Below are 115,343 nucleotides of genomic sequence, written 5' to 3' on the forward strand. Positions count from 1 at the left end.
CCTGTGGCAGAGAGCAGTTCCCAGTTGCAGTAGTGTCCGAGAATGGCGGCGCATGTCTGCCCCTTGTCGTAATATTCTTCTATCTGCTCGGCATTTCTGAATTCTATGTGCTTTAGCAGGGTCTCGTCGCTGACGGTGAGCAGCTTCAGGGTTTCCACGAAATAGTCGCAGAGCCAGTGATAGAATCCATGCTCTATTTCTTTCAGTTCCTGAGGTGTTTTCTCGGGGAATGAACTGCTGAGGTTTTTCCTCACCACCTTCTTCCTGTAGCCCACGATATGATACATGATGAGATAGAAGAAGTCGGAGATGCCATACAACACTCTGAAGGGCAATAGCGACAACACATAGAAGATGGGGTAGACTATTTTGTATGCCATATATGAATGAATATTTTGTTACGACTGCATATCGTGCAGCTTCTTGTAATATCCGTCCTTGCTGATGAGTTCGTCGTGGGTGCCCCGCTCCACTATCTGTCCCTCGTGGAGCACGCATATCTCGTCGGCATTCTTGATGGTGGAGAGCCGGTGGGCTATCGCAACGGTGGTGCGCGTCTTCATCAGTCGTTCCAGAGCGTCCTGCACGAGTCTCTCGCTCTCTGTGTCGAGAGCCGATGTTGCCTCGTCGAGGATGAGTATCGGCGGATTCTTGAGTATGGCTCGCGCTATGCTCACTCGCTGTCGCTGTCCGCCGGAGAGGCGGCCGCCGCGGTCACCGATATTGGTGTCGTAGCCGTTTTCAGAAGCTTTGATGAATTCGTCGGCATTGGCTATGCGGGCAGCCTCTTCCACCTGCTGCTGCGTGGCGTTGTCAACACCGAAGGAGATGTTGTTGAAGAAGGTGTCGTTGAAGAGTATCGCCTCCTGGTTCACGTTGCCGATGAGCTGTCTGAGGTCGTGGATATCGAGGTCTTTCACGTTGATGCCGTCGATGAGCACCTCACCCTCCTGCACGTCGTAGTATCTCGGAATGAGGTCTACCATGGTTGACTTTCCTCCTCCGCTCTGTCCCACAAGGGCTATCGTCTTTCCTTTCTCTATCGTGAGGTTGATGTCTCTGAGCACCCACTGCTCTCCGTATCTGAACGACACATGGCGGAATTCTATGGTGTGGTCGAAGCTGGAGATGTGTTGAGGGTTCTCCTTCTCCTTGATGTCGCTTTCGGCAAGCAGGATCTTGTCTACACGCTCCATTGAAGCCAGTCCCTTTGGGATGTTGTAGCCTGCCTTGGAGAAGTCTTTCAGAGGGTTTATGATGCTGTAGAGGATTACGAGATAATAGATGAACGTGGGACCGGAGAGCACCTGCTGGTTGAGCACGAGGATGCCGCCGAACCACAACACGATGATTATCATCACCGTGCCGAGGAACTCGCTCATGGGGTGTGCCATCTGCTGGCGGGTGTTCACCTTGAGAATCTGGTTTCTGTAGCTGGAGTTGGTGTTGTCGAAGCGCCTGTTCATCTTCTCCTCAGCACAGAATGCCTTGATGATACGCAGTCCGCCGAGTGTCTCCTCCACCTGGCTCATGGTGTCGCTCCAGAGGGCCTGCGCCTCCTTTGACTTGCGTTTCAGCTTGCGGCCCACCTTGCCCATTATCCATCCCATGACGGGAACGAAGAGTATGGTGAAGAGAGTGAGCTGCCAACTGATGCAGAGCAGCGTGGCGAAATATGCTATTATGAGGATGGGGTTCTTGAAGAGCATGTCGAGCGAACTCATTATGGAGTTTTCTATCTCCTGCACGTCGCCGCTCATCCTGGCTATGATGTCTCCCTTGCGCTCCTCTGAGAAGAAGCCGATAGGCAGGGATGTTATCTTGCGGTAGAGCTGGTTGCGGATGTCTCTCACTATTCCGGTCCTGATCGGTATCACGGTGGCCGACGACAGGAAATAGGCTCCCGTTTTGAGGAATGTCATGGTGGCGAGGAAGAGTCCGAGCACGAGCAATGTGGTAGTAGGACCGATGTCGGCAATCAGCGCGTTGACATAATAGTCCATGTTGTTTGCTGCAACTTCCTTCATGTTGTCCCAGTCCCATGCCATGAGCTGTGGCGCTGCGGCAGCCTTCTCCGTCTTGAAGATAATCTGCAGGATAGGGATTATGGCTGCAAACGAGAATATGTTGAGCACAGCCGACAGAATGTTGAACGACACCGTCATGACGAGGTATCTCTTGTATGGCGGCACGAAGCGCCTGAGTATCTGGAAAAATTCTTTCATATAAGAAACAACCCCTTGCCAGCTCGCGGTATCAGCCACTTCCGACTTGTCTCTCCCTCATGACGGAGAGACGCCGACATGCCTGGCGGACGGAACAGCAGGGAATATTTATGTTTGTTATTTATTGATTATCTGATTATGCTTTTGTCTGTCACTATATTTTGTCTGTCACAATATAGAAAGGCGGATTATGCCCCACCTCACTCTGCTGCTGAAGGAGATGGCACGAGAGTGCCGAAGAGCGTGGCGCTGGTGCTGCCCGTTATCTTCACTCTCACCGTCTCGCCCACGTGGTGGTTGCCTTTGTCGAACACCACCGCCTTATTCTGCTCCGTCCTGCCCATGAGCTGCTGGCGGGAACGCTTGCTATAGCCCTCAACGAGGACGTCGAACTCCTTGCCCTCGTCTTTTCTGTTCTGCTCGGCGCTTACTTCGGTCTGCAGCTTTATCAGTTCATTGAGTCGCTGTATCTTCACCTCCTCCGACACGTTGTCGGGCAGATGTTTTGAGGCATAGGTGCCCGGGCGTTCCGAGTATTTGAACATGAAGGCAGAGTCGAAGCCCACCTCCCTGACGAGCGACAGGGTCTGCTGGTGGTCTTCTTCCGTCTCGTCGTGGTAGCCCACGAAGATGTCGGTGGTTATTCCGCATCCAGGGATGATGCGGCGTATGGCATCTATGGTGTCGAGATACTGCTGACGGGTGTATTTTCTGTTCATCAGCTTCAGTATCTTGTCGCTTCCGCTCTGTGCAGGGAAGTGGATATGGTTGCAGATATTCGGTTCTTCGGCTATGACGTGCAGGATGTCCTCCTTCATGTCTTCGGGATTGGAAGTGGTGAATCTCACTCTCATGTCGGGCACTGCCTGAGCCACCATTCTGAGGAGTTCGGCAAAAGACACCTTGCCTTCTTCTTTCTTTCCCGACGGTGAGAGACCGTAGCTGTTCACGTTCTGTCCGAGCAGCGTAACCTCCTTGAAACCGCGGTCGTGCAGGTCTTTCACCTCTCTGAGGATGCTCTCCGGATCACGGCTGCGCTCCCTGCCTCTGGTGTATGGCACGATGCAGTAGTGGCAGAAGTTGTTGCAGCCACGCATGATGCTCACGAAGCCGCTCACCTTCTGTCCGCCGATACGCATCGGCACGATGTCGCGGTAGGTCTCGGTGGTGGAGAGTTCGATGTTGATGGCGTTGCCGCCGTTCTCACACTGGGCTATAAGGTCGGGCAGAGTGAGATAGCTGTCGGGACCGCACACGAGATTGGCGTGATGGTTGTCTATCAGGTCGTCTTTCACTCTCTCCGCCATGCAGCCCAGCACTCCGAGGATGACCTTGCGGCCCTTCTTCTGCTCTGCATGGAGGGTTTCGAGACGGTTGTATATCTTGTTTTCAGCATTCTCCCTGATGCTGCATGTATTCAGAAAAATAGCGTCTGCGTCGTCTTCCTTTTCGCAAAGTTCATAACCCGCCATCTGCATCACAGAAGCTACAACTTCGCTGTCTGCCACGTTCATCTGGCAGCCATAAGTCTCTATGAAGAGTTTTTTCATTATTTCCTTTATTCGTTTAAAATTGCATACTTTGGGTGCGAAATTAATAAATTTAAATTGTATTTGCAAACTTCACAACGTATTTCAACTTTTCGTTACATTTCTCACTCAAATCGTACCAAGTTATTATTTTACCGTCACTAAATAGATTATTATCAGTTTTTTCCTTACATTTGCAGCTGAAAAGAAATGACAAGAATGCAAAAAGACAAGATACTCATCACTGGCGCCACAGGTTTCATCGGCAGCTTCATCGTTGAAGAGGCTCTCCGCAGAGGAATGGAAGTGTGGGCTGCCGTAAGGGCTACAAGCTCACGGAAATATCTGCCGCAAGAGGGGATAAACTTCATAGAACTGGATTTCAACGACGAGCATAAGCTCAAGGAGCAGCTGCGCCAACACAGCTTCGACTATGTGGTGCATGCTGCCGGCGTGACGAAATGTCTGAACAAAGCTGACTTCTTCAAGACTAACAGCAAGGGAACGAGGCATCTGGTGAATGCCATTCTCGATCTCGCCATGCCTGTAAAGCGCTTCGTGTTCATAAGCAGCTTGAGCATCCTCGGACCGATACGGGAGGAGGAGCCGCATACCGACATCACCGACTCCGATACGCCACAGCCCAACACAGCATACGGCAAGAGCAAACTGGAGGCGGAGGACTATCTGCGGTCGGTGGCAGACAGACTGCCGTTCATCATACTGCGACCGACGGGAGTGTATGGTCCGCGGGAAAAGGATTATTTCATGATGGCGGAGAGCATAAAGAAGCATGTGGACTTCGCCGTGGGATACAAGCGACAGGACATCACGTTCATCTTCGTTAGCGACGTGGTGCAGGCGGTGTTCCTGGCTCTCACCAACGGAAAGACCGGCAGCAGCTACATTCTGAGCGACGGTGAGGTGTATTCGTCACGCACGTTCAGCGACCTGATACAGAAGGAACTGGGAGTGAAGCACGTGCTGCGTATCGTGGCGCCACTGTGGTTCCTGAAGACCGTATCAACGGTTGCCGAGGCTATGGCGCACCTGACGGGAAAGATTTCTGCCCTTAACCGCGACAAATACAATATCATGAAGCAGCGCAACTGGCAATGCGACATATCTCCGGCAAGAAAGGAACTGGGCTTCGAACCGAAATGCCAGCTGCCGGAGGGTGTGAGAATCAGCATGAAATGGTATAAGGACAACGGATGGATGTAAGCACCAGACGGATGTATGCACCAGACGGATGTCTACACAACGGATGTATGCAATACAAAAGTTGGATGCTGACAAAGAAACGGATGGAATGATTTGAACGATCGGAACGATTTAAACGACCTGAAAAGAAAAAGACAACGATTATGAAAGATTTATTCAAGATAGAGAAGAAGCCCAAAAAGGGTCTCTTCTGGCTGGAGTGGGTGATGACTGGCTATCTCGTGCTGACATTGCTCATGGTGTTCTTCACATACACCAAGGTGGCAAACCCTGAGGCAATGATATGGGGCAGAGTGAGAATCATGGTGGTGACGCTGGCTCTATGGGGAGTTTACAGGATGGTGCCATGCCGATTCACGAGGTTCTGCCGCATCACGGTGCAGATGGCGCTGCTCAGCTGGTGGTATCCAGATACCTACGAACTGAACCGCATGCTGCCGAATCTCGACCACGTATTCGCCCAGGCGGAACAGTCGCTGTTCGGATGCCAGCCAGCACTGATATTCCATGAGGCAATGCCATGGAGCGTGGTCAGCGAACTGCTCGACATGGGTTATGCGGCATATTATCCGATGATAGCTCTGGCGGCGATATACTATTTTATATGGAGATACAAGGAGTATGAGCGCTGCGCATTCGTGATAATGGCTTCTTTCTTCGCATACTACGTGATATTCGTGCTCGTGCCGGTGACAGGACCTACGTTCTATTTCAAGGCTGTCGGCATAGACCAGATAACGGCTGGCGTGTTCCCCAACCTTGGCGACTACTTCAACACCCACACCGAATGTCTGCCGAGTCCGGGATATACCGACGGCATCTTCTACCATCTCGTTGAAGACGCCAAGGCTGCCGGAGAGAGACCTACTGCTGCTTTCCCAAGTTCGCATGTTGGAATAAGCACCGTGATAATGCTGCTGATATGGCACACCCGCAACAGGAAGCTGCTCTATATTATGGCTCCCTTCTATGTGTTGCTCTGCTTCGCCACGGTATACATACAGGCCCACTATGCCATCGATGCCATCGCCGGACTCATCACCGGCACGATGTTCTACTTCATCTTCATGTGGATGTCGAAGGGGATGAAAAATTGAAAGGAATAATCATAAACCGGAAATATATGGAACCTTACAAGGCTGACAAACGCAAGGTAATGGGATTAGCCATCGAACTTGACGAAGAAGGTAAAGGTCTCTTGGACTGGAATGCCATAGAATAGGAAAGTATCACATTTCCAGAAACACTACAAAGGAAAAGCGGATTGCAAGCAACGGGGACTATCAGGTAAGAACCTGCCCTCCTGGCACTTGCAATCCGCTTTGTATTTCTATATGAGTTGACGACTCGTCTATCTGTAGACTCGTCTACTATCCTGCCGCTACACGCCGTCAGCCCAACAGACGGCGTGAAAAATATCTCACAGGATACCACACCGCCAGGAAACCTACCGCAATCACCGTGGCAAACACCACGAGCACGTCTTCCGGATGCACGCTTACGGGATAGGCATCCACTACGAATGTGCCGCTCGACTGTCCCAGCGCCACGATGCCGAACTGCTGCTGAAGCCAGCAGAGAAGCAGTCCGATGAGTATTCCTGCCAATGCTCCGAAGAAGGATATCAGTCTGCCCTCAAAGAGGAAGATACGGGATATCTGACGGTCTGTAGCACCGAGATTCCTGAGCGTCACCACATCATCCTTCTTGTCGATTATCAGCATGGATATCGAACCTATGATATTGAAGCTCGCCACGATGAGGATAAACGTGAGGAAGATATATGCAATGAATTTCTCCACCTTCATTATCCGGAACGTGTCTGCCTGCTGCTCATAGCGGTCGAGCACACGGTAGCGGTTGCCGACGATCTCCTGCATCTTCTCCTTCACGGCATTGAGGTCGCTGCCGTTCTTTAGGCGAATCTGCAGCGACGACAGCATTCCCTGCTGTTCAAACAGTGTGCGCGCCATGGTGATAGGCACTATCACGTGGTCGCGGTCGTATTTTCCCTGTTTCACCATGAAGACCACTCCCGGTGAAATCAGCGAGTCAACTACGAATCCGTCGGATGGATTGGCGAGGTCGAGCTGTCCTGTCTTCCGCGGAGCGTATATCATCAGGTTGCCGTCCCAGTTGGCATTCATGCCGAGAGTCTCGGCGAGGCGTATGCCCACCACGGCAAAGTTCAGGTTTGCAGCCTGGAGCAGAAACGTGCCGTCGCCATACAGTATGTCGTCGATGCGCGACATACGTTCGAAGTTGTCGTCAACGCCCATCACCCACACCATGGTCTGCTTGCCCTTGTATATGGCGAGTGCCTGGTCTTTCACACACTCCGACGCCACGTCAACCTCCGGCAGCTTTCTCACCTTCTGCAGCAGCGGGTCGTCGGCAGGTGCCGTCTTTCCCTCTGCAGGCACAAGTTCAATCTGCGGGTCGAAGGATGTGAAGAACGATGCCACGAGGTCGTGGAAACCGTTGAACACACTGAGTGTCACCACGAGAGCCATCGTGGCCACTGCCACACCAACGGCACTGATGCAGCTGATGATGTTTATGGCGTGTGTGCTCTTCTTTGAGAAGAGGTAACGGCGTGCTATGTAGAATGGAAAATTCATGACTCTCCTATTTCTTCAGAAGCTCGTCGATATGCTCAATATAGTCGAGTGAGTCGTCGATGAAGAAGCGCAGCTCCGGAATGATTCGCAGCTGGTTGCGCACCCGCTGACCGAGGTCGTAGCGCACCGTCTTCTCGTTCTTTCTGATGTTTTCTATTATCTCCTCTCCCTTGTCCGACGGGAAGATGCTCAGATATGCCGTGCAGATGCTGAGGTCTGGACTCACCCTGACCCTCGTCACCGACACCATCACTCCGTGCATGGCTCTTGTCTGACTCTGGAAAATAAGGCTCAGCTCCTTCTGCAGGAGTCTTGCTATACGATTTTGTCTTGTCTCTTGCATTTTGTAATCTTCTGTTTTTTTATTTTTCAATTCTTTCTCTTGTGGTGCAGGCTATGCGGATGGCATATTTTTCCACAATCCCTGCACCTGTCGCCAGTCCCCTCTCTGCAGGGACTTTTCATGGCGAGGCACCGTATTGTCAGCAAAGTTATCCACAATGCTGCCAATGGGCGAATAGTATGGAAACTTAAATACAAAAGTAATGATAATAGGGTAAACTCCCAAATTTATTAATTATTATTGTGTAAGTAAGCCCAAGTTTCGCAAGGATCAGGGGGGAAGACAGGCAAGAAGAGAATGGCAGAATCAGACTTTGGTTTTTAATCTAATACCACTGTTGTCCACACTATTATCCACAACCGGTAATTATAACCGTAGCGGTACGGTAATATAGCTGCATGGGGAAGAATCACAATGTATAGTAAGAGGAAGACTCACCCCTATTCACCGTTGTCTGAATTCTGTAAACATAAACATGGATATAAATGCCCGTATCGGGCAACCGTTGGAAAGCAATTCTGCCCATCATGGGAAAGCTGCTTGCCCATGTTGAGAAAGCAGCTTTCCCATATGGGGCAAGCACCGTGCCCCAAAAAGTACATATTTACCCTATCCATTACATATAATTTTATCCTTCCCACACAGTTGTGGAAAACCCTGTTGATAACCGTGTTGATAAGTTGTACTTTATCCACAGCAAAAAAAGAAATCAAAAATCCCTGTGGATATCCACAAGCTTATAAACAACTATTAGAAAACTTTTCCACGAAAAAGGAGCAGCAAAAGATATAAACTTATTATCTTTGCACCGAATGTGGAAATTGTGGATAAATGGGCTTTCATGCTGAAATAGAGAAAGAAAGACACATAATAACCTGTTGATAAACCAAGATATTGTGTTGACAAGGAAATGACCAAGGAAATACGACAGAAGTTATGAACAAATCCACAGCATATCATACTACACATATTTGAATTTAAAAATTAAAAACAAAAAAGAAATATAATAATATGACTGTTGACAAGAAGTGGGTCGAGAAAGGTTATATCGACGAACCTGTGGCCGACGGCGTAGACCTGGCCAAAGAGATAAGAAACTTGTGCAAGGAGAAAAACGCTGTGATTCTCGCACACTACTATACCACCGGCGACATCCAGCAGGTGGCTGACTTCATCGGAGACTCGCTCGCACTGGCGAGAAAGGCTGCCGACACGAAGGCTGACATCATCGTGATGTGTGGAGTGCATTTCATGGCGGAGACCTGCAAGATTCTCTCACCGGAGAAGACGGTAATCTGTCCTGACCTCAATGCGGGATGTTCGCTCGCTGACTCATGCAAGGCTGAAGACCTGAAGAAATTCAAGGAGGAGCATCCTGGATATAAGGTGGTGAGCTATGTTAACACCACGGCGGCGGTGAAGGCGCTGACGGATGTGGTGGTGACGAGCGGAAACGCAAAGAAGATCGTTGACACCTTCCCGAAGGACGAGAAGCTGATCTTCGGTCCTGACTACAACCTCGGCTCGTATATCAACAGTGTGACGGGAAGAAACATGCTGCTGTGGAACGGCGGATGCCACGTGCATGAGCGCTTCTCGGCACAGGAGATAGTAAGACTGAAGAAGGAGCATCCGGGAGCTGAGGTGCTTGTGCATCCGGAGTGTAAAGGACCGGTGGTAGCGCTTGCCGACGTGGTGGGCTCTACTGCTGTGTTGCTGAAGCATGCCGTGGAGAGCGACACTAAGGAGTTTATAGTGGCTACGGAGTCCGGAATATTGTATGAGATGACGAACAAGTGTCCGGAGAAGACTTTCATCCCTGTGCCGCCAGAGGTGAGCGAGGGTTCGCTGGGCTGCTCTTGCAACGAGTGTGACTATATGAAGATGAACACGCTGCGCAAGATTTACAACGCTCTGAAATGTGAGTGGCCTACAGTGGAAGTGGCTCCTGAAATCGCCCGCGACGCTGTGAAGCCTATCGAGAGAATGCTTGAGCTGAGTTAAGGAATTCTTTGGCAGATGAGTTGACGGATTGACAACTCGTCTGCTTTATATACACAGGCTTCTCCTCCCCCCTCTCTTGGGGAGATGGGGAGAGACTTATCAGTTATACTAATAGATAATGAAAATATTGTTGGTTGGCGAAGCCAGTTTTCTGCATAACACTCTGAAAAAAGGACTCCAGGAGCGCGGACATACCGTAGTGACCATGTCTGACGGCAACGGATGGCACGACGCTCCGAGAGACATTGACCTGAGGAGAGACAGAAAGTGGGGAAAACTGAGCGGACTGAAAGTGTTATGGCAGATTGCGAGACACCTGCCGCAACTCGTAGGCAACGATATTGTTCAGATACACAACTATCAGTTTGTTCCACTGAAATACGGGTGGAACAAACTGCTTTTCTTTTTCCTCAGACTTCTGAACAAGAAGACCGTGAAGGGCTGTTTCGGCGATGACCCTCAGATTTTCGCGCGCCAGAAAAAAGGAGTGCCGAGATATAGCGACACGTATTGGAACGGCAGACCGCAGAATATGGCAGAGAATGCGGAGCGTATCGACGAGGTGCTGCTGCATGGGGCGTATGGCTGCTGGCGGTATACATCGGCAAAGGCCGACGCTCTCGTGGCTTGCCTGTATGAATACTGGTTGTGCTATAATGTGGATTCTTTTGCCCGTAAGCTTCATTATCTGCCGCTGCCTATGATTCTGCCACAGAACGGGACGGAATGCGCCAGAAGGAAGGAAAACGGCGGTGTGGTGAAAATTCTCGTGGGCATACAGCCCAAGCGCGACTTCATGAAGGGTGCCATGCGTATGGCGGAATGGCTCGAAGCAATCAAGCTGCGCCATCCCGGCAGGATGGAGATAAGATATGTGGAGGGTGTGCCGCTCGAAGAATACAAGCGGATGCTTGCCGAGGCTGACGTGCTCGTTGACCAGCTCTACAGTTTCACCCCGTCGATGAATTCCTTGCAGGCAATGGCGCTCGGCACTGTGGTGATAGGTGGCGGAGAGGAGGAATATTATGATTTCATTGGCGAGAAAGAACTGCGTCCTATAATCAACGTGAGTCCGGAACTGTCGGATGCCGAGAACATGGCGATAATAGAAAAGGCTCTCTTTACCGACGGTATGATAGAAAGGCTCTCCCGCCAGAGCATGGCATTCGTGAAGAAATACCATGACTACAGAAAGGTGGCAGAGATGTATGAAGAGATGTACAGGTCATCTCTTCTCATTTAACCCCAAACGGTATGATTACCGGTCAGGGTTCAACAACTGTATCCATTTTCCAAATACATTTTCTTTATAATACGCGTGGCTTCCGGCTATGGCGTTGTCGCCGTATTGGCGTCTGAGGGCTTCGGAGTCCATCATCGTGGTGATACCCTTGATGAGCGACGAGTAGTGGCTTTGCTCCACAATGATGCCGTTGTAGCCGTTGCGCACGATGTCGGAGGCACCGAAGTCGAAATCGAACACCACGGATGGCAGTCCGCACGACTGTGCCTCTATCAGCGCCATTGGCTGTCCTTCGTATAGAGAGGGCATGATGTGCAGGCTGTACTGCGGATATACGTCCATGATGTTGTTCGACCGTCCGCAGAGTGTTATATGCTCCTGCATGCCGAGTCTCTCTATCTCAGCCTGCAGCATGGCGCGCTGCGAACCGTCACCATATATGTCGAGATGCCAGTCGGGATGCAGCCGGGCAATATCTTTCCAGTGGTCTATGAGCGGAAGAAATCCCTTCTGCTCTTCCAGTCTGCCCACGGCGATAGCCCGTTTCACGCTATAGTCCTCCACTCTCTTCGCCGGCTTCCTGATAAAGTTCGGAATCACCAACGTGCGGCGTGCGTTGGAATATTCCATGGCATCGCCGTTTGTGAGGCATACCACGGTGTCGGCTTTGCGCTCCATAATGGAGAACATACGATGGTAGGGGGTGAACGGACGTGCCAGATGCGACTCGTATATCTTGCGTGCCTTGGTGTGGCACAGGGGGAGGAGCAGTGCTCCGAGGGTGGTGGTGAAGAATATTATGTCGGGCTGCAGGCTCTTTATAGTCTTGTTCAGTCGTCGGGCTGCCGTCATCAGCGTGTTAGTGCGGCTGATGAGCTTTATCAGCTTGCCGTGGTGCTTGTCGGCGAACGGCACACCGAGATGCACCATCTTGATGCTTTCGTCAAGATGGTATAGCTCTCTGCGCTTGTCGTCGTAAACCGACACCACGCTCACTTCATGTCCGTATTCGGTAGCCAGTGTGTTTGCCTTTTCTGTCACGATGCGTTCCACACCTCCGTTTTCAGAGAAATCTTCTACTATATATGTTATTTTCATGTTTGTTTCCTTACCTTTTCATCCTGCCGAACAGGCGGCAGGTGCGTTCCAGTCCTATGGTGTTCACGAACATCGCCTTCAGTGTGTCTTTCCATGTGGCATAGCCGAAGAGGGACACGTGCTGTTGTGCCAGTCTTATTTTTCCTGTCTTCTGGTATGAATAAAGCTGTGCCGTCAGCATATCCATATACACACGGTGCCAGCGGCGCTCCCTGGTGTTGATGTTCAGTTGGCTGACGAGATGCAGCTGGGCGTCGAGCAGCGACGACAGTCCGTTGCTCTTGTCGGTAGCCGCTATGCCGTTGTCGTTGTAGTGGTATAGGTATCTGCCTTTGTCTATGGTGGCTATTATCGGCTTCTGCTTTATCAGCAGTGCCATGAGTAGGATGTCTTCAAATTTTTTGCCTTTCTCGAATGCCACGTTATTGAAAAGGCTTCTCTTGTATATTTTGTTGCATGCCCAACAGTGCTCCGTTCCCTTGTATGCCAGCCAGTCGAGGGCGTCTTTGAAGAGATGGTTGCCGGGATTGAATAGGGTCTCGTCGCGTAGTCCCGGTCGCTGCAGCATGGGATATTCCAGTATGTCGAGAAACGGATGTTCCTGCAGCAATGCTATCAGCGGACTGTAGGTATTGGGAGCCAGTTCGTCGTCGCTGTCTACGAAGGTGATATAGTCACCCTCTGCCCTCTCGATGCCGAAGTTGCGGGCATCGGAGAGTCCGCCGTTCTCCTTCTTCCAGTATTTTATGTTCTTGTATGTAGCGGCATACTCCTCAGCGATGATTCCGCTACCGTCGGTCGAACCATCGTTGATGAGAAGTATCTCGATATCGTCGAATCCCTGTATTCTCACGCTGTCAACACATCGTCGCAGCATCTTTTCCACATTGTATATCGGGATGATTACGCTCAATGTCATGATTTGTGTGTTATTAGGTTCTTTATTGTTTTCCATCTGAAGAGAATCTGCCTTGCCGTCGAGAAGCGGCTTCCTTTGCCGTTGCACGACGCGGCGCTCTCGTGTCTTCGGAAATATATCAGTCGGTCGTTGATGAATGCCACGTCGAAGAAGAAAGCCGCCACGTTGCCTATCCAGATGTCGTGCATCGGTATGTCGGCAGGAAAGGGCAGCGCTTTCTGCATCACGTCGCGTCTGAAAGCCATGCAGCACCCCGTATATCCGTTGTGCCACAGCAGGTTGTAGAATCTGCCGGGTTTCATCTTTATCATCTTGTAGAAAGAGTCGTTGGTGGTGTTGAGGTCTTTGTCTGTCACTATGGCGTCGCTGACCACACAGTGGTGGCTGCGCAGGACTTCCATGCATACTGCCACCTTGTTTTCCATCCACACGTCGTCCTGGTCGGAGAGGAAGATATAATCGCCATTAGCATGGCGCAGGGCATTTTCGAAGTTCTGTGTCAGACTGTTGCTGAGGGCGTTTTTTCCACCTTCTTCCTTGTGATAATGCTTTCCATCTTCTTCCTTGTGATAATGTTTTCCACCTTCTCCTTTGCGGTTATCCACAATCCTTATCCTCTTGTCGCCGATGGAGCGCACTATTTCAGATGTATCGTCTGTCGATCCGTCGTCGGACACGACAATCTCGTCCGTCTCTGCCAGTTGTGGCAGGATGGACAGGAGTTGCTGGCGGATATATCTCGATCCGTTGTATGTCGCTATGCAGACGGTAATCATTATATAGTTATTGAAATTGTTTCATTGTCCTTGCCTACTTGAATACATCATACTTCTTGTCGATGTAAGGAGTGCTGATGTCGCCGGCATCGATGATGGAATGGAAGAGGAATGCCGTGTTGTATTTCTTCTTGGCGTTTCTCTCCAGGGCTGCGTATTTCTCTGGATAACGGCTCTTGTATTTGTCGGAGCACCATATCCAGCAGGCGGCGTTTCTCACTTCCTTGGTGTCGTTGGCATGTGTATATTGTCCGTCTTCGCCCAGATTTTCGCCATGGTCGGAGAGATATATCACTATGGCGTTGCGATGGCGCAGGCGTTCTCTCACCTGATGCCAGAAACTGTCGGAATATAATACGGTGTTGTCGTAGGAGTTTATGAATTGTTGCCGGCTGTTCTCCGTTATCACGCGACTCGTCAGTTCCGGTTTCCAGCGGGCTGCCGACTTGGGATAATGGGCGTTATACCACCAGTGTGAACCAATGCTGTGTATGACGATAAGGTTGCGGCTGTTTGACTTTCCGCTTGTCAGTGCACTGTCAAGAGGGGGCAGCACATCGTCATCGAGCCATGAGTCATAGATATATAGCGACTTGCCGCCGTTTACATACGTCAGCTTGTCTGCCTCCTTCATGAAATATATGAATGTGGGAACGCTCTCCTGGTTTGAAATCCATGATGTGTGGTAGCCGGCTCTCTTGAAGATGTCGATGAACGACCGTTCTGTATATGCCCTGTCCTTGGTGTTGTGGTCGGCCCTGGTCATGATATACGGCACGCTCTCGTGGGTGAACCAGTATTCTGACTCTATGTTAGGCAGTGACACCACGTTCTTCTCCTTTGCCAGCAGCGGCGTGGTGGGCCTTGCATATCCGTTGATCTGCATGTGGTCGGCACGCAGCGTCTCACCGATGATGAACACCACGTCGATGCTGTCAGTGCCACATGTCGTCTTTCCGCCGAAGGCAGGACGCTTGTCTGCCACGATGCGCTTGTTGCCGAGATATTCGTTTAGCGAGGCATAGATATTGAAGGGCAGACGGTTGGAAACCGGTATTCCAAGTCGTCCGTTGTGGAAAATGCCGTATATCAGTGCCATGCAGACGATGATGTGTATCCATTGCCATTTCAGATTGTCCAGCCTTCTGAATCGCCATCTCGCTATGAATATAGCCGCGATGATATTTATGAGGATAAAAAGTATGAGCGGCAGCGTTATCATGTCAGATGTCGTTGTGAGGTCGTTGGTGAAGGTTAGGTCTATGGTCATCGGCGTCACCGTGACCTTCATTGTATAGCGGAAGAACGCCACGGCAGAAGTCAGTGCAGTCAGCAGCGGATACGCCACGGCGAAGACATATTTGTTTGCTGCTATCATCCAGATGAAGACAAAGGTTGTCATCTCTATCGCTCCCCATTGGAAAGCCTGTCCCACAAAGTCTTTCATGCTGTTGCATGGTGAGTCGTAGAAGTCGGCAAAGGCAAATTCCATTCCCCACAGCAGCGTTATTGCCAGTGTGAAGAAGACGAATCCCCTCATCTCATTCCATTTCTTCCTTATCGAATATTTCATCTGTCTTTATTTCCTTGTTTTTATATATAATGGACAAAACGCTTGATAAAGCACTTGGGCGTCATACCGTTGTTTTTCCTTGTTAATATATTATATAGGCTTGGTTATATCACCATATAAATATATATATAGAGAGAGACTTAGTTTATCACCGCAATCTTGCATACCGTGCCGCTGTCGCCGCTCTGCGTCGCTGTGTTCACCATATATATGCCGCTTGCCACTCTCCTGCCCTTCTTGTCGCATCCGTTCCATTGGAAGGATCCTCCGGTACTTCGTCCTTCAGCCACGAGCACACCGTTTGTGGTTGTGATTTTCACGTCGCTGTCGTAGGCAAGTCCTACTATGTTGATGAGTCCCGTATAGTCAGGCTTCACGGGATTCGGATAAGCCCATACGTTGTCTTTGCTCATGCTCTCGTTGGTAGCCACGGCATTGCTTTCCACTGAGCACAGGCCCTTTTCAGTTCCTATATATACCGTTCCCGTCTGCTTGTCTATCTCTATATCGAAAATACCGTCGGCGAGCAGACAGCTGTTTGATGCCAGGAAGTGAGCCTCCTGCACCATGTTGTCGCTGCTTATGACATACACGCCGTCGCGGCTCGTGCCTATCCACTTGCGGTCGGCATTGTCTATTGCCATCGTGGTGATGTCGAGTCCGGCAAGCAGATAGTCGGCATAGTTGGTACCGTCGTTGCGGGGTACCTTTACCTGATAGAAGCCGAGCGACGGGTCGCGCTGGTATTCCTCTGTCAGTTCGAAGAGACCAACGTTAGTTCCCACCCAAATATTGCCGCTTCTGTCTTCGGCGAGCGTCTTGCATCTCTCGATACCGCTTATTTCCGCCATGTCCTCGTTCACGAAATGCGTGTAGCTATATAGATTGTTGCCGTCGGCAGAGTAGCAATACACTCCGGGGTTGGCATTTCGTCCGTTATTTATCCAAATCCTGCCATGAGAGTCGTATCCCATGATCTTGGCATTGTTCACGGAGAGGTGGTTTATGGTCTTGTCTGGCGACGACCATTTGCCGTCGGCAGAATATTTCAGTATTCCTTTGTTTATAGCCTGATGGTTTATTACCCACAGCGTGTTGTCTTTGTCGTAGAACAACGATGTGATGATCTGATAGTTCGGATCACCTTCCAGACCGTCGACGAAGGATATCGGACTGTTTTTGTAGTCAAATCTGTTGATCAGTTTTCCGTCGAGAAATTCGTATAGTCCGCTTTGTGATCCAGCCATCACGTGGTTGTCGTTTTTGGGGTCGATGTCGAGACAAAGCATATCCTTATATATGATACCGTATTTCTCTGCTATTCCCTTGTCGTCGTAAGTAGTCCAGGTATTGCCGTCGATGTCGTACACCTGTATCGTGGCTGGCTTTTCCCTGTCCCACTCTCCACCGTTGCAGGTATAGAGCTTTCCGTTCCTTATCTTCAGAAAACCGATGGTATTGTATTTCGGTGTACCTACGGGATTTATGTCGCTCAGCGTCACGGTCTTCGTGCCGTCGGCGGTAACGGTGTATGCCTGCAGCTTCTCGTCCTCCTGGTTGGTCCAGTAGCATTTGTTTGTCTTGTCGTAGGCCACGTATTGCAGATATCCGTTGTCCCATGTCGTGGCGATGTCGTTGGCATGGTTGAACGACACATTGTCTGTCGTGGCGTGCCAGTTAGACTTGTCGAGCAGGTTTGCCGACTTGTCGGCTGCCAGTATTCCGTCGCTGGTGTTCACGTATATCTTGTTTCCGCTGAAGGCACAGTCGGTAACATTCTTTCCCAGATTGTAGGTGTCGAGGATAAGTCCCTCCTTCATGTCAATCTGCACCAGTCCGAAAGCCGTACACAGATATGCCAGACTGCCCTCTATCACCACCTTGTTTACATCCTTGCTTACCGTCATCGTCTTGTCGTAGTAGCCCGCGATGTTCGTCACGTTCAGCTTGTTGTCGAGCAGGTCGATGTTGTAGTTGTCGTATACAATGATAAGCTTCTTCGCCGTGTTGTTCCATGCTATCTGCGATATTGTGCATTCGCTGAGCGGGAACACCTTGTCGTATGTCGCCACGCTTCCGTCCGTGATGTTGTATGAGAACAAGTCGCCGGAGCTGAGCACATAAACCATGTTTCCGGCAGGCTCTATGTCTGTAATCTTTCCATAAGCCATATATGCCTTCCATTTGTCCAGATTCTGTGCTCCGGCGTTTGTCGTCATTGCGGCGAGCAATGTGAGGAGTGATATGAAGTGTCTGCGCATTTTTTTTTTCTTTATTGTTTTCTCTTATAACGCAACAACCTGCTGAATTATTGCTGACAGGTGGCGGAAAAGAGGAATTGTGCGAATTTCTCCACAGCCCTTGCCCTATGAGAGATTTTGTTCTTTATGTCGTTGCCGAGTTCGGCGAATGTCTTGTCGTAGCCGGTAGGCTGGAATATAGGGTCGTAGCCGAATCCCGACTCTCCCTTCTTTTCTTCCGTTATCTCGCCTTCCACTATGCCTTCCATCTCTCCCTGGGCAGCTATACCGTCCGAGTCTTCGTCTTTCAGGATATAGGCTATCACGGTGCGGAAACGCGCCTTGCGGTTTTCCTCTCCCTTGAGGTTGGCGAGCAGCTTCTTCATGTTTGCCTCGCTGTCGTGTCCGTCGCCTCCCGCATATCTTGCAGAATATACTCCGGGTTCTCCGCCGAGAGCTTCAACTTCGAGTCCTGTGTCGTCGGCAAACACACTGATATGATAATGTTCAAACACGTATTTTGCCTTTATCATGGCATTTTCTTCCAGAGTCTTTCCTGTCTCCGGAATATCCACGTGGCATTCAATGTCGTTGAGCGACAATACCTGGAATTTGTTTCCAAGAATGTTTCTCACTTCTTCCAGTTTGTGAGCGTTGTTTGTTGCAAATACTATTTTCATGTTTATTTATAGTTGACGAGTAGACAAGTTGACGAGTTGACAAGTAAACGAGTTGACGAGAAGACAAGTCTTATGAGTTTACAAGTCAGCAAGACCCCTCCTGACATCTCCTTGTGTGAGAGACAGTATTATTTTCCTCATACTTCCTTATATATTCTGAGTACTGTCTCTCTCTCTTCTGGGGAATGTCAGGAGGGGTCTTCTTCTATTTGTCAAGCATTCTCCTGTTGTTTTTTCATTTCCTTTTCCAGTTTCTGTGCCTTCACCTTCACCTTTATCGGATCGAAGCCCTCTCCGAATACGCCCTGCACGCTGCTTTGGCTTACGAAGGCATTAGGGTCTATAGACTTTATGACGCGGAAGATTTCCACGCTTTCCCTTTTCTTTGCCATGAGGCAGATCACCTTTATAGGGTCGCCGGAATACCATCCGTGACCGTCGAGTATTGTCATTGTGTGCTCGGTCTCCTTTGCTATGGCGTTGGCAATCTCCTGGTGTTTCTTTGAGAATATCATGAACTGCACGGACTGTCGCTGCCAGTTCATCACGAAGTCGAGCATGTTGCATTCGATGAACATCGTACATAGTCCGAACACCACCATCGTGCATCTCTCTGGGAACGTACCGAAGGATTCGATGAGCAAGCTGCTGCTGATGATACCGAGGTCCACCATGATAAGTCCCATACCGAGCGAGATATTGTGGTATTTGTTCACCACCGCCGCGATGATGTCGGTACCGCCTGTACTGCCGTTGTTGAGGAACACGATGGCGAGCGCCGTTCCCGTGAGCATACATCCGATGACGAGCGACATGAAGTCGTTGCCCTCTCCCATCAGCTTATAGAAAGTGCCGTCGGGCATCTCCACCACTTTCTGCGCTATGTCGAGCATCACGGTCAGTGCGAATGTGGCATAGATTGTCTTTGCCAGAAACCGCCATCCCAGTATCTTCAGTGCCGCCACTATGAGCGCGGCGTTGATGATGAAGAAAGTCCACTGCACCGGAAATTTCGTTGCATAGAACACGATGGCTCCTACACCGGCGATACCGCCCGTTACAATCTCGTATGGCAATAGGAAGACGGTGAATCCGAATGTGTATAGCATAAGTCCGAGAGTGATGAAGAAATAGTCTTTTATCTCTCTTCCCAGCGCCTTGCCGGCGTTACTTCTCATGAATTGTATTATTCCGCCACCATTTTTCTGTGCGAAAGCTGCATTGTTGTTGTCAGTTGCCATAATAAAAAGTTAGTTGTTAGAGACTCCTGGTCTCTGCTGTTTGATTAGTATATGAGTTAAGGTTATTTATAGGGCCGGTTTTTCTCTTTGCCAGGCCTTGTTTCTTTCTTCTCAGAATGTTTCCAATCCCCTCCCCTGCTCCATCCGCCATTTATCGGCAGCAGGTCAGGGAAGGGATTGTATGAGGATTATTTTATCACCACGTTAACGATTTTCTTAGGCACCACGATGACTTTCACAACCTGTTTGCCTTCGAGGTATTTCTGGCTCTTCTCGTCGGCGAGCACCTCGTTCTTTATCGTCTCGTTGTCGGCGTCAACGGGGAATGTCTTCTGGTAGCGCGCCTTTCCGTTGAACGATATCGTGAGCTGCATGCTGCTTTCCACGAGATATTTCTCGTTGAACTCAGGCCACTTGGCGTCGCAAACCGTAGTCTCGTTGCCGAGCTGATGCCACAGCTCCTCTGCCACATGCGGTGCGAATGGCGAGATGAGAACCACGAGGTCTTGCAGCACCATCTTGCTGTGGCATTTCATCTGCTGCAGTTCTCCCACGCAAATCATGAATGCCGAGATGCTCGTGTTGTATGAGAAGTGCTCAATGTCGCGGGTCACCTTCTTGATGAGCTTGTGTATGCTCTTCAGCTGTTCTGCCGTAGGCTCTTCGTCGGTTGGCAGGAATTGTCCGTCGCGGCTGAAGAACAGTCCCCATAGCTTTTTCAGGAAGCGGTGGCAACCGTCGATGCCGTTGGTGTCCCAAGGCTTGCTTGCCTCCACCGGACCGAGGAACATCTCATACAGGCGCAGAGTGTCGGCACCGTATTTCTCTACGATCATGTCGGGGTTCACCACGTTGAACATCGACTTCGACATCTTCTCTACTGCCCATCCGCAGATGTATTTTCCGTCTTCCAGTATGAACTCGGCGTTCTCATATTCAGGTCTCCATTTCTTGAAAGCCTCCAGATCTAGCACGTCAGCGTTCACGATGTTCACGTCAACGTGTATCGGAGTAGTCTCATATTGGTCTTTCAGTCCGAGGCTCACGAACACCGGTGCCTTGGAGTGGTCGTCGCTGTTTATGCGGTATACGAAGTTAGAGCGTCCCTGTATCATTCCCTGGTTCACGAGTTTCTGATATGGCTCCTCTTTGCAAGAGCATCCGTAGTCATACAGGAACTTGTTCCAGAAGCGCGAGTAGATGAGGTGTCCTGTGGCATGCTCCGTACCTCCCACGTAGAGGTCCACGTTCTGCCAGTATTCGTCCACATCCTTTGCCACGAGTGCCTTGTCGTTGTGTGGGTCCATATATCTCAGGTAGTAAGCCGACGAACCGGCGAATCCCGGCATGGTGTTCAGCTCCAGCGGGAAAATCGTGGTGTCGTTGATGAGCGCCTTGTCCACCACTTCGTTCTTCTCCGTGTCCCAAGCCCATTTCCTGGCGTGTCCCAATGGCGGCTCGCCTGTTTCCGTAGGCTTATACTGGTCTACTTCAGGCAGTTCCACAGGCAGACACTCTTCCGGCACCATGTATGGCATACCGTCCTTGTAGTATACGGGGAATGGCTCACCCCAGTATCTCTGTCGTGAGAATATGGCGTCGCGCAGGCGGTAGTTCACCTTCACATTTCCGATGCCATTCTCCGTAACGTATTTCTTTGTCGTTGCGATAGCCTCCTTCACGCTCAGTCCGTTGAGCGAGAATCCGGCGATGGCGTTCTTTGCTGTTGGTGCCGGTGAGTTGCACACCGTTCCCTCTTTAGCGTCGAAGCTCTCCTCGCTAACGTCGGCACCCTCGATGAGCGGGATTATAGGCAGGTTGAAATGTTTAGCGAATGCGTAGTCGCGTGAGTCGTGGGCAGGCACAGCCATGATGGCTCCCGTACCGTATCCTGCGAGCACGTATTCAGAAATCCATACAGGGATGTTCTCGCCCGTGAAAGGGTTCACGGCATAAGAGCCGGAGAACACTCCCGTAACCTTGTGGTTTGCCATGCGGTCGAGCTCTGTGCGCTTCTTCACATAGGCGAGATATTCGTCCACCTCAGCCTTCTGTTCGCTTGTGGTGAGTTTCTCCACGAGTTCGCTCTCAGGCGCCAGCACCATGAATGTCACTCCGAAGATAGTGTCGGCACGTGTTGTGAAGATGGTGAAGTCCCAGTCCTGTCCGGCCACTTTGAAGTTCATCTCCGTTCCTTCCGAGCGTCCAATCCAGTTGCGCTGGGTCTCCTTGATGCTGTCAGTCCAGTCCACCTGGTCCAGTCCGTCGAGCAGTCTCTGTGAGTAAGCGCTGACGCGCAGACACCACTGGCGCATCTTCTTCTGCACCACGGGGAATCCTCCGCGTTCCGACACACCGTCCACCACCTCGTCGTTGGCGAGCACCGTGCCGAGACCGGCACACCAGTTCACCATCGTCTCTCCGATGTATGCTATGCGGTAGTTCATGAGCACCTGCTGCTGCTCCTTCTCCGTCATCTGCTTCCATTCCTCGGCGGTGAATGTCAGTTCCTCGCTCTTTGCCACGTTCTCTGCCGCCTCGCTGCCTTTCTCTTCAAACATCTTCACCAGCTCTTCGATAGGCATTGCCTTCTGGCATTTCTGGCAGTAGAATGATTTGAACATCTTCTGGAAAGCCCACTGTGTCCACTTATAGTATTTTGGGTCGCATGTGCGCACCTCTCTGTCCCAGTCGAACGAGAATCCTATTTTGTCGAGCTGTTCTCTGTATCTTGCGATATTAGTCTCTGTGGTCACTGCCGGATGCTGTCCTGTCTGTATGGCATACTGCTCCGCCGGCAGTCCGTAAGCGTCGTATCCCATCGGGTTGAGCACGTTGAATCCGTTCTGTCTCTTGTATCTTGCGTAGATGTCAGAGGCGATATATCCCAACGGGTGTCCCACATGGAGTCCTGCTCCCGAAGGATAAGGAAACATGTTGAGCACGTAGAATTTCTTTTTCTCCTTGTCTTCCACGACTTTATAGGTCTTGTCTTCCACCCACTTCTGTCGCCATTTCTTTTCGATTTCGTTGAAGTTATACTCCATTGTGTTATATGTGTTTTATTGTTTTTCGTGAATAAAAATTGTATTTATATGTTGAGTTCAATCTGCAAAGTTAGTCATTATATTCTGTATTTACAAGTTTTGATATTTTTTTGTTCAAGTTCGTCATGTCTTTGACATTCAGTATTATGTATTCCCTGTCGGGTGTGATGTCGTTAATAGCTTCAATTGCATTTTCACCGGCAAGTCCTAACGTCTGGTTTTCGTCAATGCAATGAAATACCCGCAAGTGTAATGAAAAGGTGCCATAAAATTGTGTGTAAGCAAATAAATCGTTATATTTGCAAAGTGATTACGCAAAATGCGTAACGCAAAATGCGTAATGATAACAAAACGTTGGTTATGAGAAAGATAGACAATCCTTTTTTGTTGTATGGATACGAAGGACCAGAGTATTTCTGCGATCGTAATAAAGAGAGCGAAGATATCATATCATCGTTGACAAATGGCTGCAATCTCACCCTTATGAGTCCGAGAAGGTATGGCAAGACAGGTCTTATACGTCATGTGTTTCATAAGATAAAGGAGATGGACAACGATGCCGTCTGCTTCTATATTGATATCTATGCCACCAATTCTCTGTATGATTTCGTGCAGACATTCGCCAAGGCGATAGTCGGCAAACTCGACACGCCGCTACAGAAAGCCGAGAATGCGATAACAAAGGTTTTCAAGGGTAGTCAAATCACGATGTCTACCGACTTCATGACCGGCCTTCCTCAGGTGTCGCTCAGTTTCTCACCACAGTCGTCGGAATCCACTCTCGACGAGATATTCTCATATATAGCCCAGTCAAAACGCCGTTGCTACATTGCCTTCGATGAGTTTCAGCAGGTGTTGGAATATCCTGAGAAAAACGTAGAAGCACTCTTGCGCACCCATATCCAGACTATGAGCAACGCCCGCTTCATATTTTCCGGAAGCCGTTTGCACATGATGATGGAAATGTTCAATTCACCAAAGCATCCCTTCTACAGAAGTACGGAGAAATTGAGCCTGCATACCCTCGACGAGACTGTTTATTTTGCCTTTGCAGAGGATAAGTTGAGAGAGAAAAACGTTTCCATCTCACCGGAAGTTTTCCATGATATCTACGACAGCGTGGATGGAGTGACATGGTATATACAGGCAGTGATGAACCGCCTCTACCGTCTCTCCGACATGGAAGTAACCCGTAAGAAACTGGACGAGGTGGTGCGTCAGATAATACTGTCAGAAGAAGAAGACTACAAACGTCTGTTCCATCTGCTCACAGCTAACCAGGCAAACCTTCTGCTGGCGATAGCAAGGGAAGGCAGCGTGGCGGAACCTATGTCGGGACCATTCATCAGCAGGCATCAGCTCAAGACGGCAAGCAGCGTGCAAAGAGCCTTGAAATATCTTGCTGACGAAGAGTATGTATATCTTTCAGACAAAGGATACATCGTGTACGACCGCTTCTTCGGAGTCTGGCTCAGAGGATTATGATCAGGCATACCATGCGCAGGCAGAAATGAAACATCCCTTTTTACACTCGTGGAATGCAAAATTTAATGAAATATATGCCTGCGGCAAACAGTTTTCTCGAAATTATGCGTCCGTTGAGTGTAAAATTCTTATATTTGCAGATTGATAGTAAAAACAGAAGACCGGCAGACGGGTATTCGGGTTGACGAGGAAACGAGTTGACACGGATATTTTCATTTGCCCATACAGTCGCTGTTTGCAAGCTCTGCCCTCCCCCATTGCCGGATGCCAATTCCGGAATAAGGGGCAGGGTAATAATGTTTTTTAGAAAACAATAAAGAATAAATATAAAACTAAGACATGGCACTAAAATGTGGTATCGTTGGACTCCCTAACGTGGGAAAGTCCACTCTTTTCAACTGCCTCTCAAGCGCTAAGGCACAGGCGGCAAACTTCCCTTTCTGTACTATAGAACCTAACGTCGGTGTTATCACCGTGCCCGACGAGCGACTCACGAAGCTCGCCGAGATAGTACACCCCGGACGCATCGTGCCGGCAACCTGCGAGATAGTAGACATCGCCGGACTCGTGAAGGGAGCAAGCAAGGGCGAAGGACTCGGAAACAAATTCCTCGGAAACATCCGTGAGACCGACGCCATCATCCACGTGCTGCGCTGTTTCGACGACGACAACATCACACACGTGGACGGAACGATAGACCCCGTGCGCGACAAGGAGATAATCGACACCGAGCTGCAGCTCAAAGACCTGGAGACCATAGAGGCGCGACTGGGCAAGCAGCAGAAGGTGGCACAGGCAGGAAACAAAGATGCCAAGGTTGAAGTGGGTGTGCTCGAGGCTTACAAGGCAGCCCTGGAGCAGGGAAAGAACGCACGCACCGTGGAATTCGACTCTAAGGAGGAACAGGAAGCGGCACGCAACCTCTTCCTGCTCACCGCAAAGCCTGTGCTCTACGTATGCAACGTTGACGAGACTGCCGCCAAGACAGGCAACGAATACTCAAAGCGCATCGAAGATATCGCAAAGGAAGAAGGAGCGGAGACTCTCGTGATAGCCGGAAAGACAGAGGAAGACATTGCCGGACTGGAGACATACGAAGACAAGAAGATGTTCCTCGACGAGCTCGGACTGGAAGAGAGTGGTGTGAACCGACTCATCAAGAAAGCCTACTCGCTGCTCAACCTCGAGACTTTCATCACCGCCGGAGAGATGGAGGTAAAGGCATGGACATACCACAAGGGATGGAAGGCGCCACAGTGTGCAGGAGTGATACACACCGACTTCGAGAAAGGTTTCATCCGTGCAGAGGTGATAAAATATGCCGACTATATCCAGTATGGATCAGAGGCAGCCGTGAGAGAAGCCGGAAAGCTCGGCATCGAAGGCAAGGAGTATGTGGTGCAGGATGGCGACATCATGCATTTCAGATTCAACGTGTAGACGCCTCGTCAACTCGTCAACTCGTCAACTCGTAGCATGTCAACGACATGTGAATAAAAAATAGAAAATGCTTTTCATTGACTGGAACCCAAGCATAGAGGCCTTCAGGATAGGTTCCTTCGCCATGCGCTGGTACGCCTTGTGCTGGCTGATAGGACTCCTGGCGGCATACTTCATAGTGAGGCGCCTGTATATACAGCAGAAAATCAAGGAGACGCTCTTCGAACCGCTCTTCATATACTGCTTCCTCGGAATACTCATCGGCGCACGACTCGGACACTGTCTGTTTTATGAACCGGACTATTTTCTCTCCTCAGGCCAGCACATTGTGGAGATGTTGATACCCATACGCTTCCTGCCCGACGGAGGATGGCGCTTTACGGGATATGCCGGACTGGCAAGCCACGGCGGAACGTTGGGACTCATCATCACGCTGCTGCTATACGTCAGGAAGACTAAGCTGAACCTATGGACGGTGCTCGACAACATCGCCATAGCAACGCCTATAACGGCGTGCTTCATAAGACTTGGCAACCTGATGAACTCGGAGATAATAGGAAAAGTGACCGATGTGCCATGGGCATTCGTGTTCCAGCAGGTGGACATGCAGCCAAGACACCCGGGGCAGCTGTATGAGGCTATAGCCTATGCGCTGCTGTTCGTCATCGGACTGTATTTCTACAGAAAATCACCGCAGAAGGTGGGCACGGGATTCTTCTTCGGACTCTGTCTCACATATATCTTCACGGCACGCTTCTTCATAGAATACACCAAGGAGGTGCAGGAGGCTTTCGAGGCCTCTCTCCCACTCGACATGGGACAGCTGCTGTCGATACCGTTTGTCGTAATCGGCATATTGTGTATGAAAGGCGGGAAATGGATGACATGGCTGGCACAGAAAGTATGATCCCCAACACCAGATAACCCTCTGGGCAGCACAGTCTGACAAGACATGCTGCCACTATTATTGATCTAAAAAAACAATTATGAAAACAAAAGGCATTATTCTGGGAGCTTTGGCCACATTGGCCATGTTCTCTTGCAGCGGAAACAAGGCTACTGCCAGTGAGCAGTTGCAGACAGACAAGGTTGTCGCCAATGAGCAGTTGCAGACAGACTCTGTGGTATACAACCATAGCGACAAGAGGATGGAGATAAGAATAGTCTTCGACTACCCCACTGCCGGCAATCAGTATCTCAAAAACTCCATTGCCGAATATATCAGTGAGCAGCTCGGAGCCACTTATATGGGATCGCTCGAAAACAAGGATTCGCTGTTGCAGCATTATGTGGCAGACACGAAGAAATATCTCAATGCCAACATCGAGGAACTGGGACTTGACGCCGACCAGATGGTGTCGTGGAGCGCAGATATCAGAAAAGACTGTGAGACAGACAAATACGTGACCTACACCTGCGGCATCTACCAGTATCTTGGCGGTGCTCACGGCATGGGCAACATGAGCGGCATGACGTTCCGCAAGAGCGACGGCAGACGCTTCGGCAGCGAGATACTTAAACAGTCTGTCTATGGCGACAGATCTTTCAACACCATTCTCAAAGAGGGAATGAAAGACTATTTCCAGGAGTTCGACGGCAAGAGAATGTCCGATGATGAACTGCAGAGTATGATAGTGGGAGCCGATTGCACAGTGGATTTCCTGCCGATGCCAAAAACAGCACCATATCTCACCAAGGAGGGCGTAATGATTATCTATCAGCCATACGAACTGTTTTCTTATGCCGCAGGCTGCGTGAGATTCATCGTGCCATTCAGCAAAATCAAGCCATACCTCAATGCTGAGGTGCTGAAGATGCTGTAAGTATCATCACTCAGATTGGACAATGAATTCAGAAATAGAAAAGTATATCCTCGACCATAGCGACCCGGAGGGCGATTATCTGTATCGCCTATACCGCGCCACCAATATCCATCTGCTGCATGGACGCATGGCGAGCGGACATCTGCAGGGTAGGGTGCTGAAGATGCTCGTGAGGATGATCCGTCCGAAGAACATCCTCGAGATAGGCACCTTCAGCGGCTACAGCGCCATCTGTCTGGCAGAAGGACTGGAAGAGGGAGGAATGGTGTATACCTTCGAGATAAACGACGAGCAGGAAGACTTCACGCGTCCCTGGATAGAGCAGTCGGCTGTCGCCGACAAGATACGCTTCATCATCGGCGATGCAATGACCGAGGCTCCCAAGCTCGGAGTGGAGTTCGACATGGCGTTTGTTGACGGCGACAAGCGCACGTATATGGAGTCGTATGAGATGGTGCTCTCGCTGCTCAGACCCGGAGGATTCATCCTTGCCGACAACACACTGTGGGACGGACATGTGGTGGACCACGCCTACGACAAGGACAAGCAGACACACGGCATTGAGGCATTCAATGACTTCGTGGCGCACGACCCCAGAGTGGAGCGTGTGATGCTGCCGCTGCGCGACGGACTCACGCTGATATACAAGAAACCATAACCCCAAATCGGTCATTATGCCGTTTGAAAGAAAAACAATGCGCCTCAAGCATCTTTGTCATCGACAAGAGCTTGAGGCGCATTTATTTTCTATTTCCCCAGACAGGTCTCAGAGAGAGACACACAGGGTGGGGGAGTGATATGGTTACGGTCGTGTTCCTTCTGCCGTCAGCATATCAAGGCTGCTTGCCGATATAAGCCAGGATACCACCGTCAACGTAGAGCACGTGGCCGTTTACGAAGTCGCTGGCATCAGAAGCGAGGAATACGGCAGGACCCATCAAGTCCTCTGGAGTTCCCCAGCGTGCGGCAGGAGTCTTGCTGATGATGAAGCTGTCGAAAGGATGGCGGCTGCCGTCAGCCTGACGTTCGCGCAGCGGAGCGGTCTGTGGAGTGGCGATATAGCCCGGGCCGATACCGTTGCACTGGATGTTGTGCTCGCCGAACTCAGAGCAGATGTTGCGGGTGAGCATCTTCAGTCCGCCCTTGGCAGCAGCGTATGCAGAAACAGTCTCACGACCCAGTTCGCTCATCATTGAGCAGATGTTGATGATCTTGCCGTGGCCCTTCTTTATCATTCCGGGGATAACGGCCTTCGACACGATGAATGGAGCATTGAGGTCGATGTCGACAACCTGGCGGAAATCCTCCACGCTCATCTCTGTCATAGGGATGCGCTTGATGATGCCGGCGTTGTTCACGAGAATATCGATGACGCCAAGTTCCTTCTCTATGTCGGCAACCATCTTCTTCACCTCCTCCTCATTCGTAACGTCGCAGATGTAGCCCTTTGCTTCGATGCCCTTAGCCTTGTAGTCGGCGAGAGCCTGGTCCATATGATGCTGTGAACGGCAGTTGAAGGCAATCTTCGCACCTGCCTTTGCGTAAGCCTCGGCGATGGCGAAACCGATACCGTAGGCTGCTCCCGTAACGAGAGCTACCTTGCCCTCAAGGGAGAAATTCTTTGAGAATGTATCCATATTAGTATTTTTTAGTTAGTTTGTTATTTATCGAATATGTATTATTTAGTTTGTCGTTTTTATTGAAAGGCAACAAGACCGTATACCTAATACCCGTTTTGTCTTATGGTCATTATATCCATTCTGTTGCCTACTTGTGGCGGCAGTATCTTTGTTCGTAAAGCTTGTTATATGAAAATCCTTGTTTTCATAATGGTTTGTGGCTGTTAAATATTATCAGCGCACAAAGTTACGAAAAATAATTCTTTTGTTTCCACATTTTTTCTTAAGTTTGCAGAAATTAATCAAATGATACTACTATGGCTGGCATTTCTTCTCTTTGGCAAGATGATTATTGGCTTCTGGTGATGCAACTGTATATGCGCAAACCCGTAGGGCTGAAACGTATGTACAGCAGGCAGATGGTGGATCTGAGCATCGAACTACATCTGCCGCCATCCTTTATATATGAGAAGATGTTCGACCTGCGCAACGGTTCCACACCGTTTCTCAGCAGCTTGATGCAGCGCTACAAGGACAATCCACGGCGGTTGCGTGCCGACGCTGCCAAGGTGAGGAGCATGATGGGATTCTCCTGCGCTTCGGCATTCTATGATGGGGTGGAGGTGAAGGAGACTTTCGAGAAGGATTTCCGCCAGATTCCTCATTGTGAACCGCTCACGCCGGTGGCTCTCATCCTCGTGCTCGACCTCTATTTCCGTCTCACGCCGATTACGATGGTGGCATCCACGCCCGAGGTGGAGGAGCTGGCGCGGCTGATAGGCGTGAAAGCGAGGGTAGTGGAGGATGTGCTCAACGTATACCAGATTCTCGATCCGTATCTCAACAGGCAGGAGTTTATGGTTACGCCGCTGCTCCAGCCTTGTCAGCAGATATGGCAGCGCTATGGCAACGGCAGCATAGAACAGCTCGCGGCACTTGCCGCCCAACTGCGCGACTATTATGCCTGACGATTTCCGCCTGTCGTGACATTGGACTTCATTACTTTTATATATATATAAGGGTAATCAAAACTACAGAAAATGGGCAAGCAGCGTGCCCATGTGGGGCAACGTGCTTTCCCATCATGGGCAACGTGCTTGCCCCTGTTGGGCAGATTTTCTGTCAGACGGATGCCCAATAAGTTGATGTTGTAATACCCATATCCCTGTTTTCATAATTCTGCCAACGCATGCCATTCCTGTCGTCAGAATTCCTCTCATCTGATAATTGTAAGTAAGCGTATCCGCGATACAGTCTTGTACACATTCAACTATCAGCCCTTTCATCAGCAAACCATCCAGACAATTGGCTGACAGTTGACTATCAGGCAACTGTCTGTCTGTCAGAGTATTACAACAAAAAACCAGACAATCTGACAGTTTTTCAGAAATTCTCGTTTTTTTACTAAAAATCAGCGATATTTGCACCTTTTACTCATATCTACCAACTTAACCCCCAATCGGTCGGTTGTTAGGGCTTGCTTGGATTTTTCTCTTTTAGAAGAGTGGATTTTGTTTGGGTTAAAGAGACAACTCTGTGTGCTACAGATTATCATATACCTTCGCTCCAAAGTCTTCTGAAAAAATCAATGATATAGATACACTCTACATCTCCCATCTTTCTGTTGATAGGATCTAACGAAACTATCAACAGTTTGCTTTCAGGATAATCAGAGGCGAAAGTCTTGAGACCTTTTAAATGCCTTGGCAGTACCTCCTCTACAGATTTTATCTCTATTGCAACTCTTGCATCACCAATCACAGCATCCACCTCTTGACCAGTATAAGCCCTCCAATAACTCAATTGTTCCATACTTTCCTTATAACTCAGCCAAGCTCTTAGCTCTTGAATTACAAGGTGTTCGAAAGCATGACCATACTCTGCCGTGCCTCTCACCAATTCCTTACGATGCAACAAATGATTGGCTACACCTATATCAAAATAATAGAATCGAGGAGCCTGCACCAATCTGCGTTTCATTGTTTTGGTATAAGCAGGTACACGGAATCCTAAAAGAGTGTCCTCCAATATATCAAAATAGTTACCAACAGTATTGGCACTTACACCACAATCTTGAGCTATATTATTGTTATTTATCATTTCGCCATCTGTTAATGCCGCAACCTCCAGAAAACGCTGAAAAGTGTTTAGATTCCTTACAAGAGCCTCTTCCTTGATTTCTTCTTTTAGATAAACATCAATATATGCAGATAGACGGCGATGCGGATTCTTTGCCAGATAATGCGGTGGCAACATTCCATAATTGATAGCTTGTTGTAAATCAAAGTCGGGAATCTCAGCACTCACAAAAGGAAATAGATATACAGGATATGCTCTGCCTCCCAATGTATTATAGCCTTTGCGTTTCAATTTTCTGGCACTTGAACTACATAGAATAAACACAAGTCCTTTCTCTGACATCAAACGATGTACTTCATTAAGCAACTCAGGCACTTCTGGTATCTCATCTATAATAACAAGCGTACCTACTTCCTTGTTAGAAAGCATCTCATAAAGCAGAGAAGGCCGACGACTGAAGCGCCCCTTTATAGTTGTATCCAACAAGTCAATGTATATACTGTCTGGAAATTTCTGACGCAAAAAGGTACTTTTTCCTGTCTGACGGGCACCAAACAAAAATATACTATCCTCTAACTCCTTGTCAATATGGCATATACGTTCAATCATACATTATGTATTTGTTCGTTTATATTGCGGATTTTCATAGATTTTCCGCAACGGTATTGCGGATTTTCATGGATTTTTCGCAACAAAGATACAATTATTTATTGAAACATACAAGCTTTATCCCAAATCGCTTTCTATGTTAATATCCAAATGTTTTGACCATTATTTTCAATTTATGCTGAGATTTTATATTCAGGGGTGAATGTTTGGCGATTTCTGACCATGGCTGTGACCAAATGTACAAGTTTGTTCTTGACATTGTTCAGTGCAACCTGCTTCTTCTTTCCTCGTTCTACGAGGCGCATGTAGTACCTCGCCATAATGGGATTGAAGTTGACGGCAGCTAGTGCCGCTTGCGTCAGCATGGCCTTTATCTGGCGGTTAGCCATATAATGTACATGCGGATCGGAATGCACACTGGTTCCCGAATCTTTGCCAAATGGAGCTAGGCCGTAATAGCAGGCAATCTTGCGTGAGTCGTAGTTGAAACGCCGGAAGTTGTCGGTGTACACCATCAGGCACACAGCGTTCTGCGTTCCTATGCCAGGCACCGAGGTCACGATGGTGAACACCTCGGTGAGTTCCTCGTCCGACTTGATGAGATCGGCAATGCGCTTATCTATCTTCTCTATCTCCTTATTGAGTTCAGAGACGATGTGCCGTCCGCTCTGCGAAATCATTGTCTTGACTGGCGACTTCTCCATAGTGAGTCGCTTTTCGCCTCTACGCACCTGGAAACTGCATCTGTGTCTTACGATCATCTGACGGTATAGGAACAGCTCACGCAGTTGTGTAAGCGACTCGCTAAGAGGCTCGTACATAACGGCTTTATCGTAATTCCTCATGGCGTATTCTGCAATCATCGAGGCGTCAGCACGGTCAGACTTCAATCGTCTAAGACCAGATGCGTCTTTGATGCTCTTTGCGTTCTCAAGCCACATGTCGTAGCCTTTACCGTAGAGGAAGTTGCACAGTCCCTTGCTGTAGTCGCCCGTGTTCTCGCCACAGAAGAGCCACAAGGACGAGTCGATACCGCAGGAATTCTGCTCAACCCACTTGACCAACTGCCTATAGCCAGACACGGTTGTCTTGAACTCGTTGAACACTCTAGCAGCGGTTTCTGCCAGTCCGTCTGCAAAAAGGATAGCCACATCAACTTTTTCTTTCGAAAAATCAACTCCGATAAATAAATTCTTCATAACTTTGTACGAGTTATATTGTGTAGAATTGGTCAATAGTTGTATGGACTAACACTCTAACAAGGCTCAGAGCCGATAACTTTCTATCTGGTCTTTGCAACTATGTCGATGAGGACCTAAACGATTTATAGCTTTACGGCTGGGTCATTAGCTGGTTTACCTCTTCGACAGACCGATTCTACCTTTTTACAACAAAGGTACGAAACTGTCTTTAGCAATCATAGTTTTACCTTGATTATTTTGGAGTTTATGCGACTTCGTCGCAATCTTCTGCAAACTTAGAGGTCATTAGGGCTTGCTTGGATTTTGTTTTTTTTAGAAATCCTAAAATCCGCAAGCAATCTCAATGGCAATCTCAATTGCAGTAAAGAGCTTGAACACTATGCATCATGATAGTATGAGCGTGAATTTTGTCCGATTTGTGCATACCTTCCCCTTACCCCACAATGCGACTTGAGGCAATACGCAGATTAAAACCATAAGGAACGGACTTTATCCGAATCCAGTTTTGAAAGGTCTTGCATAAGCCCAGTTTTCAGTATAGATATTCAGCACGTATTGCCTTGCTGTCATGATCCACTTGGCAGGTACGGAGATGAAGCTGAAGACAAAAGCCTTTATGCGACTCGTTTCCTTGAGCCCGAAAGCCTTGGTGTCAAGCTTGCTAATGATGGTCTTATAGAAATTGTGTATCAATGCCGTAAGCAGAAGGAATACGGTGTTCTCTGACATGAACGACTTGGGGAGCCTGTTCCAGCCGAATCCGTTGTTCATATCATCGAATATACGCTCTTTGCCCCCACGCTTGTTGTAAAATTCGACGATGTCTCTTGTTGATGAGTCATAATCGTTGGTAAGAATGCATCTGTAGGTGTATTCACCTTCCCACAAGTCAAGCTCTCCATCCATGCGCTTTTGTCTCTGAATGACAAGACGATAGCACTTGCCTTCCCATTTCTCAACAAGAATGGAATTGAGTTCAAACTGGATGCCGTTGATTTCCTCCGTCTTCCATCCCCTCAGTGAAAACAAGTCATCGTAGAGCGAACTGCATCTGTTGGCGCGGATGTAGAAGTGCGTGCAATGCTTCTCTATCTCACTGACAATTTCCTTCGAGCACGAACCACAGTCGGCTCTGAAGCGATTCACACGGATGCTGTTGGCTTCCAGTAGGGCAAAGAATCTCTTGTGGGTCTCAGCCTGATAAAAGCGCACATTTGTGTTGCCATCGCTGTTCTCGACATAGACAATCATGTCACCGATGACATATACGCCAGGTCTGTAGCCGAGGAACTTCTTGTATGTCGGTTTTGCATCATACTTCTCTGTTTCAAGGAACTGATGGTCGAAATCAACATCGTAGGTTTCCACCTCATTCAGTTCACCAGTGGAAACCAAGGCTTTTATAAGCAAGGCGTTGAGCTTGTCTGCCGTATTGAAATCATAGGTCTTGCCCTTATCGGAAGTATATGAGATGTTTTCCTGTGTCAGTTCCTTGATGGCTCTGAGGATGGTATCAGAGCTGCATGTGCGCAAGGTCGGATGATACGAGAGATGACGCATCAGATGCGATGTTACATCCTCCACGCATGAACCGCCACAGAAGTATACGCTCATCAGAGAACGAATAATTTCGCTGTACTGATATCCGATGATACTGCGGCATCTCTGACCAAGTGTCTGGTCGATAATAGGTGAAAGCATGGAGTCAAATTGCTCCATGATTGAAAAAATTCCTCCAAAAGGTGTGAGTTTTTCAGATTTTATTTGTACCTTTGCCATGTCTTGTTACGATTTACGCTTGTTTTGATTTGCAACACTAAGATAAGTGAAAAATCTGACATGGCAAAATCCTGAGCAACTTTTTGTTGCTCAGGAACTTATAAATAAAGTTAAATCAAAGTGTTGCGGAATTAAGGATCGTTATGCGGCAGTAATAATATACATATTAATACGAGTTAGTAATCCTGTAGTTCTCACATGCTACGAGGAGGTATTAAAAGGTGCGTTTCGACAATGCATCTATTGTAGTATATTATTGCTTAATCCAAATGAATATTATAAATTTAGGAATTCTTGCTCACATTGATGCAGGAAAAACTTCCGTAACCGAGAATCTGCTGTTTGCCAGTGGAGCAACGGAAAAGTGCGGCCGTGTGGATAATGGTGACACCATAACAGACTCTATGGATATAGAGAAACGTAGAGGAATTACTGTTCGGGCTTCTACGACATCTATTATCTGGAATGGAGTGAAATGCAATATCATTGACACTCCGGGACACATGGATTTTATTGCGGAAGTGGAGCGGACATTCAAAATGCTTGATGGAGCAGTCCTCATCTTATCCGCAAAGGAAGGCATACAAGCGCAAACAAAGTTGCTGTTCAATACTTTACAAAAACTGCAAATCCCGACAATTATATTTATCAATAAAATTGACCGTGACGGTGTGAATTTAGAGCGTTTGTATCTGGATATAAAAACAAATCTGTCTCAAGATGTCCTGTTTATGCAAACTGTTGTCGATGGATTGGTTTATCCGATTTGCTCCCAAACATATATAAAGGAAGAATACAAAGAATTTGTATGCAACCATGACGACAATATATTAGAACGATATTTGGCGGATAGCGAAATTTCACCGGCTGATTATTGGAATACGATAATCGATCTTGTGGCAAAAGCCAAAGTCTATCCGGTACTACATGGATCAGCAATGTTCAATATCGGTATCAATGAGTTGTTGGACGCCATCTCTTCTTTTATACTTCCTCCAGAATCAGTCTCAAACAGACTTTCAGCTTATCTCTATAAGATAGAGCATGACCCCAAAGGACATAAAAGAAGTTTTCTAAAAATAATTGACGGAAGTCTGAGACTTCGAGACATTGTAAGAATCAACGATTCGGAAAAATTCATCAAGATTAAAAATCTAAAGACTATTTATCAGGGCAGAGAGATAAATGTTGATGAAGTGGGGGCCAATGATATCGCGATTGTAGAAGATATGGAAGATTTTCGAATCGGAGATTATTTAGGTACTAAACCTTGTTTGATTCAAGGGTTATCTCATCAGCATCCCGCTCTCAAATCCTCCGTCCGGCCAGACAGGTCCGAAGAGAGAAGCAAGGTGATATCCGCTCTGAATACATTGTGGATTGAAGACCCGTCTTTGTCCTTTTCCATAAACTCATATAGTGATGAATTGGAAATCTCGTTATATGGTTTGACACAAAAGGAAATCATACAGACATTGCTGGAAGAACGATTTTCCGTAAAGGTCCATTTTGATGAGATCAAGACTATCTACAAAGAACGACCTGTAAAAAAGGTCAATAAGATTATTCAGATCGAAGTGCCACCCAACCCTTACTGGGCCACAATAGGGCTGACGCTTGAACCCTTGCCGTTAGGGACAGGGTTGCAAATCGAAAGTGACATCTCCTATGGTTATCTGAACCATTCTTTTCAAAATGCCGTTTTTGAAGGGATTCGTATGTCTTGCCAATCTGGTTTACATGGATGGGAAGTGACTGATCTGAAAGTAACTTTTACTCAAGCCGAGTATTATAGCCCGGTAAGTACACCTGCTGATTTCAGACAGCTGACCCCTTATGTCTTCAGGCTGGCCTTGCAACAGTCAGGTGTGGACATTCTCGAACCGATGCTCTATTTTGAGTTGCAGATACCCCAAGCGGCAAGTTCCAAAGCTATTACAGATTTGCAAAAAATGATGTCTGAGATTGAAGACATCAGTTGCAATAATGAGTGGTGTCATATTAAAGGGAAAGTTCCATTAAATACAAGTAAAGACTATGCCTCAGAAGTAAGTTCATACACTAAGGGCTTAGGTGTTTTTATGGTTAAGCCATGCGGGTATCAAATAACAAAAGGCGGTTATTCTGATAATATCCGCATGAACGAAAAAGATAAACTTTTATTCATGTTCCAAAAATCAATGTCATCAAAATAATGGAGCGGTCAGGAAATTTCTATAAGGCAATACAGTTGGGATATATACTTATCTCCATTCTTATCGGATGTATGGCATATAATAGCCTCTATGAATGGCAGGAGATAGAAGCATTAGAACTTGGCAATAAAAAAATAGACGAGCTCCGAAAAGAAATAAACAATATCAATATTCAAATGATAAAATTTTCTCTATTGGGTGAAACAATACTGGAATGGAACGATAAAGATATCGAGCATTACCATGCACGGCGTATGGCAATGGACAGTATGCTCTGCCGTTTCAAGGCCACCTATCCAGCAGAGCGCATCGATAGTGTGCGCAGTCTTTTAGAGGATAAGGAACGACAGATGTTCCAGATAGTCCGGTTAATGGATGAACAACAATCTATTAACAAGAAGATAGCCAATCAAATTCCGGTTATTGTGCAGAAAAGTGTGCAGGAACAGTCCAAAAAGCCAAAACGAAAAGGTTTCTTGGGCATCTTTGGCAAAAAAGAGGGAACGAAGCCAACGGAAACCACGTCCATGCGCTCCTTGTCGGTCATGGAGAGCGTGGTGATGTTCACCACATTCTTCAGTTCCGTCAACACTTCGTTGCTCTCTTCCAGCAGTTTCGTGTAACCGAAAGCGATTGCCGACAGCTCTTCTGGTCTGAAATTTCCATCACGGAGCATCCTTTGGAAACTGTTTACATAAATGTCGGTGATGTCGCCTACCATCAGGATGGTCTGCTGCACCTTGCGGGCGTCCTTGACGAGATTGTTCACCAATCTGAGGGCATCGTAATACTTTTTGCCCTGCTGATAGATTTTCACCGTTTCCTGAAAGTTGCTCACCATGTTCGTGGCAGTCTTGGAGGTATGAATGATGTTTTTGGAGGCATTGATGATACCCTGCGCCAGATTGCCCGGATCGCTTACGACCCACTGTGCGCTTGCCCTGCCTGCGAAAAGCAGGCACAGGCAGATAATCATTGTTATTCTTGTTCTCATGTTACTTTGGATTTTAGTGGTTGTTATTCTTCTGTCGGGTGTCCCGGCTGCGGTTTCACCCGCACATAGTCGCCGCCCGGCGAGAAGGTCAGCACGTCCGTTGCCCCGTTGTAGGACACGTCGATGCGGAAGCCGGTGTTCATGAACAGGTTGTCGTTTTCCTCCTGCAAGAGATAGGTTTCCGGTTTCAGCTTGCGGCGCAGACCGCTCCGGCGGAACACCGTCACCTTGTAGGCTTCGCCCTCCTTGTAGATAAGCACGTCGGGCTTCCCCTCCACGCTCTCCCAGTTCCCGCACAGCATATCACGGCGGTTGTCGGCCACGTCGCAGGATTGCAGCATCATGACCGCCAATCCGATTAGACACTTGCTGTCTTGCAGGTTTTCCAAAGTTGGAACTTCCCATGCTACGAATTTTGTTGCTATTGCTGTTCTCATATCCGTTGTTTTTGATTTTTATTTTTTATGCGGATTCAAGAGAAATTAGAAAAGTGTATTTTGTTTGGCTTTAATCAGTTTTTTGCATTACCTTTTAATAAGGTAAGCTGCATCTCGGTAATTAAAATAAATAAATTTATTTTGCATTACTCTCAATTTAAATAAAAACTTTGCACTCGGAAATGTGAATAAATTCCCATTTCTCTCGTTTAATCAGTTTTTTGCATTACCTTTGCAAATTCATTGCATATAGGCAATATATTCAACTATTTTTTTTAATTTAAATCATTATGTCATATCTATTTACATCCGAATCAGTTTCTGAGGGACACCCAGACAAAGTGTCTGACCAGATTTCAGACGCATTGCTCGATCAGTTCCTCGCATACGACACCAAAGCGCATTGCGCGATAGAGACATTCTGTACTACAGGTCAGGTGGTAATCATGGGAGAGGTTCGCTCCGAAGAATACGTTGACCTGCAAACAATCGCCCGCAAGACGATAAAGAAAATTGGATACACCAAGTCGGAATACCAGTTCGACGGTGACTCATGCGGTGTGCTCACTGCCATACACGAGCAGAGCGACGACATCAACCGCGGAGTGAGCCGTGAGGAGGACTTCGACCAGGGTGCCGGCGACCAGGGAATGATGTTCGGCTACGCCACAAACGAGACCGACAACTACATGCCTGTATCGCTCGACCTGGCACAGCTCATCATGCGAACACTTGCCGACATCCGCAGAGAGGGAAAGGTGATGACCTATCTCAGACCCGACTCAAAGAGCCAGGTGACAGTGGAATATTCCGATGACAACATACCTCAGCGCATTGATACCATCGTGGTGTCTACACAGCACGACGACTTCATCAAGAATGCCGACGGTACCGACAACGACGAGGCTATGCTCCAGAAAATCCGCGAGGACGTGATAAACATCCTCATACCGAGAGTGAAGGAGCAGATAGGAGAGAAAGTGCTCAGGCTCTTCAACGGCGACATCAAGTATTTCGTAAACCCGACAGGAAAGTTCGTGATCGGTGGACCTCACGGCGACACCGGACTGACCGGCCGCAAGATAATCGTTGACACATACGGCGGAAAGGGAGCACACGGCGGAGGCGCCTTCTCAGGAAAAGACTCCAGCAAGGTGGACCGCTCGGCTGCCTATGCCACACGTCATATCGCCAAAAACATGGTGGCAGCGGGAGTTGCCGACGAGATGCTCGTGCAGGTGAGCTATGCCATCGGTGTGGCAGAGCCGGTAAGCGTATACGTGAACACCTACGGCAGAAGCCATGTGGAGATGAGCGACGGAGAGATAGCAAAGAAAATCAGCGAGATGTTCGACCTGCGGCCAAAGGCTATAGAGCAGCAGCTGAAGCTCCGTCAGCCTATGTATCTTGAAACGGCAGCCTACGGACACATGGGACGCAAGCCGGAGACAGTGAAGAAAACCTTCACCAGCCGCTATCATGAAACGAAGACTATCGACGTGGAGCTCTTCACATGGGAGAAGCTCGACCTCGTGGACAAGATAAAGAAAGAATTCGGTCTTTAATCCCAAAGGTGGCAGAATGACCGTTAGGGTTTAACCACAAAACGGCATGATGACCGTTCGGGAGTCTTAGATTGAAAAAACGTGGCAAGTGGAAAGCTTGCCGAACAGCAGACGAGTTGGCAAGATCCTCTCCTGACCTCCCTTTGAAGGGAGAGACTGTCAAGTCACAGGAAAACACCTTGTCAACTCGTTTTCCTTGTCAATTCGGCAGGGAATCAACAAAGAGAGTAATAGACAATGCTACAGACAGACTCAACAGAAACGAAACATAGTCAGCAACATGGTGTGCAGCTCATTGAGCAGCATCATGAGGAGATGCGCCAGCCATATCAGGTGTTGCATGAGCTGCCCCGCGATGCCACTCCGGCACAGCAGGACTCAGCTTTGCAGACGGTGTATGGCGCACAGCCACGTGTTCATGAGGCGGTGCCGCTCGACTCCACCAGTCTGCTCAACCGTGCCAATGCCATCGGCAAGCTGGAGAACGTGGAACTGCCGCAATACTACAAGCAGAACTTCTTCTCCACCGATTCACTGTGGCATCCGGAGCTCAACGGCGGCCGCTACGGCATTGCCGGCGACCCCGTGCCCTATACCATACGCGGCGACAACATGATTACGGCACTGTTGCTCTGCTGCTTCATCCTCGCCTTCGTGGCATTCTCAAAGTCGAGATGGTTCATAATGAGGCAGACCAAGCAGTTCTTCAGAACAGAGCGCAGCGGCACTACGGTGATGACGGAGACGACAAACGAATTCCGTTTCCAGTTCTTCCTCGCTGCGCAGACCAGTCTGCTGCTGTCGCTCGTTGCCTTCTTCTATGCCCAGGAGCGCAATTCCGACACCTTCCTCGTCTCGTCGCAGTATCAGTTGATAGCGATGTTCTTCGGCGTCTTCGCCGGGTATTTCATGCTCAAGTCCATACTGTATACTATGGTCAACTGGGTGTTCTTCACCGCCCGGCAGAATGCGTCATGGATGAAGTCGTTCCTCTTCACCACCTCCGTCGAGGGAGTGGTGATGTTCCCCGTGGTAGTGTCGCAGGCATATTTCGGACTGTCGATGAAACACACCATCCTCTATGTGGGAGCCGTTGTGGTGTTGTCGCGATTGTTGTCATTATACAAGTGCTTTTTAATCTTTTTCAGACAGAAAGGCGTTTATCTGCAAATAATTTTGTACTTTTGCGCCCTTGAAATAATACCGCTTCTTGCGCTCTGCGGCACGTTGTCGGTTTTGATAAGTTATTTGAATGTAAATTTTTAAGGCATCGATGATTAAGAAGATTTTAGTTTCTCAACCCAAACCTACTAGCGACAAGTCACCTTATTATAGGATTGCAGAAGATTTTGGAGTAGAGCTGGTATTTAGACCATTCATAAAGGTGGAAGGACTCTCTTCGAAAGAATTCCGCCAGCAGAAGATAAGCATCACGAGCTTCACTGCCGTGGTATTCACGTCTCGCCATGCGATAGACAACTTCTTCAAGATTGCTCAGGAGATGCGTTTTGAAATCCCTGACACGATGAAATATTTCTGTGTCACTGAGACCATTTCATTATATATCCAGAAATACGTGCAGTACCGCAAGCGTAAGGTGTTCTTCGGCAGCACCGGCAAGATCGACGACCTCGTGCCGCTGATGATGAAGCACAAGCAGGAGAAATACCTCGTGCCGCTGAGCGACGTTCACGACAACTCCGTGAAGAAGCTCCTCGACACAAAGGGACTCCAGCATACCGAATGCGTGATGTACCGCACGGTGTGCAACGACCTCACCGAAGAGGAAGTGAAGAACTTCGACTACGACATGTGTGTATTCTTCAGCCCGTCAGGTGTGGCAGCATACAAGAAGGCATTCCCGGATGGATGCGGAGCGGCACCTATGAAGGCAGCCACCTTCGGTCCTGCAACTGCCAAGGCAGCCCACGACGCCGGACTCGACGTGCAGGTGGAAGCACCATCAGAGAAATATCCTTCGATGACGAGCGCTCTGCGCCGATTCCTCATCGACCAGGAAGACTAATATAACACCCCTTGATGACTCTCCCGACCAGGAACACCCTAAGCAAGAGTGAGCGCCTGCACGGCAGGAATGCCGTGGAGCAGCTGTTCCAGAAAGCGAAAAGAAGCTCTATGGTTGTCTTTCCGCTTAGGGCGGTATATACCCTCACTACAGGAGAGGAACAAAAGGGCGAAGCTGCAGTGAGAGTGCTTGTCAGTGTTTCGAAGAAGCATTTCAAGAGAGCCGTGAAGCGCAATCGCGCCAAGAGGCAGGTGCGCGAGGCTTACCGCAAGAACAAGCATGCTCTCGCCGACATCATCGCCGGTATGCCGGGCACAGGACTCTCCATCGCCTTCGTGTGGCTCTCGGATGAGCCGCAGCCGTCTGGCGAAGTGGAGGCATCTATGGTAGCGTTGCTCAGCAGGATAGGGGAGAAGGCGCATCGCATCTACGACAACAGCAGGAAAGCGGAGACCCACAATCTCACGGATCAGGAACAACCGTAAGGCTCTATGGGCAAGATAGTGAAGTTTATCTCCAAAGCCCTCGTATGGCTGCTGTGCCTGCCGATACTGTTCTATCAGCGGTGCATATCCCCGTTTACGCCGCCCTCATGCCGCTTTACACCAACATGCTCCGAATATGCCCGTGAGGCAATAGTGAAACACGGACCGGTGAAAGGACTGTATCTCGCCATCCGGCGCATTCTGAGATGTCATCCCTGGGGAGGCAGCGGTTACGACCCCGTGCCGTAGGGGGGGATGGGAAAGTCTGGTACTTAAAGAAATAAAACATTAACGATATGAAAAAGAACTTTGTTGAAGAACTTAAATGGCGCGGTATGCTGGCTCAGATGATGCCAGGCGCCGAGGAGTTGCTGCAGAAGGAGATGGTAACCGCATATCTCGGTACCGACCCTACGGCTGACTCACTGCACATCGGACACCTTTGTGGAATCATGATGCTCCGCCACCTTCAGCGTTGCGGACACAAGCCTATCATCCTCGTCGGTGGTGCCACAGGAATGATCGGTGACCCATCTGGCAAGAGCCAGGAGCGCAACCTGCTCGACGACAAGACTCTCTACCATAACCAGGAGGCAATCAAGAAGCAGGTGAGCAAGTTCCTCGACTTTGAGGGCACCGAGCCTAACAAGGCAGAGCTGGTGAACAACTACGACTGGATGAAGAACTTCACCTTCCTCGACTTTGCCCGTGAGGTGGGCAAGCATATCACCGTGAACTATATGATGGCAAAGGAGAGCGTGCAGCAGCGTCTCAACGGTACGGCCCGCGACGGTCTCTCGTTCACAGAGTTCACATACCAGCTGCTCCAGGGATACGACTTCCTGTATCTCTACCAGCACTACAACTGCAAGATGCAGCTCGGCGGCAACGACCAGTGGGGTAACATGACCACCGGTACGGAGCTTATCCGCCGCACTCTCGGCAACGATGTGGAGACTTATGCCCTCACCTGTCCGCTCATCACCAAGGCCGACGGCAAGAAGTTCGGAAAGACAGAGAGCGGAAATATCTGGCTCGACCCTAAGCGCACTTCTCCATACAAGTTCTATCAGTTCTGGCTCAATGTCAGCGACGACGATGCGGAGCGCTACATCAAGATATTCACAAGTCTCGATAAGGAGACCATCGACGCTCTCGTAGAGGAGCACAAGCAGGATCCGGGCAGACGCATCCTCCAGAAGCGCCTTGCTGAGGAGACCACGGTGATGGTACACTCCAAAGAGGCTCTCGACGCTGCCATCGAGGCGTCAAACATCCTCTTCGGAAAGTCTACAAAGGAGTCGCTGCTGAAGCTCGACGAGCAGACATTCCTCGACATCTTCGAGGGTGTGCCACAGTTTGAGGTAAACCGCGACGTGCTCGGACAGCCGGCAGTAGAGATTTTCACACAGGCTGCTCCAGTATTCGCCAGCAAGGGCGAGATGCGTAAGCTCGTGCAGGGTGGAGGAGTATCTCTCAACAAGGAGAAACTTGCGGCTTTCGACCGTCCTGTGACAGAAGACGACCTTATCGACGGCAAGTATCTGCTCGTGCAGCGCGGCAAGAAGAATTATTATCTCCTCATCCTCAAATAAGGATTACAACGTTCTTTCAACAAGGCGCTTGGTATGGGGATAAAATTCCTCGGTGATAATTTTTGGAATAGGCAAAAAAATATAGATAGCAAAATTTGGTAATGGTATAAAAAAACATTACCTTTGCAACGCATTAGACTTGGGAAACGGTGGTTTCTCAAAACAAAAAGATGATTTGATTGTCCTATGGTGTAATGGTAGCACTACAGTTTTTGGTTCTGTCAGTGGTGGTTCGAGTCCGCCTGGGACAACGGGGAGCGGCGAGCGAAGTGATTCGGTCGCCGTTTTTGTATGCTTTTGGCAAGAGTAATCTCTTGTCTTTTATGAGACTCTTTTACCAGTTTTCAATTCGCAATAGCTCACCATTACTCGTTGTCCCCCAATCGGTCATTAGGGCTTGCCTGAATTTTGATTTCTTAGAAGAGTGGATTTTATTTAATGAATAATAGCGAGCTATTGCGAATTAAAAACGGATAAAAGACGCCTTGAAAAGACAAAAGACTGCAAGCAGTTGTAAAACATTACATTGAACGGGCTAATGACTGATTTGGGTTACACGACAATGTTGTATCTATATCAAGAATCTATACAATAACGGTTTTGCCCGAGATGGGTAAACCTGATAATGGCCATCTTTTCTCGATAAAACCGTGGAAATGCAAGGAAAATTTGTGCATTTCAGGCTGTTCGCTTATTTTCCTGTTCAAATATTTGGGACATTCAGACAGCCGTTTTTATCTTTGCAAAAAACGAAAGACCATGAGAACAATCATTTTGCCGACGACTATACCAAGGAAGTCCTCTATATGCTGAAGAAGTCCAACGTGGATATTTCCAACAGCGATATAGCATACCGCGGCATCCAGATAGCCTTCGCCAGCATTCAATATTCCGAGAGCATGACTTATACGAGTATAAACGCAGAGTGACAATCCATTTTTTTAATCATTTAATTATAGAAAGGATAAAACTATGAAAAAAATCTTTTTATTATTATCAGTGCTTGCCAGTTCATTATGTATGAACGCCCAGAATATTAAGTATGTGGAGTTGACGCAGGACGGCGTATTCACCCCCTCCCCAGTCAGCGACGAATGGAGAGATGTTGATTCTATTGTCGTGACAGGAACATTGGGAAACAAGAACTATTATCAACTCCGTGACCTTGCAGAGTATTTTGATCTGACAGGACTTAATCTGGAGAATTGCAAACTTGTGGATGACTGTATCGGTACAATGGCTTTCAAACCACGCGTTCCAGCCGTATGCGTATTAGGAATAGGCGAAGATACTTGGAATTACGGATACGAGAGCATAAAGACGGAAGAGAGATATTACCGTGTCAATCTTAAGCATGTTACATTGCCGTATGGTCTGAAAAAGATATGCTATGGAGCTTTCTATTACAACAATCTTGAAACCCTTGACCTTCCGGAAAGTGTTGAGTCAATCGAGTACATGGCCTTTGCCGGCTGCAGATATCTGAAATCATTTATTCTGCATGCTTCATCTCCAAGTGAAATCACCCTTGGTGAAAAAGTGTTTGAAGACATTTCCGAAGATGTTGTGCTCTACGTTCCCCAAGGCGCCAAGTCAGCTTTTGAGGCAGACGAGACATGGAGCACTGCCTTTAAGTCAATAAAGGAGTATGACGTTGCGGGAATAGACAATGCTGTAACGATCCCAGGTATTAAGTCAGACAGAATCTATACCCTTGACGGCAGGTTTGTCGGGACCGACATCAACGCCCTGGCAAAGGGAATGTATATAGTCAACGGAAAGAAAATCTTGAAATAATCTGCATTGTTTGTCATCAATGGAGTGAAGACTGAGACATACAAGCTGCAATGATGCAGTCAGAGCTTGTTTTATTTTGAATCACGTAAATTAAGTTAGATAGGGGAGAGGGAACTTGTCTTAAAAGTCAAGGGTCCTTCCCCTTTGTGCATTTCCCTCGTCATTAATTGTGATGAATTTAGAGCCGGGTGTAATAATAATGTTGAAAGTCTTTTTTGTGAACAGATTGTTATTATTATCTTTGCAGACGGCTTATCGGTAACTTCATTGCAGTGTCTGGGGATGAAGAGAATAGCAGTAAATAACAATATAAAATCCTATGAAATTTAGAGAGAATCTGTCGGTTAGGAGACGCTTTCTTTTAGTCATCCTCTTGATTGTAGCTTTGATGGTCGTAGCTATGTCTTTGTTTCTTGTTCACAAGAGAAACGCTACACCTCGTGAGCTTGCCCATATAAACGCTTTGTGTAGTAAGGATATACAAAGGGCAAAAACACTGTTTATTGCAGCCAAGAAGCGTGAGAAAACCTATGATGAGGATGGCAGATGGTTCCTGAAGTTTCTTTCTCTCAAACTTAAGGTGAAAGAAAACTCTGATTTTAAAGATGATGAAGAAGTCTTGGCACTCGTTGACCATTATGAAGGATATGGTGATGATGCTATGCTGTCGGATGTATATTATTGTGCGGGTTGCGTGTATCGCACATTGAATGACTACCCTAAAGCCGTAGAGTATTTCATGAAGATAGTAGGAGTGAACCATACCATAAAGGCTCCTACAGATATAGAAGCCCTTTGCTATTATCAATTGGCCTATATCTATTCTGTACAGGGGCTCGATAGCGAAGCTCTGAAATGGCAGAAGAAAGCCTTGCAGATACATGAGAGTCAAGGCGATCTCACACATTGTGTGTATGACTATAACAATATGTCATGGAGCTATATGGCATTAGGCTATAAGAACAAAGCTCTGAAGATGCTCCTCAAGGCCAGGGGCATGGCCCTGAAGATAGATGATGCAGCCCTATTGTCGGAGGTGGATGGTTTTCTCGCAAATTACTATAACGAGAATGGTCCTCTTACAGAAGCAAAGAAATTTATTGATTCAGCGCGTCGTAATGTTGGCAATGCCACACTCAGTTCCACATACTCCTTGTCTTTTGAAATCTATGACAAGCTCGGTCTGCGTGATTCTGCCGCTGTGTTTTGCAACAAGGTGCTACAACATGGGTCTGTATATGCCAAGCGTCATGCTTATTGGTGGCTAACGGTGCAAAGCCTGAAGAATGGTGATGCAGAAGGCGCTTTAGGTAACTTCGTTAGTTACAAGAACTATGTTGACTCTGTGGATATCGTTTCGCCACGTGATGCTTTGGCAAGTGCCAATGCCATGTATGACTACGAATTGAAAGAGAAGGAGAATATGAAGCTAGAGATGCATCAGATGCGTCAGACGGTCTATATTATAGTTTCCGTGACCATTGCGATAATCATAGCCCTTTTGTCAATGTTGACATATTTCATTTTATGGCGGAGAAAACGCCTTCTTGAAACCCGTATGGAGATATTGAACAAGGCATTGGAAAGGGAACGTGAGCAGAAGGAAGAGGCTATTGCAGAAAAGGAGATGGAAATGGAGCAGATGCGTAGGCAACTTGCTGAGTCGAAAAGTGGAAAAATCGGCAATGAAGAACAGGTATTTGCCGTTGCTGACAGAAATGATGACATTCAGAAGAAGAAACTTATTGTTCGTTCCCGAAATCTGCGCGACAAAAAATTTCTTGAATCAGAGGTGTTCAAAAAACTGATGCTGGCAATTTCGGGAGGAGAGAATGTGAAGTTTGAAGACTGGGATGAGTTGTTCGCTACGGTGAATCGGATTTATCCAAGTTACAAGGATAATATAGCGAAATTCTGCCGTATGAGCGAGATACAGATGAAGGTGTGTGTGTTGCTGAAAATCGGTGTGAGCTTTTCTGACATTTCCGTCCTCGTAATCAGGTCGAAAGATACCATTTATTCAATTTGTACCAGATTATATTTCAAGAATTTCAAGACCAAGGGAACAGCCAGCAAATGGGCAGAGCTGATGAGGTCGTTGTAGCTTGTTTCCTGTCAGACTGTATTCGTATTTTTATTGTTTGTTCGGGTTACACGACAAGTTGTATCTATATCAAGAATCTATACCAGAAAAGTTTCCCCTCCCCGTTACCGATTACTAAAAAAACGTAACAAAGGCTTTACAATTATCCGGTTTTATAGACATCGAAAGAATATTTTTTGTAACTTCGCAAAAAGAACAATGCATACCCCTATGATATGCGCCACTCCCCGAAATGCAGGAAGCAGTGATGAAAACAATATTTGCCGCTTGATGATTGTCAGGGAGGATGGATGATAGCGTGTCGGATTGTTTTTTTGATGATATTTCTAATATAAAACTTTACTATTATGGCAAAAGGTGGAAAAGGAAGAAAACGACTTAACAAGAAGCAGATTATAGATAAGCTCCAGGACTTCTTCTTGGAGAATCCCGAAAAGCAATATAGTTTCAAGGAAATATTCCGTGCGCTCCGTCTCGACACGCATCCCGCAAAGATGCTCGCCGTTGACGTGATGGAGGAAATGGCATGGGACGACTTCCTCGTCAGGAAAGGCGAAAGCGCCTATCAGCTCAACCAGAACGGACAGGTGCAGGAAGGCACCTTCCAGCGCAAGGCGAACGGCAAGAACACCATCGTTCCCGACGACGGTGCAGCCCCGATATTCGTGGCAGAGCGCAACTCCATGTTCGCCCTCACCGGCGACAAGGTGCAGTTCACCATCATGGCGCGCCGCAAGAACCACATCCGCGAAGCAATGGTGACAAAGATACTGCAGAGAGCCAAAGACACCTTCGTGGGCAAGCTCAGAGTGGAGAGAGACTTCGCCTTCCTCGTGTCAGACGGCAATATCTTCGTAAACGACGTCATAATCCCCAAGCGCAAGCTGAAGGGCGGAAAGACCAACGACAAGGCAGTGGTGAAGATCACCCAGTGGCCATCCAAGGAGAACAAGAGCATGATAGGCGAAGTGGTTGACGTGCTCGGCGAGACCGGCGACAACGATGTGGAGATGAACTCCATACTCGCTCAATACGGTCTGCCATACAAATATCCGAAGGCAGTGGAAGACGCTGCCAACAAGATAGACCCTACGATAACCGAGCAGGACTACAAGGAGAGAGAAGACTTCCGCGACGTCACCACCTTCACCATCGACCCACACGACGCCAAGGACTTCGACGACGCCCTCTCTATCCGCGAACTGTCGAAAGGCTTATGGGAAGTAGGAGTACATATCGCTGACGTGTCGCATTACGTCACCGAGGGGTCTATAATCGACAAGGAGGCAGTGAAGCGAGCCACAAGTATATACCTCGTAGACCGCACCATACCGATGCTGCCGGAGCGACTCTGCAACTTCATCTGTTCGCTGCGCCCCGACGAGGAGAAGCTCACATACAGTGTGATATTCGACATGAACGAAGAGGGAGAGGTGTTGCGCTGGCGGCTCCATCACTGCGTGATAAAGAGCAACCGCCGTTTCTGCTACGAGGAAGTGCAGAAAATCCTTGAAGACAATGGAGTGGTGGACGGAACAGGACAGCCAGCACCGCCACCAGCCAAGGGAAAGACATATCAGGGAGAGTATGCCACGGAGCTCATAATGCTCGACCGCATAGCCAAGAAGCTGCGTGCCGCAAGGTTCAAACACGGTTCGGTGAAGTTCGACCGTGAGGAGCTGCGCTTCGACATCGACGAGAAGGGCAAGCCGACACGCTGCTACTTCAAGATTGCCAAAGACGCCAACAAACTCGTGGAGGAGTTCATGCTCCTCGCCAACCGCACCGTGGCAGAGAGCGTAGGAAAGGTGGCGAAGGGAAAGAAACCGAAGACATTGCCATACCGTATCCACGACCAGCCCGACCCAACGAAGCTGGAGACATTGAGACAGTTTGTGGTGAAGTTCGGCTATAAGGTGAAGACCGACGGCACGAAGGGTGCCATCACAAAGAGTCTCAACACTCTGCTCGACGAATGCGCCGGCAAGAAGGAGCAGAAGGTGATAGAAACCGTGGCGCTGAGAGCCATGATGAAGGCAAAATACAGCATCCACAACATCGGCCACTACGGACTCGCCTTCGAGTATTACACCCACTTCACCAGTCCTATCCGCCGCTATCCCGACACTATGGTGCATCGCCTGCTAACACGCTATCAGGCAGGAGGACGCAGTGCCAACAAGGAGCACTACGAGGAACTGTGTGAACACTCCAGCGACATGGAGCAGATAGCACAGAACGCCGAGCGCGACAGTATAAAATACAAGATGGTGGAGTTTATGTCAGACAAGATAGGCAACACCTACGATGCCCACATCAGCGGACTCACCTCCTATGGCATCTATTGCGAAATCGACGAGAACCACTGCGAGGGAATGGTGTCGCTGAGAGACCTGAAGGACGACTACTACGATTTCGACGAGCGCAACTACTGTCTTGTAGGCCGTCGCCACCACAACAGGTATCAGCTTGGCGACCCGATACGTGTGCAGGTGGCAAAGGCAAACCTGGAGAAGAAACAGCTCGACTTCGGAATCGCTGACGAGTAGACAGCTGCTACGCTCAGGATAAACTATTGATAATCATATCGTCATTGGCAACCGGTACTCTTCCGTCATGAGAGAGTACAGGTTGCCAATTACTGTATTATAATGAGGCAGATACCGTTGCCCCGCATCATTCCCAACCGATATCAGCCGGCAGTATCAAACAAAATATCTCAAAAAATATGAGGCTCAAATCATACCAAGTTATTTTTTCACCGTCACTAAGGCATTACAAAAGAGTCCCATCCGCGTCTTGTATATAAAAAGAACAAAAAGAAGAAGATGGAAACAAAAGAACTCATAAAACAAGCCGAGATAAACCGCAGAAGGCTTATCGAAGTGGTCTACAATGCCAAGGCCGGACACATCGGCGGCGACCTGTCATGTCTCAATGTTATGACAGCACTCTATTTCGATATCATGAACGTCAGTCCAGCCGACGTGAAGAATCCCGACCGCGACCGTTTCGTTCTCAGTAAAGGACATTGCGTGGAAGCACTCTATGTCACCCTTGAGGCAAAGGGATTCCTGAAGAAGGAAATCACCGACACGCTCGGAAAGTTCGGTTCCATACTCAGCGGACACCCCACCATTGAAGTGCCGGGCATCGAAGTGAACACAGGAGCGCTGGGCCACGGACTCTCTATCGGAGTGGGTATGGCACTGGCTGCCAAGATGGACAAGAGAAACTACAAGACCTTTGTGATGATGGGCGACGGCGAGCAGGGCGAAGGCTCTATCTATGAGGCTGCCATGGCAGGACATCAGTATAAGCTCGACAACCTGGTGGCTATCATCGACCGCAACCATCTGCAGATAAGCGGCAACACCGAAGACGTGATGGCTATAGAAGACATCGCGGCACGCTGGACAGCCTTCGGATGGGACGTGAAACGCATGGACGGTGACGACATGGAAGACATCATGAAGACTTTTGCCGCCATCGACTATACCAACCACAAGCCACACCTCCTGATATCAAACACCACTAAGGGAAAGGGAGTGTCGTATATGGAGAATGTGGCAAAATGGCATCACGGTATGCCGAGCGAGGAACAGTATCGCCAGGCACTCAGCGAGATAGACGAAAGAATAAAGAACCTTTAATACACACATTGATATAGAACTATGATAGCTTGTAGAAAGAGTTTTACTGACACTTTGCTTGAATTGGCAAAGCAGGACAAGGATATTATTGCTGTAACGACAGACGCACGCGGTTCGGTGACGCTCAACGACTTCGCCGACCAGCTGCCGGAGCAGTTCGTTGAATGTGGTATCGCTGAGCAAGACGCCGTGGGAATAGCAGCCGGTCTGGCACACAGCGGAAAGAAGGTATTTGCCTGCGGACCGGCATGCTTCTATGTGGCACGCAGTCTGGAGCAGGTGAAAGTGGATCTCGCATACAGTGAGAATCCGGTGAAGATACTCGGTGTGAGCGGAGGAGTGGCATACGGAGCACTCGGAGCCACACACCACAGTCTGCACGACATCGCGGCATTGCGCACATTCCCGGGAATGAACATCGTGTTGCCATGCGACGCGCGCCAGACACGCAAGCTGGTGAAGCTGCTCGTGGATTTCCCACATCCTGTATACGTGAGAGTGGGACGTGCGGCAGTGCCCGACGTATATGAGAACGACGACTTCGACTTCCAGCTCGGCAAGGCAAACATGCTGCTCGACGGTAAAGACCTCACCATCATAGGATGCGGCGAGACCGTATACCACGCCCTTCAGGCAGGAAAGATGCTGAAGGAGCAGGGCATCAGTGCCCGTGTGCTCGACATGTCGTCGCTGAAACCTTTTGATGCCGAAGCCATCCGCAAGGCGGCAGAGGAGACAGGACGCATCATAACAGTGGAGGAGCACAGCCAGTTCGGCGGTCTCGGAGCCATCGTCACAGAGACGCTTTCGGAGAATCCGGTGCCCGTGCGCATCCTCGGCATACCAGACGAGAATGTGGTTCACGGTACCAACAAGGAGATTTTCGCCCACTACGGACTCGATGCCGACGGCATAGTGAAGGCAGCCAACGACTTTCTCAAGAAATGACAAGACAAATGGGTGATTATATCATAGCCATAGACCAGAGCACATCGGCAACAAAGGCGATGCTCTTCAATGACAGATGTGAGATGCTTCAGCGTGTCAACGTGGAGCACCACCAGTATTATCCCAAGGCTGGATGGGTGGAACACGATGCCGAAGAGATCTACGCCAATGTGATAGCTGCCGTGAAGCAGCTGATGAAGGATGCCGACATGGAGGCAAGCTACTCCATGGCAATCACCAACCAGAGGGAGACCGTGGTGGTGTGGGACAAGACCACCGGACATCCAGTATGCAATGCCGTGGTGTGGCAGTGCATGCGTGGCGTGGACATCTGCAACGAACTGAAGGCGCAGGGCTACGGACCGATGGTGATGGAGAAGAGCGGACTGCTCATCGACCCCTATTTCTCGGCGAGCGGAGTGAAATGGATTCTCGACAATGTGGAAGGTGCGAGAGAAAAGGCAGACCGTGGCGAACTGCTCATGGGAACGATGGACTCCTGGCTGATATGGAAACTCACCGGCGGGAAACGCCATGTCACCGACTATACCAACGCATCACGCACGATGCTGATGAATATACATACGCTGCAGTGGGACGACGACCTGCTAAGACTCTTCGGTATCCCTCGCAGCATGATGCCGGAACTGTTGCCATGCGACGGCGTGTTCGGCGATACTGTGGTGGAAGGACTCTTCCTGCAGCCTGTTGCCATTGCCGGAGTGCTCGGCGACTCCCATGGAGCGCTGGCAGGACAGATGTGTTTCGAGGCAGGACTCGGAAAGGCAACCTACGGCACTGGGTCGTCGGTGATGGTGAACATCGGCGAGAAGGCGGTGCCAGCCCCCGACGGACTCGTCACATCTATCGGCTTTGCCGCCCTCGGAAAGGTGTTCTATGCCTTTGAGGGAAACATACACAGTACGGGAGCCACACTGAAATGGCTGCAGGAACAGCTCAAGATGATTGACTCGCCAGCCGACGTGGAGCCTGAGGCGCTGTCGGTGGCAGACAATGGCGGCGTGTATTTCGTGCCGGCGTTTGCCGGACTCGGCGCACCATGGTGGAACGACAAGGTGAGGGCTGCTGTGATGGGTATGACGCTCGCCACTACGAGAGCGCATTTCCTGCGTGCCGCCCTGGAGTCGATAGCATATCAGGTGAACGACCTCGTGAAGGCGATGACGGTGAAGGCTGGCATAGACCTGAAGGAGATTCGTGTGGACGGAGGACCGACCAAGAACAGGTTCCTGATGCAGTTTCAGGCAGACTGTCTGAGAGTGCCGGTAAACTGTTCCGACGTTGAAGAGGCATCGGCATTGGGAGCCGTTGTCATGAACGGACTCTCTCGCGGTGTATGGAAGAGTTTCGATGAGGTGGCACGGTTGCGCCGCAGCCGATGGACCGTATGTTCGCAGGACAACGAAGCTTGGATGGAGAAGAACATAGAGGGATGGCACAAGGCTGTGAGACAGCTCATCAATTCTCCCGAATGAAATAAACCTTCTACATGTAAAAACTAAGAAACAAAAGACAATAGCATTATGAAGAAGAACAAAAAACAGTGTTTCGGTGTCATCATCGGCACACGTGCATATTTCAACTCTGAGCTTGCCAGAGACGTGCGCAAGCAGTTGCTGAAGACTTTGGACGCCGAGGGCTACGACTATGTGATACTCCCTGAAGATGCCACTCCTACGGGAAGCAGCAGCATAGAGACAAGAGAGGACGGACTGAAATGTGCGGAGCTGTTCCGCCAGAACCGTGACCGCATCGACGGCATCATCGTGTCGTTGCCTAACTTCGGTTTCGAGATCGGCATCATAAACGCAATCAGCGTTGCCGACCTGCATGTGCCGGTTCTTGTGCAGGCTTGCGACGACGAGAACGACAAGGTGGACCTCGACAGCCGTAGAGACGCATTCTGCGGAAAAATTTCAGTATGCAACAACCTCTACCAGTATGGCATCCCATTCACAGACACCACTCTGCATACATACTCAATATATTCCGACCTGTTGGCAAAAGATATCAACCGCTTCGCTGCCGTATGCCGCGTGGTGAACGGACTGAAGCATGCCCGCATCGGTCAGATAGGAACTCGTCCGCTGGGCTTCAACACCTGTCGTGCGAGTGAGAAACTGCTGCAGGCATCGGGCATCACTGTGGTGCCGGCAGACTTGAGCGAGATTCTATATGCCGCAGAGGCGATAGAAGACAGCGACACCGACCTGCTCCGCCAGATGGAGAAGGTGGCAGGATATGCTGAGGTGCCTGAATCATACAGGGAGAAGCTGCGTCTGCAGTGCAAGTTCGGCGTTGCCGTAAACCGTTGGGTTGAGGCAAACCAGGTGGATGCCGTGGCAATACAGTGTTGGGACTCGCTGGAGCAGAACTTCGGTTGTGCTGCATGCGTCACCATGAGTATGCTCAGCGAGGCTGGCATACCGGCAGCCTGTGAGACCGACATTGCCGGTGCCGTGTCTATGCTCGCATTGACGCTGGCATCCAAAGAACCGTCGGCAATCGCCGACTGGAACAACAACTTTGCAGAAAACCGCAACAAGTGTGTATGCACCCACTGCGGAAACTTCCCTAAATCGTTCATCGGCAACGACAACCTGCGCCTTGGCCCGCTTGGTGTGCTCGGCCGCACGCTCGGCAAGATTAACACCTTCGGTGCCGTTTACGCCAAGGTTAGCGCCGGCGACTTCACCTTCTTCCGTATCTCTACCGACGATACAAAGGGAATGATAAAGGCATACGTGGGAGAGGGAAAGATGACCGACGATCCATACGGCATGGATGGCTGCATCGTTGTCACCGAGGTGCCTGAACTGCAGAAGCTGATGAAGTATATCTGCAAGAACGGTTTCGAACACCATGTGGCACTCGTGCGTGCTGATGTGGCAGGTGTCATCGAGGAGGCTCTCGACAGCTATCTCGGCTGGGATCTTTATGTGCATGAATAACACATACACACTGCAATAATAAATACATTTTTCATAGATGATTAAAAACGAAGAGGGGATGTTCCATGTGAATGGCGCATCCCTTCGCCTTTTTTCACATGTCTGGTAGAATGTCTGGATATTATGACCATTTGCCGCTTATTTGTGCATAAAAGTAAACCGGGTTATTCCATTTCGGATAATTAAAACACTCTATAACGCAATTTTAAAGATAGACTGATGATAATAACGAATAAAATACTTAATTTTGCACCGTTATGTCACAGAAGCTAATTCAAAGTCAGGAGCAGAAGACTGTTCAGGTGCAGCGACTCACGCAGCAGCAGATGCTTGCGGTGAAGATGCTGGAGATGCCGCTTACCGAACTGGAGCAGAGCATACAGGCAGAGATTGACGATAATCCCGCCATGGAAAGCTCTTCGCCGGATGATGCGGCATTTGCCGGAGATTCTGAAATGGAGTCTGCCGACACTTCGGCGTTTGCCACCAAGGAAACCCCGTCTGCCGGTAATGAAGCGTCAGCATCCGCCGGCGACAGCGACGACACCGTAGACGAGGCAGCCGCGGCTTTCGATGCGGCGACAGAAAGGGAGGAGAGGGCTTCGGCACTCGACGACGCACTGTCGAACATCGGTATGGACGACCGTATGCCAGATGCCGACTATCCGTCATACTACGGCAATGCCGACTCTGCCGACTATGAGGAGATGGTATATGGCGAGCAGGCTTCTTTCTACGACAAACTGAAGGAGCAGATGGTTGACGTAGACCTCGACGACCGTCAGAGGGAGATAATGGAATATGTGATAGGGTCGCTCGATGGTGACGGACTGCTGAGGAAGTCTGCCGACAGCATCTCAGACGAGCTTGCCATCTATCATAACATATACTGCACGGAGGAGGATGTTAAGAACGTCATCACCCTGCTGCAGACTTTCGATCCTGCCGGCATAGGAGCTTCCGACCTGCGCGAATGCCTGCTGCTGCAGATCAGAAGGCGGCCCGACACTGAAATCACACGACTGATGCTAAAGGTCATCGACAGGTATTTCGATGAGTTCATGAACAAGCATTGGGACAAGATAGTGAAGCAGCTGAACATTCCCCCCACTACCGCCGACACGGTGTATTCAGAACTCCTCCGCTTGAATCCCAAGCCGGGTGCATCGCTCGGCGAGACCGAAGGCAGAAACATGCAGCAGATAACGCCAGACTTCATAGTGGATACCGCCGACGACGGCACCGTGACATTCTCCATCAACAGCGGCCATGTGCCAAACCTGTATGTCTCGTCCTCGTTCACCGAACTGCTCAAGGGCTACAAGGCAAACAAGGCGTCGATGTCGCGACGCGACAAGGAGGCGCTGCTCTATGCCAAGGAGAAAGTGGAACGGGCACAGGGATTCATCGACGCCGTGAAGCAGAGGCAGCACACCATGTATGTCACCATGAAGGCGATAATCGACATACAGCGCAAATACTTCCAGGACGGCGACGAGAGCGACATGAAACCCATGATACTCAAGGATGTGGCAGACCGCACGGGTCTCGACATATCCACGATATCGAGAGTGAGCAACATGAAGTATGCTCAGACACGCTGGGGTACGTTCAAGCTCCGCCATTTCTTCAGTGACGGAATAAAGACAGAGGACGGCGAGGAGCTGTCCACACGCAAGATAAAATTGGCATTGAGGGAGGTAATCGATGGGGAAGACAAGTCGAAACCCTATTCAGACGATGCCCTCACGAAGGTACTCGCCCAAAAAGGCTGTCCGGTAGCACGGCGAACGATAGCGAAATACAGGGAACAATTGGGAATACCGGTAGCAAGACTCAGAAAGAAATGAATGTAAGAAACATCATAAGGCTGGCAAAAGGGGTGAGCCTCTTTTCCTCGCCGTTCTATCTGCCCGTCATAGGGTTGGCTGTTCTGTTCACGTTCAGCTATCTCAACCGCATGCCCTTGGGATACAAGCTCTTCGTGCTTTTCATAGCCTACATCTTCACGATACTGTTGCCGGTATCGCTCATCAAACTATACCATCGCTACCACGGATGGACACTCTTCGAACTTGGTGCCAGGGAGCAGCGTGTGATACCCTATCTCGTGTCGATACTCTGCTATTTCTTGTGCTATTACGTCATGATTTTCTATCATGTGCCGCATCTGATGGGCAGCATTGTGGTGGCGGCGCTTGTGGTGCAGATAGTATGTGCCATAGTGAACATGTGGTGGAAGATTTCCGTACACATGGCGGCGATGGGGGCAATGGCAGGAGCCTTGGCGGCATTCGGATTCAAGTTCATGTTCAATCCCGTGTGGTGGCTCTGCGGACAGTTCCTGCTCTCGGGCATGGTGGGCAGTGCGAGGATGATACTCCGCCAGCACAATCTCCGCCAGCTCTACATCGGCTTCATAGTGGGAGTGTTGGTGGGATTCTTCACTGTGATATTCGTATGACACGCCTCAGTCTCTTTCTGAGGCAGAGTCTTTGATGCACCAGCAGCATTTCTCATCCGACGCTGTTCTCATGGGGATGTCAGGAAAATAAATTTGATAAGGACAACGATAAAAACATAAAGATATGAAACCATTAGTAAGTATTATAATGGGCAGCACCAGCGATCTGCCTGTGATGGAAAAAGCGATGAAGTTCCTGGATGATATGGAAGTGCCTTTCGAGGTCAATGCCCTCTCTGCACACCGCACTCCGGATGCCGTGGAGAAATTTGCCAAGGATGCGGCAGGACGCGGACTGAAGGTCATCATCGCCGGTGCCGGAATGGCTGCCGCACTGCCGGGAGTCATCGCAGCATCAACCACACTTCCGGTTATCGGAGTGCCTATCAAGGGTAGTGCCTTCGACGGTATGGACGCCATGCTCAGCATCATACAGATGCCTCCTGGCATACCTGTTGCCACGGTGGGAGTGAATGGTGCGATGAATGCCGCCATCCTTGCCGTAGAGATAATGGCTCTTGCCGACGCTTCTCTCGCAGAGAAGATGAAGAACTACAAGGATGGTCTGGGAGCCAAGATAGAGAAGGCAAACAAGGATCTTGCCGAGGTGAAATATAACTTCAAGACTAATTGATTTTCCCGTTTCGGGTCTAACTCCGAATCGTTAAAATTCATAATCCCAATGGATATCAAGAATAATCATAGCCAGAATCCCCATGCATGTGCAGGAGTAGGATGTGACACTGACGGATGGAGCGGTCTTTTCAACTACTCCCGCCGTGAAGCCCATGAGGTGAATGTCGGCGACACACCGCTTGGTGGCGACAATCCCATCCGTGTGCAGTCTATGACCACCACTTCCACTGCCGACACCGAGGCATGTGTGGATCAGGCAAAACGTATCATTGAGGCTGGCGGAGAATACGTGCGTCTCACCACTCAGGGAGTGAGAGAGGCAGAGAATCTCAAGAACATCAACGCCCGTCTCCGTGAGGAGGGCATCACTACACCGCTCGTTGCCGACGTGCATTTCAATCCTCATGTAGCCGATGTAGCGGCGCTGTATGCAGAGAAGGTGCGTGTAAATCCCGGAAACTATGTTGACCCGGCGCGCACATTCAAGAAACTGGAATATACCGACGAGGAATATGCCGAGGAACTGAAGAAGATAGAGAAGCAGTTCGTGCCGTTTCTCAATATCTGCCGTGAGCACCACACTGCCGTGCGCATCGGAGTGAACCACGGTTCGCTCTCCGACCGCATCATGTCTCGCTATGGTGACACGCCGGCAGGCATCGTGGAGAGCTGCATGGAGTTTCTGCGCATCTGCAAGCGTGAAGACTTCAAGGATGTGGTGATCTCCATCAAGGCAAGCAACACGGTGGTAATGGTGGAGTCTGTACGTTTGTTGGTTGACACCATGCGCCGTGAGCAGATGGACTATCCGCTGCATCTGGGAGTGACAGAGGCAGGCGAAGGCGAGGATGGAAGGATAAAGAGTGCCGTGGGTATCGGAGCGCTGCTTGCCGACGGTATCGGCGACACCATACGAGTATCGCTCAGCGAGGAGCCGGAGGCTGAGATTCCTGTGGCGCGCCATCTCGTGGACTATATCACCAGGCGTGCCGGCCATACGCTTATCCCAGGCCGGGTATACGACAAGTTCAACTGGGTATCTCCTGAGCGCCGCACCACTGTTCCCGTGGAGAATATCGGCGGCGACAACCTGCCTGTGGTGATAAGCAGCAGAATCCATGGCGATGAGGCTCCGGCAGCAAATGCCAACCCCGACCTCACCCCCGACTATCTATATATGGGAGCGAAACTCCCGGAGAACAAGGTGGAAGGTCAGAAGTATATCGTTGACTTCAATGTCTACGCACAGATTTCAGGGGAGCAGCGCCACAACGTGTTCCCGATATTCCCATACAATGCCATCCCGTTCCTGAGCGGAGTGAAAGCGCCGCTCAAGTTCCTTGTGTTGCCATACGGAGCGCCGAGCGCCGAATATATCCCATGCCTGAAGGCGCATCCGGAGATTGTCGTCATCAGCGTGAGCAACAATGTGAACCGCCTTGGCGAGCAGCGTGCTCTCGTGCATGAACTTATGACTGAGGGCGTGGCAAATCCAGTGGTGTTCTGCCAGATGTATTCCCACAGTCAGGAGGAGAAAGGCGACTTCCAGCTTGAGGCGGCAGCCGACATGGGTGCTCTGATGTTCGACGGACTCACCGACGGCATATGGCTCATGAACAACGGTACTCTCTCTGATGCCGACATCGACGCCACGGCATTCGGAATTCTCCAGGCAGCCCGCCTGCGCACCACCAAGACGGAGTATATCTCTTGTCCCGGTTGCGGAAGGACTCTCTACGACCTTCGTGCCACCATCGCCCGCATCAAGGAGGCTACAAAAGACATGAAGGGACTGAAGATCGGCATCATGGGATGCATCGTGAACGGTCCCGGCGAGATGGCAGATGCCGACTACGGTTATGTGGGAGCCGGCAGGGGCAAGATTTCCCTGTATCGCCGCAAGGAGTGTGTGGAGAAGAATATACCCGAAGAAGAGGCAGTGGAGAAGCTCCTGCAGCTTATCAGAAGCGACATAAAGGAATAATGCGATGATGCTTTCCTTTTTGCGGGAGGGCGACAACTCTTCCCGCATGCCTCAAACGACAACTATATACAGATTATAATGAGTTTAACAAAGATAATACGAGGAGCGTTCGTCTCCCGTCAGAAGGAGATAGAGCGATACGACAAGGAGGCAGAGGCACTGCAGATGGAAGTGCTCCACTATCTCATGAGCAATGCCAAGCACACCGAGTATGGACGCAAGTATTCCTTCGGAGCCGTAGGCTCATACTCTGATTACGCCAGTCATGTTCCGGTGAACACCTACGAGGAACTCAAGGGCTACATCGACCGTATGCGCCACGGCGAGTGCGACCTGTTGTGGAAAGGAAGCGTGAAATGGTATGCCAAATCCTCTGGCACCACCAACGACAAGAGCAAGTTCATACCCGTTAGCCACGACGGTCTGCAGCATGTGCATTATGCCGGAGGCAAGGATGCCGTGGCTCTGTATCTGCGCAACAATCCCGACAGCCGCCTCTTCGACGGCAAGAGCCTTATCCTTGGCGGAAGCCACTCGCCCAACTATGGTGTGGCAGACTCGCTTGTGGGCGACCTCAGTGCTATCCTCATAGAGAACATCAATCCGCTTGCCAACCTCGTACGTGTGCCCAAGAAAGCCACGGCTCTCCTTTCTGACTTCGAGATAAAGCGCGACCGCATAGCCAGGGAGACGATAAACAAGAATGTGACGAACATCAGCGGTGTACCGTCGTGGATGCTCTCCGTGCTCACCAGAGTGATGGAGCTCACCGGCAAGAAGCATCTTGAGGAGGTGTGGCCGAATCTTGAGGTGTTCTTCCATGGCGGTGTGGCGTTCACTCCATACCGCAAGCAGTATGAACAGCTCATCACCTCGCCAAACATGCACTATATGGAGACATACAATGCCAGCGAGGGATTCTTCGGACTGCAAGACGACCCTGCCGACAAGTCGATGCTCCTGATGATAGACTATGGTGTGTTCTATGAATTCATCCCTATGGACGAGTTCGACAAGGAGAATCCTACCGTCGTGCCGCTCTGGGGAGTGGAGACAAACAAGAACTATGCGATGCTCATCTCCACCTCGTGCGGACTGTGGAGATATGTCATCGGCGACACCGTGAGCTTCACGTCCACAAATCCGTACAAGTTTGTCATCACCGGCCGCACCAAGCATTTCATCAATGCCTTCGGTGAGGAGCTCATCGTTGACAATGCGGAGAAGGGACTCGCATACGCCTGTGAGCAGACAGGAGCCGAGGTGCTGGAATATACCGCCGCTCCGGTATTCATGGACGACAATGCCAAATGCCGCCATCAGTGGCTGATAGAATTCTCCAAGGAGCCTGCCGACCTCGACAAGTTCACGGAGCTGCTCGACAAGAAGCTGCAGGAGATAAACAGCGACTACGAGGCGAAACGCTACAAGAACATCACGCTGCAGCATCTGGAGATAGTAAAGGCGCGCAAAGACCTTTTCAACGACTGGCTCAAGTCGAAGGGAAAGCTCGGCGGACAGCATAAGGTGCCGCGCCTGAGCAACAGCCGCAAGCACATCGACGAACTGCTGAAGATGAATGGCTGACGCATGCCCCGTCTGCCACAGGCATGGCATCTTCGGGATGAAGACAAGACCTATGTGGCAGCGGCGCAATGAGCACAAACAATGACACATATTATATATATGATATACAGAAGAGCAAACGACTTTTTGAGAAATACCATTCTGCATTCCTTCTCTCTTGAGAAACAGGGATGGCTGCCGGCATGCGTGGTCTTGCTGACCATCACTTCGCTGCTCTCGTCTTGTGCAAAGATGGGACAGCCCGACGGGGGATGGTTCGACGAGACGCCTCCACGCATCATCGGCTGCACTCCGGCCGACAAGGGAGTGGGGGTGAAGGCGAAGAAAATATCCATCCTCTTCGATGAGTTCATCCAGGTGGACAATCCCACGGAGAAAGTGGTGGTGTCGCCGCCACAGCTCGAAACGCCGGAGATAAAGGGTGCCGGAAAGAAGATTGTGGTGGAACTGAAAGACTCACTGAAGCCCAACACCACCTATACCATCGACTTCTCTGATGCGATCTCCGACATGAACGAGGGCAATCCTCTAGGCAACTACACCTACAGTTTCTCCACCAGCGACCACATCGACACGCTTGAGGTGGCAGGAAACGTGGTCAACGCCCAGAATCTGGAACCGGTGAAGGGTATCCTCGTGGGACTCTATGCCGTTGGCGATGAGGCTCTCACCGAGGGCAACTTGCTGAAGGGCTATAATGCCTCCGCCGACGGAAAGTCGCTCGACCCCTTCCTCTCGCAGCCTCTGCTCCGCGTTTCGCGCACCGACAGTCGCGGACGCTTCGTGGTGCGTGGCGTGGCTCCCGGCAGATACCGGGTGGTGGCGCTACAGGATGCCGACGGCAACTACTTCTTCAGTCAGAAGAGCGAGATGATAGCCTTCTCGGATGATGTAATAGAACCGAAATTCACTGGGGCAGTACGCCAGGACACCATCTGGCGCGACTCCCTGCATATCGACTCCATCCGTTCCGTGGAATATACGCGGTTCATCCCCGACGACATCGTGCTGAGGGCATTCACAGAGACACAGACCGACCGCTTCTTCCTGAAGGTGGAGCGCAAGGACCCTCGTCTCTTCACCGTATTCTTCAGCGGTGGTGATGCAAACCTGCCTGTGGTGAAGGGACTGAACTTCAACAGCGACGATGCTTTCATAGTGGAACACTCGCTGCTGAACGATACCGTGAGCTATTGGCTGCGCGACACGGCGCTCGTAAACCAGGACACGCTGACTCTGCAACTATCGTATATGGCTACCGATACGCTCGGAAATCTCTCCCTCACCACCGACACGCTGGATGTGCTCTCCAAGGTGTCGTATGAGAAGCGGCAGAAAGACCGTGAGCGGAAATATGAGGAATGGAAAAAGCAGCAGGACAAGGCGAAGAAGCGTGGCAAGGAATACCAGGAGCAGATGCCTATCGAACTGCTGGAACCTAAATACAACGTTGCCACATATCTCGACCCGGACAGGAACATCACCGTGGAGATGCCTACGCCGTTGGCACGCATCGACACCTCGATGATTCATCTCTATGCCCGTCACGACACGCTGTGGTATCGCTCCAAGTTCATTTTCAGAGAGCGGAAGAACGTGGCGCGCTCGTATGAGCTGATAGGGGAGTGGAGACCAGGCGTGGAATACAGTCTGGAAATCGACTCCACTGCATTCGTTGACATCTACGGAGCGCCGTCGCCGGAATACAAACAGGGATTCAAGGTGAAGCCGGAAGACGAATACGGCACGCTGCTCGTCAATATCAGCGCTCCTGACGACACGCTGCCAATGGTGGCGCAGCTGCTCGACGCCAACGACAAACCAGTGAAGGCGGTGGCTGTGAGTGGCGGAGTGGCTGAATTCTTCTATGTCAACCCCGGCACGTATTATCTGAGGATGTTCACAGACGGCAACGGCAACGGCGAATGGGACACGGGGTTTTATGCCGACGGCAGACAGGCTGAGGCTACATACTATTATCCGGAGAGTATAGAATGCAAGGCGAAATGGGACATCACCCTCTCGTGGACTCCCGACTCCCGTGATGCTGCCCACCAGAAACCGTATGCCATCACCAAGCAGAAGCCGGAGCAGGACAAGACCATCAAGCGCCGCAACGCTGAAAGGGCTAAGAAGCTCGGCATCAGCTACGACGGCAGACAGTGAGTGGAATCTCGATAGACACAACTTATTAACAACATTATCATCATGAAAAGATTTCGTCGAATAATGATAGTCGTGGCAATGGTCATGGCATCATGCACAATGGCATCGGCGCAGTGCTCGTTTCGCAACACAGCATTCAAGTCGGGCGAGTTCCTGTCATACAACCTCTACTATAACTGGAAATTCGTATGGGTAAAGGCCGGCACCGCCAGTATGTATACCGTAGAGAGCACATACAAGGGAAAGAGTGCCTATAGGTCGAGCCTCACCACAAGGGGCAACAACAAGGTAGACAATATGTTCGTGCTTCGCGACACGCTGCTCTGCTACTCTTCAAAGGAGCTCGAACCGCTGTATTTCAGAAAGGGAGCACGTGAAGGAAAGCGGTATACCGTAGACGAGGTGTTCTACTCCTATCCCGGCGGCAAACCGCATCTGCGCTGTCATCGTCAGCGCAACGACGGTTCTCACTTATGGAAGAACCTCACTCCCGGCAATTGTGTGTTCGACATGATGAACATCTTCATGAGGGCACGCTCCTTCAGTTCGGCAAATTGGAAGAAGGGTCATGTCGTAGACTTCCCTATTGCCGACGGCAAGGGCACCACACCGGCTCGTCTGCGTTTCAACGGCACTACAAAGGTGAAGGCAGACAACGGCAAGAAATACCGCTGCGTGGAGCTCTCGTATCTGGAGTATGAGGACAGGAAATGGAAGGAGATAGTGCGCTTCTACGTCACCGACGACCAGAACCACGTGCCTATCCGTCTCGACATGTTCCTCAAGTTTGGCAGTGCGAAAGCATTCCTCACCAGCATGAAGGGTGTGAGAAACCCCATCTCTTCGCTTGTGAAATGACAGGCTGAAGATGCCTTGTACTGGCATACAGGCGATTATCAGACAGCTAAGAGTAATTGTCCCTCCCCTACGGGGGAGGTTAGGTGGGGGCTGAAGTTATAGACAAAGTAGACAGTCTATACCTTGCTGATGTCATAGGCAGTGTTTCTTCGGTTATTGTCATTAGCCCCCTCTCGTTCTCCCCCGTTGGACAACCCATCCTAGCCTTCCTAAAGGGAAGGAACAAGTTACTCAGTATATTACCATCAGCCCCCACCTAGCCTCCCCCGAAGGGGAGGGACAGTTACTATTACTATTGATAACCCTTTGATAATCTGATAACTACAAACGATAATCATGCAGCCAATGGTATCTGTCCCTCCCCTCCGGGGGAGGCTAGGTGGGGGCTGATGTGTTTAAATCTTTGTCCATCGCCGCAGGCGGATGCACGCATTATTCTCACTGATATATTTATTCTGCATTTTCATCTGAAAAAAGCATGGGTATTGTCTTTACACTCTATTATTTTTAATAAATTCCGTCATATATGTTGCGATATTTAGGTTTCGTTAGTTTTTCCTAAAAAATGTTCTATTTTTGAACTATTGTGGATTCAATGTTTAACCCAAATCGGTCATTAGGGCTTGCATGGATTTTGTTTTTTAGAAGAGTGGATTTTGTTTGGCTTTTAATGAGTAATAGCGGGCTATTGCGAATTAAAAACGAGCAAAAGACGCCTTATAAAAAGCAAAAGACTGCAAGCAGTTATTAAAATTATACATTAAACGGCCTAATGACCTCTAAGTTTGCAGAAGATTGCGACGAAGTCGCATAAACTCCAAAATAATCAAGGTAAAACTATGATTGCTAAAGACAGTTTCGTACCTTTGTTGTAAAAAGGTAGAATCGGTCTGTCGAAGAGGTAAACCAGCTAATGACCCAGCCGTAAAGCTATAAATCGTTTAGGTCCTCATCGACATAGTTGCAAAGACCAGATAGAAAGTTATCGGCTCTGAGCCTTGTTAGAGTGTTAGTCCATACAACTATTGACCAATTCTACACAATATAACTCGTACAAAGTTATGAAGAATTTATTTATCGGAGTTGATTTTTCGAAAGAAAAAGTTGATGTGGCTATCCTTTTTGCAGACGGACTGGCAGAAACCGCTGCTAGAGTGTTCAACGAGTTCAAGACAACCGTGTCTGGCTATAGGCAGTTGGTCAAGTGGGTTGAGCAGAATTCCTGCGGTATCGACTCGTCCTTGTGGCTCTTCTGTGGCGAGAACACGGGCGACTACAGCAAGGGACTGTGCAACTTCCTCTACGGTAAAGGCTACGACATGTGGCTTGAGAACGCAAAGAGCATCAAAGACGCATCTGGTCTTAGACGATTGAAGTCTGACCGTGCTGACGCCTCGATGATTGCAGAATACGCCATGAGGAATTACGATAAAGCCGTTATGTACGAGCCTCTTAGCGAGTCGCTTACACAACTGCGTGAGCTGTTCCTATACCGTCAGATGATCGTAAGACACAGATGCAGTTTCCAGGTGCGTAGAGGCGAAAAGCGACTCACTATGGAGAAGTCGCCAGTCAAGACAATGATTTCGCAGAGCGGACGGCACATCGTCTCTGAACTCAATAAGGAGATAGAGAAGATAGATAAGCGCATTGCCGATCTCATCAAGTCGGACGAGGAACTCACCGAGGTGTTCACCATCGTGACCTCGGTGCCTGGCATAGGAACGCAGAACGCTGTGTGCCTGATGGTGTACACCGACAACTTCCGGCGTTTCAACTACGACTCACGCAAGATTGCCTGCTATTACGGCCTAGCTCCATTTGGCAAAGATTCGGGAACCAGTGTGCATTCCGATCCGCATGTACATTATATGGCTAACCGCCAGATAAAGGCCATGCTGACGCAAGCGGCACTAGCTGCCGTCAACTTCAATCCCATTATGGCGAGGTACTACATGCGCCTCGTAGAACGAGGAAAGAAGAAGCAGGTTGCACTGAACAATGTCAAGAACAAACTTGTACATTTGGTCACAGCCATGGTCAGAAATCGCCAAACATTCACCCCTGAATATAAAATCTCAGCATAAATTGAAAATAATGGTCAAAACATTTGGATATTAACATAGAAAGCGATTTGGGTTTAATACATATCTTTGCAGCCGAAGGGTAATTAAAATGTTATCCTTTCAGATGAGAACAAAAAACGGCAAAATGAGTGACATGATGCCACATAATTAACTTACCTATTATCAATAACGAAAAAACAAAAAACTATGAAAAGAAACTTCATTTATTCATTTTTCATCGCACTCGCTTGCTTGGGCTTCTAAGAACGGTGTGTTGCGCCTGTGGGAGCCTGTTGACCTTGACGACGACGATGATGACGATGACGACTGGGCTGACGTGACAGTGCGCTTCGACGGCAATCAGATGCATCTATACCAGGACTATATGGACAAGGAGGACGGTGTCAAGTTCCGCGTTTTGGGTGTAAGCACTTTCACTGCAAGATATTATTGATATCTTAGTTTGTAGCGCATGCCATGATAGTGGCATGTAGAGGATATAGGGTGTGTCAAGGCTCGTGACAGCGAGTTTTGGCACACTTTCTTATTTGCTATATTTTATAACTGCCGTTTTACTATCTGACAAGTTTGTCGTACTTGCATTGAAAGTGAAAGACTGCAAGAAGTCATAAAAAAATAATGTAAACGTCCTAATGACCGATTGGGGTTAATCCTTGTTTTTCGAGGTGTCAGACTTATGGGCATAAAAAAAGGGGCTCCGCTGAGTCCCAATCTTTGTTAACCTTAAATCTAATACTATGAAAAACACGATGCAAAGGTATGGATTTTTTGTAAAGTTGCAATACCAAACGGATATTTTTTGCATTTTCCTCAATCATTATTGACGTATGTCAATAGGGTTGTGTGCGAGAACAATTTTTTTGTTTGGTAAACAAGTTGTCGGGTATATTTTCAAGCAAGCTTGTTGTTATGTCTTCGGTTTTAGATAAAATCCTCCCGTTCGGAAATGTGAATGCATTCCCATTTCTCTCATTTACCCGGATTTTGCATTATCTTTAGATAACCCGTTGGTGGAATTAATTTGGTCGATATGAGCAAAAGTTTCCCATATCGCTGATTCTCAGTAAAAACGAGAATTTCTGAAAAACTGTCAGATTGTCTGGTTTTTTATCGTAATATTCTGGCAATCAGACCGTTGGCTGCCAGGCAATTGTCAGCCTATTGTCTGGATGGTTTGCTGATGAAAAGAGAATTGTCAGATGAAAAGAATTATCAGATGAAAGGAATTAAGACGACAGGAATTGCATGCGCTGGCAGAATTCTGAAAACAGGGATATGGGTATTACAACATCAACTTATTGGGCATCCGTCTGACAGCAAATCTGCCCAACAGGGGCAAGCACGTTGCCCATGATGGGCAAGCACGTTGCCCCAGTTGGGCAAGCATCGTGCCCATTTTAATACAAACTGACATTAGGATTAAGTGTGCGCTAATCTAATTCCGCCAACGGGTTTAGATAAGATAAGCTGCGGCTCGGCATAAGAAATAAATATATTTATTTCGTTCTGCTCTCGCCTTGCATTATCTTTGCACCTGATTATTAACCGTTGCTGAGCAGTGACGCTGGCGACACATTATTATATATGATATTATGTTTGGAGAAGAAAGAAAGAACCCGCTGAAGAAATATCTTCTGTTTGTATGTCTTGGCAATATCTGCCGGTCGCCGGCTGCCGAGGGAGTGATGAAGAGTATTGTGGCTGACGACCCCAGACTCGACGGTTTCGTGGAAATAGACTCCGCCGGCATAGGAGCCTGGCATACGGGACAGTTGCCCGACAGCAGGATGAGGAAATGTGGCGCCAGCCGGGGATATGACTTCAGCAGCAGGGCACGACAGGTGAAGCCTCAGGATTTCGACCGCTTCGATTATGTCTTCGCTATGGATCATGAGAATGTTGCCGACCTCAATGGTGTGGCACGCAATGCTGCCGACAGGAAGAAAATCCTTTGTCTTGCAGCTTATCTCACCGACCACAGGGATTACCACACCGTGCCAGACCCATATTATGGGACGCAAAAGGATTTTGAAATTGCTCTCGACCTTATAGAGGATGCTTGTAAGGAGGTGGCGCGCCTTTTGGCAGAGGAGAAACTTTAGCAAAAAACGGTCATCAGGCTGTTTTTATGTAATACCGAGTATTCAATGCTTCACTCTTTTCTTTATCTTTGTCGTTTTGTCTCGCATATCGAAACAAATGTTACAAAATGTAAGGATAAAGTAAAAAGTGAAGCTTTTTATGTTACATTCCTTGATGTATGTCAAAGAAATCAATAAGTACATTAAAAAACTTGCCCAAACTATTGTGTGCGAACACAAAAGGTTGTATCTTTGCAACGTGTTCGGGAGAATACATTTTTCATAGGTTAGTAGTTTGATAGATTTAAGGTAAAGATTATGTTATTAGATTTTAAGACGACTATGATGTTGATGGCAGTAGTCTTAGTAACACTGATTAGTTTTACTGGTTACAACCACAACTGATATCGTTAAAAAGAATTGTTTTCAGGAGGCCGGTTTGAGTGATCAAGTCGTCCTCTATTTTTTTTATATATACCCCTCAACCAGAGTTCGGGAATTCCATACGACCGGTTTGGGATTACCTCCCCAAATCTTATCCACACAAATTTATTTCTGTGTATCTGAATTAATTCCGTGTAGCCGCATCATCCGTGTGTACCTGCATTCATTTGGGTGCCCACATTATCTGTGTACCCGCATCATTTGTCATCCGCAATGCGAGCCTTTCCCTCGTAAGTGGTGAGGTCGTCGCGAGTATATCTGTATGTTTTGCTTGCCAATGACGAGGACTCGTCGAAATGGTTGGATTCCACATCGAAGATGCCGCACATCAGTTCGTAGGCAAGGTCGTTGGTGAAGAATGCGTCCTTGTTAGCCTTCAGAGCCTCTATGCGGTCGGGATGACACGCCATATATTCATCGGTGAAGCATACGAAAAGCGGTATGCGCACATCGCCGAAGCCGGCGAAGTTTGGCGAACGGTGTCTGTCGGGAATCGTGGCGTGGTCGCTGAAATATACCATCGCCTGCAGGTTCAGGCGCTTGCTGGCATATTCATAAAACTGCCGGAGCACGTCGTCGGTATATCTCAGAGAATTCTCGAAGTTCAATACATTGTCCTGCACCCCCTGTTCTCCCCATACCGTGCGGTCGGCAGGGTAGCGGTTGAGGAAGTTGAAGTGGCTTCCCTTGAGATGCAGCACGAGGAAGTTGTTCTCCGCCGGGTCCAGCTCGTCGAGGAAATCTATCAGTGACTCATCGTATTGCACCTTTCCCAAGTCCTGCTTCGTCCATTTCGCCACCTCCGCCGTGTTTGCCACCAGCGTTATCGGTGTGTCGTTGGCTCCGAGATGTCCCTGATTGCTATACCAGTGAACGCGGTATCCCAGTTTGTGTGCGATGTCGATAACGGAGCAGGAGTCATAAAACTGTCTGCCGTTGTATTGGTTGTATTCCGTCAGTGCCTTTTCGAGCGACTGCACGGTGTGCATGGCACAGCTGTAGGAGTTGGGAAACAGCACGCAATGCTCCTTGTCCTCCGCCATGCCGCGCATCCAAGGCGTGGTGTCGTGGTCCATCTTCGTGAACGCACTCATATAGTCGCGCGATGCCGACTCTCCAATCACCATCATTATAGTGGAAGGTTTGCCGAAGGGCTTTCCCAAGGGTCTCACGTTGAGGTCTTTCAAGCGGCGTTCCATCTCGGTGACGTAGCGTTTGTCGTTGGCGGAATACTCCTTTATGTCCAGCCATAGCCTTACAATCCCCGACCTCTGGAACATTCCGCGCCGCGGTTTGAACATATACCATGCGAACACCAGAGCCGCCAGGGCAGCCACAGCGATGCGCCATGGTTCCAGAGCCACGCCAGACCGAATGTTCATCATCACCACACCAGCCAGCAGCGCCACTATAGCCACCAGCAGCAGCGCCACCTTCCACCAGGAGTACGACCGTGCGAATTCTATTATCTCGTTGGGGTGGGAGTCTTGCAGTATTTTCATGCCGTTGGCGTCGATACACGTGCCATAGAGCCTGTAGTATACTGCCAGCGACAGACTCACCATCAGCAGTGCCCATTCAGCTACAGCCACAATCATTCCTCCGCCCATCATGCCCACTGCGGCAGCCAGTCCGAAGATATAAATACCGCAAGCTATCTCACCGTAGTTCTCATAGTCAGGCGATTTCCTGCGGTTTGTCAGATGATAGAGCAGAGGGTATGTTGCAGCCCATGCCACGCCAGTGACAGCCGCCATGGCGACGGGCAGATTCGGTCTGATGCCTATTATGGCGAGCGGAATCCATACCATCAGCGACGACAGGGCGAAACGCCTTGTCTGCTGTCCGCGTGCGCTGTGGCTCATTCCGGCGTTGCATCCGTAGTATATGCCGCAGCAGATGGCGAAGGTGATGATCATTCCGATGAATGCCATAAATATTTTCAGATATGTAGGGTCGTTAAGCATAAGAATGGTAGAATTTTGTTTATTGTTTGTTTCGCATGTCTCCGATATGCCGCTCGTCAACTCGTCTAACTAATCTCCTCGTCAACTTGTTTACTCGTCAACTTGTAATACTTCATTTCCCTCTCAGCCTGCACATCAGATAGGGCACTCCGAGCCGCATGATGAATTTCAGTCGCTGCGGCATGGGAATCGTCTCCCACACCACGCTGATGTTGTCGCGCAGTCCCTTAGACCGGTGGCTGTTCGACACGCCTCCCGTGTCGAATATCGCTATCGGCAGGTTCACGTATCTGAAGCGCGCCCCCTTCTGATAGAGTTCTATGAAGGATTTGAAGTCGGCAGACAACCTGTGCTTGATGTCGAAAGGAGTGCTAATGAGGCTGTCGCGGCGTGTGAACACGCACTGGTGGCAGAATATCATGCGATGGTAGAGATAATAGCTCTCGGGAGCTTTCTTCACGTTGCCGTCTTTCACCACGTCGCCATACACCACGTCGGCGTCGGCAAGAGGCTGGCAGAATACGCGTCGCAACACATCATCGGCGGCGAACACGTCGCCGGCGTTCATGAATATCACCCATTCTCCCGTTGCCATCCCCACGCCCTTGTTCATGGCGTCGTAGATGCCGCGGTCAGGTTCGCTCACCCATGTCGTTATCGTTCCCGAATGGGCGTATCGCTTTATCGTGATGATGGTGTCGTCGGTAGACTTTCCGTCCACCACCACAATCTCCTTGTTGGGATAGTCCTGCATCTGCAGGTTGCCGAGAGTCTTCTCCAGCAGTGGTCCGGCGTTGAATGTAACGGTCACTATCGACACCTTCGGCAAGTTGTTTTCTGTCTTTGATGCTTGCTGCATTTTGCGTTTTTGTCTTTTGCGTGTTATATTGTAGGTGGGGCTTCTACCCAGTTGTCTCTCTGTCTCAGCGTTACAGCTGTCCGCTCTCCACGAGTCTCGCCACACGTTCCGTCTCCTTGTCGTCGCCCTCAGGGTCGTATTTCTTCGTGAGGCTCGCACCGAATGTCCATGCGAAAGCCTGATAGAATCCAGCCCTTATCGGACCGAGGAATGCCTTCACCAGCTGGTACGACGACGAGTTGCACTCTCTGTATACCAGTTTTATGAGCAGCTTTCCCTGCGTCAGCGTCAGCTTCTTCATCCTCGGCGTGTATTCCTTCTTGATACATGCCTCCACGAGCTTCATGTGCTGGTCCTTCGCCTTCTTGTTGGGCAGCGTCTGCAGATATTCGTATGTCTCTATGATGATATGGTTCACCTCCTTGGCTATCGGCAGCACCTTCTTCACGTTGTAAACCAGGCGGTTGTATCTCTGCCGTTGCTTTGGAGTCTTGAACACCTGTGGCGGATACACGTACACGTTGTTCAGTTCCACATATTGTATGCTGTCCTTTCCGTGTAGCACCTTTCCCACCTTCACCATCGGCACGAAGGTAGGGTTGTCCATATCCACCTCGCGGTCCTCCGGTTTCGTGTCGTTGCCGAACACGGGGTTCTGCGCCCTCGCCGTTGTCAGCGTGAGCATCATGACCATTATAGCCAAAAATATGAAGTATGGTCTGTTCCTCATCATTGCGCAAAAGATATTATGTTCTTTCAGAGGCGCAGCTTCTTTCTGTTCTCAAACTTGTCGAGCAGTGCCACAGCCTTTCTTACAGTCTCTTCTTCGTCCCATCCCCTGCGCCTGGCATATCCGCGCACCACATATTCGTAGAGGTCGCGCCGGTGAGTGAAGCGCTTCAGGTTTTCAAGACATTGCTTGTCGGTAGGCCATCCGTCGCAGAAATGCGACCGGTTGGTGTCTATCATGTCGAAGTGGTAATTGCCGTCGGCATCGGTAGTATAGAGGAAGTTTGCCGAGTTCAGGTCGCCGTGCAACACTCCGTGACTGTGCATCAGCACGATATAGTCAATCACGGCATCGGTGAGCTTGCGGTCGAAGTCCTCCTTGTTCACCAGTTCCTGGAACACCTCCTTGCCCTTGCTCTCCTCGTATACGAAATATCCCACGGTGAATCTGCCGTGCTCATATTCCTCCATGTAAGCCACGGCGCGTGGCGAACTGACTCCACGCTTTCTGAACTCGTCGGCAAACAGGAATGCCCTCTTCGCCTTTGTCCTGCGGAAGTGTGTGTATATGATGCTTTGGATCCAATTCACCCGTTTGTATCGCTTGGCAATGAATGTCAGACCGTCGTGTTCGAGACGTCTCACACTGTTTCGCTTGTCTTTCAGCACCTCTCCCGTGTTGGTGCTGAACAGCGACGGTATGCTGTTGATGTAATCAGAATATTTCTTGTATCGTTCGGCTATTACTGTCTTCATGCTATCTTTTAGTGGTGGAACGTCTGCTGCCTTTTCCGGGCTTGCAGATGGGTACATACGCTGCAAAGGTACATATTTTTATACTTATGCCGCTTAAATTGTTCTGAAATAACTAATTTTGCAGCGTAATTGACGATATTGGGGCTGTCTGCCGCGGGCTACAGCCATAAATACCTGAGTATCATGGTGTCAACCGATACAAATGCGCCCCAAGAAGAAGGGGGATAATCATAAGAATGAAAATGAATAGAAGCAAGCAGTTTTTCTTGTCGTTGGCATGGCTGGTCAGTGTCCATGCCTTGATGTTGGTAGTTCTGACAGTATTCAGATTAGTGGAGCTGACGTGTCTCCACGGTATGATAACCGACCATGGGGCGAGTGTCGTCACGGCATTCGTCAAGGGTGTGTGGTTTGACAATGTGGTGGCATGCTACATTTCGGTGCTTCCTCTCGCCGTGACCCTCCTTGCCGCCGCCTTCGGATATGCCGGAAAGAAGCTGCGTAAGGGAGTGTGCTATTGGTATTTCGTGTTCTCAGCCATCGTGTTCATGGCATCGGCGGCAAACACACCCTATTTCGAGTATTTCTTCAAGAATATCAACTCCTCCATCTTCGAATGGTTCGGCTATGCCGCCACCACAGCAGGAATGGTGTTTCAGGAGAAATCGTATATCCTCCACATCTTCCTCTATTTCGTCTTCCTCGCCGCATATATCGTGGCGATGATATATATGCGCCGCTATTTCGACAGACGGATAGACCGCTGCCGCAGGGACGACCGCTTCGTGTTGCCGGTGGCGCTGCGCTTCATCGTCTCAGTATGTGTGGTGCTTCTCTGCCTCTTCGGCATCAGGGGCCGTATGGGCTACAACCCCATTAAAATCAGTCAGGCATACTATTGCGACGACCCGTTTCTCAACCAGCTCGGCATCAACCCCGCCTTCAACCTCCTTACCAGTGCTCTCGACGACATGCGCAAGGAGAACCGCGACCTGCATCTCATGCCCTATGCCGAGGCAGTGGGTCTTGCCCGCCAGTCGCTGGGCATAACGGGAGCGGTGGACAGCAGTTGCGTGATGCGCCGTGAGGTGGCTGCCGTGGGCGAACCGCGTCGCTGCAACGTGGTGGTGATACTCATGGAGTCGATGTCGGCGAGTCTGATGCAGACCTTCGGACAGCAGCAGCGCCTCACGCCGAATCTCGATTCGCTCTACGACCATTCCCTCGCCTTCACCCGTTGCTATAGTGCCGGAATACATACCAACCACGGTATGACAGCATCCTTATACTCCTTTCCGGCGCTCATGTTTCGCAATCTGATGAAGGGCACGGTGACGCCACACCGCAAGGGAGTGCCAACAGTGCTCAAGAAGTATGGCTACCACAATATGTTCTTCATGACCCACGAGGCACAGTATGACAACATGAAGGCGTTTTTCACCACCAACGGCTACGATGAGATTTACTCGCAGGAGAATTATCCTAAGAAGGAAATTGTGAACAGCTTCGGAGTGTCAGACCATTTCCTCTTCGACTATGCCCTGGGCACCATCAACAGCCGTGCCAAGAGTGGCAAACCGTTTCTTGCCACTCTCCTCACCATCAGCAACCATCCGCCATACGTGATACCTTCGTTCTTCAAACCCAAGACGCATGACCCGGAGACGCAGATTGTGGAATATGCCGACTGGGCGGTGGGCGACTTCCTGCGCAAGGCGTCGCACGAACCATGGTATAAGAACACTATCTTCGTGATAATGGCAGACCACGGCAAACTCGTGGGCAAGGCTACCACCGAGGCTCCGGAATCCTACAACCACATACCGCTCATCATGTTCGGTCCCGGTGTGCCCACGATGCGCTACGACGGACTTGCCCAGCAGGTGGATGTGATGCCTACGCTGCTCTCTCTGCTCAATATGGGGTATGAGTATGACGGTTTCGGACAGGACCTCCTGCATACGTCCCGTCCTATGGTGTTCTATTCTGCCGACAATCAGATTATCGCCCGCGACGGCAAGCGTGTCTATGTGTACAATCCTAAGATGCAGAAGAACTTCTGCTATGTGGAGGATGCCCGTGGCACCCTGCATGAGACTCCTATGACCTCTGCCTTCAAGCCACTCCAGCGCTATGTCTTCTCGATGATACAGACGGCACAGTTCGTGTTGAAACGGCAGCAGTAGGTAATTACTCACCTGGATAAACCCATTCTGACCTCAAACGCATCCTGACCTTTTCCAAAGGGATAACCCATCCTAACCTTCCCAAAGGGAAGGAACAAGTTACTCAGAATACTGTCATCAGCCCCCACCTAGCCTCCCCCGAAGGGGAGGGACAGTAACTATTGCTATTGATAATCTATTGATAATCAGATGACTACAAACGACTATCATGCAGTCAAAGGTATCTGTCCCTCCCCTTCGGGGGAGGTTAGGTGGGGGCTGAAGTTCATTAGACGGAGTAATCTGTTCCTTCCCTTTGGGAAGGCTAGGTGGGTTGTTCTTTGGGTTTAGGTTAGGATGGGTTTATGTCATTATGGGTTTTAGCCCGAGAGGGGGGCTGAAGTCAGCAGGAAAGCCTTTGTCTTGTCCTCTATTTTTATACAAAACGGGATAAACCTGTATTCAGGAAAACCCACAAAAAAATCCCAGCCGCTATTTTGCGGCTGGGATTTTTTAAGATATATTATCTGTCAGCGTGAAATCATTACTCCTGTGGGAGCATGATAACGCTCACGCTGTTCTTGCCGATGAAGTTGTCCTTCACATACTTAGCAACAGATGCTGGAGTGAGGGCGTTGACGAGCTTCTCGTAGTCAGTGTTGATGTCAACACCTTCCTCGTCCCATGTCTGGATAACGTTCATCCAGTAGCCGTTGGTCTTCAGACCATCCTCATAGCGCTTTACCATCAGGTCCTTGGTCTTGTTCAGCATGTCAGCGTCGATTGTAGAACCGAGCTTCTGCAGCTCCTCGCGCATGATCTTGATAGCGATGTCCTTCTTCTCAGGCTTAACAGGGCAGTAGCCGTAGATAGCGTTGAATGGAACGTCGCCGCCGAGGTTGGCGAAACCGCCGGCGTTAGCTGAGTATGCAGCGCTCTGCTCCTCGCGGATAGTCTTCAGATATACCATGTCGAGCACCTGTCCGGCTGCGTCGGCCTTGATAGAGTTGTCGAGAGTGAATGGCACGGTGTTGTTATACCAGAACATGTAGATGTTAGACTTAGGAGTCTCCATCTTGCGGTGGAATGTGTTGTCCACGGTGCCTGTAGCATACTTGGAGATCTTGTTGAAGTTCTCGTGAACGAACTTCTTGCCCTTCTTCACTGAAGGCAGAGAAGCGATGTAAGTCTCGATGTACTGACGGACGAGAGTCTCGTCGAAGTTACCTACGATGGTGAATGTGAAGTCAGCAGCGTTGGCAGTGCGCTCCTTGGCGATCTGCAGGATGCGGTCGTAGTTGGCGTTGTCGAGATCTTTCTCTTCGAGAGAGATCTGACGGGCGTCGTGAGCGTGGAGAGTGTATGTTACAGAGTCCTGGAGAGCGCTCTCAGCAGAGAGAGACTTGTTCTTCAGGGCAGCGCGATACTGGTTGATGAGTGAGTTGAAAGCCTGCTCGTCCTTCTTGATGTTAGTGAAGTAGAGGTAGTTCATCTGGAACATTGTCTCCATATCCTTCGGTGTGCAGCTTCCGCTGACATACTCGTGAAGGTTAGTCAGAGACAGGTTCACGTTGGCGTTCTTGCCGGCGAGTACCTTCTGCAGCTCTGTGCTGCTGAAGTTTCCGAGTCCGCTGTAGCTTATCACGTCGTTGAACAGGTCGAGGTTCACTCTCTCCTTTGCATCGTAGAGAGACTTACCACCCTTTGAAGAACCGTTGAACAATACCTCACCCTCTTTCAGGTTAGTCTTCTTCAGCAATACACGTGCACCGTTGCTCAGTGTCAGCTCCTTGTATCCGAACTTGGCATTCTCCTTCTCAGAAACGATCTTGCCAGCCTTTGGCTGCTCTGCGATGAGAGGCTCCTGCTTAACGTTGTCTACGTAAGCCTCGATCTTCTCTGCGCGGGCATCGTCGTAAGCCTTCTTCAAGCTTGCCTCTGTAGAGTATACCATACCTTCCTTCTCAGTTGTGGTGTTGTAGATTACAACGTTAGAGTCGCTGAGGCTGATGAGCTGCTTCATAGCCTCGTTTACCACATCTACAGGCAGCATCGGAGTGAGCTGCTGCATGATCTGGTAAGTCTGCTCGATAGAGAGCAGAGGCTCCTTCTCAAGATAGTTGCTTGCGCAAGCGCGGCCGAACACGTCGTTGTTGATCTTGTCGCGGTTGGTATACTTCTTCTCAAGGGCGCTCATGTAGTTTGCCTTGGCACGCTCATACTCAGTAGCGGTGAAGCCGAACTTGGCTGCACGCATAGCCTCGCGGGTCAGGGCAGCGAGAGCAGCCTCTGTCTTTCCGTCCTTTGGAGTGGCGTTGAATGTGAACGCATCCTTTGTCTTGGCGAAGATATAGTTGCCGGCATATCCGTAAGCGCTTACGAATGGGGCGTCAGCCTTCTGTGCTTCCTCCTGCAGACGTGCGTTCAGCATGGCAGAAGCCATGTCGGTAACGAAGTCCTCGATGAGGTATGGCAGATAGCCTTTCTGGTCTTCCGGAGTAGAGTCATACTTGAACATCAGCTCCACTGAGTTCATCTGCTCCTCCTTGTCCTTGTCAACGATGATGATTGGCTCAGCATTGTCTGGAACCTGCTCGTCAACGATAGGTGCCGGGTTTTCCGGGTTCTTGATGTCAGAGAACATCTCCTTGATCTTAGCCTCGGTGCGGTCTACGTCGATGTCACCAACCACGATGATAGCCTGGTTTGTTGGGTGATACCACTTCTCGTAGTAGTCGCGCAGAGCCTTAGGCTTGAAGTTGTCGATTACCGACATCAGACCGATAGGGTAGCGCTTGCCGTACTTGCTGCCAGGGTAGAGCTTCTCGAGGTTGCGCTCGAACATACGGCTGCTTGCCGATGTGCGCATACGCCACTCCTCGTGGATAACGCCGCGCTCCTGGTCGATTTCTTTAGGATCGAGAGTCAGGCTGTTGCTCCAGTCCTTTAGGATGAGCAGACAAGAGTCGAGGGCTGCGATGCCACGGTCTGTAGGAACATTGTTGATGTTGTATACAGTCTGGTCGATGGATGTGTAGGCATTCAGGTCGCCGCCGAACTGCACGCCGAGTGAACGAGTGTAGTCGATAACACCGTTGCCTGGGAAATTCTTTGTTCCGTTGAAGCACATGTGCTCAAGGAAGTGTGCCAGACCGCGCTGGTTCTCTTCCTCCTGGATAGAACCCACACGCTGGGCGATGTAGAAGTTCACACGCTTCTCTGGATAACCGTTGTGGCGCACGTAGTAAGTCAGTCCGTTTGCCAGTTTGCCTGTCCTTATTGCTGGATCGATAGGCAGGGGCTGCATCATTGGGTTGGCCTCCTGTGCGTTGATGCCCAGTGCGCCTGTGACAACCAATGCCGCAAACACTAAGATTTTTCTGATTTTCATGTTTATTATTGTTTAAAATTATTGTATGTCTTTCTTCGTAAAATATCCGGTAATGGTGGAAATAACTCCACAAAATTAGGAAATTTACAATTACCATACGATTTAAACCCTGATTTAACTACAGAAAAGCCTTGATATATAACCTATTTTAACATATTTGGCTGGCATTTAGTGGAATAGACCATCCGGTTTTGCCTGGATTCTGATCCAAATCGGTCATCAGGCAGTTGGTGTTTTAAGAAAATCCAAGTAAGTCCTGATGACAGATTGGGTTAAATCAAATTCCAAGCAATGCCTTATGACCGATTTGAGTTTAAAGACAAATCGCTCCCTTCCCTCTTCGGAGGTCAGGATGGATTGCCCCTCATCAATATTTGAAAGAGCTTCCGCCGAGGAACTCCCTGAGCAGCGAAGTGGGCGGTACCTGGCGGTTTGTGATAGGCTTGATGTATTTCAGGAACTTCAGCAGCCTGTATGCCTCACTGTATTCGTCACAGTTCTCAGGCACCTGCTCAAGCAGCGGCACCGCCTGCTGCTTTATCACCGCCAGCTCAAAGATCATCGCCGTGTTGAACATGGCGTCGGCATTCTCCTGGAACGGGAATATCCATTTGTTCTCGCCAGCCCTCACCGAAGGCCAGCGGTGTATTGTCTCCATGGCGTTCACGCCGCGGTATTTGTAGTCGCGGATGATGCGTCGGAGCAGACGGTTGTCGGTGGTAGGTACATAGTTGTGGCTGTCGAGCAATATGGTGGTGAATGCTGAGGCATAGACACGGAATATCTGTTCGTCGGGAATCTGTGCCGTCAGTTCCGGGTTCAGTGCATGGATGCCTTCCACCACGAGCACGTCGTTCTCGTGCATCTTCAGTTTCTTGCCGCTCTTCTCGCTGCGTCCCGTCTGGAAGTTGTATTTCGGCAGCTCTATCTCCTTGCCGTTGAATAGGTCGTTCATCTGCTGGTTGAGCAGCGGGATGTTGAGGGCGTAGAGACTCTCGTAGTCGTATTCGCCATTCTCGTCCTTCGGTGTGTGCTCACGGTCAACGAAATAGTCGTCGAGTGATATGGCGATAGGTTTTATGCCGTTGGTGAGGAGCTGTATTGAGAGTCGTTTGCACGACGTTGTCTTTCCGCTCGACGACGGTCCGGCGATGAGCACCATCTTCACCTTCTTCCTTGCGGCTATCTCGTCGGCGATATGCGCAATCTTCTTCTCCTGCAGAGCCTCAGAGAGGTTTATGAGGTCGGTGGTCATACCCTTGTCCACAGCCTCGTTCAGGTCGCCGATGGTGCGCAGTCCGAGTATGTCCTGCCAGTGGTGGTGCTCCTTGAAGATATCGAACATCTTGTCCTGGTGTATCAGTTCGCCGAGCTGTCCCGGGTCTTTGAGCGACGGTATGCGCAGCAGCAGTCCGTCGAAATATTTCTCCAGTCCGAAGAGTTTCAGCTGCGACGTGTTGGTGAGCAGCGACCCATAGTAGTAGTCCTTGTATCCGTCTATATCATAATAGGTGGTGTATAGCGAACCGGTGCTTCTGAGCAGTTTCACCTTCGACTCCCTGCCCTCGAATACCTTTATCGCCTCCTCCGTGGTGCATTCGTGGCGGCGCAGCGGCAGTTTGGCGTCGATAATCTCCTGCATGCGCTGTCTGATTCTTGCTGCCACCTGTTCCGTCACTTCCTCGCCGATGATGAGGTCGCAGTAGTAACCGTTAGACACCGGAATGTCTATCCATACGTTGCCTTCGGGATAGAGGTCGTGCACCGCCTTGCAGAGCACCATGAATAGAGTTCGGGTATATGTCCGCTGTCCGGAAGGCGAGGTGAGGTCGAGGTATTCCACGTCCTTGTTGTGGTACACCCTGAAGTTGAGTCCTTCAACCTTGTTGTTGACCTTTGCACTCACCGGACCGTATTTCATATCGAGGCCAGAAGCGTCATAAATTTCAGAAAGTGTGCTTCCGATTGCAGAGTTTAAAACTTTTTTATTATTTTTGCAACGGATTTGTATTACTTGTTTCATAAGTGTTACATTTTTAGGGATTCACGTTTGTAAAGTTACTCCCTTTCTGCGACATTAATGCGCGTCAGCATCATAAATAAATTTAAAATATGTCGATTTGGATTATTTTTAAGATCATTGGATCATTGGCTCTGCTCATCTATGGCATGAAGGTCATGAGCGAAGCCTTGCAGAAGATGGCCGGTTCGCAGTTGCGCCACATCCTCGGCACCATGACCAAAAAACGTTTTACCGGACTGATAACCGGTATGTTCGTAACAGCGTCTGTGCAGTCGTCCACTGCCACCACCGTGATGACAGTATCCTTTGTCAACGCCGGTCTCCTCACACTCGCCCAAGCCATATCGGTGATTATGGGAGCCAATATCGGTACCACGTTCACGGCATGGATCATGACACTGGGATTCTCGTTCAATATGGCGAACGTGGTGTTCCCCGTGTTCTTCATAGCACTCCTGTTGATATACAGGAAGAAGCACCGTTATGTAGGTGACTTCCTGTTCGGCGTCGCTTTTATGTTTTTCGCCATTTCCACCCTCGGCGCCACTGGCAAGGAAATGGACCTCAGTCACAACCAGTCGGTAATAGAATTCTTCTCGTCGTTCGACAAAGACAGCTACCTCACCATATTCGCGTTCCTCGGATTGGGAACGATACTCACATTCTGTATGCAGTCGTCGGCAGCCCTCATGGCCATCACCATGGTGCTCTGCTCCAGCGGTGTGCTGCCGATATATATGGGTATAGCCCTCGTGCTCGGTGAGAACATCGGTACCACCATCACCTCAAACATCGCGGCGATGGGAGCCAACACCCAGGCAAGGCGTGCCGCCATGGCACACCTCTCGTTCAACGTGTTTGGAGTGTTGTGGGTGCTCTGCATATTCTATCCCTTCATAGATATGGTATGCGGATTCGTGGGCGTTGACCCGCATTCAGGCCACATCGACGCCTCACGCCTCTCTGTGGTGCTCGCCGCCTTCCACACCACCTTCAACGTGTGCAACACGGCAGTGCTGATATGGTTCATACCACAGATGGAAAAACTCGTATGCACCATCATCAAGCCAAACGCCATGAAGGACGAAGACGACTTCCGCCTGCGCTACATCGGCGACAACACCCTCATGGCCACTCCGGAGCTTTCGGTGCTCGAGGCACGCAAGGAGATACAGTCGTTTGCAGAGCGCATACAGCGTATGTTCTCTATGGTGAGAGAACTGCTCGGAGTGAAAAACGAGAACGACTTCGTGAAGCTCTTCACACGCATCGAGAAATATGAAGGCATCTCCGACAATATGGAGATAGAGATTGCCAACTATCTCGACAAGGTGAGCGACTCACACCTCAGCGACGAGACGAAGGCGAAAATACGCGCCATGCTACGTGAGATATCAGAGATAGAGAGTATCGGCGACAGCTGCTACAACATAGCACGCACGCTGAACCGCAAACTGCGTGGCAAGGAGGACTTCACCGAGCAGCAGTATGACCATCTTCACCAGATGTTCGAGCTCACCGACGACAGTCTCACACAGATGAACGTGATGCTCTCCAGCAGACGCTACGACCTCGACGTGAACCGTTCGTTCAACATAGAGAACGAGATAAACAACTACCGTACGCAGCTCAAGAGCCAGAACATCAACGACGTGAACAACCATCTCTACACCTACGCCATCGGTACGATGTATATGGATATCGTGAGCGAGTGTGAGAAACTTGCCGACTACGTCATCAACGTGGTGGAGGCACGTATGGGAACAAAGCTGCGCGAGGCATAACCACGCCTGACCGCAGTCACGCCAGACTACAGCCACATCTGGCTGACAGAATAATCCACAGTGGGAGACAAGGGCAGAAAACGACAAGTCATCGTCGCATCGCCCTTGTCTCCCATTGTCGTTTTCTGCCTCTTCCTAAACCATGAACTTTGGGGCATCCGTCTGGCATCAATTCTGCCCAAGTGGGGCAAGCAGCTTGCCCCACATGTGAAAGCACCTTGCCCCACTTGGGCAAGCACCTTGCCCATTTTTAACCCCAATCGGTCATTGGGGCTTGCCTGGATTTTGCTTTTTAGAAGAGTGGATTTTGTTTGGCTTTTAACCCAAATCGGTCATTAGGGCTTGCCTGGATTTTGTTCTTTTAGAAGAGTGGATTTTGTTTGGCTTTTAATGAGTAATAGCGAGCTATTACGAATTAAAAACAAGCAAAAGACGCCTTATAAAAAACAAAAGACTGCAAGCAGTAAATATAAAATACAATAAACGGCCTAATGACCGTTTTGGGTTTAATGAGTAATACCGAGCCAGACAGTTTTCAAACCATCCAGACAATTCAGAACAACTGTCAGGTCGCTAACTGTCTGTATGTCAAACCGATATAAAGAAAACCAGATGGTCTGACAGTTTCGGAGGAAATTTTATAGTATTGAATATAATTTTACAAATCATCAGCAATCACTGGATATACCATCGAGAATACGAATGGATATGCCATTGAGAATACGAAGCAGTCAAGTCTGTAATGATCAGTCCGTCTTGATTTATTGTAGTGTTTATATCCCCCTCACAATATATATCCTCCTCACAATATATATCCCCCACACAATATATATCCTCCTCACATTAATTATATACCCCACCTCTACATTATATATCCCCTTCACATTATATATTATATGTATGATTTCCTGTATTCTTTTATATTGATATAAAGAGCGTGTTTCCCGACAATCAGCTATTTCCGTCAGGTGACCGATTTCGCGGTTAATGCCGACTTTAGCCATGTGGCTTCTTCCATTCAATGAAGATGCACTTATTGTCATGATAATAAGTGTATAAATATCACATAATAATGAAATAAACCCCGAAATTGCGTCATTTGTTAAATAATCGAGCCATTTTCTTTATTTTTCTTGTTTTTTATTTGGGAGTAAACAATATAAAAATTAATTTTGCCACGAAATACACAATACATGTTATTAATAATCGATTAAATATCATACTCATGAGAAAGAATTGTATATTGAATCTGAGCAAGATGAGCAAGAGTCTGCTCGTTTTGGCAATGCTCCTCTTCGCTGTTGTGGAGAACGCGAGCGCACAGCTTCCATCGTTCAAGCTGAAGAACATCGAGGGCAAGACAGTTGACACCTCTACTCTCAGCAACGACGGAAAACCGTTTATCATCTCATTCTTTGCCACATGGTGCAAGCCATGTAACCGTGAGCTCAGCGCTATCGGCGAGGTTTACGAGGACTGGGTGGCAGAGACTGGCGTGAAGCTCTATGCCGTTTCCATTGACAAGGCACAGAACGCCAACAAGGTGAAGCCTCTCGTTAACCAGCACGGATGGCCATACGAGGTACTCCTCGACTCCAACAGCGAGTTCCGCAAGTCGTTCGGTGGCGAGATGATTCCATTCGTTATCATCTGCGACGGTGAAGGCAAGGTGGTGTTCAAGCACAACGGCTACACCGAGGGTGCCGAGCAGGAGCTGATAGAGAAGGTGAGAGAACTCATCAAGTAATAAAGAAATTTCATGAGCATTATGTCATGGAAGGGATTTCCATGGCATGATGCTTTTAATCCTTTTTTTGACAATGGCAGAAGCCGAAGCGCTTCTTCTATATACCTTATTAACTTATAAAAGACAAATCTCAAATGAGACCAATTCTATTTTTCTCACTCGCAGCAGCCCTCGCCGCCACGACAACAGCGACGGCACAGGAGAACAACGACGACAAGTTCGTTGTAAGCGGTAGTATCCAGAGCGATGTCATCATTCCTCAGGAGGATACCGAAATCGGGGCAAAGAAATACAACGAGTGGGCTCTTACTAATACCTATGCCGATATTGCGGCACGTAGCAACCACCTCGATGCCGGACTCCGTTTCGAGTTCACAAAGCATCCGCTGCCAGGTTATGCCGACACAGACAAGAGCTTCAAGGGATGGGGCGTGCCAAACTTCTATATCAAGACACACTTCGACAAATTCGACCTTACGCTCGGTACTTTCTATGAGCAGTTCGGTTCGGGCTTCATCCTCCGCACATACGAGGAGAGAAGTCTCGGTATCGACAACTCGCTGCTTGGAGGCAAGCTCGTGCTGCGCCCTGCAAAGGGTGTTCAGATCAAGGCACTCTCAGGAAAGCAGCGCCACTACTGGAAGTGGAACGACGCATGGGTGACAGGCGGTGACCTGGAGCTCAGCCTCGACCAGTGGTTTCGTGGCTTCCAGGAGAACAATACATACCTCACACTCGGTGCATCATGGGTGAACAAGTATGAGTCGGCAGACGAAGACAACGTTATGGTGCCTGGAGCTTCATACAAGCTCAAGTTCCCGTCAACGGTAAACGCATTCGACGTGCGTGCCAACCTGCAGACCGGCGATTTCTCATTCCTCGCTGAATATGCGTGGAAGACCCAGGACCCATCATTCGAGAACAAGTATGTCTACCGTACCGGCCGCGTAGGAATGCTCTCTGCTTCTTACTCACGCAATGGATTCAGCGTGTTGGCTCAGGCAAAGCGTTCTGACAACATGGGATTCCGCAGCGCACGCAGCGTGACAGGACTCTCGTCGAACATCAACAACCTGCCTGCATTCACAATGGAGCAGACATACACCCTCGCAGCTCTCTATCCTTATGCCACACGCTCCGACGGCGAGTGGGCTTTCCAGGGAGAAATCGGATACAAGTTCAAGGGCAGATACGCTCCAAGCTTCAAGCTCAACTATTCTCACGTGTTCGACATCGACAAGAACTTCAGCAAGGGACCTCACTATGACGGATACGGATATGGCTCAAATGGTTATGGTTCGGCATTCTGGAAGATAGGCAAGTCGTTCTACCGCGACTTCAACATCCAGTATGAGCAGAAGTACAGCCGTGACTTCAAGCTCAACTTCATGTATATGAACCAGTATTACAATAACGACGTGCTCACGGCAATCGAGCGTGAAGACGGTGCACACGTCGGCGACGTGCTCAACCACATCTTCATCGCTGACGCCAAGTGGAAGATGACTCGCAAGATGACTCTCCGCGGTGAGGCTCAGTATATGAAGTCTTCTGACGGCAAGGACTATCAGATCTTCAAGTGGAACTCAAACGGCGCACAGGGCGACTGGATCAGCGGACTGCTCGAGCTGTCAGTGCTTCCTAACTGGATGTTCACTGTATCTGACCTCTACAATGCCGGTGAGACAAAGCACCACTATTATATGGGATCTGTGACATTCAACTATGGTGCACATCGCCTGCAGGTGGGTTACGGACGTACACGCGCCGGATTCAACTGTACTGGTGGCGTCTGCCGCTATGTGCCGGCAAGCAAGGGCGTAACATTGTCGTATAACTATAACTTCTAAATCTCATGAAACTAAAGAATATTCTATATAGCTCGGCAGTAGTTGCCGTTGCGGCTCTCTTCACGGCATGTTCTGACATCGACGAGAACGAGCGCTTCGAATACGTTAAGCCTGCATCAGTAAACCGTGCCGTGCTCATCGAGGACTTCACTGGCCAGAACTGTGTTTACTGCCCTAACGGAACTGAAATCATCGAAGGTCTCCTCAAGCAGTATGGCGAGGATCACATCATCGCTGTTGGTATGCACAGCGGTCCGCTCGGATTCAAGGGCAGCAAGAAATATGTAGGTCTCAAGACAGACATCGCTGATACATACTATAACGCATGGGGCGTGACAACACAGCCTACTGCTACTATCAACCGTTCTGTAGTGCTCTCCGACTATACCAAGTGGGGAGCAGCCGTGGCTATTGAGCTGCAGAAGGAAGCCAAGCTTTCGCTCAACTTGACAAATACTTATGACGAGGCTTCTCGTCAGCTCACTATCAATGTTGAGGCTTACGGCACTGACGGCAACACCGACGGCAAGCTCACCGTATGGCTGCTCGAAGATGGTGTGAAGGCTTATCAGAAGGACCAGAGCGGATATAACTACGACTATATCCACAACCACGTGTTCCGTGCCAACGTTACCGCTGACGCATGGGGTGACGCAATCTCCGTGAAAGAGGGCGTGAAAAGCGAGAAGAGCTACACCTACACTCTGCCGGAGGAATGGAATGCCGATAACGTCAGTGTAGTGGCTTTCGTCAACGGTGCCGACAACCACAACGTGGAGCAGGTGACCAAGAAGGCAATCAAGCCACAGTCATTGTTGACAAAGTAATTTATCCTCAGGTAGTCCGGAAATTCCGGACTCCCATATATGCTTTGAGCCGACAGGTCGCTCAGGGCGCTTCAAATACAAAACCGATTAAAATCAAAAAAAGAAAAATATGAAATCATTAAAGACCCTTTTGTTGGCTGGTTTGAGCCTCATGGCTTTCACTACAGTCTATGCGCAGGAGGAAGAGGAGGTGGAGACAGACCTCACTACCCTGCAGTTTGTTGACGCCAATGGCAACGTAGTTGCTGACGGTTCAACTCTAATCATCAATCCTACAGATGTTGAGGATGCTCCTGAGGTAGAGATTAAATCCGGACTCTATGTCAAGAACACGACAGAGGAGCCCGTTTATGCATCTGCTTATGTTAACATCAAGTCTATGGACAACGGTCGTTTGCAATGTTGCTTCCCGGGAAGCTGCTATGCTAAGATGGAGGTCGGCGATTTTACAACCAAGCCTGAGATTCCTGTTGCAGCTGGTAAAACTCGAAGTTTCGAGGCTGAGTGGTTTCCTGAAGGATACGGATCTTGTACAACTGATTTCCAAATTAAGATTTTTGAGGAAAAGTTTGCTCCTACCAAGGTGCTCAAGGCAAATGGTCCTAAGGTTACTGTAACCTTCATCTATAGCGACCCTGCAAGCATCAACGGCGTTTCCAACGACGGTGCAAAGCCTGTAGCATTCTACAATGCAAACGGTCAGCAGATCAACAACCTGCAGAAGGGCTTGAACTTCATCAAGTATTCTAACGGCAAGACAGTGAAGACTGTTATAAAATAATCATCCGGAAATATTCAATAACAATTAAATTTAATAGAACATGAAAAAAGTTTTACTTTCTATGGTTGCTCTTCTCATGTCTACATTCACTTTCGCACAGGTGAATGGAGCATTGAAGCTGGAGCGCAACGCTGCACCTGCAAAGGTGGCTGTCAAGGCATCGCCAAGAAAAGCCCTTGCTGACGGACAGCGTTATCTCGGTTATTACTCATCAGACAATTTCGGTCAGCCTGGTTTGGGTATCGCTAATATAGGAGCTTATGAGACATGTAAGGCAGTCACAGCTATGAGTGCTGATTTCCTCAAGCCTTTCGTGGGTATGAAGGTTGTAGGTATCAGATATGCCATCCTGGCTTCCAACTTGGTATCTAAAGTGATGCTCGGTGATTGTGAGTTCACAAGCCAGGGCGTAGGATTCGGCGATGACATCCTCTTGAGCAAGGACGTTACTTCTTCAAATGCGGGCTGGAACACAGTGATGTTCGATGCTCCTTACACTATTCCTGCCAACACCGCTCTCTACGCAGGATTCCAGTACAACCAGAAGGCTGATAAGCAGGGTGGTCATTTCACAAGTGAGTGCTATCCTCTCTCTCTCATCAACGAGGGCGTAACAGGAAACCCTCTTTATATTTATACCAACGTTCCAGCAAATAAAGGCGGTAACGGCGAGGGATGGTATAACTTCGGCGCTGACTTCGGCAACATCTGTATTCAGCTCATCGTTGAGGGACAGCCGGCTGGCAACTTCCTCTCTCCAGTTCAGTTGGATGAATTCCAGACTTTAGTAGGCAAGACAAAGAACGTTGAGGTTCTTTTCCAGAATGTATGCAACGGCTCTCTGAGCAGCTACTCTTATACATATACTCAGAATGGTGTCACATCTGCAGAGCAGACTGTTGATCTCGCAGCAAACACTATTGAGACTATCGTGAAGATTCCTGTTCAGATTGAAGGCGCTGCCGCTCCTGGCAAATACGATTTCACTCTGAACATCACAAAGGTGAACAATGTTGAGAACGCTGCTGCCGTTACTTCTATCAAGAGCAAGAACGAGACAATGGCAAAGGATTTCAAGCCTGTTGTAGTTATGGAGGAATTCACTGGAACCGGTTGTCCTAACTGCCCTCGTGGTATTGTTGGTATGGAGAAGGCTGCCAAGACCTTCGGCGACCAGCTCATCGGTATCGGTATCCACCAGTATAACCAATCAGACCCAATGTACACTGCAAACTGGGCTAACCTCATTTGGGAGGGTGCTCCTGGTTGCAAGCTTAACCGCACCGGAAGCCAGATAGACCCATATTATGGTTCAGAGACAAGCATCTGCGACGATATCGCAGCTCTTCTCACCAAGATTCCTGCAGCTTCACTTACTGTAAAGGGCGAGTGGGGTGCTGAAGATGACGGTACTATCAACGCAACAGCAACTGTTGAGTCACAGACTGAAAAGGAATACCAGCTCGTATTTGCTGTTACAGCAGACAACGTGAAGGGCGAGGGCAGTCTTTGGGCACAGACAAACAACTACTCAAAGAAGGCAGGCATATTCACATACGAGTCTCTCCCAGAGGATATGCAGTTCCTTTACAACGAGCCAGTATACTACTATCCAGCATTCAACGAAGTGCTCGTAGCAAGCTCTTACGTACGTCATCTCAACAAGTGTGCTAACGTTAAGGTTCCTGCAGAGGGTACAGTGGATGGTACATACCAGCTCCAGATGCCTGTTACAAACAAGACTCTCCTGCCGGCTATCGACAAGGACCAGCTCAACATCATCGCTTTCGTTATCGATCCAACTACAAAGAAGATCGTCAACGGTGCCAAGGCTAAGCTCCCGACATGGGTAACAGCAGTGAAGGGTGTTAAGACCAATGATGTAAACGCTGTTGAGGTAGCTCGCTACACAATGGACGGACGTCAGGTTTCTGCTCCTGTAAAGGGCATCAACCTCGTGAAGATGTCTGACGGCACAACACAGAAGGTGCTCGTAAAGTAATATCGCAGAGATAAAAATCTCCTTTATAGATAATATGGAGTTGTGAAGGCGGTACGCCGTCGGAGCAACTCCATATTTTTGTCTTCATAAAGCATTTACCATAGACGGTTAATGACCGTTTGGGAATTGTCCAATCCGTTGCCCACGTCTATTTATCGTATTGTCAATGGTTTCCGAGTTGAAACTTGCGAAAGTTAAGTAACTTTATTGAATAATGGGTTAAAATCTCTAAATAAGCAGGGGTAATGCGATTAGTTTTTTGTGTATTTCGATAAATACCTATATCTTTGCAAGGCTTTTGCGGAAATAGCTCAGTTGGTAGAGCACAACCTTGCCAAGGTTGGGGTCGCGGGTCCGAGTCCCGTTTTCCGCTCCAGAAGATGCCGCAATGGTGGAATTGGTAGACACGAGGGACTTAAAATCCCTTGGCCAGGAATGGCCGTGCGGGTTCGAGTCCCGCTCGCGGCACATATTTAATATCACATTTAGCGTTATAATTATAAAACTTTTCTTTATATCTTCATCAGTATGCAAAAGAATGTAGTATTGTTCATGTCAGCAGCAGCGTTACTCGCGCTTTCTTCATGTTCATCTAAATTAGGTGCATTGAGCGCTGACAATTTTAGTGTTAATCCCAACCCGCTCGAAACAGAAGCAGGTAAGGTGCCAACAACAATCAACGGCAAATTCCCGGAAAAGTATATGAAGAAGAAGGCTGTTGTTACCGTAACTCCAGAGCTGCGCTATGCCGACGGCAAGACAGCAAAGGGCAACGGAGCTACTTTCCAGGGAGAGAAAGTGGCAGGCAACAACCAGACAATCCAGTATAAGGTTGGTGGAAACTACACAATGAACACCAGCTTCGACTACGTGCCGGAGATGCAGAAGAGCGACCTCTATCTCACCTTCGACGCTTACGTAGGCAAGAAGAAAGTAAACGTGCCTGAAGTTAAGGTAGCCACAGGCGTTATCTCAACATCAGAGTTCTACAAGAAGACACTCGCCAGCGACGGTGCCTGCATCGCGCCAGACTCATTCCAGAGAGTGAAGGCTCAGAAGCAGGAGGCAGAAATCAAGTTCCTCATCAACCAGGCTAACCTGCGCAAGAGCGAGATGAAGAACAACTCAGTGAAGGAGTTCGTTCAGATGCTCAAGAAGATCAACCGCGACAAAGAGGGACTCAACATCAAGAACGTGGAAGTTGCAGCTTACGCTTCTCCAGAGGGTGGCGTGAAGTTCAACGACAAGCTCGCAAGCAAGCGTCAGAACACATCAGAGAAGTATGTCAAGCAGACTCTGAAGAAGACAAAGGTAAGCACAGATATCGACGCAAGATATACAGCACAGGACTGGGACGGATTCCAGAAGCTCGTTGCAGCGTCTAACCTCCAGGACAAGGACGTAATCCTCCGCGTGCTCTCTATGTATCAGGACCCACAGGAGCGCGAGCAGCAGATCAGAAACATGTCTGCCGGTTTCCGTGAGCTCGCTGACGGTATCCTGCCGGAGTTGCGCCGTTCACGTCTCATCATCAACTACGAGACAATCGGACGCAGCGACGACCAGATCAAGGAGCAGTACAATGCTGACCCAACCAAGCTCAGCGCCGACGAGCTTCTCTATGCTGCAGCTCTTGAGGACAACGCTGACAAGAAGGAGGCTATCTACAAGAAGACAGCAGAGATCTATCCTAACGACAACAGAGCATTCAACAACGTTGCCGCTCTGGAGTTTGCAAAGGGTAACAACGACGCTGCCAAGGAATATCTCGCAAAGGCTGTAGACGCAAAGAGCGACGCTGCCGAGGCTAATGCCAACAAGGGTCTTGTAGCTCTGCTCGAGGGTAACACCGCAGAGGCACAGAACCACATCGCCAAGGCTACCGGCGCCAACGACCTAAACAAGGCTCTCGGTGCTCTCAACATCGCCAACGGCAAATATGCACAGGCTGAGCAGAACTTCAACGGTGTGAACAGCAACACCGCTGCTTTGGCACAGATTCTGAACAAGAACTATGCTGGCGCTATCTCTACTCTCAACGGAGTGAAGAACAAGACTGGCGTGACAGACTACCTGCTCGCTATCGCCAACGCACGTCAGGGCAACAACGATGCTGCTTCTTCATATCTGAAGAGCGCGCTGCAGAAGGATCCAAGCCTGGCTTCATACGCAGCAAACGACCTCGAGCTGATCAATGTCAGCAAGTAAGGTCATCGCTATGACAATATAATAAACTGATCATACACAGAGGAGGATGTAAGCAACATATCGTTTGTCTACACCCTCCTCTTTTTTTTATTCCAAGAAAATGAAACGCATACTCTATTTCTTCATCACCATCATGGCGATAGCCTTCACTGCCTGTTCCGGCAGAAAGGGATACTTCACCATTGAGGGTCGCTTCCTAAACATGAACCAGGGAGAACTCTATGTGTATAGCAACGACGGACTGACAAGCGGCATCGACACCATAAAGGTGAACGGCGGACGATTCTCCCTCGACATTCCATGCAAGAGGAGGGGAACGCTGATGATCGTCTTCCCCAACTTCTCAGAGCAGCCCGTCTTTGCCGAACCCGGCAAGAGCGTAGACATAAAGGCGGACGCCTCACACCTGAAGCAGATGACAACCACCGGCACAAAGGACAACGAGCTGATGAGCGACTTCAGACAGGCGGTGGCATCTGCAAGTCCGCCAGAAACGGTGAAGATGGCAGAGACCTTCATCAAAGACAATCCGAAGTCGCAGGTGGCAATATATCTGATGAACAAATATTTCGTATGCAGCGGAAACACCGAATACGTGAAGAAAGCCAAGGAGCTGCTTCCGTTGATAAACCAGCCTGACAACGGCGGACTCGTGAGGATGCAGCGCAACATCGACATGCTGCTCGCCTCATGCAAGGGAAACATGCTGCCGGCATTCAATGCCACTACGACCGACGGCAATTCCGTGAGCAATGCCACATTCAGAGGCAAGACAACGATAATATTCACATGGGCTTCGTGGAGCTTCGAGAGCGAGAACATGATGCGCCGTGTGAACACTGTCATCAACAACGCCGGCGGCAGCGTGGCTGCCCTGGGCATCAATGTAGATGCCAGCGCCAAGATATGCAGCAGGGTGATGAAGAACGAATCGCTGACTTATCCGTCGGTATGCGACGAACAGCTTTTTGAAAGCAAGCTTCTCTCGAAACTCGGACTGCATGCCGTGCCCGACAACATCATCGTGGGGGCCGACGGCAAGGTGGTGGCACGCAGCGTGCCGATAGACGAGATAGAACGTTATCTCAGATAATGCATAGCCCCCGATAGGCATACAACAGAATAGACATAAATACACTCACTACCCATAAACCAGAAGACTAATGCTCGTAAAGACATACAGCGCCGCTGTGAACGGACTTGAGGTGACCACAGTGACGGTAGAGATAAGCCTCACCAGAGGAATCATGTTCCACCTGTCAGGACTCGCCGATACGGCGGTGAAGGAAAGCCACGACCGCATCGTTGCGGCATTGCTCAACAACGGATACAAATTCCCCGTTGCCGACATCACGGTGAACATGGCTCCCGCCGACCTTCGCAAGGAGGGCAGTGGCTACGACCTGCCATTGGCGATAGGTATCCTTGCCGCCATGGAGAAGGTGGAGACGGAGAATCTCGACAAATACATGTTTGTCGGAGAACTTGGTCTCGACGGCAGGCTGCAGCCCGTACGCGGTGCCCTGCCCATAGCCATCCGTGCCAGGAAAGAGCAGTTCAAGGCTCTCATCGTGCCGCGCCAGAACATCCGTGAGGCGGCGGTGGTGAACAATATCGACGTGTATGGCATGGACAGTCTTGCCGATGTAATCGCTTTCATCAACGGCACGGCAGAATTTGAACCAACGAGGATTGACACGAGGCGCGAATTCTACGAACAGCAGTCTAATTTCGATCTCGATTTCGCCGACGTGCGCGGACAGGAGAACGTGAAGCGTGCCATGGAAGTGGCTGCCGCCGGCGGTCACAACATGGTGATGATAGGTCCGCCGGGAAGCGGAAAGTCGATGATGGCAAAGCGTCTGCCCTCTATCCTCCCACCGCTCTCGCTTGCCGAGAGCTTGGAGACCACACAGATACACTCCGTGGCAGGAAAGCTCGGCAAAGGGATGTCGCTCATCTCGCAGCGCCCCTTCAGGTCGCCCCATCACACTATATCCCAGGTCGCCCTCGTTGGCGGCGGCATGAATCCGCAGCCGGGAGAGATATCTCTCGCTCACAACGGTGTGCTCTTTGCCGACGAGCTGCCGGAGTTCAACAAGGCAACGCTCGAGGTGTTGCGTCAGCCGCTCGAAGACCGCAAGATAACGATAGCCCGTTCGAAATACACCATAGAATATCCCTGCTCATTCATGTTCGTGGCGAGCATGAACCCCTGTCCGTGCGGATATTTCAACGACCCCACACACCATTGTGTCTGCACCCCCGGTCAGATACAGCGATATATGAACAAGATCAGCGGTCCGCTTCTCGACCGCATCGACATCCAGGTGGAAATTACTCCCGTGCCCTTCAAGGATATCTCCAAGGCACAGCCCGGCGAACCGAGTTCTGCCATCCGCGACCGTGTCATCAAGGCGCGCCACCGTCAGGAAGAGCGTTTCAAGGATATTCCTGGCGTATATTGCAACGCACAGATGACCGAGCGCATGATACACCAGTATGCCGAACCCGACGAGACAGGCATCAACCTCCTGCGTATGGCGATGGAGCGTCTGAATTTGTCAGCCCGTGCATACAACCGTATTCTGAAAGTAGCCCGTACCATCGCCGACCTTGAAGGATGTGAAAACGTGCAGTCAGACCATCTCGCCGAAGCCATCAGCTACCGCAATCTCGACCGTGGCGATTGGGCGGATAGGTAGTCTGCCGAACCTTAAGGACCTCACGCGCGTATTTTTTTTGTTTGAAATAGTAATCCTTTTATTATTAATCATTTAATTTTTTATGAATTGGAATCTTAAATGTCTGAAGCAGTATGCGGATTTTCCTGGCCGTGCGCGTATAAAAGGGTACCGGATGTATGTTTTGTTTAATGCCATTATCTGTGCAGTTCTAATGTGTATAGACTTAGCTGCCAGCATGAGTGTGTTATAATATTTCAGAGGACATTTTATGCCCTTTAATGAGACAGTGATGATATCAAGTAAATAATAAATTTTATACTATATGATGATTTAAAACGAAACTGCATATGAACGATAGAAACATAAAGTTATATTGTGGCGGCCGTTTTTATTTCAACTGTAAGGTTGAGGGATATTTGGATCAGGTTGCTAATGATTATCGAACGATATTGTTGGGGGATGTTTCAAAATTGCTTCATCCCAAAGCAACATACATGATAAATGAGCATACTGAGTATTTGGGACCTTTCTATTTTTATCTTGAGAGTGAGAAGCAGGTTGCAAATGATATAGTAGCAATAGAGAAGCAGATGCTGGAACAATGTACTGATGCTATATTTATTTTAGATAAAGGAGATTGTGCTGGAACAGTTGCAGAGTTGATTTACTCTTCCACTTTACATAAGAGAATACACATCTTTTATGTCCATTTATCTGATAATGAAGAAACTGAGAGTGATTTACATTCTCCTAACTGGTATCCTATTATTTTGAGCAAGCAGTTGAGTCCTCAGACAAAGATTACCGCTTGTGTCAGCAGGGAGGAGGCAGAGCGAATGGCAATTGAAATGATTCGTGCATTATGATGCAGGCAATTGAAATTACAGCAACGATATTGGGGCTCATCCAAGGAGTATTGGTGATGCTTAACAGACGTATTAATTGGTTTTTTTATTGTCTCCAGATGATTGCGTTATTGTTCTTCTCCTGGAATGTCGGACTGTATGGAGATGTTATAAATGACGTTATATACTTGTTTTTGGGGTTGTGCGCCTATTACTTATGGGGAAAAGGAACAACAAGATGTATTTCATTAAGTTCTGTGCGAGCGGTAGTCGCATACTCTATGGTAACTATAGTATCAACAGTATTGTTGTATTTCTATCTGGCTTCGACCAACGACCCATTGCCTCTTCTTGATGCCATCTCCACTACAACGAGCTTTCTGGCAACAATACTGATGGTTTTCCGACGTCTTGATTGCTGGATAATATGGCTGATTAACGACTTATTGTATTGTGCAGAATACTATATGCTGCCCAATCAGGCTATCTACTTGCTGATACTTAATGCTGTATGGTGCATAATGGCCATCGTATCATTTATAACATGGAGGAAGAGACTTCATACAAAGCCTTTTGAATAATTCCCATTCACTTATATTATTTAAGTTTCGGGAGTTTCTAACTCGCCATTTTGCATTGATATAATTCACAGATATGAGCAAGTTCATCGGATTCATTAACCAGGGCATCAAGCACTTCTTCATCATCGATGGAGAATACCTTGGTGATGGCTGCAACGAATTCAAGAATGGCCTGCCAGATTCTTTCACTGATAGTCAGCTCATGGCTCTTTTGAGGTTATATGCGGCAGCAGCGAGCATGACATTTATAGAGTCTCCGAAAAGACCCTTGTAGAAGTTCCGTCCCAGACGATGGTCGCTCTTGCGTCCACGACCGTCCTTTCCCTTATTCCTGTCATCCTCCTCCTTCTTCTTGTCCTCCATGGCAAGATTGATGTGGATGCTTTCCTTGAGGATAAGCTCCACGCCCTCCTCTCCGATACGGTGACTGAAATGTACAAGCTCGGATGAGGCGCACGGTGCGGATATGCTGAAAGCCTCAAGACCGCAAAAGTACTGATAGTAGGCAGACAGGTAATAATCCCTCTAAACCAATCGGCTTTGCATTGGTTACCTGAGCGAAACGGATGCAAACCGAGCCAAAAGGTGTTTGAACTGACTATATTGGGAGTATGTAACAGGTATCTTAAAAAAAATGACTGCGGATGCAGGGATTACGAAAAATGTCAGTTACCATACGAGCCGTCACACATTTGCCGTGCTGACACTGGCTGCCGGAAGTGACTTGTACACAGTAGGCAAGTTGCTCGGACATACGAGCATAAATTCAACACAGGTGTATGCCGATGTGGTTATGGAAACAAAGGTTGAAGCCATTAGCCGAATTTCAAATTATTTTTCTAACTTGTAAAATACGGGGCTGCGCCGTAAACCTTAATTACGACACAGCCCCATATTTTCATCATCACTTTATTTTATATGCAGCTTTACGTGGATTATTTTTTCCGATAACCACATTTTGGGCATACTCCATCCGCGTTGAGGGCGACACCGCAAAGAGGACAGCGGTCGATGTTATTCTTTGTGGTAAACTCGGCAGACGCGGCATTCACACCGCTTGTGAAAGTGATCTTAGCGATGTTCAGTTTGTCTTTCAACAAGTCATATACAATCTTAATCATACCTTCCACTGTCATGGTTTCTTTGGTAACAACCAGACGGGCATTGGGGTAAGCCGTTGCCAATTCGGTCTTGAAGGCCTCTCCTTTCATTTTGTTTTGCGGATGGCCGTTTTTGATGCCTTGCTTTTCATACACATCAAGAATGGCAGGAAGCAAAGGGTCATCTTCGCGGAGCACCAAGGCATGGTCAAAATTCTTCAACAGGCTCCATGCCACCTTTTGGATTTCATTACAAGGGTACACCATGTTTACACCTTCTTCAACCGTATCTTCCACCTCAATGGTCAGTGTGCCAGTGTGACCGTGAAGATACTGGGCTTCGCCTTGGAAGCCATAGAACCGATGTGCATACTGCAAATCGAAAGTCGTGATACTTCTCATACTTTTTACTTTTTAGAGTTTAACTTTGGGTTATTTATCGTTATCTGCACCTGTATTTGGCTAATGTCAACCGATGCAAAATTCTTTTCTTTCAAATACTGTCGTATCAATTCCGTAAGCCCTTCATCCATATAATCCAAGATGCTCTCTCCCTCGAATATGTGGTGATGCTCTGTCACGGTAATGTCATAATAGCTTTTCCCCACTTCGGGATGGAACACAAGTGATAACAGATTAGCCTTGCAAAACGAATCAAGAATGCGATAGATGGTTGAGATGGTTATCTCATTATCTTTGGATTGCACACACTTGATTATTTCATCAATGGCAGCATGACGCAATTCCATCATAACCTCATAAACCACTTTACGTTGCGGAGTAATTTTTAGGCCTGCGTTCTTTATAATCCCCGTACTTTCCATTCTTCTCATATTGTGATGCAGCAAAGTTAATGATAATATTTCGCATTTGCAATTTTTTATCAACAAAATTGTTGCTTTTTGAAGAATAAAACCGCGTCACCTATTTATCTGTTCGAAGATAGTGGCATATTGGTGGGGGTTCACATATAATGATGTGGTTCCCGAGTGTTATATTATCACTATGGATGGTCTTGAATCGGAACCTTTCGCCGACGTTGCGCCCTACATTTTTGAGGATCTGGGACGCGCCTATGCTGTCGTAAAGAAACAATACCGCAATACAGACCTCAAAAAACATGTTATCGGACTCAACCTCGTCGAAATACATTCCTTAGATTCTGTCTATCAGAAATTCACCTGGCCCATGTGGGAATGTATAGAGTCTATGCACAATGGAGCAATTCTAATTAAAAAGGCTCGACTAATTAAACAAAAGTATTATCTTTGCATCGTGAACATAAACAATGGCCATTCATCTATGTCCTTGATAAATCATCGTAGGCGTAGTGCTAGATGGCATGGAGCGAGCCAAAAAGTGGGACAATCAGCTGCCCCTCTTTTCTTAGACCGAATAGACATACAGGTGGAAATCACTCCAGTGCCCTTCAAGGATATCTCCAAGGCACAGCCCGGCGAACCGAGTTCTGCCATCCGCGACCGTGTCATCAAGGCGCGCCACCGTCAGGAAGAGCGTTTCAAGGATATTCCTGGCGTATATTGCAACGCACAGATGACCGAGCGCATGATACACCAGTATGCCGAACCCGACGAGACAGGCATCAACCTCCTGCGTATGGCGATGGAGCGTCTGAATTTGTCAGCCCGTGCATACAACCGTATTCTGAAAGTAGCCCGTACCATCGCCGACCTCGAAGGATGTGAAAACGTGCAGTCGGACCATCTCGCCGAAGCCATCAGCTACCGCAATCTCGACCGCAGCGACTGGGCGGAGAGAGGACTGTGATTGAGGGTTCCGTAGATTGTAGTGTGGAAAGTCGTTAGCAAGTAGTTTAACCCCAAATGGCCTAATGACCGTTTGGGGTTTATGTCAGAACACCGGTAGGGTGGCGAGCTGATACATCAGCGTTAGTGCCATGCGGCGATGTCCCTCGTTGTTGGGATGCAGACGGTCGGTATCTCTGTTGTTGAAAAATTCAGCCTGTTCGTCCATCAAAGGATAGAGTCCGGATAGGGCGTTCATGTCGATTACCGGAACACTCCAGATGTTGCCGGCCTCCTTCACCGACTCCACGTAGCTGCTCACATATTCACCACATTTGTTGCGATATTCCTCCGTAGGCTGCCAGTTGGTGTCTTTCAGATAGAATCCCGCACGGTGTATCGGAGTCACCAGGACCACCTGTTTGCCGGGGAACATCCTCTTCACCTTGTCCAACGCTATGTTTATCCTTCCGCGATAAGTGGAATCCGTCATACACATCCTCTTGCGCATTCTCTTCACCAAGTGTTTCTGCTCGTGAATGCCAGCCATCACCTCCTCTTCCTGCTCGGTGAACCATTCTCCGACAGGTACCCCGGCATTGAAGTCGTTGGTGCCGATGAAAATCAGTATGGCGTCGAACTCGTTGCCATGCTCCGCCTTGAGCTTGTCAGCCTGTCGCGGAATGTCGTTCCATTGCCGTCCGCTCACGGCATATACGTATGGCGTGATGCTGAGCCATTCCTGCAGCAGACTCCAGTATTTTCTGTTTGCCGCCTTGTGGTTAGGGTCGGTGATGGAATCTCCGAAATATGCCACCCGTTTCCCCTTCCATGGATGGCATCCCCATGAGGAACTTGCTCCTGTAGTGGATTGCGTGACAAACATCCCGGCAGAAGTGTTTCCGGGTGTTTCTACGCCGTTCTCTTTTGCTTGTGTGGTAGTCACAGCCGTTGCCAACAACAACGCCGTGAGAGTAGAATTTAGTATGTTCATTTGTTTTTGGATATTCGTTTGCCCCAATCAGTTTGGTCTCCGATTTGGAGATATAAGCAAATGAGCCTGAGTCCATATCCGAACCCAGACTCATCAGTATTGTTTTAACCCAAATCGGTCATTAGACCGTTTTTTTGTATTTATTTAAATTGCTTGCAGTCTTTTGCCTTTTAAGAGCAAAATCCAAGCAAGCTCTGACTACCGGTTTGGGGTTAAATAAGCTTCTTCCATTACATCTCCGTCAGATGCATGTCGCCCTTTTCAGCCAGTGCGATATGCATGGCGAAGGCCTTTCCGAGGTTGTGGCGTGTCTGTCCCATCTGTGCATGCTCAAGATAAGCACGCAGGATAGGTCTGTAGTCAGGATGCGCACAGTTTTCTATTATGAGATGCGCACGCTCTATCGGACTCTTGCCACGCAGGTCGGCAACGCCCTGCTCCGTGACGATCACGTTCACGTCGTGTTCAGAGTGGTCCTGATGGCTCACCATCGGCACGATGCTGCTTATCAAGCCACCCTTTGCCGTTGACGGACAGGTGAAGATGCTGATGTATGCGTTGCGTTCGAAGTCGCCGCTTCCGCCGATACCGTTCATCATCTTCGTTCCGCTGATGTGTGTAGAGTTAGCATTGCCGTAGATGTCCACCTCGATGGCAGTGTTGATGGCAATCACACCCAGTCGGCGTATCACCTCAGGCGAGTTTGATATCTCACTTGGGCGGAGCGTGATGTGGTCTTTCAGATAGTTCATGTTGTCGTAAACCTGCTTCAGACATTCGTTAGACACCGTGAGCGAGCAAGACGATGCGTCTTTCACTCTGCCCTCAAGCATCATCTCCACCACGCTGTCCTGCATCACTTCAGTGTATACATTGAAGTCAGGCACCTCCTTGTGCTTGCCCAGTGCGCCGAGGATGGCGTTTGCCGTGCTTCCCACACCGCTCTGCAGCGGGAGGAATGTTGAAGGAATGATGCCACGCTTCATGTCGTTTACGAGGAATTCAGCCACGTTGTGTCCTATCTGGTCAGTAATAGGGTCGCTGTCCTTGAAGGCACGTGCCTCGTCGGGGAGGTCACACTCCACGACGCCCACAATCTTCTTGGCGTCGATTTCCACGTATGGCTTGCCGATGCGGTCGCCCACGTTGATGATAGGTATAGGCTGGCGCATTGGCGGATCGAGCGGCTCATATACGTCGTGCATGAACTTGGCGTCCTTGCTGTGGAAGGAGTTCAGTTCCAGAATCACGTGCTTTGCCATTCTCGCTACGGTAGGGCTGATGCCACCTGCCGATGTGAGATACGCCTTGCAGGTGTCTGCACCCTCCTCGATGTCGCACACTTCGAGGATAGCCCAGTCTATGTCACCATAGAATCCGTAGCGCAGCTCCTGTGCCATCTGGCTCAGGTGTATGTCGTTGTAGGATATCTCTCCCTTGTTCACGCTCTTGCGGAACGAAGGGTTTGTGGTATATGGTGCACGGTATTTTATGGCGTGTGCCTCGGTGAGCACACCGTCGGTGCTCTCTCCTGTAGATGCTCCAGTGAATATATTAACCTTGAACTCCCTGCCGGCTTCATGCTCGGCAGTGGCGATTGCAGCCAGTTCTCTCGTTACCGCCTTTGCCGAACCGGCAGGCGTGAATCCGCTCATTCCCAGCGTGTCGCCGTTTTTGATTAATGCGGCTGCGTCGGCCGCCGTCATACGTGTGTAAGCCATATAATACTTTTTTTAATGGTTAATATTTTTTCCCCGATCCGGCAATGAGGTCATTCTGGGAAAGCCCTAATTACCGATTCGGGTTAAGGCCAAGTCAGTTGTTCACAGTCAGAATGCCAAACGTGCCGGTGGTATTGCCGCGGTATTCTATCATTCCGCGTCCTTTGTCGCCTTTGATGAGAATTCCTCCGCTGTTCATGTCATACACCCTGTGGCAGTATCGGCAAGTCGCCGTGCCGTCGGTATTCATCGTCAGGGCATAGCGAGTCAGTCCCGAACTCTCATAGCAGTTGCGGCACTGGCTGTCGTAGGCATAGAATTTTCCCGTCTGGTTTCCGAATCCCACGATGATGGCATTGTATATGCCTATCGTCCATTGTGCCTTCTGGTCTATCGCCGTCAGCATTCCGTAGCTCGGTTCGCTGTTTTGGTTGGTCTCAAACTTGAACCGTGTCTTGCCGTCTCTTGATATCCTGCAGAACACACCCGGCGACATGGCGTTCATCGCGCTGCCAAGAGTCATGTTCTGCATCGTGGAGTTGTTGATGACGAGGTGACACGGATAGTTGCTGTATTCCGAGTCGGCACAGGCAGACAGCAGCATGACTGCCGCTCCGGCATAGAGCGTCAGCCGCTGTCTGTGGCATGGGCAGTGGACAATGATGCCGTGGAGCATCTCTGCCACTTTACCCCTTATGATTTTCTTTTCCCAGAACTTGTTCATTGGTGTGAAATCAGCTGTTGTATGGTATCATTGCCAACACGTCGGCAATCTTTTCCAGTCCCTCCTGCAGCGGCTTCGACACCATTCCCTTGATAAAGGGGTTGATGTCGGCCTTTATGGTGAGACGCATCTTGCATGCCTCGTCGCCCTCAGGCACCACCTGTATCCACAGGTTGGCGGCAATCGGAGAGTTTGTGGTGGCAAACTTGATGCATTTGGGCTCTTCCCTCTCCACGATTTTCATCGCCACGCTTCCCATCGGAGCACTGATGCTCAGGCTGTCGCGGTCGAAGGAGAGGTCCTTTATCTTGTCCTCAGGCAGTTTGTCGCGCACTTTCTCCAGATTGCTCAGGTCGCTGAGCATGGCATATACGGCGGTCTGAGGGTAGGGGATATGCTTGATGCTGCTTTCAAACTTGCTCATAACTTCATCCAGTTAGCAGGGTCCTTGCGCCATTCGTTGAGCACTTCCACATGCTCTGGCTTGATATATCCTGTCTCCTTTGCCTGCTCCACCACGTGGTCGTAGTCGGTCAGTGTGATGAGCTTCACTCCAGCCTCTTCGAAAGCCTTCTTTGCCACGTCGAAGCCGTAGGTGTAAGAAGCTACCATTCCTACCACTTCGCAGCAGTTCTTGCGTATTGCCTCTACAGCCTTCAGCGATGAACCGCCGGTAGAGATGAGGTCTTCCACTACCACTACCTTCATGCCAGGTTTCAGCTCGCCCTCGATGAGGTTCTCCAGTCCGTGATCCTTTGGTTTGCTGCGCACGTAAACGAACGGCAGGTTGAGCTCGTCAGCCACGAGAGCACCCTGTGCGATGGCGCCGGTAGCCACACCGGCCACGGCCTCTGCCTCAGGGAAGTTCTCGAGCACGGCGTGCACGAGTTCCAGTTTCACGTAGTTGCGGAGGTCCGGATAAGACAGAGTCTTACGGTTGTCGCAATAGAAAGGAGATTTCCAGCCAGAAGCCCAAGTGAATGGATTCTCTGGTTGCAACTTGATAGCCTTAACCTTCATGAGTCTAGAGGCAAATTCTTTTTTCAGTAAGTCCATGATTATTTCGTTTTTAGTTATGATACTGTTTATTTCTTTTATTCCGATTATTCCTGTATGGTATTATACTCCTTGTCTTCAGGGCCTTGATGCCCTTTGTCTTAAGGATTTTATGCCCTTTGGTTTCAGGGTCTTGATGCCCTTTGTCTTCAGAGTATGGAAACTCTTTGTCTTTTAGAGCAATGATACCATTTGTTCCCTGTGTGTTATACCCTTTATTTCTCTGAGAACAGCACCTGTATCACCGTCTGTCCCACAGCCTTGAGTGAGTTCTTGTCGATGTTGTCCATCGTGTCGGTCACGGTGTGCCATGTGGGTCCGAAGGAACTTTGCTGGCAGTTTGGATAATATGCGATGATGTCGATGGTGGGTATTCTCGCCTTTTCGTTCACCGGTCCGTGGTCGTCGGTGATGTATCCGCCTTCCGCCTTTGGGAACAGCGACTCATATCCTGCCACTTCAGCAGCCTTCCACACTTTGTCCACGATGTTCAGGGCGTATTGCTTCGAGAATCCCTCCTGGTAGAAGCGTGCTCCAGTGCCTCCCACCATGTCGAGCAGGATGCCGAAGCGGGCCTCATATCCCGGTTTGTGCGGATTCTCTGCCCAATACTGTGCACCGAGAGCCCAGGAGTCACCGTTGGTGTCTTGGTTGTCGCTCCACTGTGGCACTCCCCAGTCTTCGGCATCGAAGCATACGAAGTCCACTCCCATCTGCAGCGAGTCTGCCTTCTGTATCAGGCGCGCCACTTCGAGCATCACCGCCACGCCGCTCGCAGCGTCGTTTGCACCCATCACCGGTTTGCGCCAGTTGGTGCTGTCGGGGTCGTTGTCAGCCCATGGTCTGCAGTCCCAGTGGGCGCAGAGCAGTATTCTTGTGGTCAGCTCTGGCTTGTAGCTCGCTATGATGTTGGTGCTCTTGAGCACCGTGCCGTCGAAAGCCTTCAGGTCAGCCTTCTGCTCCGTCACCGTGCATCCGTATTCCCTGAATTTCGCCGCTATCCATTCGCCGCACTTGTCGTGAGCTTCGCTGTTCATCGTTCGTGGTCCGAACTCACACTGTTTTGCACAGAAGGCATAAGCCGAGTCTGCATTGAATGTAGGTCCCACCATGGTCATCGTCTCCGTTTCGGCATCAGCCTTTTTGCTGCTTTTGCATGATGCCATAGTGAGTAGCATTGCCGCCATGGGCAGCAAGATATGTGTTAATCTGAGTTTCATTGTATTCTGCTTTTTTGCACCTCAGCCATCACCCTGAGCCAGTTGCCGCCCCATATCTTTTCTATGTCGGCATGAGAGTAGCGTCGTCTGAGCAGTTGGATGGTGAAGTTTATGAGTTCCGAAGAGTCGGCGATGCCGCAGACCCCTCCGTCGCCGTCGAAGTCTGTTCCTATTCCCACGCTGTCGATGCCCATTATGTCGATGGCATGTTCCAAATGGTCTATGGCGTCGATGATGCTCGCCTCCTGTTCGTCGTTTCTTAGAAATCCGTTGTATAGAGTTATCTGCGCCACGCCACCCTTTCTCGCCAGTGCTTCGAGCTGGTCGTCGGTGAGGTTTCGCGGCACGTCACACAGAGCCTTGCAGTTGCTGTGGCTGCATACTATCGGTGTGGCACTGATGTCGAGGGCGTCGTAGAAACTCTGTTCGCCGGCATGACTGAGGTCCACCATCAGTCCGCAGCGGTTCATCTCCCTTATCACCTGCTCTCCCAGCTGGCTCACTCCGCCGTGAGTGTTCTCCGTGCGTCGTGCGCTGTCGCAGATGTCGTTGTCGCCGTTGTGACACAGGGTGATATACACCACTCCTCGCTTTGCGAAATGCTCCACGTTGCGTATGTCGCCGTTCAGCGCCAGTCCGTTCTCTATGCCGAGCATTATGGATTTGCGTCCGTTGCGCTTGTCGGCATACAGGTCAGCCGGAGTCCTTGCTATCGACACGAACTTGTCGTTTGCCCTCACTATGTCTTCAATCTTGTCGAAGATGAGGTCGGCGTATTCCGTTGGCGTCTGTGCCGGCAGCGGTGCTATCTCGGCGAATGTCTCTCCCGGTTTTGGCTGTGGCAGATATGCCGCCATTGTCACGGCGCTCTGTCTGCCGTCTGTCATCTTGTGCAGGTCAACGAGGATGCGGCTGTCTCTCCAGTCGAAGTGTATTCCTTGTGGGAAGAACATCGGTGTGTCGCAATGCGAGTCGATTGTCATCACCTTGTCGTGCAGTCTCTTTGCCTCGTTGAATTCAGCGGCACGTTCCACGAGCCATCTGAAGAGCGGCAGTCCGTCGTCGCCGAGCCATTCCGGATGCCATTGCACACCGAGGATGCTCTTGTGTTCGCTGCTCTCCACAGCCTCTATCACCCCGTCTTCTGCCCATGCCGACGTCTCCATCCTCCTGCCGCAGCTGCCCACGGCCTGATGGTGGAGTGAATTCACGTAGATGCGCTCCCTCTGGAATATGTCGTAGAGCACGGTTCCCGGTTCTATCCTCACCGAGTGAGTGGGTTCGCCGCGCCATTCCGCATCCTGGTCGTGTTTCACCCTTGTCTGGGTCTTCCTTTCGGCATTGTCGGTCCCGCAGGAGTCGATGTCCTGTCTCACCTTTCCTCCCAGTGCCATGGCGAGTGTCTGTATGCCGCGGCAGATGCCGAGCATCGGAATCTGTCTGTTGTAAGCCAGTTCCACGGTGAGCAGTTCCGGCAGGTCGCGGTGTGAGTTTATGCCATGCAGTTGCGGCACCGGCTCCTCTCCACACCAGAGCGGATTGAAGTCGCCGCCGCCGGAGAGCAGCAGTCCGTCGATAGAATCAAGGGTGTTTATTATCACGTCGGTGTCATCGACGGGAGGTATGATTACGGGCACACCGCCAGCCCTCACCACAGCCATATAGTATGGCTCGGCGAGTGTAGCGTTTCCGTTTGCAAAGTTCCCGGTGATTCCTATCACCGGTTTTTTTCGTCCTTCAGGATATCTCTTGTATATCCCATTAAGGCGCGACTGGAAATCAAATGGTTCCACGTCTTGAAAGTGCTTTTTTTTAGTTGACAAGTAGACGAGTAGATTACTCCTTTTTAATAGACATGTAGACGAGTAGACAAGGAAATTACCACTTCTTGTCTGTTAACCTCTCTTCAGTTTGTCAATCCAATCTCCTCGTCAACTTGTCAACTTGTTAACTTGTCAACTCGTTAATCAATATCATCCTCAACAGATTGAGCCTTGGCTCTTCTGCGAGGTCCCACCTCTCCGAGATCTTTCGGTGCAATAGGAATCTCTCTCTTGATGCTCTGCTCCAGAGAGATGAGCGTCTCTGTAGACACCACTCCCGGAATTTCCTGCATCTGGTTGTTGAGCAGGTCCATGAGCTGTCCGTTGTCCTTGGCATAGAGCTTCACGAGCATTGTGTAAGGACCGGTGGTGAAGTGGCACTCCACGATTTCAGGAATATGCTCCAGCTGCTCCACAACAGCCTTATACATGCTACCCTTCTGAAGGGTGATACCCACATAAGTACAGGTAGAGAAACCGAGGCTCTTCGGGTCTACGTCGAATTTGCTGCCCGTTATCACTCCATCCTCTGTCAGATGCTGCACACGCTGATGGATGGCTGCACGTGAAACGTTACATTCTGCCGCTACGTCTTTGAACGGCATTCTTGCATTCTTAGAAAGGATACTAAGTATCTTTTTGTCAAGTCTGTCTATCTTTTCCATAAGAATAAATTACTATTTGGTTCTAATATTATGTTTTATCTTAAAAATGTGCTTTCTATATGGCATTTATAGCATTTTTCACAACATTTGAGCTATTTGCTATTTACCAATAAGCAAAATTAGTGGTTTTTTATAAACCGCACAACATTTTGGCGGTTAAAATTAGTTTTTTTGCAACAAATTGGTTGTTTCCCTTCATTTTCCTTTAGGTTCGGCTAATTATTAGCCAATATCGCCTTGTCTCCGCTTTTTTCCCTCTTGATATATGATAAGGTGAACATTATGGTCGATACAGGAGGCGACGTTGCCTTGTAATCCAAAAATAATGACGAATACCTCGGCTATTTGGGAAAAAGGTGTAACTTTGTGGTCGCGGATTATGAAGGATAAGTAAAAACCGGCAAAATGCGCCTTATCAAAACGAAAGACTGCAAGCGGTTTAAATAAGACTCCGTTAAAGGTCTAATTACCGTTTTTATCCCTCATAGTCGGTCATTGACATTCGAAACTTTAAATAATACCTATTGATATATGAAAAATATTCTATTGATTATTTCGCTGTTTGCGATTTGTGTCGGCGTGAAGGGGCAGATAATGAAGGGGGATGTGCGTCCGGAGGTGCTCATCGAGACTACGATGGGAAATATACGGGTGGAACTGTATAACGAGACACCGCTTCATCGTGACAATTTCCTGAAACTCATCAGAGAGGACCATTTCTATGACTCGCTACTGTTTCATCGTGTGATACCCGATTTCATGATCCAGGGCGGCGACCCTTCCAGCAAGAATGCTCCCAAGGGGGCAATGCTCGGCGAGCATTCACTGGGCTACACCTTGCCGGCCGAGATCCGTTTGCCTCAGATTTTCCATAAGCGCGGTGCGTTGGCGGCAGCCCGCGAACCCGATGATGTCAATCCGAAGCATGAGTCGAGCAGTACGCAGTTTTATATCGTCTACGGCAGACGGCAGGGCGAGAAGGGACTGCAGCGGGGACGTGAGAATCTGGAAAAACTCTTCGGCGACAGTATCAGGATGACGAAGGAGATGGAGGATGTGTATACCACCGTGGGCGGCACGCCACATCTTGATGGAGCCTATACGGTGTTCGGTCAGGTGGTAGAAGGTATGGATGTGGTTGACCGCATCCAGCACGTTGAGCGTGATGCCAACGACAGACCGCTGGAGGATGTAAGGATTATCCGTGCCACGATATTGAGGGACAAGTAATACAAGTTGACGAGGAGACAAGTTGATGAGTTGACAAGGAGATTCGCCTTTTAAACCTTGCAAACAATGATTGTCAGGTTTGGATATGTCCAAGAGCGTATGGAGGTTAGACAAGAGCCATGATATGATTTGAGACAAAAACCGGGATAAAACTAAGGTTGGTGAGGATATTCAAAACCAAGACCCATTATAACCTCAAACCCATCCTAACCTTCCCAAAGGGAAGGAACAAGTTACTATGCCAATCATTTCAGCCAATGAACTTCAGCCCCCACCTAACCTCCCCCGTAGGGGAGGGACAGTTACCATTGGCAGTATGATTATTGCCTGTTGTAAACGTAAGTTTACACTACTATAACTATCAGAGTATCAATGGTTTATCGAAGACAGCGGTAACTGTCCCTCCCCTACGGGGGAGGTTAGGTGGGGGCTGATGACAATAACTTGAGAAACTTCCTTGTTCCCTCGTCATATAAATTATACAATAGAAGAGGGCGTGTCATTGCGACACGCCCTCTTCACATAACTTCTTTTATTGGTGTATGGAATTTATCCCCAACCGTTTGTTTGAATTTATCCCCAACCGTTTGCCTGGGATTATTTCTTCTTGGCCTTTGGAGTAGCCTTCATAGTTATACCCTTCTTGGCAGTAGCCTTCTTAGTAGCGGTCTTCTCCTCGACCTTTACCTCAGCCTTTGGCTTCTCGATATCTACAAGCTCAACGGTGAAGATGAGAGCCTCATAAGGCTTGATGTTGCGGCCGGAACCTCTCTCGCCATAAGCAAGGTCGTAAGGGATGTAGATTTCCCACTTGCTGCCTACAGGCATCAGCTGCAGAGCCTCTGTCCAGCCCTTGATCACCTGGTTCAGACCGAACGTGGTAGTCTGTGGGTTGCGTTTGTAGCTGCTGTCAAACACCTTTCCGTCGATGCTCTTGCCTTCGTATTTCACGGTCACGCGGTCTGTAGCCTTTGGCTTCTCGCCCTTGCCTTCAGTGATGACCTTATACTGCAGTCCGTTGGGCAGAGTCACCACACCCTGCTTCTTTGCGTTCTCGGCGAGGAAATCCTCACCCTTCTTCTTTGTAGCCTTCTCCATACACTCCTTGTTTGCCTTCTCAGCCTCAGTCATGTAAGCCTGTGCCACAGAGTCTGAGAGCAAGCTGTCGTCCTTCAGCAGCGATGCGATGAATCCCTTGTTGAAGAGCTCGGAGTTGATAGAGTCCTTATATTCCTTGAACTGCTCCTTGCGGTAAGGCAGCATTCCCTGCTCCACCATGAGAGCAATCTGCTGTCCTGCAGCGTAAGCTTGAACCTTAGGGTCGTTGATGTTCTTATACATGTCGTTGAAACCGCGAGCCACTTCGGCGATGTCCTTCTCCTCCACATTGTATTTCTGCTTCAGGAATGGCAGCAGTCCGTTTGTCTGTGCCTTTCCGGCAGCATAGCTCAGCGAGTCAGAAGAAGTGGCGAGTTTCACCACCTCCACTGTTTCAACAGTTTTCTTCTTCTTGTCCTTTTTCTTAGCGGCGAAAGCCGTTGTAGTGAGGCTGCCCGCCAGGATGGCGAGTGCTAAGAATAATGATTTTTTCATTGTTGTATTTTATTTTTTAGTTGACGAGTTGACGAGTTAACAAGTTGACAAGGAGACGAGTTGACAAAGAGATTTTCTTTGCCCTTTACTCGTCTACTTGTCCACTTGTTTTATTCTTGTTTATCGGTTCTGCTGTGCTTTCATTGCAGCCTCAATCTGGGCGCGCTGCTCAGGTGTGAGCTGCTGTCCTGCAGGCTGTGCCTTTCCCTTCTCTGTGCTGATGAGCTCTATCTTGAAGATGAGAGTAGAGAATGGCTTTATCTTGCCGCCGGTGTCACGTGTGCCGTAAGCCTGCTCTTGAGGAATCATAACCTCCCAAACGCTACCTACAGGCATGTGTGTAAGAGCCTCTGTGAATCCCGGTATAACCTGGTTTACAAAGAATTCAGCAGGAATTTTCTGGCCGAAGTTGCCGTCGAACACCTTTCCGTCGATAGTCTTTCCTTCATACATGATCTTTACAGAAGAGTTAGCTCCAGGAATCTCTCCCTTGCCCTCCTTGATCACCTTGTAGCAAACGCCCTTTCCGAGCTTCTTCACGTCGGCACCCTTTGCATATTTGGCAGCGAAAGCCTCGTTCTGCTTCTTGTATGCACCGTATGTCTCCTCCAGAGCCTTGTTCTTTATCTCGGTCATCTTTCTCTGTGTCACATCCTGTGCCTTGTTCATAGTCATGATGCCGCCCTTGCCTGTTGTTCCGCTGATGAAACCGGCCATGAAGTTCTTCAGAGAGATGGTCTTTGTGGAGTCTTCGCCGAAGAGCTCGTGGTTGATGCCCCTCACCAGCTGGTTGCTGAGCTGTTGGCCAATCTGTATACCGGCATAGTATGCGGCCTTCTTCTTGTCGTCGCCGGCATTGGCACCCTCGTTGAGGCCCTTGATGAATTCGTCGATATATGCTGTGTCAACGCCAAGGTTGCTCACGAGATAGTCTTTCAGTCCGTTAGACTGAGCCATACCGATAGCGTAGCTCAGTGAGTCAACGTCGTTCTTCAAATCGGCCTTTGGAGTTGACTTTCCACAAGAGGCCAGACCTGCGGCTACTACAGCTGCCGCAGCAAACAATGTAATTTTTTTCATCGTCGTATTATAATTGTTATAGTTTTCTTTCTTGTCCTTTTCCTTATGCGATAAGGTCTTCCTTACATCACCTCGAGCAGTTCAACGTCGAAGATGAGCGTTGCGAATGGAGGGATAGAACCGCCTGCTCCGCTCTCGCCGTAAGCGAGGATATAAGGGATATAGAAACGATACTTCGCGCCCTCCTGCATGAGCTGCAGACCTTCTGTCCATCCCGGAATCACCTGGTTGAGCGGGAACACCGCCGGTTCGTTGCGCTTGTAGCTGCTGTCAAACACCTGTCCGTTGATGAGAGTTCCCTCGTAGTGGCATTTCACCTGGTCGGTAGCCTTAGGCTTTTTGCCGTTGCCCTCTCTCAGCACCTCATACTGTAGACCGCTCTTGAGAGTCACCACACCCTCCTTCTTGCCGTTCTCGGCGAGGAATTTCTCTCCCTCAGCCTTTGCAGCCTTTCCCTGCTCGGCGCGGATGGCGTTGATGCGCTCCTCCTGCTGGCGGAAATACTCCTGAACGATTGTCTGTGCGTCCTTGTGTGGAACCTTCAGTACGTTACCGTTGATGACGTCTTTGATAGCGTCGGCGAAATCGTCGATGTTAAGGTCCGACGCACCCATCTGTGCCAACTGCTGGCCGATGCCCAAACCGAGGGCGTAGCTTACTTTGTCCATTTGCTTATGTATAATATTTATTGTTTATATTCCTGAATATGTATGCGTATGCGCTGTGCGCCACAATACGTTCCAGATGCTGAAACACCGCTGATTATCACGGCGCTTCAGCATCAAAAGCGCACAAAGGTACTATTTTTATCTGACTAAGTATGTTGTATTAAAGAAAAAATGCTAATTTTGTGCATTCTTAATTTATTTTGAGCCTCCTTTAGTGTGGCTCCTTGTTGTTCAATAATAATTCTGACTATGAAGAAAATTGTAGTGCTGACAGGTGCCGGCATGTCGGCAGAAAGCGGACTGAGCACCTTTCGTGATGCCGACGGTCTATGGGAGAACTATCCCGTGGCGCGAGTGGCAACCCGTGAGGCCTGGGAGACAGATCCCGACTACGTGAATGACTTCTACAACATGCTCCGCGGAAAACTTCTTGAGGCGAAGCCCAACAGGGGGCATGAGCTGGTGGCTGCCCTGCAGGAGAAATACGACGTCAGCGTGGTGACCCAGAATGTTGACAATCTGCATGAGCAGGCTGGCTCCAGAAAGGTGATACATCTGCATGGCGAGCTCATGAAGGTGTGCTCGTCGAGAGACCCCTACAATCCACATTTCATCAAGACCCTTGCTCCCGGCAATCTCACCGTTGCCCATGGCGAGAAGGCAGGCGACGGTTCGCTGCTCCGTCCCTTCATCGTGTTCTTCGGCGAGAGCGTGCCGATGATCGAACCGGCTGTTGAAGAGGTGGAGAAAGCCGACATGATGATTATCATCGGCACGTCGCTCGTGGTATATCCAGCCGCCGGACTCGTGCGCTATGTGCGTCCCGGAGCTCCGATATATCTCATCGACCCCAAGCCCTCGGTCTCAGGTTCCCGTAGCGACATCCGTCAGATAGTGAAGGGAGCGTCGGCAGGAATGGAAGAACTCATGCAGATACTGGAGAAAGAAGGATAAGAAGTGTAAATCAAAACAATAATAACCAAAATCTATGGAAGAAAACAAGAAAGACAATGTGCAGCTTCCGGACAATGCGTTCCGAGAGCTGAAAGAGGGGGAACAGTATGAACCCATCATGAGCCCCAAGAAAGTGTATCCGGAGGTAAACATGTGGTCTGTGACCTGGGGTATCGTGATGACGATGCTCTTCTCAGCCGCTGCCGCCTACCTCGGACTCAAGGTGGGTCAGGTGTTTGAGGCAGCCATTCCTATCGCCATCATCGCCGTGGGAGTGTCTACAGCCGCCAAGCGCAGCAAGGCATTGGGCGAGAACGTCATCATCCAGAGCATCGGAGCCTGTTCGGGAGCCGTGGTGGCAGGAGCCATCTTCACTCTGCCTGCCATCTATATCCTGCAGGCCAAGTATCCCGACATGGCAGTATCGTTCTTTAAGATTTTCCTCAGTTCGCTGCTCGGCGGTGTGATAGGAATCCTGTTCCTCATCCCGTTCCGCAAGTATTTCGTCAGCGACATGCACGGAAAGTATCCTTTCCCTGAGGCCACCGCCACTACCCAGGTTCTCGTTTCCGGTGCCAAGGGCGGAAGCCAGGCAAAGCCGCTGCTGCTCGCCGGTATCGTGGGCGGACTCTACGACTTCATCGTCGCCACCTTCGGATGGTGGAACGAAATGTTCACCACGCGTGTCATCGGACTGGGCGAGACGCTTGCCGACAAGGCGAAGCTCGTGTTCAAGGTCAACACCGGAGCTGCCGTGTTCGGTCTCGGATATATCATCGGTCTGAAATACGCCTTCATCATCACTCTCGGTTCGCTTGCCGTATGGTGGGTGCTCGTGCCGGGAATGGGAGTTATCTTCCACGACCAGGTGCTCAACGCCTGGAACCCCGAGCTCACCACAGCCGTCGGCGCCATGTCGCCGGAGGAGATATTCAAGTATTATGGCAAGAGCATCGGTATCGGTGGCATTGCCATGGCTGGTATCATCGGCATCATCAAGAGCTGGGGCATCATCAAGAGTGCCGTGTCGCTTGCCGCAAGGGAGATGAAGGGAAAGGGTGACACCACAGCCGACGTGCCTCGCACGCAGCGCGACATCTCGTTCAGGATCATCGCCATCGGTTCTATCGCCACCATCCTCATCACCTTCCTCTTCTTCTGGTTCGGAGTGATGGAGGGCAACCTTCTCTTCGCCATCGTCGGCATCCTGCTCGTGGCATTGATAGCATTCCTGTTCACCACCGTGGCAGCCAACGCCATCGCCATTGTGGGTAGCAACCCTGTGTCGGGAATGACGCTGATGACTCTCATCCTCGCCTCTGTAGTGATGGTGGCAGTGGGAATGAAGGGCACCGGCGGTATGCTGGCGGCGCTCATCATGGGTGGTGTGGTATGTACCGCACTCTCTATGGCCGGCGCTTTCATCACCGACCTCAAGATTGGCTACTGGCTCGGCACCACGCCAAAGAAGCAGGAGTCATGGAAGTTCCTCGGCACCCTCGTGTCGGCAGCTACCGTGGGCGGTGTGATGATGCTGCTCAACGAGACCTACGGATTTGACAGCGGTCAGCTTGCCGCTCCTCAGGCAAATGCCATGGCGGCGGTAATCGATCCGCTGATGAATGGTGTGGGTGCTCCTTGGATGCTCTATGCCATCGGTGCTGCCATCG

The 115,343-nt window shown here is 49.4% G+C and carries 89 protein-coding genes, 3 tRNA genes and 4 pseudogenes (2 of these 96 running past the window's edge); 56 read left to right on the forward strand and 40 right to left on the reverse strand.

The features are described from left to right. The 3 genes from ACDC99_RS10800 to miaB form a co-directional block, all read right to left on the reverse strand. A protein-coding gene (locus tag ACDC99_RS10800) for a lysophospholipid acyltransferase family protein (protein ID WP_370756735.1) crosses the window boundary here: on the reverse strand, positions 1-380 show its start. The gene continues 559 nt to the left of window position 1, outside the view; 380 of the gene's 939 nt are visible here — the first part of the coding sequence; the start codon lies at positions 378-380; the stop codon falls past the left edge of the window. Positions 381-398: 18 nt separating this feature from the next. Next, the gene (locus ACDC99_RS10805; RefSeq protein ID WP_042518065.1) at positions 399-2,225 is read right to left on the reverse strand and encodes an ABC transporter ATP-binding protein; all 1,827 of its coding nucleotides are present in this window, start codon (positions 2,223-2,225) and stop codon (positions 399-401) included. Between the two features lie 200 nt (positions 2,226-2,425). Further along, positions 2,426-3,775, reverse strand: a complete 1,350-nt coding sequence (gene miaB / locus ACDC99_RS10810; protein WP_022316929.1) for a tRNA (N6-isopentenyl adenosine(37)-C2)-methylthiotransferase MiaB — start codon at positions 3,773-3,775, stop codon at positions 2,426-2,428. Positions 3,776-3,964: 189 nt separating this feature from the next. Here miaB and ACDC99_RS10815 point away from each other — a divergent pair, with 189 nt between their 5' ends. After that, positions 3,965-4,978 carry an NAD-dependent epimerase/dehydratase family protein gene (locus ACDC99_RS10815; RefSeq protein ID WP_042518064.1) on the forward strand — a complete coding sequence of 338 codons (1,014 nt, stop codon included), beginning with the start codon at positions 3,965-3,967 and terminating at the stop codon, positions 4,976-4,978. Positions 4,979-5,121: 143 nt separating this feature from the next. Further along, positions 5,122-6,075: a phosphatase PAP2 family protein gene (locus ACDC99_RS10820; protein WP_022316927.1), complete on the forward strand. Its 954-nt coding sequence runs from the start codon at positions 5,122-5,124 to the stop codon at positions 6,073-6,075. A 294-nt stretch (positions 6,076-6,369) separates the two neighbouring features. On the opposite strand, the gene ACDC99_RS10825 is transcribed toward ACDC99_RS10820, so the two are convergent. Together ACDC99_RS10825 and rbfA are read right to left on the reverse strand one after the other, a co-directional pair. Next, the gene (locus ACDC99_RS10825; protein ID WP_288967422.1) at positions 6,370-7,599 is read right to left on the reverse strand and encodes an FtsX-like permease family protein; all 1,230 of its coding nucleotides are present in this window, start codon (positions 7,597-7,599) and stop codon (positions 6,370-6,372) included. A gap of 7 nt (positions 7,600-7,606) precedes the next feature. Next, entirely contained in the window at positions 7,607-7,942 is a 336-nt protein-coding gene (rbfA, locus tag ACDC99_RS10830) for a 30S ribosome-binding factor RbfA (protein ID WP_022316924.1), read from the reverse strand. 1,011 nt (positions 7,943-8,953) lie between these two features. Between rbfA and nadA the strand changes: the two genes are divergently transcribed. Both nadA and ACDC99_RS10840 read left to right on the forward strand, forming a co-directional pair. Beyond that, a complete protein-coding gene (gene nadA / locus ACDC99_RS10835; protein WP_022316921.1) occupies positions 8,954-9,946 on the forward strand; it encodes a quinolinate synthase NadA in 993 nt (330 codons plus the stop codon). A gap of 118 nt (positions 9,947-10,064) precedes the next feature. After that, the gene (locus ACDC99_RS10840) at positions 10,065-11,189 is read left to right on the forward strand and encodes a glycosyltransferase family protein (RefSeq protein ID WP_370756736.1); all 1,125 of its coding nucleotides are present in this window, start codon (positions 10,065-10,067) and stop codon (positions 11,187-11,189) included. A gap of 15 nt (positions 11,190-11,204) precedes the next feature. On the opposite strand, the gene ACDC99_RS10845 is transcribed toward ACDC99_RS10840, so the two are convergent. From ACDC99_RS10845 to leuS, 8 genes are all read right to left on the reverse strand, one after another. Further along, positions 11,205-12,287 (reverse strand): glycosyltransferase family 4 protein, encoded by a 1,083-nt coding sequence (locus ACDC99_RS10845; RefSeq protein WP_370756737.1) that lies wholly within the window; start codon positions 12,285-12,287, stop codon positions 11,205-11,207. 10 nt (positions 12,288-12,297) lie between these two features. Next, positions 12,298-13,206, reverse strand: coding sequence for a glycosyltransferase family 2 protein (locus ACDC99_RS10850; RefSeq protein WP_022316918.1), 909 nt, complete (start codon positions 13,204-13,206; stop codon positions 12,298-12,300). Then, positions 13,203-13,982, reverse strand: a complete 780-nt coding sequence (locus tag ACDC99_RS10855; RefSeq protein ID WP_370756738.1) for a glycosyltransferase family 2 protein — start codon at positions 13,980-13,982, stop codon at positions 13,203-13,205. Before ACDC99_RS10855 ends, ACDC99_RS10850 begins: the two co-directional genes overlap by 4 nt. A 34-nt stretch (positions 13,983-14,016) precedes the next feature. Then, complete coding sequence (locus ACDC99_RS10860) at positions 14,017-15,555, reverse strand: phosphoethanolamine transferase (RefSeq protein WP_370756739.1); 1,539 nt, start codon at positions 15,553-15,555, stop codon at positions 14,017-14,019. A 140-nt stretch (positions 15,556-15,695) separates the two neighbouring features. Beyond that, positions 15,696-17,816, reverse strand: a complete 2,121-nt coding sequence (porZ, locus tag ACDC99_RS10865) for a type IX secretion system anionic LPS delivery protein PorZ (protein ID WP_370756740.1) — start codon at positions 17,814-17,816, stop codon at positions 15,696-15,698. Between the two features lie 47 nt (positions 17,817-17,863). After that, positions 17,864-18,475 carry a non-canonical purine NTP diphosphatase gene (locus ACDC99_RS10870; RefSeq protein WP_044064391.1) on the reverse strand — a complete coding sequence of 204 codons (612 nt, stop codon included), beginning with the start codon at positions 18,473-18,475 and terminating at the stop codon, positions 17,864-17,866. 212 nt (positions 18,476-18,687) lie between these two features. Beyond that, on the reverse strand, positions 18,688-19,653 hold the full coding sequence (locus tag ACDC99_RS10875) for a YitT family protein (protein ID WP_370756925.1): 966 nt from the start codon (positions 19,651-19,653) through the stop codon (positions 18,688-18,690). Between the two features lie 251 nt (positions 19,654-19,904). After that, a complete protein-coding gene (gene leuS / locus ACDC99_RS10880) occupies positions 19,905-22,763 on the reverse strand; it encodes a leucine--tRNA ligase (RefSeq protein WP_370756741.1) in 2,859 nt (952 codons plus the stop codon). A gap of 360 nt (positions 22,764-23,123) precedes the next feature. On the opposite strand from leuS, the gene ACDC99_RS10885 reads away from it, so the two are divergent. The 5 genes from ACDC99_RS10885 to ACDC99_RS10905 all read left to right on the forward strand — a co-directional run bounded on the left by ACDC99_RS10885 (position 23,124) and on the right by ACDC99_RS10905 (position 28,169). Beyond that, positions 23,124-24,248 (forward strand): AAA family ATPase, encoded by a 1,125-nt coding sequence (locus ACDC99_RS10885; protein ID WP_370756742.1) that lies wholly within the window; start codon positions 23,124-23,126, stop codon positions 24,246-24,248. A gap of 339 nt (positions 24,249-24,587) precedes the next feature. Continuing rightward, positions 24,588-25,688, forward strand: a complete 1,101-nt coding sequence (gene ychF / locus ACDC99_RS10890) for a redox-regulated ATPase YchF (protein WP_022316910.1) — start codon at positions 24,588-24,590, stop codon at positions 25,686-25,688. Positions 25,689-25,755: 67 nt separating this feature from the next. Further along, positions 25,756-26,595: a prolipoprotein diacylglyceryl transferase gene (gene lgt, locus ACDC99_RS10895; protein ID WP_333682020.1), complete on the forward strand. Its 840-nt coding sequence runs from the start codon at positions 25,756-25,758 to the stop codon at positions 26,593-26,595. Between the two features lie 79 nt (positions 26,596-26,674). Further along, entirely contained in the window at positions 26,675-27,511 is an 837-nt protein-coding gene (locus tag ACDC99_RS10900) for an RsiV family protein (RefSeq protein ID WP_370756743.1), read from the forward strand. 22 nt (positions 27,512-27,533) lie between these two features. Continuing rightward, complete coding sequence (locus ACDC99_RS10905; RefSeq protein WP_022316907.1) at positions 27,534-28,169, forward strand: O-methyltransferase; 636 nt, start codon at positions 27,534-27,536, stop codon at positions 28,167-28,169. Between the two features lie 175 nt (positions 28,170-28,344). Here ACDC99_RS10905 and ACDC99_RS10910 read toward each other — a convergent pair whose 3' ends face one another. Continuing rightward, on the reverse strand, positions 28,345-29,148 hold the full coding sequence (locus ACDC99_RS10910) for a gluconate 5-dehydrogenase (RefSeq protein ID WP_022316906.1): 804 nt from the start codon (positions 29,146-29,148) through the stop codon (positions 28,345-28,347). A 299-nt stretch (positions 29,149-29,447) separates the two neighbouring features. Between ACDC99_RS10910 and ACDC99_RS10915 the strand changes: the two genes are divergently transcribed. Further along, positions 29,448-30,098: a hypothetical protein gene (locus tag ACDC99_RS10915; RefSeq protein WP_044074031.1), complete on the forward strand. Its 651-nt coding sequence runs from the start codon at positions 29,448-29,450 to the stop codon at positions 30,096-30,098. Positions 30,099-30,681: 583 nt separating this feature from the next. Here ACDC99_RS10915 and ACDC99_RS10920 read toward each other — a convergent pair. From ACDC99_RS10920 to ACDC99_RS10930, 3 genes are all read right to left on the reverse strand, one after another. Continuing rightward, positions 30,682-31,818 (reverse strand): ATP-binding protein, encoded by a 1,137-nt coding sequence (locus ACDC99_RS10920; protein WP_370756744.1) that lies wholly within the window; start codon positions 31,816-31,818, stop codon positions 30,682-30,684. A 173-nt stretch (positions 31,819-31,991) separates the two neighbouring features. Beyond that, positions 31,992-33,017, reverse strand: coding sequence for an IS110 family RNA-guided transposase (locus ACDC99_RS10925; protein ID WP_042517114.1), 1,026 nt, complete (start codon positions 33,015-33,017; stop codon positions 31,992-31,994). Positions 33,018-33,509: 492 nt separating this feature from the next. Next, positions 33,510-34,799: an IS1380-like element IS614 family transposase gene (locus ACDC99_RS10930; protein WP_370756745.1), complete on the reverse strand. Its 1,290-nt coding sequence runs from the start codon at positions 34,797-34,799 to the stop codon at positions 33,510-33,512. Between the two features lie 269 nt (positions 34,800-35,068). Here ACDC99_RS10930 and tet(Q) point away from each other — a divergent pair, with 269 nt between their 5' ends. Continuing rightward, positions 35,069-36,994, forward strand: a complete 1,926-nt coding sequence (gene tet(Q) / locus ACDC99_RS10935) for a tetracycline resistance ribosomal protection protein Tet(Q) (RefSeq protein ID WP_370756746.1) — start codon at positions 35,069-35,071, stop codon at positions 36,992-36,994. Then, a pseudogene (locus tag ACDC99_RS10940) lies at positions 36,994-37,524 on the forward strand (histidine kinase); the annotation flags it as partial. The gene tet(Q) and the pseudogene ACDC99_RS10940, both read left to right, overlap by 1 nt. Here the strand turns inward: ACDC99_RS10940 and ACDC99_RS10945 are convergent. Both ACDC99_RS10945 and ACDC99_RS10950 read right to left on the reverse strand, forming a co-directional pair. After that, positions 37,512-37,988, reverse strand: a pseudogene (locus ACDC99_RS10945) (DUF4141 domain-containing protein); the annotation flags it as partial. The pseudogenes ACDC99_RS10940 and ACDC99_RS10945 sit on opposite strands and share 13 nt — an antisense overlap. A gap of 23 nt (positions 37,989-38,011) precedes the next feature. Then, positions 38,012-38,425 carry a DUF3876 domain-containing protein gene (locus ACDC99_RS10950; protein ID WP_287072777.1) on the reverse strand — a complete coding sequence of 138 codons (414 nt, stop codon included), beginning with the start codon at positions 38,423-38,425 and terminating at the stop codon, positions 38,012-38,014. 290 nt (positions 38,426-38,715) lie between these two features. On the opposite strand from ACDC99_RS10950, the gene metK reads away from it, so the two are divergent. From metK to ACDC99_RS11075, 25 genes are all read left to right on the forward strand, one after another. Next, the gene (metK, locus tag ACDC99_RS10955; RefSeq protein ID WP_022317029.1) at positions 38,716-39,990 is read left to right on the forward strand and encodes a methionine adenosyltransferase; all 1,275 of its coding nucleotides are present in this window, start codon (positions 38,716-38,718) and stop codon (positions 39,988-39,990) included. A gap of 237 nt (positions 39,991-40,227) precedes the next feature. Continuing rightward, on the forward strand, positions 40,228-41,256 hold the full coding sequence (locus tag ACDC99_RS10960) for a DUF4271 domain-containing protein (protein WP_370756747.1): 1,029 nt from the start codon (positions 40,228-40,230) through the stop codon (positions 41,254-41,256). A 7-nt stretch (positions 41,257-41,263) separates the two neighbouring features. Beyond that, a complete protein-coding gene (locus tag ACDC99_RS10965; protein ID WP_022317027.1) occupies positions 41,264-42,016 on the forward strand; it encodes a uroporphyrinogen-III synthase in 753 nt (250 codons plus the stop codon). Positions 42,017-42,030: 14 nt separating this feature from the next. Beyond that, positions 42,031-42,501, forward strand: a complete 471-nt coding sequence (gene rnpA / locus ACDC99_RS10970; RefSeq protein ID WP_082030871.1) for a ribonuclease P protein component — start codon at positions 42,031-42,033, stop codon at positions 42,499-42,501. A gap of 6 nt (positions 42,502-42,507) precedes the next feature. Further along, positions 42,508-42,750 carry a membrane protein insertion efficiency factor YidD gene (gene yidD, locus ACDC99_RS10975; RefSeq protein ID WP_044079620.1) on the forward strand — a complete coding sequence of 81 codons (243 nt, stop codon included), beginning with the start codon at positions 42,508-42,510 and terminating at the stop codon, positions 42,748-42,750. 47 nt (positions 42,751-42,797) lie between these two features. Then, positions 42,798-44,096: a tyrosine--tRNA ligase gene (gene tyrS / locus ACDC99_RS10980; RefSeq protein WP_044065228.1), complete on the forward strand. Its 1,299-nt coding sequence runs from the start codon at positions 42,798-42,800 to the stop codon at positions 44,094-44,096. A 180-nt stretch (positions 44,097-44,276) separates the two neighbouring features. Beyond that, positions 44,277-44,347 (forward strand) — tRNA-Gln (locus ACDC99_RS10985). Between the two features lie 489 nt (positions 44,348-44,836). Further along, positions 44,837-45,025: a hypothetical protein gene (locus ACDC99_RS10990; RefSeq protein WP_370756748.1), complete on the forward strand. Its 189-nt coding sequence runs from the start codon at positions 44,837-44,839 to the stop codon at positions 45,023-45,025. A 43-nt stretch (positions 45,026-45,068) separates the two neighbouring features. Further along, the gene (locus ACDC99_RS10995; RefSeq protein ID WP_370756749.1) at positions 45,069-45,893 is read left to right on the forward strand and encodes a leucine-rich repeat domain-containing protein; all 825 of its coding nucleotides are present in this window, start codon (positions 45,069-45,071) and stop codon (positions 45,891-45,893) included. Between the two features lie 319 nt (positions 45,894-46,212). Then, complete coding sequence (locus ACDC99_RS11000; protein ID WP_370756750.1) at positions 46,213-47,997, forward strand: tetratricopeptide repeat protein; 1,785 nt, start codon at positions 46,213-46,215, stop codon at positions 47,995-47,997. A 347-nt stretch (positions 47,998-48,344) separates the two neighbouring features. Beyond that, the gene (gene rnr / locus ACDC99_RS11005) at positions 48,345-50,546 is read left to right on the forward strand and encodes a ribonuclease R (RefSeq protein WP_042520307.1); all 2,202 of its coding nucleotides are present in this window, start codon (positions 48,345-48,347) and stop codon (positions 50,544-50,546) included. A 225-nt stretch (positions 50,547-50,771) separates the two neighbouring features. Further along, on the forward strand, positions 50,772-51,650 hold the full coding sequence (locus tag ACDC99_RS11010) for a transketolase (protein WP_262503138.1): 879 nt from the start codon (positions 50,772-50,774) through the stop codon (positions 51,648-51,650). 21 nt (positions 51,651-51,671) lie between these two features. After that, positions 51,672-52,598, forward strand: coding sequence for a transketolase family protein (locus ACDC99_RS11015; protein ID WP_042520306.1), 927 nt, complete (start codon positions 51,672-51,674; stop codon positions 52,596-52,598). An 8-nt stretch (positions 52,599-52,606) separates the two neighbouring features. Then, positions 52,607-54,094, forward strand: a complete 1,488-nt coding sequence (glpK, locus tag ACDC99_RS11020; protein WP_370756926.1) for a glycerol kinase GlpK — start codon at positions 52,607-52,609, stop codon at positions 54,092-54,094. A 48-nt stretch (positions 54,095-54,142) separates the two neighbouring features. Then, the gene (locus ACDC99_RS11025) at positions 54,143-55,570 is read left to right on the forward strand and encodes an L-fucose/L-arabinose isomerase family protein (protein ID WP_022316326.1); all 1,428 of its coding nucleotides are present in this window, start codon (positions 54,143-54,145) and stop codon (positions 55,568-55,570) included. Between the two features lie 257 nt (positions 55,571-55,827). Next, a complete protein-coding gene (gene rpoN / locus ACDC99_RS11030) occupies positions 55,828-57,420 on the forward strand; it encodes an RNA polymerase factor sigma-54 (RefSeq protein WP_370756751.1) in 1,593 nt (530 codons plus the stop codon). Then, complete coding sequence (locus ACDC99_RS11035; protein WP_042520304.1) at positions 57,417-58,034, forward strand: hypothetical protein; 618 nt, start codon at positions 57,417-57,419, stop codon at positions 58,032-58,034. Before rpoN ends, ACDC99_RS11035 begins: the two co-directional genes overlap by 4 nt. Positions 58,035-58,158: 124 nt before the next feature. Next, positions 58,159-58,668, forward strand: coding sequence for a 5-(carboxyamino)imidazole ribonucleotide mutase (gene purE / locus ACDC99_RS11040; RefSeq protein WP_044065225.1), 510 nt, complete (start codon positions 58,159-58,161; stop codon positions 58,666-58,668). Positions 58,669-58,716: 48 nt separating this feature from the next. Then, entirely contained in the window at positions 58,717-60,654 is a 1,938-nt protein-coding gene (locus ACDC99_RS11045; protein WP_370756752.1) for a 4-hydroxy-3-methylbut-2-en-1-yl diphosphate synthase, read from the forward strand. 78 nt (positions 60,655-60,732) lie between these two features. Then, positions 60,733-62,241 carry a GH3 auxin-responsive promoter family protein gene (locus tag ACDC99_RS11050; RefSeq protein ID WP_022316321.1) on the forward strand — a complete coding sequence of 503 codons (1,509 nt, stop codon included), beginning with the start codon at positions 60,733-60,735 and terminating at the stop codon, positions 62,239-62,241. 81 nt (positions 62,242-62,322) lie between these two features. Further along, entirely contained in the window at positions 62,323-64,407 is a 2,085-nt protein-coding gene (locus ACDC99_RS11055) for an Ig-like domain-containing protein (protein ID WP_370756753.1), read from the forward strand. Positions 64,408-64,449: 42 nt separating this feature from the next. Beyond that, entirely contained in the window at positions 64,450-65,265 is an 816-nt protein-coding gene (locus ACDC99_RS11060) for a DUF3108 domain-containing protein (RefSeq protein WP_042520302.1), read from the forward strand. Between the two features lie 1,061 nt (positions 65,266-66,326). Further along, positions 66,327-67,352, forward strand: a complete 1,026-nt coding sequence (locus tag ACDC99_RS11065; RefSeq protein WP_042517114.1) for an IS110 family RNA-guided transposase — start codon at positions 66,327-66,329, stop codon at positions 67,350-67,352. Between the two features lie 250 nt (positions 67,353-67,602). Then, positions 67,603-67,785: a hypothetical protein gene (locus ACDC99_RS11070; RefSeq protein WP_288967406.1), complete on the forward strand. Its 183-nt coding sequence runs from the start codon at positions 67,603-67,605 to the stop codon at positions 67,783-67,785. 1,159 nt (positions 67,786-68,944) lie between these two features. Next, the gene (locus ACDC99_RS11075; protein ID WP_370756754.1) at positions 68,945-69,454 is read left to right on the forward strand and encodes a low molecular weight protein-tyrosine-phosphatase; all 510 of its coding nucleotides are present in this window, start codon (positions 68,945-68,947) and stop codon (positions 69,452-69,454) included. Between the two features lie 620 nt (positions 69,455-70,074). Here the strand turns inward: ACDC99_RS11075 and ACDC99_RS11080 are convergent. From ACDC99_RS11080 to ACDC99_RS11095, 4 genes are all read right to left on the reverse strand, one after another. Continuing rightward, complete coding sequence (locus tag ACDC99_RS11080) at positions 70,075-71,844, reverse strand: phosphoethanolamine transferase (protein ID WP_370756755.1); 1,770 nt, start codon at positions 71,842-71,844, stop codon at positions 70,075-70,077. A gap of 112 nt (positions 71,845-71,956) precedes the next feature. Next, positions 71,957-72,703 carry a glycosyltransferase family 2 protein gene (locus tag ACDC99_RS11085; protein ID WP_022316337.1) on the reverse strand — a complete coding sequence of 249 codons (747 nt, stop codon included), beginning with the start codon at positions 72,701-72,703 and terminating at the stop codon, positions 71,957-71,959. A 70-nt stretch (positions 72,704-72,773) separates the two neighbouring features. After that, positions 72,774-73,391 carry a DUF4294 domain-containing protein gene (locus ACDC99_RS11090; protein WP_156132591.1) on the reverse strand — a complete coding sequence of 206 codons (618 nt, stop codon included), beginning with the start codon at positions 73,389-73,391 and terminating at the stop codon, positions 72,774-72,776. Positions 73,392-73,459: 68 nt separating this feature from the next. Further along, complete coding sequence (locus tag ACDC99_RS11095) at positions 73,460-74,188, reverse strand: lipopolysaccharide kinase InaA family protein (RefSeq protein ID WP_042520298.1); 729 nt, start codon at positions 74,186-74,188, stop codon at positions 73,460-73,462. A gap of 236 nt (positions 74,189-74,424) precedes the next feature. Between ACDC99_RS11095 and ACDC99_RS11100 the strand changes: the two genes are divergently transcribed. Then, positions 74,425-76,374, forward strand: coding sequence for an LTA synthase family protein (locus tag ACDC99_RS11100; protein WP_370756756.1), 1,950 nt, complete (start codon positions 74,425-74,427; stop codon positions 76,372-76,374). A 523-nt stretch (positions 76,375-76,897) separates the two neighbouring features. On the opposite strand, the gene ACDC99_RS11105 is transcribed toward ACDC99_RS11100, so the two are convergent. Next, positions 76,898-79,744 (reverse strand): M16 family metallopeptidase, encoded by a 2,847-nt coding sequence (locus tag ACDC99_RS11105; protein WP_370756757.1) that lies wholly within the window; start codon positions 79,742-79,744, stop codon positions 76,898-76,900. Between the two features lie 367 nt (positions 79,745-80,111). Further along, positions 80,112-81,767 carry a nucleoside kinase gene (locus ACDC99_RS11110; RefSeq protein WP_022316112.1) on the reverse strand — a complete coding sequence of 552 codons (1,656 nt, stop codon included), beginning with the start codon at positions 81,765-81,767 and terminating at the stop codon, positions 80,112-80,114. An 89-nt stretch (positions 81,768-81,856) separates the two neighbouring features. Here ACDC99_RS11110 and ACDC99_RS11115 point away from each other — a divergent pair, with 89 nt between their 5' ends. Continuing rightward, positions 81,857-83,551, forward strand: coding sequence for a Na/Pi cotransporter family protein (locus ACDC99_RS11115; protein ID WP_370756758.1), 1,695 nt, complete (start codon positions 81,857-81,859; stop codon positions 83,549-83,551). Between the two features lie 773 nt (positions 83,552-84,324). On the opposite strand, the gene ACDC99_RS11120 is transcribed toward ACDC99_RS11115, so the two are convergent. Then, positions 84,325-84,594: a hypothetical protein gene (locus ACDC99_RS11120; protein ID WP_370756759.1), complete on the reverse strand. Its 270-nt coding sequence runs from the start codon at positions 84,592-84,594 to the stop codon at positions 84,325-84,327. 215 nt (positions 84,595-84,809) lie between these two features. On the opposite strand from ACDC99_RS11120, the gene ACDC99_RS11125 reads away from it, so the two are divergent. The 12 genes from ACDC99_RS11125 (at position 84,810) to pnuC (ending at position 97,079) form a co-directional block, all read left to right on the forward strand. Beyond that, positions 84,810-85,298 carry a TlpA family protein disulfide reductase gene (locus ACDC99_RS11125; RefSeq protein WP_042520312.1) on the forward strand — a complete coding sequence of 163 codons (489 nt, stop codon included), beginning with the start codon at positions 84,810-84,812 and terminating at the stop codon, positions 85,296-85,298. 134 nt (positions 85,299-85,432) lie between these two features. After that, entirely contained in the window at positions 85,433-87,148 is a 1,716-nt protein-coding gene (locus ACDC99_RS11130) for a DUF6029 family protein (RefSeq protein ID WP_044072099.1), read from the forward strand. Positions 87,149-87,153: 5 nt separating this feature from the next. After that, positions 87,154-87,975: an Omp28 family outer membrane lipoprotein gene (locus tag ACDC99_RS11135; protein ID WP_022316108.1), complete on the forward strand. Its 822-nt coding sequence runs from the start codon at positions 87,154-87,156 to the stop codon at positions 87,973-87,975. Positions 87,976-88,084: 109 nt separating this feature from the next. Next, on the forward strand, positions 88,085-88,756 hold the full coding sequence (locus ACDC99_RS11140) for a hypothetical protein (protein ID WP_370756760.1): 672 nt from the start codon (positions 88,085-88,087) through the stop codon (positions 88,754-88,756). Between the two features lie 40 nt (positions 88,757-88,796). Further along, entirely contained in the window at positions 88,797-90,758 is a 1,962-nt protein-coding gene (locus tag ACDC99_RS11145; RefSeq protein WP_370756761.1) for a hypothetical protein, read from the forward strand. Between the two features lie 300 nt (positions 90,759-91,058). After that, positions 91,059-91,134 (forward strand) — tRNA-Gly (locus tag ACDC99_RS11150). Between the two features lie 6 nt (positions 91,135-91,140). After that, positions 91,141-91,226, forward strand: a tRNA-Leu gene (locus ACDC99_RS11155). Positions 91,227-91,286: 60 nt separating this feature from the next. Further along, complete coding sequence (locus ACDC99_RS11160; protein WP_370756762.1) at positions 91,287-92,966, forward strand: tetratricopeptide repeat protein; 1,680 nt, start codon at positions 91,287-91,289, stop codon at positions 92,964-92,966. A 100-nt stretch (positions 92,967-93,066) separates the two neighbouring features. Then, positions 93,067-94,059 (forward strand): DUF4369 domain-containing protein, encoded by a 993-nt coding sequence (locus ACDC99_RS11165; RefSeq protein WP_370756763.1) that lies wholly within the window; start codon positions 93,067-93,069, stop codon positions 94,057-94,059. Positions 94,060-94,129: 70 nt separating this feature from the next. Beyond that, on the forward strand, positions 94,130-95,671 hold the full coding sequence (locus ACDC99_RS11170; protein WP_370756764.1) for a YifB family Mg chelatase-like AAA ATPase: 1,542 nt from the start codon (positions 94,130-94,132) through the stop codon (positions 95,669-95,671). A gap of 329 nt (positions 95,672-96,000) precedes the next feature. Continuing rightward, positions 96,001-96,519: a hypothetical protein gene (locus ACDC99_RS11175; RefSeq protein WP_370756765.1), complete on the forward strand. Its 519-nt coding sequence runs from the start codon at positions 96,001-96,003 to the stop codon at positions 96,517-96,519. Beyond that, the gene (gene pnuC, locus ACDC99_RS11180; RefSeq protein ID WP_370756927.1) at positions 96,519-97,079 is read left to right on the forward strand and encodes a nicotinamide riboside transporter PnuC; all 561 of its coding nucleotides are present in this window, start codon (positions 96,519-96,521) and stop codon (positions 97,077-97,079) included. The genes ACDC99_RS11175 and pnuC overlap by 1 nt, the downstream gene beginning before the upstream one ends. A 351-nt stretch (positions 97,080-97,430) precedes the next feature. Here the strand turns inward: pnuC and ACDC99_RS11185 are convergent. Beyond that, positions 97,431-97,589 (reverse strand): annotated as a pseudogene (locus ACDC99_RS11185) (IS5/IS1182 family transposase); the annotation flags it as partial. Between the two features lie 124 nt (positions 97,590-97,713). On the opposite strand from ACDC99_RS11185, the gene ACDC99_RS11190 reads away from it, so the two are divergent. Next, on the forward strand, positions 97,714-97,929 hold the full coding sequence (locus tag ACDC99_RS11190) for a tyrosine-type recombinase/integrase (protein ID WP_370756766.1): 216 nt from the start codon (positions 97,714-97,716) through the stop codon (positions 97,927-97,929). Positions 97,930-98,014: 85 nt separating this feature from the next. Here the strand turns inward: ACDC99_RS11190 and ACDC99_RS11195 are convergent, their stop codons facing one another. Continuing rightward, positions 98,015-98,581: a 6-carboxytetrahydropterin synthase gene (locus ACDC99_RS11195; RefSeq protein ID WP_094389332.1), complete on the reverse strand. Its 567-nt coding sequence runs from the start codon at positions 98,579-98,581 to the stop codon at positions 98,015-98,017. Positions 98,582-98,586: 5 nt separating this feature from the next. After that, positions 98,587-99,012, reverse strand: coding sequence for a Fur family transcriptional regulator (locus ACDC99_RS11200; protein WP_288967194.1), 426 nt, complete (start codon positions 99,010-99,012; stop codon positions 98,587-98,589). Between the two features lie 550 nt (positions 99,013-99,562). Between ACDC99_RS11200 and ACDC99_RS11205 the strand changes: the two are divergent. Beyond that, positions 99,563-99,967: pseudogene (locus tag ACDC99_RS11205) on the forward strand (magnesium chelatase subunit ChlI family protein); the annotation flags it as partial. An 84-nt stretch (positions 99,968-100,051) separates the two neighbouring features. Here the strand turns inward: ACDC99_RS11205 and ACDC99_RS11210 are convergent. From ACDC99_RS11210 to ACDC99_RS11245, 8 genes are all read right to left on the reverse strand, one after another. Next, the gene (locus ACDC99_RS11210; RefSeq protein WP_370756767.1) at positions 100,052-100,939 is read right to left on the reverse strand and encodes an SGNH/GDSL hydrolase family protein; all 888 of its coding nucleotides are present in this window, start codon (positions 100,937-100,939) and stop codon (positions 100,052-100,054) included. Between the two features lie 230 nt (positions 100,940-101,169). Beyond that, the gene (locus ACDC99_RS11215; RefSeq protein ID WP_278842278.1) at positions 101,170-102,660 is read right to left on the reverse strand and encodes a succinate CoA transferase; all 1,491 of its coding nucleotides are present in this window, start codon (positions 102,658-102,660) and stop codon (positions 101,170-101,172) included. 94 nt (positions 102,661-102,754) lie between these two features. Next, a complete protein-coding gene (locus ACDC99_RS11220; protein ID WP_370756768.1) occupies positions 102,755-103,384 on the reverse strand; it encodes a hypothetical protein in 630 nt (209 codons plus the stop codon). A gap of 10 nt (positions 103,385-103,394) precedes the next feature. Continuing rightward, the gene (locus ACDC99_RS11225) at positions 103,395-103,808 is read right to left on the reverse strand and encodes an SRPBCC family protein (protein ID WP_022317155.1); all 414 of its coding nucleotides are present in this window, start codon (positions 103,806-103,808) and stop codon (positions 103,395-103,397) included. Continuing rightward, the gene (gene pyrE / locus ACDC99_RS11230; RefSeq protein WP_042520285.1) at positions 103,805-104,440 is read right to left on the reverse strand and encodes an orotate phosphoribosyltransferase; all 636 of its coding nucleotides are present in this window, start codon (positions 104,438-104,440) and stop codon (positions 103,805-103,807) included. Before pyrE ends, ACDC99_RS11225 begins: the two co-directional genes overlap by 4 nt. 215 nt (positions 104,441-104,655) lie before the next feature. Then, positions 104,656-105,606, reverse strand: coding sequence for a M28 family peptidase (locus ACDC99_RS11235; protein WP_231556888.1), 951 nt, complete (start codon positions 105,604-105,606; stop codon positions 104,656-104,658). Positions 105,607-105,656: 50 nt separating this feature from the next. Continuing rightward, a complete protein-coding gene (locus tag ACDC99_RS11240) occupies positions 105,657-107,453 on the reverse strand; it encodes a membrane dipeptidase (protein ID WP_370756769.1) in 1,797 nt (598 codons plus the stop codon). A gap of 170 nt (positions 107,454-107,623) precedes the next feature. Next, positions 107,624-108,148, reverse strand: coding sequence for an Lrp/AsnC family transcriptional regulator (locus ACDC99_RS11245; RefSeq protein WP_022317159.1), 525 nt, complete (start codon positions 108,146-108,148; stop codon positions 107,624-107,626). 531 nt (positions 108,149-108,679) lie between these two features. On the opposite strand from ACDC99_RS11245, the gene ACDC99_RS11250 reads away from it, so the two are divergent. Further along, entirely contained in the window at positions 108,680-109,378 is a 699-nt protein-coding gene (locus ACDC99_RS11250; protein WP_370756770.1) for a peptidylprolyl isomerase, read from the forward strand. Positions 109,379-109,975: 597 nt separating this feature from the next. Here the strand turns inward: ACDC99_RS11250 and ACDC99_RS11255 are convergent. The 3 genes from ACDC99_RS11255 to ACDC99_RS11265 form a co-directional block, all read right to left on the reverse strand. Further along, positions 109,976-110,971, reverse strand: coding sequence for an FKBP-type peptidyl-prolyl cis-trans isomerase (locus ACDC99_RS11255; RefSeq protein ID WP_022317162.1), 996 nt, complete (start codon positions 110,969-110,971; stop codon positions 109,976-109,978). Positions 110,972-111,091: 120 nt separating this feature from the next. After that, positions 111,092-112,051: an FKBP-type peptidyl-prolyl cis-trans isomerase gene (locus tag ACDC99_RS11260; protein WP_082026229.1), complete on the reverse strand. Its 960-nt coding sequence runs from the start codon at positions 112,049-112,051 to the stop codon at positions 111,092-111,094. 62 nt (positions 112,052-112,113) lie between these two features. After that, positions 112,114-112,719, reverse strand: coding sequence for an FKBP-type peptidyl-prolyl cis-trans isomerase (locus ACDC99_RS11265; protein ID WP_042520280.1), 606 nt, complete (start codon positions 112,717-112,719; stop codon positions 112,114-112,116). A 249-nt stretch (positions 112,720-112,968) separates the two neighbouring features. Between ACDC99_RS11265 and ACDC99_RS11270 the strand changes: the two genes are divergently transcribed. Together ACDC99_RS11270 and ACDC99_RS11275 are read left to right on the forward strand one after the other, a co-directional pair. Beyond that, a complete protein-coding gene (locus ACDC99_RS11270) occupies positions 112,969-113,673 on the forward strand; it encodes a Sir2 family NAD-dependent protein deacetylase (RefSeq protein WP_370756771.1) in 705 nt (234 codons plus the stop codon). Between the two features lie 34 nt (positions 113,674-113,707). Next, a protein-coding gene (locus ACDC99_RS11275; RefSeq protein WP_289064926.1) for an OPT family oligopeptide transporter crosses the window boundary here: on the forward strand, positions 113,708-115,343 show its 5' portion. Its footprint extends 359 nt past the window's final position; 1,636 of the gene's 1,995 nt are visible here — the first part of the coding sequence; it begins with the start codon at positions 113,708-113,710; its stop codon lies off the right edge, out of view.

Source organism: Prevotella pectinovora (assembly GCF_041323955.1).
In the GTDB taxonomy this organism is placed as follows: domain Bacteria; phylum Bacteroidota; class Bacteroidia; order Bacteroidales; family Bacteroidaceae; genus Prevotella; species Prevotella pectinovora.

What these genes read in the sequence shown, in the direction of transcription:
- ACDC99_RS10805 (WP_042518065.1), bottom strand. Translation starts at nt 2,225, where the DNA reads ATGAAAGAATTTTTCCAGATACTCAGGCGCTTCGTGCCGCCATACAAG.
- miaB (WP_022316929.1), bottom strand. Translation starts at nt 3,775, where the DNA reads ATGAAAAAACTCTTCATAGAGACTTATGGCTGCCAGATGAACGTGGCA.
- ACDC99_RS10815 (WP_042518064.1), top strand. Translation starts at nt 3,965, where the DNA reads ATGACAAGAATGCAAAAAGACAAGATACTCATCACTGGCGCCACAGGT.
- ACDC99_RS10820 (WP_022316927.1), top strand. Translation starts at nt 5,122, where the DNA reads ATGAAAGATTTATTCAAGATAGAGAAGAAGCCCAAAAAGGGTCTCTTC.
- ACDC99_RS10825 (WP_288967422.1), bottom strand. Translation starts at nt 7,599, where the DNA reads ATGAATTTTCCATTCTACATAGCACGCCGTTACCTCTTCTCAAAGAAG.
- rbfA (WP_022316924.1), bottom strand. Translation starts at nt 7,942, where the DNA reads ATGCAAGAGACAAGACAAAATCGTATAGCAAGACTCCTGCAGAAGGAG.
- nadA (WP_022316921.1), top strand. Translation starts at nt 8,954, where the DNA reads ATGACTGTTGACAAGAAGTGGGTCGAGAAAGGTTATATCGACGAACCT.
- ACDC99_RS10840 (WP_370756736.1), top strand. Translation starts at nt 10,065, where the DNA reads ATGAAAATATTGTTGGTTGGCGAAGCCAGTTTTCTGCATAACACTCTG.
- ACDC99_RS10845 (WP_370756737.1), bottom strand. Translation starts at nt 12,287, where the DNA reads ATGAAAATAACATATATAGTAGAAGATTTCTCTGAAAACGGAGGTGTG.
- ACDC99_RS10850 (WP_022316918.1), bottom strand. Translation starts at nt 13,206, where the DNA reads ATGACATTGAGCGTAATCATCCCGATATACAATGTGGAAAAGATGCTG.
- ACDC99_RS10855 (WP_370756738.1), bottom strand. Translation starts at nt 13,982, where the DNA reads ATGATTACCGTCTGCATAGCGACATACAACGGATCGAGATATATCCGC.
- ACDC99_RS10860 (WP_370756739.1), bottom strand. Translation starts at nt 15,555, where the DNA reads ATGAAATATTCGATAAGGAAGAAATGGAATGAGATGAGGGGATTCGTC.
- porZ (WP_370756740.1), bottom strand. Translation starts at nt 17,816, where the DNA reads ATGCGCAGACACTTCATATCACTCCTCACATTGCTCGCCGCAATGACG.
- ACDC99_RS10870 (WP_044064391.1), bottom strand. Translation starts at nt 18,475, where the DNA reads ATGAAAATAGTATTTGCAACAAACAACGCTCACAAACTGGAAGAAGTG.
- ACDC99_RS10875 (WP_370756925.1), bottom strand. Translation starts at nt 19,653, where the DNA reads ATGAGAAGTAACGCCGGCAAGGCGCTGGGAAGAGAGATAAAAGACTAT.
- leuS (WP_370756741.1), bottom strand. Translation starts at nt 22,763, where the DNA reads ATGGAGTATAACTTCAACGAAATCGAAAAGAAATGGCGACAGAAGTGG.
- ACDC99_RS10885 (WP_370756742.1), top strand. Translation starts at nt 23,124, where the DNA reads ATGAGAAAGATAGACAATCCTTTTTTGTTGTATGGATACGAAGGACCA.
- ychF (WP_022316910.1), top strand. Translation starts at nt 24,588, where the DNA reads ATGGCACTAAAATGTGGTATCGTTGGACTCCCTAACGTGGGAAAGTCC.
- lgt (WP_333682020.1), top strand. Translation starts at nt 25,756, where the DNA reads ATGCTTTTCATTGACTGGAACCCAAGCATAGAGGCCTTCAGGATAGGT.
- ACDC99_RS10900 (WP_370756743.1), top strand. Translation starts at nt 26,675, where the DNA reads ATGAAAACAAAAGGCATTATTCTGGGAGCTTTGGCCACATTGGCCATG.
- ACDC99_RS10905 (WP_022316907.1), top strand. Translation starts at nt 27,534, where the DNA reads ATGAATTCAGAAATAGAAAAGTATATCCTCGACCATAGCGACCCGGAG.
- ACDC99_RS10910 (WP_022316906.1), bottom strand. Translation starts at nt 29,148, where the DNA reads ATGGATACATTCTCAAAGAATTTCTCCCTTGAGGGCAAGGTAGCTCTC.
- ACDC99_RS10915 (WP_044074031.1), top strand. Translation starts at nt 29,448, where the DNA reads ATGGCTGGCATTTCTTCTCTTTGGCAAGATGATTATTGGCTTCTGGTG.
- ACDC99_RS10920 (WP_370756744.1), bottom strand. Translation starts at nt 31,818, where the DNA reads ATGATTGAACGTATATGCCATATTGACAAGGAGTTAGAGGATAGTATA.
- ACDC99_RS10925 (WP_042517114.1), bottom strand. Translation starts at nt 33,017, where the DNA reads ATGAAGAATTTATTTATCGGAGTTGATTTTTCGAAAGAAAAAGTTGAT.
- ACDC99_RS10930 (WP_370756745.1), bottom strand. Translation starts at nt 34,799, where the DNA reads ATGGCAAAGGTACAAATAAAATCTGAAAAACTCACACCTTTTGGAGGA.
- ACDC99_RS10950 (WP_287072777.1), bottom strand. Translation starts at nt 38,425, where the DNA reads ATGAGAACAGCAATAGCAACAAAATTCGTAGCATGGGAAGTTCCAACT.
- metK (WP_022317029.1), top strand. Translation starts at nt 38,716, where the DNA reads ATGTCATATCTATTTACATCCGAATCAGTTTCTGAGGGACACCCAGAC.
- ACDC99_RS10960 (WP_370756747.1), top strand. Translation starts at nt 40,228, where the DNA reads ATGCTACAGACAGACTCAACAGAAACGAAACATAGTCAGCAACATGGT.
- ACDC99_RS10965 (WP_022317027.1), top strand. Translation starts at nt 41,264, where the DNA reads ATGATTAAGAAGATTTTAGTTTCTCAACCCAAACCTACTAGCGACAAG.
- rnpA (WP_082030871.1), top strand. Translation starts at nt 42,031, where the DNA reads ATGACTCTCCCGACCAGGAACACCCTAAGCAAGAGTGAGCGCCTGCAC.
- yidD (WP_044079620.1), top strand. Translation starts at nt 42,508, where the DNA reads ATGGGCAAGATAGTGAAGTTTATCTCCAAAGCCCTCGTATGGCTGCTG.
- tyrS (WP_044065228.1), top strand. Translation starts at nt 42,798, where the DNA reads ATGAAAAAGAACTTTGTTGAAGAACTTAAATGGCGCGGTATGCTGGCT.
- ACDC99_RS10995 (WP_370756749.1), top strand. Translation starts at nt 45,069, where the DNA reads ATGAAAAAAATCTTTTTATTATTATCAGTGCTTGCCAGTTCATTATGT.
- ACDC99_RS11000 (WP_370756750.1), top strand. Translation starts at nt 46,213, where the DNA reads ATGAAATTTAGAGAGAATCTGTCGGTTAGGAGACGCTTTCTTTTAGTC.
- rnr (WP_042520307.1), top strand. Translation starts at nt 48,345, where the DNA reads ATGGCAAAAGGTGGAAAAGGAAGAAAACGACTTAACAAGAAGCAGATT.
- ACDC99_RS11015 (WP_042520306.1), top strand. Translation starts at nt 51,672, where the DNA reads ATGATAGCTTGTAGAAAGAGTTTTACTGACACTTTGCTTGAATTGGCA.
- glpK (WP_370756926.1), top strand. Translation starts at nt 52,607, where the DNA reads ATGGGTGATTATATCATAGCCATAGACCAGAGCACATCGGCAACAAAG.
- ACDC99_RS11025 (WP_022316326.1), top strand. Translation starts at nt 54,143, where the DNA reads ATGAAGAAGAACAAAAAACAGTGTTTCGGTGTCATCATCGGCACACGT.
- rpoN (WP_370756751.1), top strand. Translation starts at nt 55,828, where the DNA reads ATGTCACAGAAGCTAATTCAAAGTCAGGAGCAGAAGACTGTTCAGGTG.
- ACDC99_RS11035 (WP_042520304.1), top strand. Translation starts at nt 57,417, where the DNA reads ATGAATGTAAGAAACATCATAAGGCTGGCAAAAGGGGTGAGCCTCTTT.
- purE (WP_044065225.1), top strand. Translation starts at nt 58,159, where the DNA reads ATGAAACCATTAGTAAGTATTATAATGGGCAGCACCAGCGATCTGCCT.
- ACDC99_RS11045 (WP_370756752.1), top strand. Translation starts at nt 58,717, where the DNA reads ATGGATATCAAGAATAATCATAGCCAGAATCCCCATGCATGTGCAGGA.
- ACDC99_RS11050 (WP_022316321.1), top strand. Translation starts at nt 60,733, where the DNA reads ATGAGTTTAACAAAGATAATACGAGGAGCGTTCGTCTCCCGTCAGAAG.
- ACDC99_RS11055 (WP_370756753.1), top strand. Translation starts at nt 62,323, where the DNA reads ATGACACATATTATATATATGATATACAGAAGAGCAAACGACTTTTTG.
- ACDC99_RS11060 (WP_042520302.1), top strand. Translation starts at nt 64,450, where the DNA reads ATGAAAAGATTTCGTCGAATAATGATAGTCGTGGCAATGGTCATGGCA.
- ACDC99_RS11065 (WP_042517114.1), top strand. Translation starts at nt 66,327, where the DNA reads ATGAAGAATTTATTTATCGGAGTTGATTTTTCGAAAGAAAAAGTTGAT.
- ACDC99_RS11075 (WP_370756754.1), top strand. Translation starts at nt 68,945, where the DNA reads ATGTTTGGAGAAGAAAGAAAGAACCCGCTGAAGAAATATCTTCTGTTT.
- ACDC99_RS11080 (WP_370756755.1), bottom strand. Translation starts at nt 71,844, where the DNA reads ATGCTTAACGACCCTACATATCTGAAAATATTTATGGCATTCATCGGA.
- ACDC99_RS11085 (WP_022316337.1), bottom strand. Translation starts at nt 72,703, where the DNA reads ATGCAGCAAGCATCAAAGACAGAAAACAACTTGCCGAAGGTGTCGATA.
- ACDC99_RS11090 (WP_156132591.1), bottom strand. Translation starts at nt 73,391, where the DNA reads ATGATGCTCACGCTGACAACGGCGAGGGCGCAGAACCCCGTGTTCGGC.
- ACDC99_RS11095 (WP_042520298.1), bottom strand. Translation starts at nt 74,188, where the DNA reads ATGAAGACAGTAATAGCCGAACGATACAAGAAATATTCTGATTACATC.
- ACDC99_RS11100 (WP_370756756.1), top strand. Translation starts at nt 74,425, where the DNA reads ATGAAAATGAATAGAAGCAAGCAGTTTTTCTTGTCGTTGGCATGGCTG.
- ACDC99_RS11105 (WP_370756757.1), bottom strand. Translation starts at nt 79,744, where the DNA reads ATGAAAATCAGAAAAATCTTAGTGTTTGCGGCATTGGTTGTCACAGGC.
- ACDC99_RS11110 (WP_022316112.1), bottom strand. Translation starts at nt 81,767, where the DNA reads ATGAAACAAGTAATACAAATCCGTTGCAAAAATAATAAAAAAGTTTTA.
- ACDC99_RS11115 (WP_370756758.1), top strand. Translation starts at nt 81,857, where the DNA reads ATGTCGATTTGGATTATTTTTAAGATCATTGGATCATTGGCTCTGCTC.
- ACDC99_RS11120 (WP_370756759.1), bottom strand. Translation starts at nt 84,594, where the DNA reads ATGACAATAAGTGCATCTTCATTGAATGGAAGAAGCCACATGGCTAAA.
- ACDC99_RS11125 (WP_042520312.1), top strand. Translation starts at nt 84,810, where the DNA reads ATGAGCAAGAGTCTGCTCGTTTTGGCAATGCTCCTCTTCGCTGTTGTG.
- ACDC99_RS11130 (WP_044072099.1), top strand. Translation starts at nt 85,433, where the DNA reads ATGAGACCAATTCTATTTTTCTCACTCGCAGCAGCCCTCGCCGCCACG.
- ACDC99_RS11135 (WP_022316108.1), top strand. Translation starts at nt 87,154, where the DNA reads ATGAAACTAAAGAATATTCTATATAGCTCGGCAGTAGTTGCCGTTGCG.
- ACDC99_RS11140 (WP_370756760.1), top strand. Translation starts at nt 88,085, where the DNA reads ATGAAATCATTAAAGACCCTTTTGTTGGCTGGTTTGAGCCTCATGGCT.
- ACDC99_RS11145 (WP_370756761.1), top strand. Translation starts at nt 88,797, where the DNA reads ATGAAAAAAGTTTTACTTTCTATGGTTGCTCTTCTCATGTCTACATTC.
- ACDC99_RS11160 (WP_370756762.1), top strand. Translation starts at nt 91,287, where the DNA reads ATGCAAAAGAATGTAGTATTGTTCATGTCAGCAGCAGCGTTACTCGCG.
- ACDC99_RS11165 (WP_370756763.1), top strand. Translation starts at nt 93,067, where the DNA reads ATGAAACGCATACTCTATTTCTTCATCACCATCATGGCGATAGCCTTC.
- ACDC99_RS11170 (WP_370756764.1), top strand. Translation starts at nt 94,130, where the DNA reads ATGCTCGTAAAGACATACAGCGCCGCTGTGAACGGACTTGAGGTGACC.
- ACDC99_RS11175 (WP_370756765.1), top strand. Translation starts at nt 96,001, where the DNA reads ATGAACGATAGAAACATAAAGTTATATTGTGGCGGCCGTTTTTATTTC.
- pnuC (WP_370756927.1), top strand. Translation starts at nt 96,519, where the DNA reads ATGCAGGCAATTGAAATTACAGCAACGATATTGGGGCTCATCCAAGGA.
- ACDC99_RS11190 (WP_370756766.1), top strand. Translation starts at nt 97,714, where the DNA reads ATGACTGCGGATGCAGGGATTACGAAAAATGTCAGTTACCATACGAGC.
- ACDC99_RS11195 (WP_094389332.1), bottom strand. Translation starts at nt 98,581, where the DNA reads ATGAGAAGTATCACGACTTTCGATTTGCAGTATGCACATCGGTTCTAT.
- ACDC99_RS11200 (WP_288967194.1), bottom strand. Translation starts at nt 99,012, where the DNA reads ATGAGAAGAATGGAAAGTACGGGGATTATAAAGAACGCAGGCCTAAAA.
- ACDC99_RS11210 (WP_370756767.1), bottom strand. Translation starts at nt 100,939, where the DNA reads ATGAACATACTAAATTCTACTCTCACGGCGTTGTTGTTGGCAACGGCT.
- ACDC99_RS11215 (WP_278842278.1), bottom strand. Translation starts at nt 102,660, where the DNA reads ATGGCTTACACACGTATGACGGCGGCCGACGCAGCCGCATTAATCAAA.
- ACDC99_RS11220 (WP_370756768.1), bottom strand. Translation starts at nt 103,384, where the DNA reads ATGAACAAGTTCTGGGAAAAGAAAATCATAAGGGGTAAAGTGGCAGAG.
- ACDC99_RS11225 (WP_022317155.1), bottom strand. Translation starts at nt 103,808, where the DNA reads ATGAGCAAGTTTGAAAGCAGCATCAAGCATATCCCCTACCCTCAGACC.
- pyrE (WP_042520285.1), bottom strand. Translation starts at nt 104,440, where the DNA reads ATGGACTTACTGAAAAAAGAATTTGCCTCTAGACTCATGAAGGTTAAG.
- ACDC99_RS11235 (WP_231556888.1), bottom strand. Translation starts at nt 105,606, where the DNA reads ATGGCATCATGCAAAAGCAGCAAAAAGGCTGATGCCGAAACGGAGACG.
- ACDC99_RS11245 (WP_022317159.1), bottom strand. Translation starts at nt 108,148, where the DNA reads ATGGAAAAGATAGACAGACTTGACAAAAAGATACTTAGTATCCTTTCT.
- ACDC99_RS11250 (WP_370756770.1), top strand. Translation starts at nt 108,680, where the DNA reads ATGAAAAATATTCTATTGATTATTTCGCTGTTTGCGATTTGTGTCGGC.
- ACDC99_RS11255 (WP_022317162.1), bottom strand. Translation starts at nt 110,971, where the DNA reads ATGAAAAAATCATTATTCTTAGCACTCGCCATCCTGGCGGGCAGCCTC.
- ACDC99_RS11260 (WP_082026229.1), bottom strand. Translation starts at nt 112,051, where the DNA reads ATGAAAAAAATTACATTGTTTGCTGCGGCAGCTGTAGTAGCCGCAGGT.
- ACDC99_RS11265 (WP_042520280.1), bottom strand. Translation starts at nt 112,719, where the DNA reads ATGGACAAAGTAAGCTACGCCCTCGGTTTGGGCATCGGCCAGCAGTTG.
- ACDC99_RS11270 (WP_370756771.1), top strand. Translation starts at nt 112,969, where the DNA reads ATGAAGAAAATTGTAGTGCTGACAGGTGCCGGCATGTCGGCAGAAAGC.